This window comes from Clostridium cavendishii DSM 21758, assembly GCF_900141845.1.
Classification (GTDB): Bacteria; Bacillota; Clostridia; order Clostridiales; family Clostridiaceae; genus Clostridium_AG; species Clostridium_AG cavendishii.
On sequence record NZ_FQZB01000014.1, the window covers coordinates 1 to 115,343 of the forward strand.

At 26.6% G+C, this 115,343-nt stretch carries 100 protein-coding genes and 2 other annotated features (1 of these 102 running past the window's edge); of the genes, 10 read left to right on the top strand and 90 right to left on the bottom strand.

Annotated elements, in window-relative coordinates; genetic code table 11:
* The 4 genes from BUB01_RS16005 to BUB01_RS16020 form a co-directional block, all read right to left on the bottom strand.
* The coding region (locus BUB01_RS16005; protein ID WP_200802891.1) for an FG-GAP repeat domain-containing protein at positions 1-904 on the bottom strand (904 nt) is incomplete at its 3' end.
* A 328-nt stretch (positions 905-1,232) separates the two neighbouring features.
* A complete protein-coding gene (locus BUB01_RS16010; RefSeq protein WP_072990220.1) occupies positions 1,233-1,778 on the bottom strand; it encodes an NADH peroxidase in 546 nt (181 codons plus the stop codon).
* Between the two features lie 358 nt (positions 1,779-2,136).
* Positions 2,137-2,499, bottom strand: a complete 363-nt coding sequence (locus BUB01_RS16015; protein WP_072990223.1) for a YccF domain-containing protein — start codon at positions 2,497-2,499, stop codon at positions 2,137-2,139.
* A gap of 109 nt (positions 2,500-2,608) precedes the next feature.
* Positions 2,609-4,576 carry an FUSC family protein gene (locus BUB01_RS16020; protein ID WP_072990226.1) on the bottom strand — a complete coding sequence of 656 codons (1,968 nt, stop codon included), beginning with the start codon at positions 4,574-4,576 and terminating at the stop codon, positions 2,609-2,611.
* Positions 4,577-4,916: 340 nt separating this feature from the next.
* Positions 4,917-5,129, top strand: a binding site (T-box leader).
* A 130-nt stretch (positions 5,130-5,259) separates the two neighbouring features.
* On the opposite strand from BUB01_RS16020, the gene leuS reads away from it, so the two are divergent.
* Positions 5,260-7,710, top strand: a complete 2,451-nt coding sequence (leuS, locus tag BUB01_RS16025) for a leucine--tRNA ligase (protein ID WP_072990229.1) — start codon at positions 5,260-5,262, stop codon at positions 7,708-7,710.
* A gap of 329 nt (positions 7,711-8,039) precedes the next feature.
* Complete coding sequence (locus BUB01_RS16030) at positions 8,040-10,046, top strand: early set domain-containing protein (protein WP_072990232.1); 2,007 nt, start codon at positions 8,040-8,042, stop codon at positions 10,044-10,046.
* A gap of 56 nt (positions 10,047-10,102) precedes the next feature.
* On the opposite strand, the gene BUB01_RS16035 is transcribed toward BUB01_RS16030, so the two are convergent.
* Entirely contained in the window at positions 10,103-10,840 is a 738-nt protein-coding gene (locus BUB01_RS16035; protein ID WP_072990235.1) for a class I SAM-dependent methyltransferase, read from the bottom strand.
* Positions 10,841-10,970: 130 nt separating this feature from the next.
* On the bottom strand, positions 10,971-11,402 hold the full coding sequence (locus tag BUB01_RS16040) for a hypothetical protein (protein ID WP_072990238.1): 432 nt from the start codon (positions 11,400-11,402) through the stop codon (positions 10,971-10,973).
* A gap of 197 nt (positions 11,403-11,599) precedes the next feature.
* On the opposite strand from BUB01_RS16040, the gene BUB01_RS16045 reads away from it, so the two are divergent.
* The gene (locus BUB01_RS16045) at positions 11,600-11,926 is read left to right on the top strand and encodes a HesB-like protein (protein WP_072990240.1); all 327 of its coding nucleotides are present in this window, start codon (positions 11,600-11,602) and stop codon (positions 11,924-11,926) included.
* Positions 11,927-12,022: 96 nt separating this feature from the next.
* Here the strand turns inward: BUB01_RS16045 and BUB01_RS16050 are convergent, their stop codons facing one another.
* The 5 genes from BUB01_RS16050 to yjbM form a co-directional block, all read right to left on the bottom strand.
* Positions 12,023-12,679 (bottom strand): hypothetical protein, encoded by a 657-nt coding sequence (locus tag BUB01_RS16050; protein WP_072990242.1) that lies wholly within the window; start codon positions 12,677-12,679, stop codon positions 12,023-12,025.
* Between the two features lie 352 nt (positions 12,680-13,031).
* Positions 13,032-14,372 carry a vWA domain-containing protein gene (locus tag BUB01_RS16055; RefSeq protein ID WP_072990244.1) on the bottom strand — a complete coding sequence of 447 codons (1,341 nt, stop codon included), beginning with the start codon at positions 14,370-14,372 and terminating at the stop codon, positions 13,032-13,034.
* Positions 14,373-14,383: 11 nt separating this feature from the next.
* Positions 14,384-15,505 (bottom strand): AAA family ATPase, encoded by a 1,122-nt coding sequence (locus tag BUB01_RS16060; RefSeq protein WP_072990246.1) that lies wholly within the window; start codon positions 15,503-15,505, stop codon positions 14,384-14,386.
* Between the two features lie 75 nt (positions 15,506-15,580).
* Positions 15,581-16,363, bottom strand: a complete 783-nt coding sequence (locus BUB01_RS16065; RefSeq protein ID WP_072990248.1) for a hypothetical protein — start codon at positions 16,361-16,363, stop codon at positions 15,581-15,583.
* Between the two features lie 232 nt (positions 16,364-16,595).
* Positions 16,596-17,390 (bottom strand): GTP diphosphokinase, encoded by a 795-nt coding sequence (gene yjbM, locus BUB01_RS16070; RefSeq protein WP_072990266.1) that lies wholly within the window; start codon positions 17,388-17,390, stop codon positions 16,596-16,598.
* Positions 17,391-17,710: 320 nt separating this feature from the next.
* On the opposite strand from yjbM, the gene BUB01_RS16075 reads away from it, so the two are divergent.
* On the top strand, positions 17,711-18,493 hold the full coding sequence (locus tag BUB01_RS16075; RefSeq protein WP_072990269.1) for a DUF2225 domain-containing protein: 783 nt from the start codon (positions 17,711-17,713) through the stop codon (positions 18,491-18,493).
* A gap of 82 nt (positions 18,494-18,575) precedes the next feature.
* Positions 18,576-19,562, top strand: coding sequence for a methyl-accepting chemotaxis protein (locus BUB01_RS16080; protein ID WP_072990272.1), 987 nt, complete (start codon positions 18,576-18,578; stop codon positions 19,560-19,562).
* A gap of 151 nt (positions 19,563-19,713) precedes the next feature.
* Here BUB01_RS16080 and BUB01_RS16085 read toward each other — a convergent pair whose 3' ends face one another.
* From BUB01_RS16085 to BUB01_RS16135, 11 genes are all read right to left on the bottom strand, one after another.
* Complete coding sequence (locus BUB01_RS16085) at positions 19,714-22,194, bottom strand: DsrE/DsrF/DrsH-like family protein (RefSeq protein ID WP_072990277.1); 2,481 nt, start codon at positions 22,192-22,194, stop codon at positions 19,714-19,716.
* Between the two features lie 90 nt (positions 22,195-22,284).
* The gene (locus BUB01_RS16090; RefSeq protein WP_072990280.1) at positions 22,285-22,563 is read right to left on the bottom strand and encodes an ArsR/SmtB family transcription factor; all 279 of its coding nucleotides are present in this window, start codon (positions 22,561-22,563) and stop codon (positions 22,285-22,287) included.
* Between the two features lie 265 nt (positions 22,564-22,828).
* A complete protein-coding gene (locus tag BUB01_RS16095) occupies positions 22,829-23,518 on the bottom strand; it encodes a metallophosphoesterase (RefSeq protein WP_072990284.1) in 690 nt (229 codons plus the stop codon).
* 7 nt (positions 23,519-23,525) lie between these two features.
* The gene (locus BUB01_RS16100; RefSeq protein ID WP_072990289.1) at positions 23,526-23,798 is read right to left on the bottom strand and encodes an EscU/YscU/HrcU family type III secretion system export apparatus switch protein; all 273 of its coding nucleotides are present in this window, start codon (positions 23,796-23,798) and stop codon (positions 23,526-23,528) included.
* A 76-nt stretch (positions 23,799-23,874) separates the two neighbouring features.
* Complete coding sequence (locus tag BUB01_RS16105) at positions 23,875-25,893, bottom strand: ring-infected erythrocyte surface antigen domain-containing protein (RefSeq protein ID WP_072990292.1); 2,019 nt, start codon at positions 25,891-25,893, stop codon at positions 23,875-23,877.
* 307 nt (positions 25,894-26,200) lie between these two features.
* The gene (locus tag BUB01_RS16110; protein WP_072990295.1) at positions 26,201-26,611 is read right to left on the bottom strand and encodes a hypothetical protein; all 411 of its coding nucleotides are present in this window, start codon (positions 26,609-26,611) and stop codon (positions 26,201-26,203) included.
* 177 nt (positions 26,612-26,788) lie between these two features.
* A complete protein-coding gene (locus BUB01_RS16115) occupies positions 26,789-27,943 on the bottom strand; it encodes an AlbA family DNA-binding domain-containing protein (RefSeq protein ID WP_072990298.1) in 1,155 nt (384 codons plus the stop codon).
* Between the two features lie 287 nt (positions 27,944-28,230).
* Entirely contained in the window at positions 28,231-29,301 is a 1,071-nt protein-coding gene (locus tag BUB01_RS16120) for a sensor domain-containing diguanylate cyclase (RefSeq protein WP_072990301.1), read from the bottom strand.
* A gap of 111 nt (positions 29,302-29,412) precedes the next feature.
* The gene (locus BUB01_RS16125; RefSeq protein ID WP_072990306.1) at positions 29,413-29,904 is read right to left on the bottom strand and encodes a YajQ family cyclic di-GMP-binding protein; all 492 of its coding nucleotides are present in this window, start codon (positions 29,902-29,904) and stop codon (positions 29,413-29,415) included.
* Between the two features lie 127 nt (positions 29,905-30,031).
* Complete coding sequence (locus BUB01_RS16130) at positions 30,032-31,156, bottom strand: Ger(x)C family spore germination protein (protein WP_159433269.1); 1,125 nt, start codon at positions 31,154-31,156, stop codon at positions 30,032-30,034.
* Positions 31,143-32,552, bottom strand: coding sequence for a spore germination protein (locus BUB01_RS16135; RefSeq protein WP_072990310.1), 1,410 nt, complete (start codon positions 32,550-32,552; stop codon positions 31,143-31,145). The genes BUB01_RS16130 and BUB01_RS16135 overlap by 14 nt, the downstream gene beginning before the upstream one ends.
* 242 nt (positions 32,553-32,794) lie before the next feature.
* Here BUB01_RS16135 and BUB01_RS23995 point away from each other — a divergent pair, with 242 nt between their 5' ends.
* Positions 32,795-33,799: a GerAB/ArcD/ProY family transporter gene (locus BUB01_RS23995; RefSeq protein WP_423231129.1), complete on the top strand. Its 1,005-nt coding sequence runs from the start codon at positions 32,795-32,797 to the stop codon at positions 33,797-33,799.
* A gap of 136 nt (positions 33,800-33,935) precedes the next feature.
* Here the strand turns inward: BUB01_RS23995 and BUB01_RS22965 are convergent, their stop codons facing one another.
* Positions 33,936-34,091: a lmo0937 family membrane protein gene (locus tag BUB01_RS22965; protein ID WP_143152519.1), complete on the bottom strand. Its 156-nt coding sequence runs from the start codon at positions 34,089-34,091 to the stop codon at positions 33,936-33,938.
* 294 nt (positions 34,092-34,385) lie between these two features.
* Positions 34,386-34,624, top strand: a binding site (T-box leader).
* A 143-nt stretch (positions 34,625-34,767) separates the two neighbouring features.
* Here BUB01_RS22965 and trpS point away from each other — a divergent pair.
* Positions 34,768-35,766, top strand: coding sequence for a tryptophan--tRNA ligase (trpS, locus tag BUB01_RS16145; RefSeq protein WP_072990315.1), 999 nt, complete (start codon positions 34,768-34,770; stop codon positions 35,764-35,766).
* Between the two features lie 177 nt (positions 35,767-35,943).
* Here trpS and BUB01_RS16150 read toward each other — a convergent pair whose 3' ends face one another.
* From BUB01_RS16150 to BUB01_RS16185, 8 genes are all read right to left on the bottom strand, one after another.
* Entirely contained in the window at positions 35,944-37,164 is a 1,221-nt protein-coding gene (locus BUB01_RS16150; protein ID WP_072990318.1) for a glycosyltransferase family 4 protein, read from the bottom strand.
* A gap of 3 nt (positions 37,165-37,167) precedes the next feature.
* A complete protein-coding gene (gene wecB / locus BUB01_RS16155; protein ID WP_072990321.1) occupies positions 37,168-38,232 on the bottom strand; it encodes a non-hydrolyzing UDP-N-acetylglucosamine 2-epimerase in 1,065 nt (354 codons plus the stop codon).
* Positions 38,233-38,376: 144 nt separating this feature from the next.
* Complete coding sequence (locus tag BUB01_RS16160) at positions 38,377-39,645, bottom strand: O-antigen ligase family protein (protein WP_072990326.1); 1,269 nt, start codon at positions 39,643-39,645, stop codon at positions 38,377-38,379.
* 14 nt (positions 39,646-39,659) lie between these two features.
* Positions 39,660-41,495 (bottom strand): polysaccharide biosynthesis protein, encoded by a 1,836-nt coding sequence (locus tag BUB01_RS16165; RefSeq protein WP_072990329.1) that lies wholly within the window; start codon positions 41,493-41,495, stop codon positions 39,660-39,662.
* Between the two features lie 269 nt (positions 41,496-41,764).
* The gene (locus BUB01_RS16170; RefSeq protein WP_072990332.1) at positions 41,765-42,853 is read right to left on the bottom strand and encodes a Gfo/Idh/MocA family protein; all 1,089 of its coding nucleotides are present in this window, start codon (positions 42,851-42,853) and stop codon (positions 41,765-41,767) included.
* 26 nt (positions 42,854-42,879) lie between these two features.
* Positions 42,880-44,205: a nucleotide sugar dehydrogenase gene (locus BUB01_RS16175; protein ID WP_072990335.1), complete on the bottom strand. Its 1,326-nt coding sequence runs from the start codon at positions 44,203-44,205 to the stop codon at positions 42,880-42,882.
* Complete coding sequence (locus BUB01_RS16180; RefSeq protein ID WP_072990338.1) at positions 44,195-44,791, bottom strand: acyltransferase; 597 nt, start codon at positions 44,789-44,791, stop codon at positions 44,195-44,197. Before BUB01_RS16180 ends, BUB01_RS16175 begins: the two co-directional genes overlap by 11 nt.
* 59 nt (positions 44,792-44,850) lie before the next feature.
* Positions 44,851-46,038, bottom strand: coding sequence for a DegT/DnrJ/EryC1/StrS family aminotransferase (locus BUB01_RS16185; RefSeq protein ID WP_072990343.1), 1,188 nt, complete (start codon positions 46,036-46,038; stop codon positions 44,851-44,853).
* 884 nt (positions 46,039-46,922) lie between these two features.
* On the opposite strand from BUB01_RS16185, the gene BUB01_RS16190 reads away from it, so the two are divergent.
* Positions 46,923-48,671 carry a beta-propeller domain-containing protein gene (locus BUB01_RS16190; protein WP_072990346.1) on the top strand — a complete coding sequence of 583 codons (1,749 nt, stop codon included), beginning with the start codon at positions 46,923-46,925 and terminating at the stop codon, positions 48,669-48,671.
* Between the two features lie 70 nt (positions 48,672-48,741).
* Here the strand turns inward: BUB01_RS16190 and murJ are convergent, their stop codons facing one another.
* From murJ to BUB01_RS16270, 16 genes are all read right to left on the bottom strand, one after another.
* Entirely contained in the window at positions 48,742-50,277 is a 1,536-nt protein-coding gene (gene murJ, locus BUB01_RS16195) for a murein biosynthesis integral membrane protein MurJ (RefSeq protein ID WP_072990350.1), read from the bottom strand.
* Positions 50,278-50,298: 21 nt separating this feature from the next.
* Positions 50,299-50,910, bottom strand: coding sequence for a sugar transferase (locus BUB01_RS16200; protein WP_072990734.1), 612 nt, complete (start codon positions 50,908-50,910; stop codon positions 50,299-50,301).
* Between the two features lie 61 nt (positions 50,911-50,971).
* Positions 50,972-52,180: a glycosyltransferase family 4 protein gene (locus BUB01_RS16205; protein ID WP_072990353.1), complete on the bottom strand. Its 1,209-nt coding sequence runs from the start codon at positions 52,178-52,180 to the stop codon at positions 50,972-50,974.
* A gap of 10 nt (positions 52,181-52,190) precedes the next feature.
* Positions 52,191-53,642 (bottom strand): O-antigen polymerase, encoded by a 1,452-nt coding sequence (locus BUB01_RS16210; RefSeq protein ID WP_072990356.1) that lies wholly within the window; start codon positions 53,640-53,642, stop codon positions 52,191-52,193.
* A 3-nt stretch (positions 53,643-53,645) separates the two neighbouring features.
* On the bottom strand, positions 53,646-54,749 hold the full coding sequence (locus BUB01_RS16215; protein WP_072990359.1) for a glycosyltransferase family 4 protein: 1,104 nt from the start codon (positions 54,747-54,749) through the stop codon (positions 53,646-53,648).
* A 55-nt stretch (positions 54,750-54,804) separates the two neighbouring features.
* On the bottom strand, positions 54,805-55,998 hold the full coding sequence (locus BUB01_RS16220) for a DegT/DnrJ/EryC1/StrS family aminotransferase (protein WP_072990362.1): 1,194 nt from the start codon (positions 55,996-55,998) through the stop codon (positions 54,805-54,807).
* A 336-nt stretch (positions 55,999-56,334) separates the two neighbouring features.
* Positions 56,335-57,738 (bottom strand): polysaccharide deacetylase family protein, encoded by a 1,404-nt coding sequence (locus BUB01_RS16225; protein ID WP_072990365.1) that lies wholly within the window; start codon positions 57,736-57,738, stop codon positions 56,335-56,337.
* Complete coding sequence (locus tag BUB01_RS16230; RefSeq protein WP_072990368.1) at positions 57,731-58,717, bottom strand: peptidoglycan bridge formation glycyltransferase FemA/FemB family protein; 987 nt, start codon at positions 58,715-58,717, stop codon at positions 57,731-57,733. Before BUB01_RS16230 ends, BUB01_RS16225 begins: the two co-directional genes overlap by 8 nt.
* A gap of 179 nt (positions 58,718-58,896) precedes the next feature.
* Complete coding sequence (locus BUB01_RS16235; RefSeq protein WP_072990371.1) at positions 58,897-59,871, bottom strand: LCP family protein; 975 nt, start codon at positions 59,869-59,871, stop codon at positions 58,897-58,899.
* Between the two features lie 152 nt (positions 59,872-60,023).
* Positions 60,024-60,938, bottom strand: a complete 915-nt coding sequence (locus tag BUB01_RS16240; RefSeq protein ID WP_072990374.1) for a polysaccharide deacetylase family protein — start codon at positions 60,936-60,938, stop codon at positions 60,024-60,026.
* Between the two features lie 168 nt (positions 60,939-61,106).
* Positions 61,107-61,979, bottom strand: coding sequence for a UTP--glucose-1-phosphate uridylyltransferase GalU (gene galU, locus BUB01_RS16245; protein ID WP_072990377.1), 873 nt, complete (start codon positions 61,977-61,979; stop codon positions 61,107-61,109).
* A 169-nt stretch (positions 61,980-62,148) separates the two neighbouring features.
* Positions 62,149-63,180, bottom strand: a complete 1,032-nt coding sequence (locus tag BUB01_RS16250; RefSeq protein WP_084108886.1) for an LCP family protein — start codon at positions 63,178-63,180, stop codon at positions 62,149-62,151.
* A gap of 240 nt (positions 63,181-63,420) precedes the next feature.
* Positions 63,421-64,290: a UTP--glucose-1-phosphate uridylyltransferase GalU gene (galU, locus tag BUB01_RS16255; RefSeq protein WP_072990380.1), complete on the bottom strand. Its 870-nt coding sequence runs from the start codon at positions 64,288-64,290 to the stop codon at positions 63,421-63,423.
* Between the two features lie 156 nt (positions 64,291-64,446).
* Positions 64,447-65,385 (bottom strand): N-acetylmuramoyl-L-alanine amidase, encoded by a 939-nt coding sequence (locus BUB01_RS16260; RefSeq protein WP_072990383.1) that lies wholly within the window; start codon positions 65,383-65,385, stop codon positions 64,447-64,449.
* A gap of 65 nt (positions 65,386-65,450) precedes the next feature.
* Positions 65,451-65,960, bottom strand: a complete 510-nt coding sequence (locus BUB01_RS16265; RefSeq protein WP_072990387.1) for a hypothetical protein — start codon at positions 65,958-65,960, stop codon at positions 65,451-65,453.
* Between the two features lie 8 nt (positions 65,961-65,968).
* Complete coding sequence (locus BUB01_RS16270; RefSeq protein WP_072990391.1) at positions 65,969-67,336, bottom strand: VgrG-related protein; 1,368 nt, start codon at positions 67,334-67,336, stop codon at positions 65,969-65,971.
* Between the two features lie 203 nt (positions 67,337-67,539).
* On the opposite strand from BUB01_RS16270, the gene BUB01_RS16275 reads away from it, so the two are divergent.
* Complete coding sequence (locus BUB01_RS16275) at positions 67,540-69,729, top strand: triple tyrosine motif-containing protein (protein WP_072990395.1); 2,190 nt, start codon at positions 67,540-67,542, stop codon at positions 69,727-69,729.
* 110 nt (positions 69,730-69,839) lie between these two features.
* On the opposite strand, the gene BUB01_RS16280 is transcribed toward BUB01_RS16275, so the two are convergent.
* The 21 genes from BUB01_RS16280 to BUB01_RS16380 form a co-directional block, all read right to left on the bottom strand.
* Positions 69,840-70,904: a GNAT family N-acetyltransferase gene (locus BUB01_RS16280; RefSeq protein WP_072990398.1), complete on the bottom strand. Its 1,065-nt coding sequence runs from the start codon at positions 70,902-70,904 to the stop codon at positions 69,840-69,842.
* Between the two features lie 11 nt (positions 70,905-70,915).
* Positions 70,916-72,370, bottom strand: coding sequence for a lipopolysaccharide biosynthesis protein (locus BUB01_RS16285; protein ID WP_072990401.1), 1,455 nt, complete (start codon positions 72,368-72,370; stop codon positions 70,916-70,918).
* A gap of 17 nt (positions 72,371-72,387) precedes the next feature.
* Entirely contained in the window at positions 72,388-73,488 is a 1,101-nt protein-coding gene (locus BUB01_RS16290) for a glycosyltransferase family 4 protein (protein ID WP_072990404.1), read from the bottom strand.
* A gap of 25 nt (positions 73,489-73,513) precedes the next feature.
* Positions 73,514-73,939 (bottom strand): serine O-acetyltransferase, encoded by a 426-nt coding sequence (locus BUB01_RS16295; RefSeq protein ID WP_084108889.1) that lies wholly within the window; start codon positions 73,937-73,939, stop codon positions 73,514-73,516.
* A gap of 22 nt (positions 73,940-73,961) precedes the next feature.
* Positions 73,962-75,173, bottom strand: coding sequence for a hypothetical protein (locus tag BUB01_RS16300; protein ID WP_242958422.1), 1,212 nt, complete (start codon positions 75,171-75,173; stop codon positions 73,962-73,964).
* A 19-nt stretch (positions 75,174-75,192) separates the two neighbouring features.
* Complete coding sequence (locus tag BUB01_RS16305) at positions 75,193-76,599, bottom strand: phenylacetate--CoA ligase family protein (RefSeq protein WP_072990410.1); 1,407 nt, start codon at positions 76,597-76,599, stop codon at positions 75,193-75,195.
* 4 nt (positions 76,600-76,603) lie between these two features.
* Positions 76,604-78,529: an alginate lyase family protein gene (locus tag BUB01_RS16310; RefSeq protein ID WP_072990414.1), complete on the bottom strand. Its 1,926-nt coding sequence runs from the start codon at positions 78,527-78,529 to the stop codon at positions 76,604-76,606.
* A gap of 10 nt (positions 78,530-78,539) precedes the next feature.
* The gene (locus BUB01_RS16315; RefSeq protein ID WP_072990417.1) at positions 78,540-79,775 is read right to left on the bottom strand and encodes a glycosyltransferase family protein; all 1,236 of its coding nucleotides are present in this window, start codon (positions 79,773-79,775) and stop codon (positions 78,540-78,542) included.
* Entirely contained in the window at positions 79,772-80,857 is a 1,086-nt protein-coding gene (locus BUB01_RS16320; RefSeq protein ID WP_084108892.1) for a glycosyltransferase family 4 protein, read from the bottom strand. Before BUB01_RS16320 ends, BUB01_RS16315 begins: the two co-directional genes overlap by 4 nt.
* 21 nt (positions 80,858-80,878) lie before the next feature.
* Positions 80,879-82,123, bottom strand: a complete 1,245-nt coding sequence (locus tag BUB01_RS16325) for an O-antigen ligase family protein (RefSeq protein ID WP_072990420.1) — start codon at positions 82,121-82,123, stop codon at positions 80,879-80,881.
* 103 nt (positions 82,124-82,226) lie between these two features.
* Positions 82,227-83,597 carry a nucleotide sugar dehydrogenase gene (locus BUB01_RS16330; RefSeq protein WP_084108895.1) on the bottom strand — a complete coding sequence of 457 codons (1,371 nt, stop codon included), beginning with the start codon at positions 83,595-83,597 and terminating at the stop codon, positions 82,227-82,229.
* Between the two features lies 1 nt (position 83,598).
* On the bottom strand, positions 83,599-84,630 hold the full coding sequence (locus BUB01_RS16335; protein ID WP_072990423.1) for an acyltransferase: 1,032 nt from the start codon (positions 84,628-84,630) through the stop codon (positions 83,599-83,601).
* Entirely contained in the window at positions 84,620-85,240 is a 621-nt protein-coding gene (locus BUB01_RS16340) for a sugar transferase (RefSeq protein WP_072990427.1), read from the bottom strand. Before BUB01_RS16340 ends, BUB01_RS16335 begins: the two co-directional genes overlap by 11 nt.
* 67 nt (positions 85,241-85,307) lie before the next feature.
* A complete protein-coding gene (gene pssE, locus BUB01_RS16345) occupies positions 85,308-85,781 on the bottom strand; it encodes a PssE/Cps14G family polysaccharide biosynthesis glycosyltransferase (protein WP_072990430.1) in 474 nt (157 codons plus the stop codon).
* Positions 85,778-86,233 carry a PssD/Cps14F family polysaccharide biosynthesis glycosyltransferase gene (gene pssD / locus BUB01_RS16350; protein WP_072990434.1) on the bottom strand — a complete coding sequence of 152 codons (456 nt, stop codon included), beginning with the start codon at positions 86,231-86,233 and terminating at the stop codon, positions 85,778-85,780. The genes pssE and pssD overlap by 4 nt, the downstream gene beginning before the upstream one ends.
* Positions 86,234-86,247: 14 nt before the next feature.
* Complete coding sequence (locus BUB01_RS16355; protein ID WP_072990437.1) at positions 86,248-87,567, bottom strand: UDP-glucose dehydrogenase family protein; 1,320 nt, start codon at positions 87,565-87,567, stop codon at positions 86,248-86,250.
* Between the two features lie 703 nt (positions 87,568-88,270).
* Positions 88,271-89,278, bottom strand: a complete 1,008-nt coding sequence (gene galE / locus BUB01_RS16360) for a UDP-glucose 4-epimerase GalE (protein WP_072990440.1) — start codon at positions 89,276-89,278, stop codon at positions 88,271-88,273.
* A 567-nt stretch (positions 89,279-89,845) separates the two neighbouring features.
* On the bottom strand, positions 89,846-90,772 hold the full coding sequence (gene fcl / locus BUB01_RS16365; protein ID WP_072990443.1) for a GDP-L-fucose synthase: 927 nt from the start codon (positions 90,770-90,772) through the stop codon (positions 89,846-89,848).
* 258 nt (positions 90,773-91,030) lie between these two features.
* On the bottom strand, positions 91,031-92,170 hold the full coding sequence (gmd, locus tag BUB01_RS16370; protein ID WP_084108898.1) for a GDP-mannose 4,6-dehydratase: 1,140 nt from the start codon (positions 92,168-92,170) through the stop codon (positions 91,031-91,033).
* A gap of 33 nt (positions 92,171-92,203) precedes the next feature.
* Entirely contained in the window at positions 92,204-93,238 is a 1,035-nt protein-coding gene (locus BUB01_RS16375; protein WP_072990446.1) for a mannose-1-phosphate guanylyltransferase, read from the bottom strand.
* Positions 93,239-93,255: 17 nt separating this feature from the next.
* Positions 93,256-93,912: a sugar transferase gene (locus BUB01_RS16380; RefSeq protein WP_072990449.1), complete on the bottom strand. Its 657-nt coding sequence runs from the start codon at positions 93,910-93,912 to the stop codon at positions 93,256-93,258.
* 401 nt (positions 93,913-94,313) lie between these two features.
* Here BUB01_RS16380 and BUB01_RS16385 point away from each other — a divergent pair, with 401 nt between their 5' ends.
* On the top strand, positions 94,314-94,823 hold the full coding sequence (locus BUB01_RS16385) for a GNAT family N-acetyltransferase (protein ID WP_072990451.1): 510 nt from the start codon (positions 94,314-94,316) through the stop codon (positions 94,821-94,823).
* Positions 94,824-94,829: 6 nt separating this feature from the next.
* On the opposite strand, the gene BUB01_RS16390 is transcribed toward BUB01_RS16385, so the two are convergent.
* From BUB01_RS16390 to rfbB, 22 genes are all read right to left on the bottom strand, one after another.
* A complete protein-coding gene (locus BUB01_RS16390; protein WP_072990454.1) occupies positions 94,830-95,939 on the bottom strand; it encodes a LegC family aminotransferase in 1,110 nt (369 codons plus the stop codon).
* A gap of 46 nt (positions 95,940-95,985) precedes the next feature.
* Positions 95,986-96,978 carry an NAD-dependent 4,6-dehydratase LegB gene (locus BUB01_RS16395; RefSeq protein ID WP_072990457.1) on the bottom strand — a complete coding sequence of 331 codons (993 nt, stop codon included), beginning with the start codon at positions 96,976-96,978 and terminating at the stop codon, positions 95,986-95,988.
* Between the two features lie 88 nt (positions 96,979-97,066).
* Positions 97,067-98,098: a lipid II:glycine glycyltransferase FemX gene (locus BUB01_RS16400; RefSeq protein WP_072990460.1), complete on the bottom strand. Its 1,032-nt coding sequence runs from the start codon at positions 98,096-98,098 to the stop codon at positions 97,067-97,069.
* Between the two features lie 2 nt (positions 98,099-98,100).
* Positions 98,101-99,186, bottom strand: a complete 1,086-nt coding sequence (locus BUB01_RS16405) for a DegT/DnrJ/EryC1/StrS family aminotransferase (protein ID WP_072990463.1) — start codon at positions 99,184-99,186, stop codon at positions 98,101-98,103.
* Positions 99,171-100,175: an N-acetylneuraminate synthase gene (neuB, locus tag BUB01_RS16410; RefSeq protein ID WP_072990467.1), complete on the bottom strand. Its 1,005-nt coding sequence runs from the start codon at positions 100,173-100,175 to the stop codon at positions 99,171-99,173. Before neuB ends, BUB01_RS16405 begins: the two co-directional genes overlap by 16 nt.
* 4 nt (positions 100,176-100,179) lie before the next feature.
* Positions 100,180-101,331 carry a UDP-N-acetylglucosamine 2-epimerase gene (gene neuC, locus BUB01_RS16415; RefSeq protein ID WP_072990473.1) on the bottom strand — a complete coding sequence of 384 codons (1,152 nt, stop codon included), beginning with the start codon at positions 101,329-101,331 and terminating at the stop codon, positions 100,180-100,182.
* Positions 101,303-102,028, bottom strand: a complete 726-nt coding sequence (locus BUB01_RS16420; protein ID WP_072990750.1) for an acylneuraminate cytidylyltransferase family protein — start codon at positions 102,026-102,028, stop codon at positions 101,303-101,305. The genes neuC and BUB01_RS16420 overlap by 29 nt, the downstream gene beginning before the upstream one ends.
* A 3-nt stretch (positions 102,029-102,031) precedes the next feature.
* Complete coding sequence (locus BUB01_RS16425; RefSeq protein WP_341423138.1) at positions 102,032-103,102, bottom strand: nucleotidyltransferase family protein; 1,071 nt, start codon at positions 103,100-103,102, stop codon at positions 102,032-102,034.
* Positions 103,103-103,173: 71 nt separating this feature from the next.
* Positions 103,174-103,653, bottom strand: coding sequence for an acyltransferase (locus BUB01_RS23845; protein WP_143152521.1), 480 nt, complete (start codon positions 103,651-103,653; stop codon positions 103,174-103,176).
* A 105-nt stretch (positions 103,654-103,758) separates the two neighbouring features.
* Positions 103,759-104,886: a glycosyltransferase family 4 protein gene (locus BUB01_RS16435; RefSeq protein ID WP_072990476.1), complete on the bottom strand. Its 1,128-nt coding sequence runs from the start codon at positions 104,884-104,886 to the stop codon at positions 103,759-103,761.
* Positions 104,883-106,196 (bottom strand): O-antigen ligase family protein, encoded by a 1,314-nt coding sequence (locus BUB01_RS16440; protein ID WP_072990479.1) that lies wholly within the window; start codon positions 106,194-106,196, stop codon positions 104,883-104,885. The genes BUB01_RS16435 and BUB01_RS16440 overlap by 4 nt, the downstream gene beginning before the upstream one ends.
* Positions 106,197-106,204: 8 nt before the next feature.
* Entirely contained in the window at positions 106,205-106,969 is a 765-nt protein-coding gene (locus BUB01_RS16445) for a glycosyltransferase family 2 protein (protein ID WP_072990482.1), read from the bottom strand.
* Positions 106,935-107,486: an acyltransferase gene (locus BUB01_RS16450; RefSeq protein ID WP_084108902.1), complete on the bottom strand. Its 552-nt coding sequence runs from the start codon at positions 107,484-107,486 to the stop codon at positions 106,935-106,937. Before BUB01_RS16450 ends, BUB01_RS16445 begins: the two co-directional genes overlap by 35 nt.
* Before the next feature lie 15 nt (positions 107,487-107,501).
* Positions 107,502-108,395: a polysialyltransferase family glycosyltransferase gene (locus tag BUB01_RS16455; protein ID WP_207650000.1), complete on the bottom strand. Its 894-nt coding sequence runs from the start codon at positions 108,393-108,395 to the stop codon at positions 107,502-107,504.
* A 109-nt stretch (positions 108,396-108,504) separates the two neighbouring features.
* Positions 108,505-109,959 carry a lipopolysaccharide biosynthesis protein gene (locus BUB01_RS16460; protein ID WP_072990488.1) on the bottom strand — a complete coding sequence of 485 codons (1,455 nt, stop codon included), beginning with the start codon at positions 109,957-109,959 and terminating at the stop codon, positions 108,505-108,507.
* Between the two features lie 213 nt (positions 109,960-110,172).
* The gene (locus BUB01_RS16465; protein WP_084108923.1) at positions 110,173-110,898 is read right to left on the bottom strand and encodes a WecB/TagA/CpsF family glycosyltransferase; all 726 of its coding nucleotides are present in this window, start codon (positions 110,896-110,898) and stop codon (positions 110,173-110,175) included.
* Positions 110,899-111,173: 275 nt separating this feature from the next.
* Positions 111,174-112,367 (bottom strand): UDP-4-amino-4,6-dideoxy-N-acetyl-beta-L-altrosamine transaminase, encoded by a 1,194-nt coding sequence (gene pseC, locus BUB01_RS16470; RefSeq protein WP_072990494.1) that lies wholly within the window; start codon positions 112,365-112,367, stop codon positions 111,174-111,176.
* Between the two features lie 165 nt (positions 112,368-112,532).
* Positions 112,533-113,132, bottom strand: coding sequence for a helix-turn-helix domain-containing protein (locus tag BUB01_RS16475; protein ID WP_072990497.1), 600 nt, complete (start codon positions 113,130-113,132; stop codon positions 112,533-112,535).
* Between the two features lie 164 nt (positions 113,133-113,296).
* Positions 113,297-114,013 (bottom strand): ImmA/IrrE family metallo-endopeptidase, encoded by a 717-nt coding sequence (locus BUB01_RS16480; protein WP_072990500.1) that lies wholly within the window; start codon positions 114,011-114,013, stop codon positions 113,297-113,299.
* 12 nt (positions 114,014-114,025) lie between these two features.
* Entirely contained in the window at positions 114,026-114,394 is a 369-nt protein-coding gene (locus BUB01_RS16485; protein ID WP_072990503.1) for a hypothetical protein, read from the bottom strand.
* 14 nt (positions 114,395-114,408) lie between these two features.
* A complete protein-coding gene (locus tag BUB01_RS16490; RefSeq protein ID WP_072990506.1) occupies positions 114,409-114,795 on the bottom strand; it encodes a helix-turn-helix domain-containing protein in 387 nt (128 codons plus the stop codon).
* A 221-nt stretch (positions 114,796-115,016) separates the two neighbouring features.
* A protein-coding gene (gene rfbB, locus BUB01_RS16495) for a dTDP-glucose 4,6-dehydratase (RefSeq protein ID WP_072990509.1) crosses the window boundary here: on the bottom strand, positions 115,017-115,343 show its end. 723 nt of this gene lie beyond the right edge of the window; the window shows 327 of its 1,050 coding nt (coding positions 724-1,050); its start codon lies beyond the right edge, outside the window — the gene reads right to left on this strand; its stop codon occupies positions 115,017-115,019.

Below are 115,343 nucleotides of genomic sequence, written 5' to 3' on the forward strand. Positions count from 1 at the left end.
AAGCAACCCTGCCTGTTATTGCATTTGCATCAAAAGAAGGAGCTACCCAACTTTCTTTTGTAGAATAGGTATCATTGTTATTTATTAATGTCCATGCACTAGTTTTAGCATTACCATAGTCATAAAACATAACGATTTCAGCTTTTTTATTTCCATCATAGTCACCAGAAACTACTTTGTTTTTTACCCTTGAACCATCACAACTATTACTTTCCCAAGCTAGTCTACCAGTAAATTTATTTGATGAGGCTTGCTTAAATTCAAACATGCCAGTATGATTATTACCATAATCATAAATTAAAGAAATCTCATCTTTACCATCCCCATTAAAATCACCAGCTGTAACACCTACTATGCAACTTCCTGAGAAAGTAGGTGATTGCCAAACTTCACTACCAGAAAATTGACCATTACTATCTAGCTTAAACAAAAATAATGCAGTTTTTAAATTTCCATAATCATAAAAAGTTGCAATTTCATCTTTACCATCTCCATCAAAATCACCAGCTACTACTTTATATTGTATAGCTGAAGCTGCAAAAGAAGGCGCATCCCAAGCAGTTTTAGAAGTCATATTACCAGAACCATCTGGCATAAAAAGATGAATAGCTGTATGAGCATTACTATAATCATAAAAAGCTGCAATTTCATCCTTGCCATCTCCATTAAAGTCACCAGCAACTGTTCTACCTTCAATATTTTTAGGTAAATAACTAGACGTAGTGCGTGCCCAAAGATTTTGGCTTGTACCATTAAAGTTATTTACATTCCATGAGTGAAGCGTAACATTATTATCTCCACCTGCATAATAAGCTTTTGCTTCTACAGGGTTAGTAAGAAATACTGAGCTAATAAAAACAACTCCTACTGTAAAAAATAATGATTTTAATTTTTTTATTTTCATAAATGCCTCCATTTAAAATAAATTAAATGTAATATATTACATATATACTTCTTCTATAAAAATACATTTATTCCTTTTATTTTTATTTCTTTCACATTTTGTTAACATTATTTACAATATATGTAAGCGATGTTTTTATAAATATTCACAATCCCATATTTCATCTTTTAAAATATTCCTTTTATCTACAGTCTATATAATATTAAAATATATTAGTCTTAAAATAAATTTTAAAATTATATATATATTAACAACAAAAAATACCTTAGAAACTAAAAAAGGAGTTATCGTTAAAAATTATACGACAACTCCTTCTTTCAACTTTATATTATTTTCCAAAGTATCTGTTTAATAAACCTTTAAATGCCATTCCATGTCTAGCTTCATCTTTACACATTTCATGAACTGTATCGTGAACTGCATCTAAGTTTAATTGTTTAGCTAATGTAGCTAAATCTTTCTTTCCTTGACAAGCACCGTGTTCTGCATCAACTCTCATTTGAAGATTTGTCTTAGTATCAGCTACTACAACTTCTCCTAATAATTCAGCAAATTTTGAAGCATGTTCTGCTTCTTCAAAAGCTATTCTCTTGTAAGCTTCAGCAACTTCTGGATATCCTTCTCTATCAGCTTGTCTTGACATAGCTAAGTACATACCAACTTCTGTACATTCTCCCATAAAGTTAGCTCTTAATCCTTCTACTACTCTTGGATCTACATCTTTAGCAATACCTATTTTGTGCTCATCAGCCCAAGCCATTTCACCAGCTTGTTCAACAAATTTATCTGCTCCTACTTTACATACTGGACATTTTTCTGGAGCTGCTTCTCCTTCATAAACATAACCACACACTGTACATACAAATTTTTTCATATTAAAACCCTCCTATAATTTGAACTTTTATTTAAATATTATTTATCATCTAAGATTATTATATAATAATTATTATTACTTGTAAACCCCTAAATCATAATTTTTACTAAATTTTTTCATTTAACTTTTTATAAATATTATAAAGCCATAAATAATATTATCACTCTCAATCTAACTCTATCATATTTTACCACAAAAACACCACCATTTTTGTGTCTTTTTCAAATATATAAAATATTTGTATTCGTTAATGAATAATTAAAAACAAAGATATACCTTCTCTATAAAAAACCCTTATATATCAAAAAAAGAGCTTAAACTTGAACTCAAGCAAAAACTCCCTTTTAAATTCAAAACTCTATACAATCTCTTTTCCAAATGGCATTAAAGATAGTTCTGCAATCTTTACACATTGAATTGCAAATGGTATTCCAATTATTGTTACAGCAAAAAGTAATGCTGTTATTAAATTTGCTACAGCCATAGCTAAACCACCAAAAACTATCCAAAGTATATTTAAAAATAAACTGCAAGCTCCGCTATCTACAGTCCTAACCTCTTTACCAAAAGGTGCAAGTTGCAATCTTGCCATTTTAAAACATTGAAGGCCTACTGGAATACCAACTATAGTTAGGCACCACAATAGACCAATAAAGAACCAACCTATCGATTGAACAATTCCTCCAAATATCATCCAAATTAAATTTCCTAAACATCCCATAATTTTATCTCCTAAAAAATATTATTTTACTATTATATAATAAAATAATATTTTTGCCACTCCCTATTTAAAAGTAGTTAATTATAAAAAATATTCTTTGTAATTTAATTTATACTACTTTAAAGCTATCCTCTAAATATTTAGTGGCTATAAAAATATTTGATAATCCTATCATAAACAGTTTATCTTCTATACTTTGAGCTTTTAAAAACATACCACTAATGTCAGTATTTATATTTTCTCTTATTTCTTTAGTATCTTTATGCTTTTCTATATAAAAAAACAGTTTTGAAAAATCATTTCTAATAAATTGAAAATCTTCATTTTCTAAAATTAAATTATCTTTTTTTGTGCTTATTATATTATTCAAACAACCTTGAATAAATCCAACATTATAAAAAACTAAATCATCTACCATATTATTTTGTATTTTAGCATTATAAAAATATATTCTGCTACTATTTAAATTTATCTTAAATAATATCTCTCTTATTTTTTCTTCATCTATAATTCCTTTTATCGAAGCTATTACAGCATCAAAAAGTTCAATATTTAAATCTATTAATTCTGCTTTATAAAATTCTATTACATTTATTATTCTATATGGAAGTATAAATTTATTTGCTAAAATAACCATTATAACGCCTAATGCAACATATAAAAACCTATATATAATTGGTTCATATATTCCCATAGTAAAGGATGCCATTAATACTGATCCTATAGTATAAAATATAACTGCCCTATCATATCTTAAAAATCCAAATCCAATAAATATTGATAATATAGCTATAACTATTCTTATATCATTCCCCTTAAATATTTCTAATAAAATACTTAATATTATTAGTCCTAATATTGTTCCTTTCACTCTTTCAAAGCTTTTGCTTAATGTATCTTCAAAAAAAGGTTTCATTATAACTAAAACAGTAATTGGAAGCCATAAAGTTTTAGGTGCCTTATAATAGCTTACTAAAAATATACTAAAAGATAGTATAAGACTCATTCTTAAGGCAAATCTAAAATTTAATGACTTTAAATTAAAATTCTCCTTAATATTAGTAAAGAATATATTTTTATTTACCTTTATACCTTGCTTAAAACCTTGTCTTTCTGCTTTATCTAAACTTATATATTGATTTATATGAATACTACTAAGTTTTAAAAGGTTTAAAACTTGATGTATATGATAATATTCAACGGATGTATCTTTATATTTCTCACAAAAATCTACTAGCTTTTTTTCAAAAATTTCACTTCCTATTTCTTTATTTAAATATAAGTCAATGTCACTAAAAATAACTTTAAAATTTATTAAAAAGTCTTTTAAATAATTATCAATATTTATATTTTGAAATTTATTCAAATCATTTAATATCTCATTAAACCCTTCTATAATAACTGAAATGCCAAAATATATTCGTCCTAAATTTGTACTTAAATTATTCTTATATCTATATGAATAAATCTTCAAACTTAGATTTTTTACAGACTTTATATTTTTCTTATAAATTTCCTCGTTATAAGTTCCTTTTATAATATTTTCTATCTGATCTTCTAACAACCTAATTTCATCTTTTATTCCTTTGTTTATAGCTTTACTAAATGAATTTTTAAATATTATAACTTGAATTAAACTAACATACATTGTACCTATGAGAACTAAAATCAATGTGCTTTTAAGATCATTTATACCTATTGGAAGTAACTCTAAATAAGCAATATAGTATATTATAGGTAAATATAAGGACATTTCATAAATTGACACAAAAATAAATACTACAAAAAATATCATAATCAAATTAATCATAATTCCTATAAAACTATCTAATTTAGCTAAGCTCGCTAACATGGTTACAAGTGTTCCAATAATCAAAACACTAAGAAACTTTCTAAATGGTTTTATACTAAAATTCCTACTTCCAAGCATTAAACTTCCCATAAAAAATGGTATGGCAAGCATTAAACTATTTTTCCCACCTATTAAACCAAAAATAATTATAATAGGAGCACCAATCATAAGCTGCTTTATAAATACCTCTGAATCAAAACCAACCTTTTTTAAAATATCATTCAATCTCTAATTTCCTCCTATGTAAATAGCTTTCTATTATATTTTGAATATTATCTTTATTATATTTATCTATAACTATTTTTTTCAAATATCCACTTTTTTATTTAAGTCATACGAAAAAACATAGTTTTGAAAAAACTTAAAATATATCTTAAATAATCTAAAAATATAAGTACTTTCGTTAGCCATTATCTTATAAAGCTTAAAAATGAATTTAAATATAATTTTGTTATATGTTTAAACCCATTTTCAAATAAATTTACTAATTTGGTTGACTTAATTTGAACAAATGCTATATAATTGAATATAATAATTATTACAAATTATTTAAAATATTAATATTGGTTTAGCTATGATTGGGAGTAGTAATATTTTTTCCTACCTTTAGAGAGCTATGGTTTGGTGTGACATAGTGGTATGAGAATATGAACTTGCCTATGAGCTTATGTGTTAAAAGCACATACGGTTTTTACCGTTATTTATTTAAAGTGAGAAGTAGACTTTTAGTCTCTTCTAATAAGAGTGGTACCGCGAAACTATCCCCTTCGTCTCTTAATTGAGATTAAGGGGTTTTTTATTTTCTTTTAAATCAAGGCATACTAAAAAACAATAAATCATTTAACTAATACCTTTGATTTATTATTTTCTTTCATATGCCTAAATACTATCTAAGAGGAGGAATATATATGGGTAATTATGGAACTGTCATAGATAAGAAATGGCAAAAAAAATGGGAAGAAACTAACCTTTATAAATTTGATGAAAATAAGGCTGGAGAAAAATTATATGTATTAGAAATGTTCTCCTATCCATCAGGTAGTCAGCTTCATGCAGGTCACTGGTTTAACTATGGCCCGGTAGACTCATGGGCTAGATATAAAAGAATGAGAGGTTATAATGTATTTCAACCAATGGGCTTTGATGCTTTTGGACTTCCAGCAGAAAATTTTGCGATAAAGACTGGAATACACCCTCAAGATTCTACTGTTAAAAATATAGCTACTATGGAAGAACAATTAAAGGCTATGGGTGCCATGTTTAATTGGGATAATGAAGTTATAACTTGTAATCCTGATTATTATAAATGGACTCAATGGTTATTTTTAAAGCTTTATGAAAAAGGGTTAGCTTATAGAAAAAAAGCTCCAGTAAATTGGTGCCCATCATGTAATACAGTTTTAGCTAATGAACAAGTTCATGAAGGTGCTTGTGAAAGATGCTCAACTGCAGTTACTAAAAAGGATTTAACTCAATGGTTCTTAAAAATAACTGATTATGCTGATGAACTACTTGAAAAACTAGACACTTTAGATTGGCCTGAAAAAACAGTTGCTATGCAAAAGCACTGGATAGGTAAATCAACTGGTGCTGAAGTTACTTTTAAAGTTAAAAATTCAGATATTAGCTTTGATGTATTTACTACAAGAGCTGACACTCTACATGGAGTTACTTACGTAGTTTTAGCTCCTGAAAATCCATTAGTAAAGGAATTAACTACTGCTGATAATAAAGAAGCTGTTGAAAACTATAAAGAAGAAGCTAAAAAGCAATCCGATATAGAAAGACAGTCTATTTCAAGAGAAAAAACTGGTGTGTTTACTGGTAGTTATGCTATAAATCCTATAAATGGTAAAGAAGTTCCAGTTTGGATAGGTGATTATGTTCTTTCAACATATGGAACTGGTGCTGTTATGGCCGTTCCAGCTCATGATGAAAGGGATTTTGCTTTTGCAACTAAGTTCAACCTTCCTATAGAAAGAGTTATTAAACCTAAGAAAGGTACTAATAATGAACTTCCATTCACTGAATATGGAGTTATTGTAAACTCAGGTGAATTTGATGGATTAACTACTGAAGAAGGAAAAATAAAAGTAGTTGAAAAACTAGCTACTCAAAACCTTGGTTCTCAAAAGGTTAACTTTAGACTAAGAGATTGGCTAGTATCGAGACAAAGATATTGGGGAGCCCCTATTCCAATGATTTATTGTGAAAAGTGTGGAACTGTTCCAGTACCTGAAAAAGATCTTCCAGTAATTCTACCATATAATGTTGAATTTGCACCAGATGGTAAATCACCACTTGCTAAATCTGAAGAGTTTACAAATACAACATGTCCTTGTTGTGGTGGAAAAGCTAAAAGAGAAGTTGATACTCTTGATACCTTTGTTTGTTCATCTTGGTACTACCTAAGATACCCAGACAACAAGAATACAGAAAAACCTTTTGATACAGAATTAATAAACAAAATGCTTCCTGTTGATAAATATGTAGGCGGACCTGAGCATGCTTGTATGCATCTTCTATATGCTAGATTTATAACTAAAGCACTAAGAGATATGGGATACCTAAACTTTGATGAGCCATTTACAAGCTTAACTCACCAAGGCTTAATACTTGGACCAGATGGTTTAAAAATGAGTAAATCAAAAGGGAATACTATATCACCAGATAAATATATTAACGAATACGGCTCTGACGTATTTAGAATGTATCTAATGTTTGGTTTTGCGTACACTGAAGGTGGAGCTTGGAGTGATGACGGAATAAAATCTGTTAATAGATTTGTTGAAAGAATTGAAAGAATTTTAGAAGCAGCTAGATTAGATATAAATAGCGGTGATAAAAACAAAACTACTATAGATAAAGCTGAAAAAGAATTAAACTTCTGGAGACATAATACTATAAAGAGTGTAACTGATGACAATGAAAAAATGCAATTTAATACAGCTATAGCTAGAATGATGGAATTTATAAATGCACTTTCTAAATATACTCAAGAGGAAACTATGAATCTTAACTTCTTAAAAGAAGTTGTTCTTGACTATATAAAACTTCTAGCACCATTTGCTCCTCACTTCTCTGAAGAACAATGGAGCTTACTAGGAAATGAAGATTCAGTATTTAACACTACTTGGCCTTCATTTGATGAAAAAGCCCTAGTTAAAGATGAAGTTGAAATAGCTATTCAAATTAACGGGAAAATAAAGGCTAAAATAAATGTTGCTTCTGACCTTGATGAAGAAGGAATAAAAGTAGCAGCATTAGAAGATGGCAATATTAAAGTGGCTATGGAAGGCAAAACTTTAGTTAAAATCATAGTTATTAAAGGTAGACTTGTAAATATAGTTGTTAAATAAAATATAAATAGAAAGATACTTTCGTATTAAACTGTATCCTTCAACAAAGACGTTTTTTTAAAGTAGATTGATTTAAAAGATGATTTCTGTGCTTAGCAGAAGTCATCTTTTTTCTTTATATCTATTATAAAAATAACTTTTTCAACACCAAAATCAACCTTTTTACACAATTACTTATTTTTTTACTAATTACTGTAATATATTACAAAAAGACAAGCTATGAGAAGCTAAATGAATTTAAATTCCTTAAACCAACTTTTTTTGAAATTGTAGTTAGAATTTTCTGACAATATAATTAAATTGAATATTTTAATAGGAGGTATCTTTTGATGAGATACAAAAAAATAACTTCACTAAAAATTTTAAGTTGTATCATGACCTTTTTATTTTGTTTTGCACTTCTTCCTACTACAACAGCTAATGCATTCGCTGCTGGTAAACCAGGAATACCTAAAATTTCCTCTAATAAATGGGGTGGTGATACAGGTGGAGACTACGATATAACATTTAACATGTATTATGGTAATAATGGTACAAGCTATAAGCTTTATGAAAAACTTGGTGTAAAAGATTACAAGGTTATATCTGAAGGAACTTTAACTGATAATTCACCTAGTGCTCAATCTCTTACTATTCCAATAAGAGATAGAAAACTTGCTGGTACTTATTCTTACTATTTAGAACTTACAAATAGTTTTGGTACAAGCACAAGTAATACTTTAGATTTAAACGTAGGTGATAAAAATATATCTAAAAATCTTATATCTGGAATTGATGACAATGGTTCTGTATATCAATTCACAATTCCACAAGGACATTCTGAATATAAAATAGAAAACTACAGTGTACAAAGTCCTAAATACTCTGTTATATCAAGTAATACAGATTCAGTAAAAGCAACTATCAAAAATGAAAACGTTCTTTCTATAGATGCTGTTTCTGCTGGTAGAAGTGGTCTTAAAATAATAGAAGCTACTTCTGGTGATGTTAGATATGTTGGAGCTAGGGTAAAAAATGCTGATGGTACAAATCCCGGTATGCCTAAATATCTTTCTATGGGATCTGTTAGTCAAGATACAGAAGGAGATTTAAACTTCTGGAGAGATTCTGCAAATGATTTAAAAAACAAAAGAACAGATGTTAGATACATTTATATAAATGGTGGTCCTAAAGGTGGTTGGAGAAGTTGGACTATGCAAGATGGAAAAGGTGATGGCGATAGAGCTAGAACCTTTATAAAGGAAAGCCAAAAACTTGGAATGATTCCATTCTTTGTTTTCTACAATATACCTGATAATGATGAAAACTTTAAAGTAGACATAAGCCATATCCAAAGTAAAGACTATATGGAAGGCTACTATAAAGATTTAAAATATCTTTTAGATATTTGTAAAGAATTTGGTGATGACACTGTCGGCATAATATTTGAACCTGATTTCCTTGGTTATATGATGCAACAATCTGGAAAAAGACCTAGTGAAATTCCTGCAACTGTAGATGCCGCTTATAGTTCCGGAATTCTTTCAAAAGATAAGGATCCTAAGTTTGAAAATAATGTTACTGGTCTAGTAAATTCAATTAACTATACTGTTAAAAAATACTATCCTCAAGCTTACTATGGATGGCAATTTAACATTTGGTCATTTGATAGTACAGATATACCTGGACAAGGATTACTTCATAAAACTGAATTTATAGGTCAAGAAAAAGGAAGAGACTTTATAAAGGATGTAGCTAAGTCAACAGCTAATTACTATAATGAGGCTGGCATAACTAACTATGGCGCAAGTTTTATTTCTATCGATAAATATGGTCTAGATGGTGGTTTCGAAGATGGCGCTGCTGACAATCCAAAAAAATCAAAGTGGCTTTGGAATGCAGATATTTGGAATAACTACTTGCTATATACTAAAACATTACATGAAACAACTAAACTTCCAGTAATATTGTGGCAATTACCTGTTGGACATTTAAATGGTTCTACTGAAATTAGCCCTTATACTAATACAAGTTTCCCAACTTTAACTAATAAAGTAAATTCCTATGAAGATTCTGCACCTAACTACTTCCTAGGTGATACATTTATAGGTGGTAGTGATTCTAGAAATGCTTATTTTGGCGCTAACCTTTGTAATGATCCTAAAATAAAAGTTAATGGTGAAAAAATAACATGGGGAGATCATATGCAAGAAGCTAAGGATGCTGGTATAATTTCTATGCTTTTTGGTGCTGGAGTTAATGGTAGTACTCATTCAACTGGAACTCCGCCAGATGATTCTTATTGGTTTATAACTAAAATTCAGAAATATTACCAAAACCCACTAAAATTAAATTAATAACAAATATAAATTTTATTACGAAATAAAGATCCACATATTTTTGTGGATCTTTATTAATTAAAAACCTTTTTAAATTTCTCTAATATATTTATAGCCAACTCTTCATGTACTGGAGAAAAATATTTAACATAACCAGCTTCATTAAACCTATCATATAAATCTCTAGTCATATCCATCCATTCTTCAGGTATATACACCCAAGCAATTTTATCTATAGGACAACTTAACAGAAAATGTTCTAATCCCCAAAAAGAATACTCCTTTATATTATGTAAATCATTGAATTTAACATAATCCTCTACTACTTGTGGTCTTAACTCATATTCATATATATCTACAAAGAAAAAATCGAATTCTTGTTTATCAGCATTAAATGCATCTCCAACTACTATATTAAGTTTTTTATGCTCTCCAAAATTTTTCTTATAAAGCTCTATAATTTCATTGCTTATTTCATAAACTATAACTTCAGTTACTTCACGTTTTTTTAAAATTTCTTGAGTAAAATATCCAAGTCCAAGGCCTACAACGCCTACTCTTCCCTTAGCTCTTTTAATACTCTCAAAACAACCTTGAACCTCATGTGGAGATATTCTCATCCAAAGTCTATCCCCTTCTTTAAGTTCTACTACTTTTTCTTCAATACCTTCCTTATGCTCATAAAGATATCCATCAAAGCTACAGTTATTTTTAGTATAATCTATACTAAAACTTCCATTTATATCAGGCTTAATTTTATTATTATACTCTTTAATTTTTTCAATGTAATAATCCTTATGATATGGCACCATTTCCATTCCTCTTTTCGTACATTAATATTATTGTCATGTAAATAAATTGTATAAATTTAATCTTAACCCATTTTTTAAACATCTTATTTTAATATGTTAAATTTCTAGATTAATTGTACACTATTTTTAATTAATAAGGCAACTCCTTGTTACTATAATTAGATTTCTCAAATTTAGCAAAATACTTTTTCTCCAAACTATTTTTTTTATTTACAAACTCTTTATAATTTTTAGTATCTATTTCTTCTCCAATTAATTCTACCGCATCTCTTGTAGCCATTCTAGACGCCAATTCCTTCCAGAATATTCTTTCATTATAATTGGATAAGAAATCTCCTTTAAATTCAACTTCTTTTATTATTGTAGAAGCTACTTCATCCATAGCTTCTATAACATTACTCTTAAGGGTATCACCCAAATCTCCTCCTACTGATAGTATATATTTTAAAAACTCACTATATTCTTCATCTTCTATTATCTTAGATTCTTCAATTATATATGCACCTAATAGGCACATTTCTTTTAGAATTATATATTGCTTTTTAGTAACATTAATTTTCATATCTAAACCCCTCTTATACTTATTCATATTTTATATTTTAACATATTTTCCATTTTCTTCAAATATTTAATGCAATTTATTTTTATATTTTTATTATTTTATAAATATAATAAATTATATATTGCAAATTAATATTATTCGATATATAATTTATTTGATAATAATTATTAATTACTAAAAATAAGAAGGTGATTTGTATGAATAAAATAACTTTAAGCACTGAAGCTTATGATGAATTTAAGGCTTTTCTTGATGAAAATGAAGTAGAAGGCTATAACATAAGAATAAACCTAGCTGGATTTGGTTGTAGCGGTCCTGTTTTCAATATATCTGTAGATGAGCCAAAAGAAAATGATGTAGTTGAGAAGATCAATGATATAACTTTCTTTGCTGAAACTTCATTAATAGATGAATTCGGCGGATTCATAATACTTTCTTCTGAAGAAAATGAGGGTAGAGGTTTATCCCTTAAACCTGTTATTGAACCAGAAGGTGGTTGCGGTACTTGTGGTGGTTGCCACTAACATAAGGCATATAAAAGTCAAAAATGTTAAGAGTTTATTAGTCTATTATTTTTTTAATACGACTAAAATCCAAGAGAGAAAATTTCTCTCTTGGATTTATTTTTTATCTTGTACTGAAAAATCTACATTTTTATAATTTGAATTTATTTCATTTAATCCATTATATACTTGATTTAAAAATTTATCTTTTGACAATTTACTTTTAAGACCATCGAAAGTACCATCTTCCGAATTATTTTTAACCAATTTTTCATAATATGAATTGGTATCTTTAGATAAATCATATAACTTATTAAAGCAAATAGAATCCCTACCATTTATGTATATATATTCATTAGAACTATATATATTATCTTCTATCAATTTACTCAAATATGGTTTAATTTTCATATAGCTATCGGACAACATAGTGTTTTTTGTATTATCCTCAGACCCTATATTAAATACTTCTTGATTAGAATAAAATGTATAATCATCAATTAAACTTAAATTTTTTTCTAAGATAACATCATAAGTTTGTTTAAGTCTTATAAGCTCCCCCCTTTTTAATTTACCATCTTTTACTGCAACTTCTAGTATTTTATTGGCATCTACATTTTTATTCCATATTTCTTGAATACTGCTATAAGACTTTGAATATATTCTTTTTTTATAACTATTTTCCTTCACACTCATGTAAACATTTACTAGGAGACTTATAAAAAAAATACTTATTATTATATTAAAATAGATTTTAGTTTTATTTTGCTTCATTAAATCCCCACCTTTTTTAACACTATAATGATTTTATCACAAATTCATTATGATTTCTATATATTAACTTATACAACATATATATTAACAAAATATTAAAAATATATATAAAACTTCTAATATATACTTAATATTTTGTAATATTTATACACAAGTATACCTCTATTTAGAAAATTAATTCTAAAAAATAATTGAGAACTGTATTTAAAAATAAATCTTATAATAGTTCATTCTTAAATACAATTCTCAATCCTTATAATTTTCTATAAGTTTAAGTACTATAATAAATAACTTTCTAAATATAAATATTTTTATTAATTATGTTATATTAAATTGCACCTTTTTAAACTTTCTATCTCGCCCAATCATGAATCTCATCTCTAAGTGCCTGAAGTCCATAAGTATATCCATAATTTTGAGTCACTTCTTTATGAATATGAGTAACCTGTCCATATGTTCTGTTTAAACTTAAATTCTCTTTACCTGTTACGACCCACAAAGTTTTATAATTTATAGGTTTAACTGTAAGTTCTTTTTCGCCAACTCCATCTGTGAAATATATTAAAATATGATTTCTTAATCTGTTTGCTTTTATATATTCAAATACAGGGCTAAATCTTGTTGAACCATTTTTTTTAACTCTTTTCTTTATATCTTTAATAGTGTTTAAATCATAAACCCTTCTAATCTCATCATCACATTCTATAACCTTTAATTTAGCTTTTCTACCTTTAGTTATGCCTATAATCTCTACCATTATTTTCTCTACTTCTTCATCAGTCATAGATGCTGAAATATCTATTGCTATAAGTATTTGTGGAATTGAATTTGGAAGTACCCCTCTTAATTCAAGTCTATCTGGCATTCTCCTATCTTTCCTTGTTATAGTTTTTCTATAGCCACTTTTAATAGACGGTAATAACCTTCTAATACATTCGTTCCACTCTATTTCTGGTTTTTCCTTTAATTTTATTATTATATTTTCAATATTCTTAGGAGCTTTCCCTTTATAAGCATTTATAGCCGTTTTTTTTCTTATAGTATTAAAATTATCTAAACTTATATTCTCATCTCCCCATAATTCATGAGCATCTTCTTGACATATTTCTTTTACAAACTCACTACTTTGGGCTTTAATTGTAAATTTATTATTTAATTTTTTATTTATAACATTTTGAATTAATTCTGTATAAATTTCAATAGTCATGTCCTCTTTTAATTCAAGGTCAAACTCTAAATTTACCCTATCTATATTAGTACACCAAAGTGGAAGATTTTTAACATACTGATTTACAGCTATATCTAAAGCTGTACTCACAGCTAATTTTGAATATTTATCCTTTAACTTTTTTTCTCTTTCATAATGAGAAAGCATAATGTGATAAATCTCATGTTTTATTAAAGCTTGCATCTCTTTAATTTCACAGTTTAAAAATAAAATAGGATTAAAATACATTTTAAAACCATTTCCATCAATAACTGTAGCTATTGGCCATGTTATATTGAAAGCAATTTCTCTTTTAACCTGTATCATAAACTGTCCAAAGAAATTCTCTTCTTTATCTATCATAGACATAACTATATATTCTAAAATCTCTAAAAATTCTCTTTCAAATTGTTTTGTAACCTGTTTTGTAGTTTCTAAGGAAAGTGCCTCCTTAAGAAGCTTTATTCTCTTTCCGTGAAAGTTCATAAATCTCACCCCTAGCTATAAATATCAAAAAAGGCTTCTATGAATACTTCTGAGTCTAATATCTCTTCATATAACTCCTTTGAGTGATCACTTTTTATTTCCTTCATTACACCAAATCTTAAATCCTTTGGATATTCTTTAATTAAGCTGGCAAATACTTCAATAGATTTTGACCTATCTTTTTTATCCTCAAGATAAGTTAAACAATTTTTAGCTATTATATAAAGTCTTGAATGACTCTCATTTTTTATAATTTCTTTAATTTCATAAGTTAAAACATCATTTTCTAATATATCCTTAGCTTTAAGTATCGGCTCCTTAACATTATTTATAAATGAAATAAAATCTTGAGCTATACTAACTCCAACATTTCCCTTTACAACGTTATAAAATATTTCCTGTGGAACAACAGACTTCCTGCTTAAATATACTTTATAAGATTTTGATACTCTCTCCCAACTTCTAGGGGTTGCTTTTATACTTTCCTTTGAATCTGGAGTATGTAAGTACTCAGGGAAGGTTGATAAAAATTCTATTACAGTTTCATCAACTTTACCACTAGACATAGCCCATCTTAGCCATCCTTTGAAATCTGAATCCATCTCAATCCAAACAAATCTATCTTCCTGAGCAGTATCCATATCTACAACCTGATAATCAGTTGTTTCAAAATTATCATATTTATTTGAAGGATTCATTGCTGCCACAACATGAACCTTTTCTGATAATTCATATCCATTAATTTCTCTGTTAAGTATTAAGTTCATAAGTTCTTGCTGAACAGCATGTTCACATCTATTAAGTTCATCAATAAAAAGTAACACTTCTTTTCCTGAATCATCACTAAGTATTTCATCTATCTCTATTAATTTGTGATGAGTCGCATAGATTGTTGACTTTTTACTTATCCTTTCTCCATCTATTATATATTCTTTATCATAAACTGTAGGTAATCCACCTATTTCGCCCTCTTTTAAAAGATTTGCATCTATAGTAATCAAATGATATTCTTTTTCCATGCATAATTGTCTTACTAATGAGGTTTTTCCTATACCACTTTCTCCTATAATTAATGGTACTTCTCCTGATAAAATCACAAGCTCTACAGTTTTAAGTGCATCATTATAATTCAAAATTTAAACCTTCCTTTCACCTCTAAATTCGCTTAGGTATATAAAGATTAGTTCTATTATTTTCTCAATCATACCTTATACTGAAAGTTTATAATCTACAACTAACTTTTTAGCCATTTTACTTCCATATTCATTTACAAAATTTATTTTGTCCATATCTAAAATTTCTAAATCTAAAAAGTCTTTAATATAAGTACTATCTACAACTTCTTCTGATAATTTATCGATTAGAACCTCTACTACAAGCTCTGGTTCTATACTTTCATAAATATATTTAACAACTTTTAAATTTTCTGCTATAAATATTTTTATGTCTTCTAAATCATAATTAGCTATATAATTTATAGCTTCTTCATTTAGCTTAACAGCTTGAACCTTTGTTTTGAAACTTGGATTTTCTATATACCTTATAGCCCCCCAATAATTATTTAATGCTTTTAAGCACACTTCCTCTGAAGGATTTTTTATATATTTTATAGCATCATAATCCTTTTCTACTGCTAAAAGCTTCAATTCCTCAGAAGGGTTTGCTACAAATTGAATAGACCATCCTTTAGCCTTTATCGCTTCCTCCACTACTTTTTTAGATGGATTTTTTATAAGTTTAAGAGAATTCCATAAAGATTTAACACCTAAAATAAGAATATCCTCTTGTTTACTATCTATATATTCTAATACAAGTGCGTTACTTTTAACTGCTGTCTCCATAACCTTATAAGTCGGATTTTTAATATATTGAATAGTAAATGGATTTTTTCTTATAGCCTCCATTTGAAGATCTTCTGATGGATTTTCTATATTTTTAATATATAAAGGATTTATAGAAATTTCCTTTAAAATTTCATTTTGATCTAACATAATATATTCTCCTTTTCAACTTTAAATATATATACTAATAACTAAAGTAAACTTCACCCTTTTTATCTATTATTCTTTATATCTCTTATTATCAAATTATAACATAGAACTCCTAAATAGTTAATAATAATTATTATTTAATATATATTAAAAAAGATTATGTTTTAACATAATCTTTTTAAGCTTCACAAGAAAAAGTACTTAGCCTATATAAAATTTTCATTTGAATTTATTACATTTCTTTATATTTATCTATATCTCTTTGAATTGAATATAGGATATTATTAAATTCCCAAATTTCCCCCTCTTCTAATAACTTATTTAAGGACATCTGATATCTACTAGCTTCTGCTACTTTACCTATTGAAATAAGAGTTAATATGTTATTCATAACAGTTGATATAATATCAGATTTAACTTCAAATAATTTTTGTGCATCCTTTATTTCATCTTTTATTTCAAGCATTTCTTCATCTAATCTAAAAGCCGCATCAGCTGCACTTTTAAGTTTTTTCTTAATGTTACTAGGCAAATTCTGCTTATATTTATAGTTTAAAGAATGCTCTATAGTAGCCCAAAAATTCATAGCTAATGTTCTTATTTGAAATTCTGCTAAAATTTCTTTCTGTCCATCAGCCATATTTACTGGATATTTAAGAATCATATGATAACTCCTATATCCACTTTCTTTTACATTAGTTACATAATCCTTTTCATAAAGTATCTGCATATCTTTTCTTTCCCTAAGGATTTCAACAACCCTATCTATATCATCAACAAATTGGCACATAACTCTTATACCTGCTATATCCTCCATCTCATATTGAAGTCTATCTATAGGTATACCAAATTTATTTGCCTTTTCTAAAATACTTGAAACTTCTTTAACCCTTCCTGTAACAAATTCTATTGGAGAATATTCATTTTTTCTTCTATATTCTTTTCTTAAACTTCTAAGTTTTACCTTTAACTCATCCACCGCTTGCTCATAAGGTGTGAGAAAAGACTTCCAATCCTTCATTGCCATACTATCACCTTTTTTACCTTAATGCTAACTATTAAGTAAGAATTTAAATTTTAATTTGACTATTCGAACTTGATTAAATATCTAAATTTAAATTTAGATAATACGAACTTACTCTGTAAGAATACTCCTATAAATGATAATGAATAGGGGTTTCCTCTAATTAATTATATCAAATTAATTTCTATATGTAATTACTTAAAATTAATTACTTTAAATTAATTATTTAAAATTAATTAATTTAATTTTGCTTAATTGTTTTATTATTACTATTTTTAAGGTAAAATATATTTGTAACTATTTTTTAAATTGGGAGTGTAATTATGGACAAAATTTTTTCTGGTCTAGAAAATCTAGGCTTTAACAATGTTAACGATTTAAAAGTATTCAATGACCAAGAAGCTGAGAAAGTTGCAGCACCTATTAAAAAGTTACAGGCTGATTCTTTTTTATTTGATAAAGAAATGAAATGCCCAGTATGTAATTTGAACTTTAAGACAAAATCTGTTAAAGTTAATGGTCCTAGGGTTCAAAGTAGAGATACCGACTTTTTTATAACTTATGCTGTAATAAACCCTTATTTTTACGATGTTTGGCTATGCCCACATTGTGGTTATGCTGCTATGAAAGCAGACTTTCCAAAAATAAAATCATATCAAATTGAAGATATAAAAAACAAAATATCTCCTAAATGGAAAGGAAAATCTTATCCTGAAGTTTATGACGAAAATGTAGCTATTGAAAGGTATAAATTAGCACTTTTAAATGCTGTAGTTATGAACGCTAAGGATAGTACAAAATCTATGATTTGCTTAAAAACAGCTTGGATGTATAGAATGTTAGGTGATAATACAAATGAATGTTCATTCATAGAGAAATCTCTTGAAGGCTTTAATAGAGCTTATCAAAATGAAGATTTTCCTATATACGGCTTGCAACGCTTTTCTTTGTTATATCTTTTAGGTGAGCTAAATAGGAGACTTGATAATGATGAAGAAGCATTAATTTGGTTTGGTAAGGTTCTTACTACCTATGGTGCTCCTGAAAAAGTAAAAGATATGGCAAGAGATATGCGAGAATTAATAAAGGAAAAAAGTAATATTTAATCTAAAATAGCTTATTATTATGATTATATTATGCTATAATTAACATAATAAGTTTATATTTTACTTTCGGGGGTGGATTAAAATGGGTTTATTTTCAAAAAAGATTACTGAACCTTTAGAAAATACTGAAGCACATAATGTAAGTAACAATACAGATTATACTACTGAATCAAACCTTAGCCCTAACATAGCTGAAGAATTAAAGGCTGATTTAGAAAAACTTAATATTAGTAGTTCAGATATCGCAACAGCTATATCTGATACTCATAATTCGATTGCTCAATTAACTACTTCAAGTATAAATCAAAACAATGAACTATCTTCAACTAATGATATATTAGGATCATTTAGAGAATCTATGGAAAATCTAGCAGTAAATGTTGTAAATACACAAATCAAAGTACTTGATACAGATAGATTAGCTGATACTGGTATAGAAACAATAAATTCTTTGGATAATTCATTAAATGAATTACAAGAAGCTTTTACAGTATCAAGTTCTACCGTTAATGAACTTGTATCAAAACTAGAATCAGTAAATTTAATAACTGATTCTATAAGTCAGATAGCTAGTCAAACCAATCTTCTAGCACTTAATGCCGCAATAGAGGCTGCCCGTGCTGGTGAAGCTGGTAAAGGTTTCTCAGTAGTCGCTGGTGAAGTAAGAAAGCTAGCTGAAAATTCAAAGCAAGCAGTTCAAAGTATAACTAAAATTCTTGATGAAATTAAGATTGAAATAATGAACGCCTCTAACGCTATGAATACAGGAAATTCAGCTTTAAACGTTCAACACAATACAATTTCCGAAAGTAAAAACACTTTTAGTAGCATAAAATCATCTATAGATGAAGCTGCTAAGGAAATAGATGATTGCATAATAAATCTTACTACTTCTTCTGAGAAGAAAGATGAAGTTATAACTTATATTGAGAATATATACAAGCTTTCCCAAGAAAATGCTGCTTTAGCTGAAGAAATTAGTTCTTCAATTAATAATCAAGAAAGCTCTATTAATTCCTTTAAGTCTACCTTAAAAGAATTAAATGATTCTGTAAATTCAATTAAATAATATAAAAACAACCATAGTTATATAATCTATGGTTGTTTTTATATAAACAAAAATCTAAATTTTTAATTTAGTCATTCGAATTTACTCACTTTAGCTTTCTTAACGCCAAAAATTTAAGATAGAGTTTAATCTCTACCTTAAATTTTTTAATTTATATGAATAAATTCACATTTGCATCTTCTGCTTCACCTAAATAATATCCAACACCAGCATAAGTTATTCCATCTATTAATTCTTCCTTTGTTATTCCCATAACATCCATAGACATTGTACATGCAACAACATTTACTCCATTTTTAATAGCTGCTTCCATAAGATCTTCTAAGGACTGAATATTTTTATCCTTCATTACTTTTCTTATCATTTTTGCTCCCATGCCACCCATATTCATATTTGATAATCCAAGCTTTTTACTACCTCTAGGCATCATAAATCCAAATGCTTTTTCTATTACATTCTTCTTTACATCAACTTTTTCATGTTTTCTTAATATATTTAATCCCCAAAATGTAAAGAACATAGTTACCTTTTTCCCCATTGCAGCTGCTCCATTTGCTATTATAAATGAAGCTATCGCCTTATCTAAATCCCCACTAAAAACAACCATCGTCTTACCATCATTTTTTGTTAATGAACAATTATCCATGCCATTCTTTAACTTTTCATCATCATTCGAAACTTGTTTTCCTTTTTTAATATTAGCTTGAACTATGCCTTGCATTTTTGATAATTTAATTAATTCATTTCCTGTCCTACTAGTCCAAGCTTTAACATCTTCATAAAAACCAGGATCTGATGCTTTAACACTTAGAATATCTCCTTCATTTAAATTATCCATAGAATCTTTTAATCTCATAAGAGGCCCTGGGCAACACAATCCTGTTGCATCTAATTCTGTTACACTTACATCTTTTTCTTCAACTTTATCCATTGCTTCTTCCTTTTCATTAAAATCTTTAACAGCTCTATTCTTCTCTTCTTTATTTATAGGTTTAAAAATACTTTGAGAAAATGTTTTATATCCACCAGTTAAATTTTTAACCTTAAAACCATTTTGAGTTAGTATCCTAGATGCTATATATCCCCTTAACCCAACTGCACAATATATATATATTTCCTTATTTTTATCAAGTTCATTATATCTTTCCCTTAAATCATTAACTGGAATATTTATAGCCCCTGATATAATTCCATTTTCTACTTCCACCTTATCTCTTACATCTAATAAAGTAGCTTTCTCACCATCAAAATCCTTAAGTTCATCTATTGTAAATAGCTCAACAGCTCCTCTTAAATTGTTTTGAGCTATAAATCCTACCATATTTGCTGGAGATTTAGCTGATAAAAATGGCGGTGCATAAGCAAGTTCTAATTCTGTTAAATCTTCTATGGTTCCCTTAAATTTTATAACTGTCGCAATCACATCTATAAATTTATCTACACCATCATAACCTACCGCTTGAGCTCCTAAAACTTTACCATCTAAATCATATAAAAGCTTTATAGAAAGTTGTGTAGCACCTGGATAATAACTTGCATGTGTCATAGGATGAGCATATACAACTCTATACTCTATACCTAACCTTTGAAGATTTCTTTCATTATTACCAGTTGCTGCCGCCGCCATTGAAAATATTTTTAATATTGATGTTCCCATACTTCCATTATAACTTGATTCTATTCCTGCTATATTATCAGCAATTATTCTTCCTTGCCTATTGGCAGGTCCAGCTAGAGGAATAGCTACATCACTACCATTAACATAATCCTTAACCAATATAGCATCTCCTGCTGCAAAGATTCCATCTTCTGAAGTTCTCATATGCTTATCAACAATTATATGACCTCTTTCCCCTAACTTTATACCTGAATCTTTCAAGAAGCTAGTATCTGGGGTTACTCCTATTGCAAATATGACCATATCAGAAATCAAACTTTCTCCACTTTTAAGTAAAGTTATTATTTCTTTATCTTCTTCTATAAATTTTTCAACACCATTATTTAATACTAAGTTCACTCCATTTTCTTGTAACTCTTTTTCTATTATACTTGCCATTTCTGAATCAAATGGAGCTAATATATGAGGTGCTGCTTCTACTAAAGTAACATCAATTCCTCTTTCTTTTAGGTTCTCAGCCATTTCTATCCCTATAAATCCACCGCCTATAACTGTTGCCCTTTTTACACTACCATCATCTATAACAGCTTTTATTTTATCTGTATCAGGAACATTCCTAACACTATAAATTTTTTCACTATTTATGCCTTCTATAGCAGGTCTAAATGGTTTAGCCCCTGGGGACAAAACTAGAAAATCATACTTTTCTTCATACTCCCCATCTTCCTTTGATATAACCTTTATAGTTTTATTTTCAGCATCTACAGAAACTACATCACTATTTATTCTTACATCTATATTAAACCTGTTTTTCATAGCTTCTGGAGTCTGAACTAGTAATTTTTGCCTATCTTTTATTGTCTCTCCTATATAATATGGAAGGCCACAATTTGCAAAAGAAATATATTCTCCTCTTTCAAACATAATTATTTCTATATTCTCATCTAGTCTTCTAAGTCTTGCTGCAGTTGATGCCCCTCCTGCCACTCCGCCAACTATTAGAACCTTACTCATTAATTATTCCTCCTTACTAATATTATTTTAATATCTATAAAACTAACATTATTAACCTTAACTTTTGAATTATTTTTCAACTTTTTATGTTTATAAATCTGATACACATATTTCTACTATTCTCTTTACTTTTTCATCACAAACTTTATAAGTTATTTCTAACCCATTTCTTTCACCCTGAATTATTCCAGCAGTTCTTAATTTTTGTAAATGTTGTGAAACTGTTGATTGAGGCATATTTAAACAATTTTGCATATGTGAAACATTACATCCACCCTTCTCAATTAATCCTCTAACTATACATAATCTTACTGGGTGGGCTAAAGCTTTTAACACTTCAGACATCTCTTCTAACTCTTTATATTCCATATATAATACTCCTTAATAAAATCATTTTAACGCTATATTTATATATTACGATATATAAATATTATTGTCAATACTCTTATATTTTATACTATTCAACCACATCCAAAATTGTACCTATTTACTAATAATAAAATAAAAAAAAATAAACTATACCCTGTAAGATAGACACAACCTCTTTTTATGTGTCTATTTTACAGAGTATAGTTTACATTTTAAAACTCTATATAGATAACCTCTTTTTATTTTAAATATTGTAATAAGATATCTAATCTGAAATCTTTATTGGATTAAAATCTATATAATCACAACTAGTCATGATATAATTCACTTCATTGAATTTTCCATTTAAGACTCTTCCTAATGCATTACCATGCAAGTGACCATATACAACTTTTTCAACATTATACTCTTCAAATATTTTAGTTATATCTGAACCCTCAAACTTTTCATTAGTTGGTGGATAATGTATCATGCAAATTATCTTTTCATAGCCTGCTTTCTTAGCAGCATCTAATGAAAGTCTAAGTCTTATAAGCTCCCTTTTATATATTTTGTCATCCTTAGTTGAAAACTTATCAGAACCAGGACAAATCCATCCTCTACTACCACAAATTGCATAATCCTTATATACAAAAAAGTTATTTTGTATAAATTTAATATTATCATACATTTTATTTAATTTAGTGATACTTGACCACCAATAATCATGGTTACCTTTAATAATATATTTTTTGCCTGGAAGTGAAGCTATCCAATCTAAATCTTGTTTACTTTCATCCGCCTTCATAGACCAAGATATATCTCCTGCTATTAATACAGTATCTTCTTCTTTTATATTATTTAACCAGTTATCTTTTATTTTCTCATCATGCTTAAGCCAATGCTGTCCAAATATATCCATAGGTTTATCAGCGTTAAAAGCAAGATGAAGATCTGAGATAGCATACAAAGCCATACTAAATTCACCTAACCTTCATTAAATTATCTATATCCGTTACATAGGCTATAATATGTGCAACAGCTTCATAAAGCTCAGTAGGTATAGCTTCCCCTACTTCCATATTACACAACATATCTGCTAATTCCTTATTATAAACTACAGGAACATCAGCTTCTTCAGCTTTTTTCAAAATATTATCTGCTATTAATCCCATACCAGCAGCAGATACTATTGGTGCTTCAAAGTTTTGCTCATATTTTAATGCTGCGGCCTTTCTTGTCTGTTTTTGATTCATAATGAACACCTACATCTAAAAATTTAATCCCATTTTAATTATATACTAATAACCCTATTTATGAAAATACTTTATATTAAACTTTTCTATCTATAGCTAAAATGCTATTATCATTAAAGAACTCTCTACAATTTGTAAGATCTGTTTTAATTACTTTTTTACTTACATGTATATGAGGATTAAATCCCAATCCCTTTAATGCATCCTCAAGTTTTGATTTACCTAAATCCAGAATTCTTACAAATTCATTTTCACTTTTAATATCTACATCTATTGATTTATCTTTTACAGTTAAATATGCATCTACCATACCTATTCTTTTAGTTTCTACGGTTACTACCATTTTAACATTACTAGAATCTATTTTCTTTCCTTGTTTTCTATCATCTTTTACAATAAGCTTACAAGGATATTCTTCCTCTTTAATATTAAGTGGTAATGCCATATAATAATATTCATTACTTATTGTATTGAAAACTTTAAAGTCATTCATATTATTCTTTATAACTTGATACAATTTATCTGCTGTTTCTGTTCCTTCTTTACTTATATTATTCATTATATCCTTTATTATATTTTTTATTTCTTCACTCTTTTCTTTAATTTGAGTTTTGACTATTTCCTGCGAATTAAGTTCTTTCGTTATTTCTGAAACTAATCCTTTTACACTCTTATCAACTACGCTTGTCGTTTTAAACTCATTAGACTTCTGAATATTGTCATCTACATTTTCAGCATTTGTAGCATCTATTACTTCTTTTGGTGTGACTTTATTATCTACTGCTTTTTCTACATTTGTGTTATTTTCTTCATTACCTAAATTATTATTTATTGCATATTTTATAGTTTGATCTATTTTATGAAATTCGTTATCAGTTAAAGTTATATTTTTATTAAAATACTTACTAATGCTTTCCTCCATATGGGACTTCTTAATTTGATTAAGCTCTATTCCAGTTTCCTCTACTGTATTTTTAATAAAATTTAATATATCCTTATCCTCTAAGAGATTAATCTTTTCTAATTTTTCCTTTATTGAACCGTTTTGAAACTCAAGTTTATTACCTAAAACATCTTTTAAAGTGTTTTTAATTATATCAACTTCATTAGATGTTAGAGTTTTCAAAAGTTGTAACATACTCACTTTATTATTGGAAGATGATCCATAAATATTTTTAACTACATTTGCCATACTATTTTTATCTAAATTTATTTCTTTATCGTTATTAATTAAAGTTGCTGATTCACTAATTTTATTATCTTGTAAATCTTTATTTAATGTAGGGTTAATTTCTGCTTTTTTACTATCCCCATTATTAACATTTGTAATTTTTTCTTTGTTATTTAAATTTTCTTTTATTATTTTATTTTCATCATTATTTAAAATATTATTTTTTATATCTACTGATAAATTTTTAATATCCTTATATAAACTTCCATCTTCCTTAAATAGCTTAATGTAGCTATCTATATTTTCTTTTGTAAAGTCTATATTATTTTCCATAAACATGAATATATCAGCTTCATTAAGCTTGCTAAATTCATTGAAAAAGCTTTTAAGTATATTAGAAATGTTATTTGCTTTTTCACTCCCTACTGAAATTCCTTTACTTAATAAATACTTTTCTATAAAAGCATCTATTTCACCTTGGTTGTTATTCATTTTATTTTGGAAAGTAATTATATTCTTCATTTTAAGAACATTTTCTTTAGAAGCTACCATATTATGTTTAATCATATTACTTAAAAGTATCTTGTCCTCTTTTGATAAACCTTCTTCTTCTAAAAAATCTCCTAAAACATCATCATTATTACTATTCCCTTTTTCTTCATCAGATACAATTTTAAGTTTAAGTTTTCCCTCATCAAAACCTTCCACTTCAAATTTTACTATATCGCCTTGAAGATCTTCTAATTTATCATCTAATTTTGCATCAAATTGCCATCCATCCAAAAGCTTAATACTAACATCATTGCTTCCGTTACTTTTAACAATTCTACCAGAAAATTTTTCTCCTACATCAAAAGTAAGCTTAGAGGATACTTTTTTATTATTTGAATTACTAATATTTGATACATTCCAAATAGCTGGCAATAAAATCACCTCCTGTTAATACTTATATCGTATATATAATCTTGTTCTAAAGCTTTAAAAATGGGAAGTATATAATTTTTTAGTTTCATATAAAGCTTTAAATAAACCCAAATTTATATATTACATACCAAAATAACTAAATACTATATAGCTTACTAAATATAATTTTAAAAGTAATAATATGTAAAACAAAACCATTAACCTATTAACCATTTATCGTAAATATTGATAATTTTTGAAAATTGAAATTTTAAATAATTAAACCCTTGTTATAATTATCTAAAATAATTATAACAAGGGTTTTATTTTAAGCTACATATTTTTTTATAAATTCGGGTAATTGTAGTTCTTCGCTATTTATACTAATGTATACGTTTATACTTCTAGTTTTTTGAATATCTTCTAATCTAGAAAATAAATGTGCAGCCTCATCCATACAACCACTAACTATATTAGAAAGTCCATCTATATAGATATTCTCAATATCGTAGTCTTGAGCAATAATGCCACACAAAAATCCATAAAACCCATGATAGTCCATCAAAGAGAAATCCTCTGTGGATATGAATCTTATATTTCTATGAAGTTGTAATATTAATCTTTTATCATCATCGATATAAACTGAGTTTCCACTGCAATCCATGGCCTTCTCATTAGCTAAATTCATTAACTTTTTTGTTTTTCCTGAACCTCTTTTATTGAAGAATACTTGTATCACTAGAACCACCCCTTATATTTATTTGGCAAATATGTTTGCCCTATTAACAAAATTGATTAAAGTACTAGCTAAAAATTCTCCCTAAGCCTCAACTTTTATAAGTATGTCTAATCAAACTCCATCTGAAGCTAAGGATTATTCTACAATTAATTGCTTTTAGACGAGTAAATTGGCCTATTATTTTTTTGAATATGCCTTAACACCTGGAAATATTACCTTTACACTATCTTGAATCTGTGAATTTATAAATAGCACCTTTCCTATACTCTTAAAAGCCTTCTTCATTCTAAACATGCCATTCCCACTTCTTGAAAATCTGCCCTTCTCATCCATAGTAACTAACTTTTCATAAATCCACATATTTCTTCTAGCATAAGACGGAATTTCATTCCTATTTTTCTTAATAAGTTGCCCCGGACTTACAACTGAAATGCTACTTTGTGTAATAACCACCTCTATAACTCTATCAACTTGTGTATAATCTCTATATAAAACTGCATTCTTTATTCCTTCCATAACGCCTTTGTATGGATATTCATTAGGTAAAATATCCTTTATAGCAATCTCAGCCTTATCTAACATCTCTAATAAGCTTCCTTGTATAATTATCATATCCTTTACCTTTGTATTTATTTTATTTATTATTCTTATCATATTATGAGGTAAATAAATGCTATTAATAGAGGAAAATACAAGTAAACCACCTAGTGTACATTTTTCTATACCATAATTAATATCTGTAAATATTATCGAGCTATTCTGTAAAAGAAATCTTTCATTCTCACTAGTTAATTCTATATTTTTATTTTTAAAATATAAAGTAACTAGCTCTCTGTCTATTGACTTAATTGAACTATTCATAATAGGACATGTCTCAGCTGTTAGATTTAAATTTTCCTCAAAAGCCTCTATAAGCTCTTGCTTTCTCATAATATCAGTTGTAGATCCTCTTCTTATATAAAAAGCTCCATTTTCTCTAAGCTGATATGGTTTTTGCTTACCATCATATATAACGATTACTCCTATTGTTAAATTATCGATATTTAATATTTCTAATGATATTGGAATAGGTGGATCGCATCTAGATGTTATGATTTGTTGAATTTGCTCCTCACTTATATTAACACCTGACTTTATTCCAACTAACTTTTTAGTCTTATCCTCAACTCCAATCACTATATAGCCTCTTCCACCATTAGAGTTTGCTATTGCGCAAATATCTTTTGCTAATTCTTTTTTACCTGATTCCATATTAAGTTCTATCATTTGTTTAAAATCAAGCTTTGGTCCTTCTTCACATCTTAAAAGCTTAAATAATTTCTTTTTATCCATAATAACTCCTAAAACTTTGTCATGTAAATTTTTTTAAGCCTTTATATATTATATTATTAAAGTTTAAAATAATTTACTAATATTTATAATTATGATAGTTTATTTTATGACAAAATAGTGGTATTATATAAAATCTCTTACTACATCTCAAAACTCTGAATTATAAAGTATTTATATAATCCCATTTCTATTTATAAATATAATGAACCTATAAAATTTATTATCGTTAATTCTATAATTTTCTATATTAAAAAAGCTTGTAAATTATTTTTACAAGCCTAAATTATCTAGTAAGAAATTATGACCTTATTTTTTCCAGTATTCTTAGCTTTATACATATTTATATCTGCAACCTTTATAATTTCATCTATAGTATGTCCATCTAAAGGGTAAAAACTAATTCCAAAGCTTACTGTAACATTCATACAAAGCTCATTTTTGCAAATAGGTGTAGTAGCAATTAAATTTCTAATAGCATCTACCCTGTTAAATAAATCCTTTTCATCCTTAAAATTTCTTAAATATAATATTATTTCTTCTCCACCATATCTTGCTATAATATCATCTTCTTCTAAACAACTTGAAAATAATTCTACTATTTGTTTTAACGCTTCATCTCCAAATTGATGACCATGCGAATCATTTAATTTCTTAAAATTATCTATATCTGCCATAACTATAGCAAATTTAGAGTTACTTTTATCTATTATATTTCTTTCTACAGCTTCAAAAAAATACTTTCTATTATATATTTTAAGAAATGGATCCCTTTTAGAAGACTCTTCAACCTTTTTATATAACAAGCTATTTTCTATAGCTATAGCTATTTGATTTGCTATTGATGCAACAAACTTTATATGCTCATTATTAAAAAACTTGAAATAAGTATGTTCTACTATAATATATCCTATGAATTCATTTCTTATTTTTATAGGAACACCAATAACAGAATGTATATCTTTTTTATTAGTGTGTTCATGAAATACAGCCTCAGTAGAATTTATAACAAAGCCCTCTTCTGACTTTATATATTCCTGATTATAAATACTTAAATCAGCATTAAAATTATCACTATTGGTAGCCTTTACTGTAAAAATTCCATCTTCTAATAGATATATAGTTGAATAATTTACTCCTAAAACCCCAACTATCATATCATTTATCATAGCTATTAAATTATCATCTGAAATATAGGAATTTACATATTTACTTATCTCAATAATATTAGTTAATGCATCTAAATTTCTTTCTAGTTTAATATTTTTCTCATTTAATATTTGCATTTGCCGTTCGGCAAAACTTTGATAGGTCTCAAACTCCTCATGGAGCCTTTCATACATTATTTTATACTCTCCCATAAAACAACACTCTCTCTCAAAAACTAAAACCTAACTTTAATATGAAACTCCTACTCACTATTGTTCCTAGGAGTAAGTTCGAATAACCAAATTAAAAATTTGGATTCTTACTTATCTATAGTTTGTAAATTGTAATGCTATTCCAAAATCTTTTTCTTTTAATAAAGAAATTACTCTTTGTAATTCATCCTTATCCTTACTTGAAATTCTAAGTTCATCTTCTTGAATTTGAGCTTGAACCTTGATTTTACTGGATTTTATATCTACAACTATTTCTTTTGCTTTCTCTTTAGATATCCCATTAACTAATTTACAAACAACTTTAACAGAACCAAGACTAGCATTGTCTATTTTACCAACCTCTAAAGCTTTAGGTGAAATCCCTCTTTTCACAAGCTTACCTTTTAATATTTCTATGACTGTTTTTAATTTATATTCATCATCTGATATGATTTTTATTTCATCTTTTATTAATTCAATATTGCTTTTACTTCCTTTAAAATCATATCTTTGTGAAATTTCTTTAATTGCTTGATTAATAGCATTATCTACTTCTTGCATATCAACCTTAGAAACTACATCAAAAGAATATGTACTTGCCATAAGTAAAACCTCCTTATTAAAAAATAGAATAAACTTACTATCCTATATATTAAGTTTATTCTATTCACTATATAATATCAAGACCAAACTAGTAAATATGAATATTAATTGTAATTTTTGCGAACTTTTAATATGTGTTTTTCACATTACTTACATCCTTTATATTTACTTCTACATCAAGGTTTAAATCTGTATTTTTAAAAATACTGTTATCATTCTTATTTTCAGAATATCTCATTTCAAAAAGTCTATTTATATTGAAAATATCTAAATTTTTTTCTTTAAAATCTTTAAAAATTGTGGTTAGCTTTTCTTTTATAGCTTCCGCTTCTACAGCTTTAATATAATTAAGATTCTCATTTGTTAAAATAAGATTATCTTGAGATTCTGATAAAGCACAATTAAGTTTTAATCCTTTATTAAGTTTATATTTACCATTATCATAAGTTAAACTAGTTGTTGTTTTAGCATTTAGTATTTCTAAAGTAATAAAACTATTTTGATTTAAAGGATTAGAAAGTTCTAAAGTAGCACTTTTAACTTTATTATTTAAAAAATTATAACTAAAAACCTCATTCTCTGTTATTCTATAAACCATAATATCATCTTTTAAAATTGCTCCACCTTTAAGCATAAGTCTTTTTTTACCAACATCTTCTTTTAATTCAAGAGCTCCTAATAAACCTATTTTTTCTACACTTGTTCTATTATTTAAATATTCATTGATTGTTACTGTAACAGCTTTAGGACTAGTTTTCATCTTTAAACTTAAATCTTCTAGATAAAGCCCTAAATATTCTTCATCACCTTCGGCTGTCTTTAACAAATTTTCAACCTCATCAAATAATACAAATAAATATGGTTTTTGCATAAATTCCTGATCTCTGCTTAATATATCTACAAACTTCTTAATCCCTGTTTTTGCAACCTTTTCTGTAAATATATATGCTCTACATTGAGTAAAATTTATTTTATAACTAGATGCCATATTCACATTCTTTATAGCCTCCAAAACAGTCTTACCTGTTCCTTTATATATAAGTCTTCTACCTTTATCAGAGCTCTCATTTGCATTTCTATATGGCTTTACTCCCTCTATATAAATTACCACATTCCCAAACTCATCCTCATCAAAAATAGTTGTTGTAGCAAATGTAATTTTATTTATATCATTATAGTTATAGCAACCTACAAAACCTATACTCATTATAAATACAAGTAAAACCGCTATTAAGCTCTTAATTTTTCTCATGTTTATCATCCTCATCAATTACTTTTTTTGATATAGTTTTTAAATCCCCTCTAAACATTAAATCTTTAAATTTATGAGTTTTTAATGTTTCAATAGGAAATAAATATGTAAAATTACAAGATTTTATATTAGATAAATGTGAAACTAAAATTAAAAAACCTAGAATAAATCCAGGTAAACCAAAAAAACCTGATAATATAACAAATCCCATAGACCATAAGGATATTGCACCATAAGCTCTAGGCACTAGAAAATAACATACCGTACTTATAGCTACTATTAATATTGTTATCCTTGATGCTAATCCTGCCCCTACTGCTGCATCTCCTAATATCAAAGCTGCAACTATACTCATAGCCGTACCAATAGGCTGCGGCAATCTAAGACCAGCTTCCTTAATAAGCTGAAAAAATACCATCATCAGAATAACCTCTACCACTGTTGGAAAAGGTACTCCCGCCCTTGCAACAGCTAATCTAAATACAAAAAGAGAAGGTATCATTGAAAAATGATGTGTTATTACCGCTACATATAGAGCTGGTAAAAACATAGCTATAAAAAACGCCAACCATCTTAAACCTCTTGTAAAATTTGCAAAATATTTATTTGTATAGTAATCATCTGGAGTTTGAAAGTTCTCTAAAAAGAAATACGGAACAGTCAAAACAAAAGGAGTGCCATCAACTATTATAGCAACTCTACCTTCCATTATTTTAGCCGAAACTTCATCTGGTTTTTCAGTATATCCTACTGTATCAAAAATAGTTTTCTTAGCCCGTAATTCATCTTCAATATAATTAGTATCCAAAATAAAATCATAATCTAAACCTTGCACCTTTTGCTTTACTTCATTAACTAATTCACCTGATACAACTCCATCTAAATAACCTATACATACTACAGTTTGTGACGTTTTTCCAACCATCATCGGTTCAAATTTAAGCTTTGGACTTTTTATGCGTCTTCTAATAAGAGCTATATTATCTACAAAAGCTTCTGTAAAACCTTCTCTAGGTCCTTTGATAACCGCTTCTGTAATAGGTATTCCTACACTTCTCCTTACGGCTCCTTTAACATCACAATATATCATTTTATCTGTATTTTTAAATATTAAGACTATATCTCCTGATAATATATGACTTATAGCCTCTTCTTCATCTTTTAAAAAATCTGCTACAATGGTATTTAAAGATTTAGTTATAATATCATCAGGTTCTTTTATATCATCTTTAAATTTTTTTAACGGATTTACTACAAAATCACCTATCATAATAGCAGAGCATAAAAGATCTATAAACACCAATGTAACAGGTCCTAATCCGGAATCTACCTCCCTATACTTTACATCAAAGCTATTTTTAAGTTTATCTTTTATATAATTTAACTGTCCTTCCATTTGCATCACCTGAAAATAGTATTAGCCTTAAAAATATTTTATATTCTTCATCTTTTATATATTAAAAAAATAATAAGATACAAATTTACCAACCTATCTTCTTTATTAATAATTAATGTTTAATATTATTTTTTTTGAGAATACTAAATTGAGAATTAATAAAAGAGGTGGATATTTTGGAAAAGCTAACAAGTAAACACTTTATACTTTTAATATTATCTATAACTATAGTATCTATTATCATGTACTCTTCAATTTTTATTGATCTTGGGGGTAGGGTTACCTTTATATTTACTATAATAGCATCTATTATTCTTATACTTTTCTCCCTAACAATTTTAAATATATGCTCTAAACATAATAACTTTGATTTTAAACAAATTTGTTTAAATATTCTTGGAAATAAACTAGGAAAATTTTATATTTTTCTTTTTTCTCTAACACTTATATTATCAACTGTAGAAAGCTTAGCTATACCTAATAGTGTTATTCACGAGAATATTTTTCTAGAAACTCCCATATGGTATGGAATTTTACTTTTCACAATTACTGGTTATTTCATATCAAAAAAGGATTTAAACTCTATAGTTTCAGTAACTAGTATTTCTATGTTCTTCATATTAATTTCATTATTTTTAATTGCTGTGTTATCTAATCAACATAAAGACTTTTCAAATCTTTTACCTATAAACTTTACTTTAAATAAAGAAAACTCTTTATGTTTAATAAGTCAGATAGGCTCTTTAAGTTCATTCGTTATACTTTTGCCTATAATTAATTTGGTAGAAGATAAAAACAATTTAAAGTCAAGTATATTAAAAGGATTAATCATTGCATTTATAATAGTTATTTTCTTCATAATTGGTATCATAGCTACTTTTGGCCCTATTAGAGGTGGAAATACATTATATCCAATATTTTCTCAATGTCAAATGATATCTTATGGTGGTTTCATAGAAAATGGCTCTATTTTACTTCTCATTTTCTTTATTCTTAGTTGGCTATGTAAATATATGATATGCTTGTATTCCTTGACCTTATTATTTAATGTAAAAGATAAAAATACATTTGTAATTTTTATCTCTATACTGAATTATTTTTTAGCTTTAATTATAGGGAATAATGTTTTTTTTACTCTTAATTTTATAAAATATTATCAATATTTATTATTTGTAATATTTTTTGCTATACCACTTATAATTTATATACTTTATCACTTTAAATTAAGGAATACCAAAGTAAAATAATTTGAAATTACTTTTGACAAATAAATAACTTAAAAACTAAATTTAATATAATGCTTCAAACCCTAGTTTCTAAATAAATATATTATTTATCTTAAAAAGAAAGCAAAGCACTAAAAATTAGTGCTTTGCTTTTAAATTACGGAGTGGATTTTCTTCCAAATAGGAGATCTACTATAAAGATGATAGCTGCTACAACAAGTAAAATATTAATGAAATAGCCTCCTATGCTAAAAATTAGACCTAGAAGCCAGAAGAATACAACTATTCCTCCCAACCATCTTAAAAATGCCAAAATGCCACCTCCTAAATCAAATAGGGTGCAACCTATCTTGAGATTTGTTTATTCTTGCACAATTATTATTTGTAAAAATCATGTTTTTATTCCTGCTATTACACACCTTATAAGAATTTCTCTCATTATATATTTTTCATTAGCTAATTTATTAAAATAAATTTGTCAAGTCTGGACTTTTTCTCAAATATATATTTAACATATTTAATAAAACTATCTTCTATTAAATATGTCAAATTTCAAAAATAAGTTGACATATATGGTTTAAAGTCATATTATAATAATTAAATGAATATAAAACCTTTGATAAGAAGTAGTAATTTTAAAAACAAATTTACAGAAAACTACTAATGCTGAGAATGTAGTAATTATGCTTAAAATGAATGGATCTTTGAGGCGCTTAGATGAAATTTAGTATTTTAAGCCGTTAGTCTTACGTTATAAAGACAGGATATCTACATTTAGTATGTATCTTTAAGAGGAAAGCTTAAGCTTTTAAAATTAGGTGGCACCGTGTATATTACGCCCTATGGATTTATAATTCATAGGGCTTTTTTATATTATATACTTATAAAAATACAAACTTCATGTTTATTACTTTATAAGTATAAATAATTTTATACTTTCTACACATAAAAAAATAAAAAACTACAAAATAAGAAGGGAGTCTTACAAAATGGACGAAAAGAAAAAAGTTATATTTAGCGGAATCCAACCATCAGGTGACTTAACACTTGGAAATTACTTAGGAGCTATAAAGAATTGGGTTAAACTTCAAGATGAGTATGATTGTTTTTTCTGCATAGTTGATTTACATGCTATAACAGTAAAACAAACTCCTGCTGATTTAAGAAGAAGAACTCTAGATCTTTTAGCTATTTATATAGCTGCTGGTATAGATCCAAAGAAAAACACTTTATTTATTCAATCACATGTACCAGCACATAGCGAAGCTTCTTGGCTTTTAACTTGTTCAAGTTATATGGGAGAATTATCCAGAATGACTCAATTTAAAGATAAATCAAAATCTATGGGAGAATCTATAAGTGCAGGTTTATTTACTTATCCTGTCTTAATGGCAGCAGATATACTTTTATATAATACAGATTTAGTTCCTGTTGGAAAAGATCAAATGCAACATTTAGAATTAGCTAGAGATATAGCTAATAGATTTAATACTACTTATAGTCCTACATTCGTAGTTCCAGAAGGCTATACTCCTAAAGTTGCAGCAAAAATAATGAGCTTACAAGAACCAGAAAAGAAAATGTCCAAATCAGATGATTCACCAAATAGCTTCGTTTTAATAATGGACCCACCAGAAATTATAAGAAAAAAAGTAGCTAGAGCTGTTACTGATAGTATTGGTATAGTAAACTACACAGATGAACAGCCAGGTGTTAAAAACCTTATAAATATCCTTTGTGCTATAAAGGGCTATACTCCAGAAGAGGTAGTTTCAATGTATAATGGCAAAGGATATGCTGAATTTAAAGCTGATGTTGCAGAAGCTATAGTTTCCGAATTAGCTCCTATACAAGAAAAAGTACACAATCTTTTAGCAGATAAAAAAGCTTTAGAAGAAATCTATAAAGCTGGATCTGAAAAAGCTAATTATGTAGCTAATAAGAATTTAAGAAAAATGCAAAAGAAAATAGGTTTTATTCCTAGATAATCAAATAATTTTTGTTAATTTTCTTGTTAAATCACAGGCTCCAAGTCATCAATAATTGATAAATTTTCCTTATGAATAAAAATATTTTTAAGTTTCTCTACTTTAAAAAATAGAAAATTAAAAAAATTAAAACCGACAAGTAAAAATAATTTTTTTACTTGCCGGTTTATTAATATATTATAATATATTTTGCAAATATCCTTCTAATCTCTTAACAATAGCTTCTCTAGAATAATTTTCAGCAACGTACTTTCTTCCATTGCTTCCAAGTTCCTCTTTAAGTGCTGAATCATTATACAATTTTTCTATAGCTGCAGCTATTTCTTTTGGATTTTCTGGCTCAACTACTATTCCACCCTTAGCATCATTTATAAGTTTTTCTGCTTCACCTTCTACAGCTAAAACTATAGGAAGTTCTGATGCTAATGCTTCAAACATTTTTGATGGTAATGCACCTTTAAATAAATCTAATTTTTTTAATGGTACAACTGTTGCATCCATAGACGCTATTATTCTAGGCATGGATTTCTTTTCTTGAACTGGAAAGAACTTAACATTATCTAAACCTTTTTCTTTAACCATGTTCATTAACATTGATTTTTCCGGACCATCTCCAAAAAATAAAATTTGTATATCCTTATTATCTCTTAAAATATTTGCAGCTTCAATTATTACTTCAAGACCTTGAGCTATACCATGTATTCCTGCATAACATACTGCAAATTTGTCTTTTACCCCTATTTCTTCTCTATACTGTTCATCCCTATTCTCTTTACTAAATAAGCTTAAATCTACCCCATTTGTTATTAACTTGACTTTATCTTCCGAAAAACCTCTTTCAACAATATTATTTACTATTCCCTTAGTTTGACCAGTTACTAAATGAGCTTTTCTATATGAAAACTCTTCAAGCCAAACTGACATCTTTATAAATAATTTATTGTGTAACACACCTAGCTTTATAGCTGATTCTGGCCAAAGATCTGAAACATTGAATACAAATTTTGCACCTCTTCTTTTAGCTATAACATAGCCTGACCAACCTAAAAATAAAGGTGGTGATTCTGTAATTACTACATCTTGCTTTTCTATATGCTTAAGCCCTTGGAAAACTGATGAAAATGTAAAAGAAAAATAGTTTCTTAATCTTTTAATAAAACTTTTACTTTTAGTTGCGTAAATAGATGTTCTAATTATTTTTATACCATCAATCTCTTCCTTAACAACGCCCCTTCCTTCATATCCCTCGAATATTTCACCCTTTGGATAATTAGGTAATGCTGTAAGTATAGTAACCTCATGACCATTTTTCTTTAAGCCTTTAGCAAACTCAAATATTCTATTCTGAGGAGCCCCTACTTCTGGAGGACAATATTGTGTTAGAAATAGTATCTTCATTAACTACCTCTCCTTACTATAACTTTCAATTATATTTAATATCTTTTCTGCCGCTTTTCCATCTCCAAATATTTCTGGTCTATCTGAATTAGGAGCAAACTCCTTAATAGCAGTTTTTATTTTTTCTTTATCTGTTCCAACTATTAAATTCCAACCAACCTCTACAGTTTCAACCCATTCAGTTTCATCCCTCATAGTTATACATGGTTTTCCCATAAAATAAGCTTCTTTTTGTATTCCACCGCTATCTGATACAATCTTATTAGCATTCATTTCTAATTCAAGCATTTCTATATATCCAACTGGATCTATAAGTTTTATGTTGTCATTAAAGCTTAATCCATATTCTAATATATATTTTTTAGTTCTTGGATGAATTGGAAGTATAACAGTAGACCCACATTCATTTAAAGCTTCTACTATATTTTTAAGTCTATTTATATCATTAGTATTTTCTGCCCTGTGTATGGTAGTTAATATATAATCACCTTTTATATCCAATTTTTTTAATAAATCGGATTTTTTTCTTGCAATTTCTTTAAAGTCAAGAACAGCATCATACATTACATCTCCTATATTATAAACACTATCAGTTATGCCTTCATTAGTTAAGTTCTTTTCAGCATCTTTCGTAGGCACTAATAATAATTCTGATATATGATCAGTTAATATTCTATTTTGTTCTTCTGGCATAGTCTTATTAAAACTTCTAAGTCCTGCTTCTACATGTATAACAGGTATTAATAATTTACTTGCTGCTAATGCTCCTGCTAAAGTTGAGTTTGTGTCACCATATACTAAAACAAAATCTGGTTTCTCTTTCAAGTATATTTCTTCAAGCTTTTCAAGCATCATACCAGTCATTTTTCCATGACTTCCAGAACCAACTTCTAAATTGTAATCTGGCCTAGGTATTTTTAATTCCTCAAAAAATACTTTAGACATATTCTCATCATAATGTTGCCCTGTATGTATTAATAATTCATTATGCTTAGTCCTTAAAGCCTTAGATACAGGTGCTGCTTTTATAAATTGAGGTCTAGCACCTACAATACTTATTATTTTCATAATTTTCCTCCTGATACTTTCTTAACATTATTATATTATAACTATAAGTTCTCAAATTCTCAAGCCAAATTCAATTCTTCAGTAATTAAAATCTACCATCAAAAACACTATAAGTATAAGACTTATAGTGTTTTTAATAATGTTTTAACTTTTATTTAAACTCCCTTGCTTGTCACCAAAATAATTTCCGATCCCAATTCCAATTAAAATCCATAATATACTTATCATTTTAGGTACAAAAAATAAATTATCATTTAAATTCATAAAACATATTGAAATTATTGACGCAAATATGCCTAAATAAACAGATTTCATAAAATAGTTTTGAGTAGTCCTATAATATTTATTAATAATTATTAACATAATAATTATTAATAATACAAATAACACCAACCCAAATACACCTAATTCACTAAAAATTTTAAGATATGAATTATGTGATGGATACCTTGTATATGAATTATAATTAAGTTCTGGATATTTAGCTATATAATAGTCATATTTACTTACACCATTCCCATTTCCTACACCAAACCAAAAATTATCTTTTATCATGTGGATATAAGTTTTCCATATCTTAATTCTATCATCATTAAAACTTTTACTAAATAACTCCAAAAATCTATTTCTCATGGGAGTTATACTTACAGTTAATACTGCTAAAGCACCTATTGCATATATGAGCTTTTTATTCCATAAAATACTTAATACTACCAACCCTAACACTAATCCTAACCAAGAACTTCTCGAAAATGTCATAAATAAATTCACAATCAATAATAATAATATGATTGAATACAGTATTTTTTTGCGATTATTTTTTTCATACATAGTTACCATAAATATTGGAAATATCAGTATTACAATAAACGCTGCATATGAATTAGGATTGGAAAATATTGATGTAACTCTTACCATTACTCCAAATGTATGACTTCCTACAAATTGAGGGGGAATACATTTTCCTGTTGCAAATTGGTAAAATCCTAATAAGGTTACAAAAACACAACTAAAAAATATACCTTTTATTATTATTTTAGATATTTTTTCTGTTGTATATTCAAGACTACAATAAATTATAAGAAAATATACTGAAATAAATCTTATGGTTTCTTGTAGCCATAATTTTTGTTCTGGTGCATATCTTTTTGAAATAATCATAAGTATTATAATGCTTATAAATAATAAATTTAAAACTAAAAATAATTTATTCTTAAATAAATTTATTAAATATTTTCTTTTTTCTCTTGATATCAAGAATTGTAATCCAAAAAAAAGCCATGCACACACTAGAATTACTTCACTTATAGGTGGTTGCTTTTCTTTAAACATTAAAGACATCATAAATTCTGGAATATACATTAAACTTATGATATATAAAGCAAAAAAGACTCTATTTATTTTTCTTAGCATTCTTGCCTCCATAATTAATTAATTTTTCTCTTATAAGTTAGAACTTTTTGTTCCATAATTTTGAATATTGCTTCTCTATCTTTTGTTGCTATAACATTTTTGAATTCCTTAATAGAATCTTCTACAAATTGCATTTCAAAGTTCATTGGTTTTTCAACATATATTTTCTCAAATGCAGTACTTGTTAATGCTATCTCATCAATTAATAATTCTTCATACAATTTTTCTCCTGGCCTAAGTCCAGTGTATTCTATTGCTATATCAACACCTGGCTCATAACCTGAAAGCCTAATCATATCTTTAGCTAAATCTATGATTTTAACTGGTTTACCCATATCTAAAACAAAAATTTCTCCACCTTTTGCCATAGTTCCAGCTTGTATTACAAGCTGTGCAGCCTCTGGAATTGTCATAAAGAATCTATTTATTTCTGGATGTGTTACAGTTACAGGACCACCTTCGCTAATTTGTTTCTTAAATAAAGGTATTACCGAACCATTACTTCCTAATACATTACCAAACCTAACAGCAACATATTCAGTTTTACTTACAGTATTAAACGCTTGAACCATAATTTCACAAAATCTTTTAGTTGCACCCATTATATTGGTTGGATTAACTGCTTTATCTGTACTTATTTGAATAAATCTTTTTACATTATATTTATCACTACATTTTAAAATATTATATGTTCCTAATATATTATTTTTAATAGCCTCTTCTGGATTAGCTTCCATTAATGGTACATGCTTATGAGCTGCTGCATGAAATACTATCTCTGGTCTAAATCTATTAAATATATCATCCATCTTTTCATATTCTCTTATTGATGATATTACGACTGTTTTAGTCATATTCGGATAATTATGATTAAGTTCCATTTGTAAATCATAAGCATTGTTTTCATATATATCTAAAATCACAAGATTACTCGGTTCAAACTTTATAAGTTGTCTACATAGTTCCGAACCTATAGAACCTCCACCACCTGTTACTAATATAACCTTATTTTTAACCAATTTTTCAATATTATGAATATCAAGCTCAACTTCTTTTCTTCCTAATAAATCTTCAATCTTTATTTCTCTAAAATTATTTATTTGATATTCTCCATCAATCATTTCATTTAAACTTGGTATAGTTTTAAGCTTACATTTAGTTTTTTTACAAATTTCTAATATCTTTTGTTTTTCTTCTTCCTTAACTGAAGGCATTGCAAAAATTATTTCATCAACTTGATATTTATTACACGCCTTAACTATAATGTCTCTATTACCAATTACCTCATAGCCATAAATAAATTTCCCTTTTTTCTTCTTATTATCATCAATAATACCTACTACATTATAAGTATCACATTTTTTTATCTCCTTAAGAAGCATTGCAGTTGCATCTCCTGCTCCTATTATTAATGTATTTTTGCTTATAGCTGAATTACTAGTATTCTTTTTTTCTCCTATAATCCTAAGCCTAAATCTTATGCCACCAAACATAAGAACTAAAATTAAAGCATAAATAGGATATACCGTAAATGGAAATCTATAAACTTCATACTTTAGCAACTTATAGTTTATAAAATAGCTATAAAGAAAAAATATAATATTAGAAATAGCTGTAGAATATATTATTGATAATAATTCATTAATTGATGCATATTCCCACATCTTTTTATATAAATTAAAAAAGTAATTAGTAGCAATAGTTATCAAAATAACAGGTATTAAAGACATTTTTATAAATTCCATATCAGAAGCAATTATATTAAAATTAAATCTCAATAAAAAAGCTAAAAATATTGAAATAACTATACTAATAATATCTAAGACTACTAACTTCTTTTCATTTAGCATATTCAAAAACCTCCTTATATAATTTTAAAAAACTATTATATAAAATCCAAAATTCAAATTATTCTATATAATTTTCAAAATACAAGCCATAAAAATATATTTTAAATTATACACTATCTTCAAACTATTTATACACTCTTTTCATAAATCAAACCAACTTTGAGGTGGAGTTTATACTCCACCTCAATCTAAGTTTCACATATATATGCAAATTAAAATTACTCTTGCCTAATCTAACATAATTTGAGATAGCCTCAAAATTTAAGCATTTATTTACTATTTATATTTTTCATTTCTAATGTAGAGAAATCATTTAATGGAAATTTAACTACATTTTCAGTTAATCTTGACTTATATGCGGCAAGTATTATTGACATAGCCTTCTTACCTTCTACACCATTTATCAGAGGTTCTCTACCTTCTTTTACAGCATTTATAAAGTCATTTATTAAAGGTGTATGACCAAAACCATATACAGAATCTATAGTTTGTTCTTCTTCCTTTTCTTCATTTAATTTTTCATCTGCAAATGCCCAAGTTTCTATTTTATTAACAGCAAGACCACCTATACATACAGTTCCTGTTTCTCCAAATATACTTAAAGTTTCTTCAAGATTTTTAGGATATACGCAAGCAGTCCCTTCAACAATTCCTATAGCTCCGTTTTTAAATCTTATAACTATAGCACCAAAATCTTCACCTTCTATATCTCTTAAGAAAGTATCACACTCAGCATAAACAGATTGAATTTCTCCACCCATCATCCATTGTAATAAATCTATGTTATGAATACATTGGTTCATAAGAGTTCCACCATCAAGCTCCCAAGTTCCTCTCCATGGAGCTTGAGTATAATACCCCTCATTCCTATTCCAAAGTATTCTAGCCGTACCATTTATAAGTTTTCCAAAACCATTTGCTTCTACTGCGTGTCTTAATTTTTGAATAGCTGGATTAAACCTGTTTTGATGACAAACCGCTATTTTTACATTGTTTTTCTTTGCAGTTTCTATCATATCATCAGCATCTTTTATAGATAAAGCCATAGGCTTTTCAACTATAACATGTTTACCTAAGTTCATAGCATTTATAGCTATCTCTGGATGATATCCACTTTCAGTTGCAATAGTTACTGTATCTATATCTTCCTTTTGTAACATTTCTTTATAGTCTGTATAAACAGCCACTTTAGAACCTTCTATACTTGCTTCATATTTTTCTTTTTTTTCTATAGCTCTTTCTTTAACAACATCACAAACTGCCACAAGCTCAGCCTGCTCAATATTATTCACAAATGCTTCTACATGTTTATATGAGATTCTACCGCAACCTATTATTGCAAATTTCATTTTACTCATTACACAATCTCCCTTATTACCATCTACTATAGTAATTCTATATTTTCTCTGTTTATAACATTTTTCATAGCATTCTTTGTATCAAATATAGCTATACTATGTTTTTGAACAAAGTCATAATCAACATTTGTATGAGCTGTAGTTACTACAACTATATCAGCATTTTTAAGCGCCGCTTCATCAAGAACTTCTAACCCTATATGTTTAACACCTTTAAATTTATATTCTTTAACAAATGGATCGAAGAAAGTAATTTCTGCTCCGACTTTTTCAAAATTTTCTACAACCTTAAGTGCTGGACTCTCTCTATAATCATCGATATCTTGCTTATAGGCAACCCCTAATATTAAAACCTTGGAACCATTTAAAGGCTTTTTGAAAGTGTTTAATATTCTTCCACATCTTTCAATTACGTATTGTGGCATATAGTTATTTATTTCTCCTGAAGTTTCTATAAGTCTAGTATGATAATCATATTCTCTAGCTTTCCAAGTTAAATAATATGGATCTAGAGGTATACAGTGACCACCAAGACCTGGACCTGGATAGAATGCTTGGAAACCATATGGCTTACTCTTAGCTGCATCTATAACTTCCCATACATTTATACCCATCTTTTCACAAATTATAGCCATTTCATTAGCTAATCCTATATTTATATTTCTATAAGTGTTTTCTAATATTTTTTCCATTTCAGCAACTTTTGGTGATGATACTTCATGTATATCACTTTCTAAAACATGTCTATACATAGCTGCTGCTACTTCTGTAGAATCTTTACCTACTCCCCCTACAACCTTTGGAGTATTTTTAGTTTTATATATTAAGTTACCTGGGTCAACTCTTTCAGGTGAGAATGCTAAGAAGAAATCTACTCCACATTTTAGACCTGACTTTTCTTCTAATATTGGTAATAATAATTCTTCTGTAGTTCCTGGATAAGTAGTACTTTCAAGAACAACTACCATACCTTCATGAAGATATTCAGCTACTGCTTCTGTTGATGCTTTTACATAGCTTATATCAGGTTGTTGATATTCGTCCAATGGTGTTGGAACACATATAGCCACAAAATCTACATCCCTAATAAATGAAAAATCTGTTGTAGCACTTAATAACTTTTCGCTAACTACCTTCTTAAGATCTGTATCTACAACATCTCCTATGTAATTGTGCCCTTCATTAACTAACTTAACTTTTTCATCTTGCACATCAAACCCAATAGTTTCATAACCAGCCTTAGCTTTTTCAACAGCAAGAGGTAGACCAACATAACCAAGACCTACTACCCCTACTTTAGCACTTTTTTCATTTATTTTTTTTAATAACTGTTCCTTAATACTATTTGACATCTTTACTTCCACCTTTCATAATAACACTGTTATCTATTTTTTCATATTCCTCTTCACAGGCACTACACTTTGCCAAATTATCACTATTAAAATTAAGTCTTTCTCCACATTTACATACGTGACCTATAAGTCTTCCTGGATTACCAACTATAAGTCCGAAATCAGGTACATCCTTAGTAACTACTGCACCAGCTCCTATTAAAGCGTATTTACCTATAGTATTTCCACAAACTATAGTTACATTTGCTCCAACACTAGAGCCTTTGCAAAGTCTGGTTTCTCTATATTCTGATTTCCTTTCTATAAAGCTTCTTGGATTTATTACATTTGTAAATACACAAGAAGGGCCTAAGAAAACTCCATCTTCACATATAACACCTGTATAAACTGAAACATTATTTTGAATCTTAACACCATTACCTAAAGTAACCCCTGGTGATATAACTACATTTTGACCTATATTACATTTTTCACCTATAGTACACCCACTCATAACATGCGAAAAATGCCATATTTTCGTTCCTGCACCTATATTACATGGCTCATCTACATAACTAGATTCATGTACAAAATATTCTTTATCCATAATTTACTCCTAATTAGTCATGTCGAAATAAATAAACAGTTATTTATTCTTACAATATCTTATTTAAATTCCTTAACCTTTTCTATAACATAATCTTGCTGTTCTTTTGTAAGTTCTGGATACATAGGAATAGCAAATGTCCTTTGTGATAAGTATTCAGCATTTGGCATATCACCTAATTTATATCCCAAATTCTTAAATGCTTTTTGAAGGTGTAACGGAACTGGGTAATATACTCCAGTAGCTATTTTATTTTCCCCTAGGTGTTTTAATAGTTCCGATCTCTTTTCTGATTGTAATATATACATATGATAAACATGCTTTGTATCTTCTAATCTATAAGGCTTTATTAACTCAGTATCCTTAAGTCCTTTATTATAATAAGCTGCATGCTCTGCTCTTAAATTATTCCATTTATCTATTTCTCTCAATTTAATTCGTAATATAGCTGCTTGTAATTCATCAAGTCTTGAATTATAACCTATCATATAATTATAATACTTAGCTGGATTATAAACAGTTTCATTTGAAGTTGATTGTTCTATATCCTCTTCCTTTGTTCCTGTTAATAATTCATAAGCTTCTTTACCAGCAACCCCACTTCCGTGAGTTCTTAATCCCTTAGCTATTTTGGCTATTTTATCATTATTAGTTACAATAATACCTCCATCACCAGCACAGCCTAAATTTTTTGTAGGGAAAAATGAAAAACAAGCTACATCTCCTAATGTACCTATCTTTTTCCCCTTGTACTCTGCTCCAATTGCTTGGCAAGCATCTTCTATAACTAAAAGATTATGCTTCTTAGCTATTTCATTTATCTTATCCATATCAGCTGATTGCCCAAATATATGAACTGGTGCTATAGCTTTAGTCCTATTAGTTATTTTTTCCTCTATTTTATTAACATCAATATTAAATGTTCTTAAATCTACATCTACAAATACTGGTACAGCACCTACTGCTGCAATAGTTTCTGCTGTTGCAAAGAATGTAAATGGTGTAGTTATTACCTCATCACCTGGTTTTATTCCCATAGCTTTTAAGGCTATAACTAAGGCATCAGTCCCATTTCCTACTGAAATAGCATGCTTTACACCTAAATATTCACAAAACTCATTTTCAAAACATTTAACATTATCACCCATTATATATCTAGCTGATGATAAAACTTCTATAATATTCTTTTCAACATCATTTTTAATAGCTTCATATTGCTTCTGTAAATCAATTAATTGTAATTCCATTAAAAACCAGCCTCCTCGAGTAAAAATACTCTAAATTTATAAAAAATCTAATTATTGACCCCTAAGATTATTTATCCTAAAAATCTACTTTAACTTCATTATTATATCATATAACGTTAAAAATATATACTTATTTTAACACCTAAACTTCTTGCATAAAAAATTATACCCTTATAACACTTTTTTTTCAATTTAATGTATTTAAATTTACAATATTAATTATTTAGAAATAAATATCCCTTTTTTTTACTTATTTATTGTTATCCTTCGCTACAATTTATTTAATGATATCGGTGTATCTTAATGTATTCGGTTATACGACCTTTCTAATACTATATACCCAAAATATAAAAATAAATAAACTATACATCTAAAACCATTAAAAAGCATCAGATTCATACATTCCCCAAATATATAGTTTTCCCAAAAAACATCTTAAATATTCAATTATTTTTTATTCTACACCTATATTAAAATTTACATAGTTTTCATCATACATCTATACATTACAGTAACTTTTCATCACTCTAATCTTATAAATAATAATTTCGTTCTTTTACTTTTCTTAATATCCTGTAAAATTAATTCTACCTGTAAACTTACTTGATAAAGCTTGTTTAAATTCAAACATACCAGTATGATTATAATTATAGTGTCAATCATAAAAAGTAGCAATTTCATCAATAATTTTATAATTATTCATAACTTAATTTATATTTAGGCAAAATATATTTAAAACCCTTATAAAAGGTAATTAACCCTATGATTTTCAAACATTTAGTAAATATCATTATAAAATTATTTTTGTTTTATATTTTTTATGGTAAAATTATTATGTCATAAGGCATAAGTCTAAAAAATTCAGAAAAATTAGGAGTATAATTATGAATTTACAGAAAAAATATTTAAGAATGATATTGATTTTTATTATATTAATAACAATAGGATTATTATCTCAAAAATATATTGTTAAAAATTTCATTAAAAATTCCAATATCACAAAAAAGACCTCACTTCATATTGAAAATTTTAAAGATAAAAAGGATTTTAATGACTATCTAAACAAAATGAAAATAAAAAATAAGGATTCAGATTATAGTTATTCTTCTAAATTAAAATCATTATCTTATAAAGATGATTTTTCATTAAATTTAAAGAATACTCAACTTAATTCTACTAATCCAGAAAATGATGTTGTAAAGACTGATGATAAATATATTTACACTGCCAAAATAGATAGTAAATCTACAAATAATAAATTAATAATTATAGATTCTCAAAACCCAAAATCTTTAAAAAAAATAACCGAGCTAAATATAAATGGAGTCATAAATAAGTTATACATATCAGATAATAAAATAACCTTAATTTCAAGTATTAAAGAAAAGGATAATACTAAAGTTATTCTTTCCATATATGATAAAAGAGATATAAATTCAATAAAACTCGAAAGAACTGTAACTTACAATGGATTTTTTGTAGACAGCTTTTTAGATAAGAACTATTTGAAAATAATTACATGCAATACCTTATTACCTTTATTAGCTGATAAAACAAATGATCTAGATATAAATAATTATCTACCAAAATATCATGATACAACAAAAAATAATGAGACTCTTATTCCTATTAATCAAGTCACTTTTTGTAAAGAAGCCTTAAGAGAAAACTTGATTACAACGTCAATTTTAAATATTGCAGATATTAATTCAAATATTGCTACTAAAACAATAATGGCTGATAATACAGATTTATATTCAACTGAAAATACTACTTTATTTGCTCTTAATGCTTATTTTGACGATAATAATACAGTTACAGCTTTAATAAATTTTCCTAATTCAGAAGAAAAGTTATTAGAAACGAAAACATCTTTCGTTAAAGGAAAATTTTTAAATCAGGAATCAATTTCATATTCAAATTCAAACAAAACTTTTGAAATTGCTACCTTATATACTTTTGGGGAAATCTTCTCACACAATGTATATATACTAAATGATAAATTAGAGACTATAGGTTCTATAGAAGGATTAGCTCCTAATGAGGTTATTCATAAAGCAATATTCTTAAAAGATAAGTGTTACTTAACTAATAAATTTGAAAATCAACCTGTTTATGCTATCGATCTAAGTACCTTAGAAAAGCCAAAACTTATTAAAAATTTATTAGTTTCTGACTTTAAAAATGCATGCATTCAGGTAAATAATAATACTTTTATAGGTATTGGAAATGAAATTGATACTCTAGGAGAAGTAAAATCAAACTTAAAACTATCAGTCTTTAATCTTGATGATAAAGGAATACCAAGTGAAAAATTCCGTAACTATTTTGACTATGAAAGTGACACTTCAGGAATAAAAACATTTTATAAAGGTTTCTATTTCAACAAAAAAAATAATATAGTTGCCTTAAAATTTGATTCTTTTTATAACATTACTTTAAGACCTACTATTACCTTAGCTGAAATAAATGATAAAAAAGTATCTAATATGCGCACATTCACTATGAGTGAATGCAGTTATTTGAATAAGTCTACTATTACAGATATTAATAATAATATATTTCTAATTACCAATAGCGAAATAGTTGTTGTTGATAACAATCTAAATAAAATATCTGAGCTTAAATTATAAACATGAAAAAACCCTATAGGATAGACTTTTTAAAAGTGTCTATTCTATAGGTTTTTTTTCGATTTTATAGTTACTTTTTTATAAGCTTTTTTATTATTTCATTTGCTTCTTCAACTTTTAATTTATAAATTATAAATATATAAGTTAAAATTCCTAAAATACCTGATACTACTAAAATTATTAATGATCCTAAATTAGTTGACATCATATTACTAGGTAACATTTTATTAATTAAATATATTCCAACTCCCATTATTAATGATGCCATTAAGATTTTAAGTCCTTTATATATCATATTTTTAGAATTTAACCCATCTACCTTTTTGCTCAAATTATATCCCAATAAAAGTGTAGTGGAAACTGCTGCAATAGATGTTGATAATGCAACTCCTCCAATTCCCATATATCTTGTTATAATTAAATTGCATGCTATATTCACTATAACTCCTATCGCACCATTTATCATAGGGGTTTTAGTATCATTTAAGGCATAAAATCCCCTACTTAGAACATCTCTTATTCCGTAAAAAGTTATTCCTAATGCATAATATATAAGAGCTGTAGAGGTCATATTTGCTGCCACATCATCAAAGGCTCCATGCCTAAAAATAACATTAATAATAGGTTCATTAAGCAGTACCAATCCAACTGTAGTTGGAATCATTATTACATTTATACTATTTACAGCTTTATTCAAGTATCCCTTATAATCACTTAAATCATGATTAGTAGCAGCTTGTGATAGCATCGGATAAACTATTGTAATAACTGCCATTCCAAATACTGAATACACCATTCCGTTAACTTTTGTTGCATAATCTAAAGCCGAAATAGTCCCTTCTCTAAGACCTGATGCTATAGCCTTATCTACAATAGCATTTAATTGATTAACCCCTGTCCCTATTATAACAGGTATAACTAATATCAGTATTCTTTTAATTCTCTCATCCTTAAGATTTATAAAAAATTTAAATCTATATCCGTGCTTTAAAACCCATGGAATCTGTATAAGTACCTCTAATAATTTACCTATTATAGTTGCTATAGTTAATCCGAATATACTCTTATTAGGAACTAACAATATATAAAATATTATAGGTAAATTCATCATTATCCCAACAAGAGATGGTGCTAAAAAGTCTTCTAATGTCTGCAATATAGCTGTAAATCCACTATTTAGGCTCATAAAGACTATATTTATTATACATAATTTAGTCAGAAAAACTGTTAGGTTATAAGTTTCTCCTGAAAACTTTGGAGCCATTAAAAATACTATTTTATCTGCAAATATCCATCCAACTATTCCAAATATAATTGATATAATAGTAATAACATTCATTATATTATTAGCAAAATCAAACATTTCCTCTTTCCCTTTTGTCTTTAAAGACTCAGTTAGAATAGGAATAAATGTTGTCGCTATGGCTAAAGAAAAGGTTGCAAATAATATATTGGGTATTGTAACCGCCATATTATATGCATCTGTACTATACGTTGCCCCAAAAGCATTTGCTGTAAGAGCATCTCTAAAAAAACCAACTACTTTACTTATTAAAGTTATTATCATAAGTATGCTAGCTGATTTGACTAATTTACTTTGAGACATTTTAAATCCTTTCTGCTATTTCTAAATAATGCATTTTATAATAGTCTTTAATATTATTTTTATATCACTTATTAGATTAGCTTTATTTATATATTGCATATTCAAATTTAATTTATGTGGCATTATACACTCAATGTAATATTTTTCAGGATTTTCAACATTACCTAATATCTCATTCTCCTCTTTATATTCTAAAGATGCTAAATCAGTTATCCCTGGTTTTACAAGCAATACTTGTCTTTGCTCTTTATCATACATTTTAACATACCTAGGCACTTCTGGTCTTGGCCCAACAAAACTCATCTCACCTTTAAATACATTAATAAGTTGTGGTAATTCATCCAATTTATATTTTCTAAGAAATGCTCCAACCTTTGTTATTCTAGAGTCATTTCCTACAGTTATTTGTTTTCCTAATCTTTCTGCATCATTAACCATGGTTCTAAATTTATAAATATAAAATGGTTTACTGAATTGACCAACTCTAAGTTGTTTAAAAAACACATCGCCATTAGAATCTATTTTTATTAATATAGCAATAATAAGAAACATCGGACTAACTATTATTAACCCTAAAATAGAAAATATAAAATCAAATATCCTTTTTCCTATTTTACCATTTCTACTTGTCATATTTATAAATTCTTCTTTACTAAATATAGGTTCCATAAAAATCCACCTCCTTATAAGGGTACTATGCTCTATTTTTAAATTCCTGTTGAAGATTCAAACACACTTTATTTATATCAAATTCGTTTAAAACTTTGTTATAACCGGCTTCGCCTAATTCAATGGCTATTTCTTTGTCTTCTAATAATCTTAAAATTGCATCCTTTAACTGCTCAGAAGACTTGTCATCAACCAATATTCCAGAACCTTCCTCTAAAAGTTCAGGAATACCACCTGTATTTGTTGAAATTACAGGTATTTTATTTGCCATTGCTTCCATAAGAGATACAGGTATACCTTCATGCTCTCCAGCGTCTGTAAGAATACTTGGTAATATTAATACATCAACAGCCTTTGTCTTATACATTTCAAGTAAATCTTCATGCGCAACCTGACCCTTTAATAAAATTTTATCTTGTAATCCTAATTTTTTTATCTCCGTCAACAATTCTTCTTCAAGCTCACCCTCACCATAAAAGTGGCAGATTAAATTTTTATCCTTAAGCATATTAATAGCTTCTATTAAATATTTATGCCCCTTAACTTCTATAAGACTTGCTGGAACAACAATTAAAAATTCTTCTCTATTATTAACCTCAAATGTACTATTATTTTGATTATCTAAAAATATTCCAACATGAATAATTTTACACTTACTTACATCTTCACTTCTTATATATTTACAAATATCATTATACCCTTTTTTATTTATAACCCTAAAAAAGCTTGCAGTTTTAGCTTTTTCTTTTAACATATTATTTTCATAAATGTCCCATCTATGTGCTGTAAAACTCCATGGTATATCTGATATAACTGATGCTATGTAAGCAGCTGTTGCAGATGTTGAAGCCCAATGACAATGTATATGATCAGCTTTGTATTTCAAAGCTTCTTGCCCCATATAAAGTCCCTTAGGTATCAAAATTATATTCTTAAAGACTTTAACTATGGAACCTGATTTAAATATTATTTTTGAAATTATATTTAAAACCTTTATAGGATGAATAATTATATATTTAAATAAACATAATATAACTTTAATATTTATTAACGGTGTTCTATCACAATATTCACTTATAACAGAGTTTTCGTGTCCTTGCCCAATTTCTTTTGCAGGTCTTAAAGGTAAAATCTTTATATTATTCCCCAACTTTCTCATTTCTATAATTTCTGGAGGAATAAATTGTTCTCCCTTTCCATATGGCACTTGTGCCGTTACATAAATTAAATTCATGTTTTTTCTCCTATTTAACTTTATATATAAACTTATGCATTTTATTAAATATTATATAAGCTATAAAAATTAATGCTAAAGGAATAGTTACTCCCTGCATATAAGCTGTAAAAAATGTTTGGAAATCAATTCTCATAAAATCAAAAGAAAACATACAAATGCTATAAGTATATATGAATACAATAATTATATTCTTTTTATTATTCTTAAATAAATTTAACAAGAATTTTTGTAAGGTTCCCCATAAAAACATCCCTCCAACTATACCGAACACTCCAAAATTAAGGAACATTTCTGATAAAGAAAAAAATGCAAAACCAAGCCCTTTTTCATAAAATCCTGGATAAAAATACTTTAATCTCCAGATGCTTAATGCATATTTTGATACATCAAATAATCTACCCGCTCCTGGAATCCAAGCAAATAAGGATATCAAATAGCTTTTTCCATATAAATATCCATTGTTTTGTGTATAAACTATAACTTCATTTAAACTCTTACTAGTTTGAGAAAACTCTCCTATCTGAAAATAAAATATTTCAAATTGCTTAGACTTTATAGCATTTATAACACCATTTACAACATCACCACTTCCTAAGAAGCCTCTAAATGAAGTATACATTATTAAAAATACAAACAATGCACCAAAGACAATAAGTCCTACTTTAACATCTATTCTTTTATAAAAATAATGAAATATAGCTATAAAACATAATGAAAAAATAACAATATTATGTCTATTACCAGTTAAAAAATAGCATGCAGTAATAACTATCGAACTTATGTATACAAATATTCTTAAAAATAATGTTGTTTTTTTATATTGATCTTTATACAAAGTTGCAACTACAAATAAAATTAATATAGTAGATGCTACCCAATGTATTCCTGCACCATGTACATGACTTGTATCTATTAAATATCGTTCTGCTCCATATCCTACATTTATATAGTTTCTTATTCCTCCATACGCCATTAGATATGTTCCAAAAGATAAACATGCAATTAAAAAAAATGAAAAAATAGCTAACAATAATATTTTAAAGTTTAATTGTCTTTCTTTAATTTTTCTAGTTTCTCTAAAAAACTTTTTATTTTTATCATTAAAGATTTTATTATATCCAATCCAATAAGCTATAAACCCTATTATTGCTAATATAGTAGTAAAAATATAACTATAATAAGGAGGAATTCCTGATGTATAGTACATATTATTCAATTGAAAGCCCGTTGTATAGAGAAAATAAACCGCCATAAACACATTATTTATCTCAAATAAATCGTTATTAGATTTTAAAGAGTAAATAATAGCTGTTAGAACAATAATTGTAAAGAAAATCATAAGTGCTATGAATGTAGCTTTATAAAATCCTAGATACATTAAAATCCCAATAAATAAAGTAAATATTGCTCCAATGCTAGCCATTAGCTTAATTCTATTACTTTCTAATTTATTTGTCATATATTACTCCTTCAAATATAAATTAATATAATTATCAGTTATACTCTTCCAAGAATACTTAGTGGTAGCATCTAAATATGCCTTTTTTTTCATACTATCATCATCTTTCTTTTTATAACTTCTAATCAGACCTTCTAATATCAAATTATCATCATAAGGTACTATTATTCCATTTATTTCATCTTTTATTATTTCACCATTTCCACCACCGTGCACTGTTAAAATATTTTTTTCCATTACCATAGCTTCTAATATAGCCATTGAACAGCCCTCTTGTGGTGAAATATGACAATATATATCAGTCAAAAAGAGTAATTCTTCTACATTACTAATTTGTCCTAATAATATTATATTTTCATTGTTAACTTCTTTTAATATTTTTTCTAAATAAGCTCTAAATTCTCCATCTCCAGCAATGAAAAGCTTTGTATTCGAATCAACCTGCTTATTAAATTTATCAAAAGCTTGTATAAGTTTTCCTACTCCTATAACCTTTAAATCCCATTGCAAATTACTAATCATTGAAAATACAGTAGTTTTATCTTCTATTTCTATTTTTTCTTTAAACCTTAATGCTCTTTGTTCATCTACATTAGGTTTACTTATCCCATTATAAATAACATAATTATTTTTTGTAGTAGTTACTCCCATATACTTTTTATAACTATCTACCAAATCCTCGCTCACAAAAACATTATAATCCAAAAGATGCATCATTAAATTAACAAAAGCATCTCTTAATTTGCTTCTATTATTTTGAGTTTTTGTAAGCTCGCTTCCTGAACTTGGTTTTGTATGAAAAGTACATAGCAATTTAACCTTATTATTAAAAAAATACTTATATATTAAAGTTGCTGGTAACAAGGTACCATGTGCATGTACATGCACTACATCAGGTTTTATTCTTCTTAGTATTGCCAAAATCTCTTTGTTCTTTGTAATAAAACTATTGCTTAACTTGAAAAGATTATCATCTGTTTTTTTCAAATCAGATGATAATACATATACTTCATTTTCTCTCTTAATTAATTCATTTACCAAATTAGTTACTACTGTGGTTATTCCGCCCGTTACATCCCAATAAGGAGTTATTTGGCATATTTTCATGCTAGTTCTCCTTTTTTTAATTGTTCATTTTAAAAATATAATTTAAACAAGTAATTTATTTAGTATTCTTTCTTATCTCATTAACGTGATATTTTAACCTATCAATTAAATACTTAGCATCATCTCTAGTTATCTTTGTATGAACTGGTAAAGATATTTGGTTTTTGTATTGATTATAAGCATTCGGATAGTCTTTTATATCATATCCTAAATTTTTGTATAAAGTAAACATTGGTAAAGGTTTGAAATGAACATTTGTAGCTATATCTTCTCTTGCAAGTCTAGTTATAAGTTCTCCTCTTTCTGCTTCACCAAAACCTTTAATTCTTAAGGCATATAAATGATATGAACTTTCTGTACCTAAATCATCTCTAACCTCTGGTATTATTGCCCATTCCTCATTGACTAATTCATTTGTATATGCTTCAAATATTTCTCTTCTATAATCTAATATTTCTGAATATCTACTTAATTGAGCAATTCCAATAGCCGCACATAAATCAGTCATATTACATTTAAATCCATCTGTCACTATATCATATTCCCAAGCTCCTGCTTTCATTTTTGAAAAAGCATCCTTAGTTTGACCTTGCAATGAAGTAACTTTAAATTCACTATATAAATCTTCTTTATCAAATTCAGGTTTATTATTATAAGTTATAGCTCCACCTTCAGCTGTAGTAAGATTTTTTACTGCATGGAATGAAAAACTATGAAAATCACATTGAGAGCCTACTATTTCGCCTTTATACTTAGCACCAAAAGAATGTGCTGAATCACATAATATTATTATATCCTCTCTATTTTTTTCCTTTAATACAGCTTTTATTTTGTCATAATCGCAAGGATATCCGCCAAAATCTACAGGCATTATTGCTTTAGTTTTTTCTGTAATAGCATCTCCTATTTTATCATAATTCATGAAAAATGAATCAGGTTTTAAATCAACATATACAGGTTTAATTCCCCTATGAACTAATACAACAGATGTTGCACTATAAGTATAAGGAGTAGTTATAACTTCATCCCCCTCTTTTATGTCAAATACCTTAAGGATCAATTCCATCGCAGCTGTTGCACTATTTAGAGCTACCGCTCTCTCAGTGTTACAATAATTAGCTAGGCCTTCCTCAAAATCTCTAACTTTAGGTCCTGATGTAATCCATCCTGACTTTAAAACTTCCACAACTAAATCTATTTCCTTTTCAGTTATATCTGGTGGTGAAAATTGAATTTGTCTATTACTCATTTTACTTCCTCCATATCGTAAACATTTAATAACTAAATTCAAATTATAAATTAAGTTTTAATATTTAGTTATTTAAATATTCATTTTTTATTTAATATTTTAATACTTTAATCTTTTAATCTTTATAAATTATAACATAGTTGCATTTCAAAATAAATACCTATATTTTACACGCCTTATAAATCAATAACATATGAATATTCTGCTAATTTTATTAAATGATTTTAAATAAAAAACACTTCTACTTTTAATATAAGTAAAAATGCTTTTATTCCTCAAAGCTCATTAACTAAATAAGTATAACCTTTAATATATTTTGTACAAAATAATATATTCTTATACCTTATCCAGTTTCATATAATCTAAATCTAAATAATATTCTTCTTTTAATAAATTGTTAATTTTATTATAGTCTTCCAAAAGCTCATTTTCTAAATTCCTAGTAGTTATAAAAATCCCGTTCTTTTCTTTTATATAATAAATTAAATCTATATACAACTTTCTCCATTCATTATTATAAAACATATAATCATGCCATAATAATGAAACTGTTCCATTATATTTAGCTACTTGATCAATTATCTTCTTGCACCTTTCTAGCTTCATTTCATATGTTGAAGCTTTTTCTAGCAATGTGCATTCCATAATAGCCAGTGGAATTTCATATATGTTTATTAATCTATTATTGTTGAAATCATATGGTAAAAAACAGTTACTTGTCCCAGCTCTGAAGCCTATAGAGTCAGTATAGCCTAGAGTTACATCATATTTTATTCCGGCATCTGCTAAAGCTTTCCAGCTCTCTATTCCATTAAACCTAAGATAGTGATTCCTACTACTAATCACCTTAAAATCTGTTTTATCTTCAATTTCATCAATTTGTTTCCTCAATTCAAAACTATTATTATAATCAAAATAATTAGTATGCATACCTATAACATTTTCTTTTTTCTTTATAAGTTCAATATCAGAAACAATCTTCTTCAAATTATACCTATTACCTAATCTATGCTTTCTCCCAACAATAAAATAAAATTCAGAATTAACATTAAATTTTTCTTCTATCTCTAATACATTTCTTATTTGATTATGCCTATTAAAAATTATATCTAATAAAATACTTTCAAAATTTTTAATATTGGGTTTTAAAGCAAAGTTTTTAATATTATGTAGTAAAACATATTTACTTCTGCTATCTATACTATCTACATCATGTGTAAGAACAACCCTAAAATTATCTTCCTTTGTTAGATAATCAGTATTTAATAAAGCTATCGCATCAAAAACAACTCTACTATTAACATCAAAAAAAGGAACATCTAAATACCCTTTTCTTATACTATATTTTCCTAAAAACCTTCCTATCTTGTCCCTTTTCTTAGGATTATATTCTTCTTCTAAACATAATAAATATTTAGAACTTTTCACTATATCATAATTAAAAACTATTAAATTATCATTCTCTTTATAAAATAAATCTTGACTTTGATTTTCCTTTTCTCCAAATATATATTTATAATATTTATTATTCTTAACTTCAAAATCATGTATTTCTTTAATTGGTATATATATCCCCTTTGGAATATCTACACCATACGAAATATTCAACATATCAGCTCTATAACTTTCACTTACAAGTAGTTCACACTTAATCCGTTTAAATAAGTAATATAAAATATATATTACAGTACCTTTATCATTTAAATCCTTCTCTAATACCAAATTAATATATTTACACATTCACAAACTTCCTTATAATATTCTTGTGTTTCCTTAAAAATTTATAAACTAAATTAAAAGTCACACTATTCTTTTCAACATTGTAATATATTTTTTGCTCACTTCCGAACTCTCTAAAAGCTCTCTCTATATTAGGAATCATAGAACCCTCAAAATCAAATTTTTTACTAACAGTTGCAGAAAATTTTATAGCCTCCCATATTAGCAAAGTTTGACTTCCATATTTTCTCCACTTAGGATCTGCTCCCCCCATCAAGTAATAAGAGCATTCATCATCAAACAATAAAAACAAACCAGCTATAGGTTCATTTTCCTTATTCTTAGCTATGAATACTTTTGCATTAACATCTTTATATTTATTATACAATTCTTCTATCAAATTATATGTATATGGAATTTGCATTCCTTGCCGTTCAAACGTTTTTTTATTAACTTCATAAAACGCTTTAACATCATTACTTTCTTCAACATAAATATTGTTTTTCATAGCTTTTCTAATTAAATACTTTGTATCATATGAAAAATTTGAATATACTTTATCTAAATCACTTAAATTATTTATAACGTAGCTATACTTTAAATTCACATTATAGTTATTCCATATAAATGGTAAATAGTTAGTGAAGTTTTCTGAAAAATTATAATCCCACGACATTCCACTAGGCAAATTTTTTATTAATAAATTAAGACTTTCCATTTCTTTAGCATTTCTTTTCACAGTATTTAACTTCTGAAATTCATTACTAAATAAAACACCTAGCTTTGGAGTTAGTTTCGGCATACCAAATATACCCTTTTTAGTACACGGTAGTGGTATTCCTGCAATTATTCTATTATTTTCAAATACAACTAAAATTCTAATTTCATTTGACAGTATACTAAGCCATTTACTTTTACAAAATATATTTCCCTGAATTGAATCATCAACAAAATTATCCCATAATTCAAAATCATTCTCATTAATAAACTTTACTTCCATTCTTTCACTCCCAAAACTTTCTTTTTTATAGTCAGTTCCTATTGCCCTACCTTTTGTATCTTTAAGGTTTTAGTTGCAAAAATATACATATATTATATCATTTAGAGTCTTAATTTTTATTAAATATATCTTAAATTTCTATAATTTTCATTTTATTTATTAATATATTTATAAATAGCTTATTTATTATCTCTATAAATATAATCTTGAACTTCTTTCTTTAGCTCCTCTTTATTTACAATTATATGATAATCGTCTGTTACAATATGTTTTGATTCTTCTCTTTTAGGAAAATATGTACTTTCTAATTTATCAACTTTATTAAAAACACTCCAACCTACTATATCACTTATTTCCGAAATATTTAGAGTTGTAGTTACATCTTGTAATATATCATTAGCATATTTTATAAAATCAACATATCCAACCTTAGTTAATTTATCTACTATAGCTTGTAATATTATTCTTTGTCTATTGGTTCTAGTATAATCATTACCAGTATATCTATTTCTACTATATCCTAACGCTTGAACTCCATTTAAATTTTGAAGCCCAGGTGTCTTTATTTCAGCTGCTGTCTTATTAGCGAAAACATTAATGTTCCTTATATAATCATTTGTAACCTTTATTTCATTTCTATGTATATCTACCTCAACACCACCGAGTTTATCTATAATTTTAATAAAATTTTTAAAATCGACCTTAACATAATCCCTTATATCTAATCCAAAATTATGATTAAAGGTTTTTACCAATAACTCTGGTCCCCCATAAGCATATGCATGATTTAAATTATGTTCACCAACTTCAGGAATATCAACTAAAGTATCTCTCATAAAAGATGTTGCCTTTATTTTCTTATTATCCTTATCAATCGTAATTAAAACCATACTATCTGACCTACCATTATTATCAACTGTCCCTTCATCAGATCCAATAAATAATATATTTTTTATTCCATGTTCTACCCCAAGTTGTTCATTCCCCCCAGTAATACTAAGACTTTCATTGTCATCCTTAATAGTAACTTTAGCAGTATTCATATATAATTTATGTATATATACTCCAGCACTAATTAATATAGTAACTAATATTAAACTAATTAATATAGATATTTTAAATATGTTTAACCTTCTTTTCTTAAGCTTTTTCACTTATTTCCCTCCTACGAGAATAAGCCCTTTGAGATCTTTAAATTAAACTCCAAGGGGCAATAACTTTTATTTTAATATAAATATATTTTATTTAACCTAAGCTATTAATTATTATTCTCATATTAAAGAAAATTATTCTTAAAATACACTTTTTATCTAAACACCTTAAAAGTATATTTTTTATTTTTCAAGGTATCTATCAATTCTTGTAAACATTCCAAAGTTTCATTTTTAGTATCATGCATAAGAATAACTAAATGTTTTTTGTTTTTAGCTGTCTTCTTTATGTTTTCTACTAGTTGTTTAGGAGTTCTTTTCCCCGCTTCAGCATCATAACTTAAAGAGTTCCAATCTATACTATAACTATCTCTCCCTTTTAGTTTATCTATTAGTACATCTACTTTTTTATCTCCTTTATGCTTTCTAGTCATATATCCATTAGGCATTCTAAAAGCCCTAATTTTATATTCATATCCTAGCGCAGAATTTATAAGATTATTAGTTTTATCAAATTCTGAAATAAATGTATCAACATCTGTTTGTTCATTAGGATATAACTTTTTATAGTCGTGACTATAACTATGATTTCCTAAAGAATGTCCTTCGTTAACCATTCTTTTAACCAATTGTTTATTTTCATCACTAGCTTCAATACTTGTACCTAATAAAAAAAACGTTGCCTTTACATCATTCTTTTTCAATATATCTAAAATCCCATCTGTAACCCCAACATTAGGACCATCATCAAAAGTTAAAAACACCATCTTTTCTTCGCTACTATTATTAGAATTTGATAAATATTTATTAGAATCCTTAGGTTCTACTGAATATTTAGACATATTAAAAGCAGCTTTAGCTGATTCTTCTTCTATCTTGCCTACAACTTTCTTTTGCTTATCCATCTCATCTTTTTCTTTATCAACTTCATCATCTGCTTTCTCATTGACTTTATTACTTGCTACTTTGTTGTTACTTACTACATTATTACATAAACAAAAAAACATTACACAACTAATTAAAACAGCTGACACTAAAGTTAATAGCATCCAAGATTTTTTCTTAAGCATATTTTTCACCTCTCCCCATAACATCCATTGTACATTATAGCAAACTATTCGCTATTTCTTTATTAAATAAATCTTAAATTTTTTAATTTTGTTATATTAAATATAAAAATTAAAAAACGCATAGAATTAGATAATTTATACTTCTAATCTATGCGTTATTTTAATATATTAAATTTTTTCCCAAGGTTTTGAATTTAAATAATTTATAAAATCCTCTCTTAAATCTTCTCTTTTTAATGCATATTCAACTGTAGCTTCTAAAAATCCAAGCTTATCTCCAACATCATATCTTCTTCCATCAAAATTATATGCATACATTGCTTCTTGATTTATAAGGGTTCTTAATGCATCTGTAAGTTGTATTTCTCCACCTTTACCAGGTTGAGTATTTTCTAAAATTTCAAATATAGTAGGAGTTATTATATATCTACCTAATATAGCAACATTACTTGGTGCTTCTTCAATGGCTGGTTTTTCAACTAAATCCTTAACCTTATACACCCTATCCTCTATATGTATACCATTAACTATTCCATATTTATTAACACTTTCTTTTGGAACTTCCTGAACTCCTAAAATACTTGTTCTATATTCATCAAAGCATTCAATAAGTTGTTTTAAACAAGGCTTTTTAGCATCAACTACATCATCACCTAAAAGAACAGCAAAAGGCTCATTTCCTACAAAAGTCTTTGCGCAGTGAATAGCATGCCCTAGCCCTTTTGGCTCCTTTTGTCTTATATAATGTATATCCACCATATCTGAAATATCTTTAACAAGCTCTAGAAGTTCACTTTTACCTGATTTTTCAAGTTCCATTTCAAGCTCTACAGATTTGTCAAAATGATCTTCTATACACTTCTTATTTCTTCCAGTTATTATAAGTATTTCTTCTATTCCAGAAGCTATAGCTTCCTCAATAATATACTGAATTGTTGGCTTATCAACTATAGGTAGCATCTCCTTAGGTTGAGCCTTAGTAGCTGGTAAAAATCTTGTTCCTAGTCCTGCTGCTGGAATAATTGCTTTTTTAACCTGCATAAACATTACCTCCAAAGTATCTTTTTTAATATTGTAACATATTCATTCAAAGTTTAACAAATTGTTCAAGCCATAATACTATTTTTATCTTACAAATCTATGACTCTAATTTAAACCTCACTATTAGTTTATCCTAAATTTATTTATAAATACCTATAGAGCCTTCCCCCTATTTTTTATCATTATAAATATAATCTTGAACTTCTTTCTTTAACTTTTCTTTATCTACTACCATATGATATTCGTTTGTTACAATATTTTGAGTTTCTTCTGACTTTGGAAAGTTCGTACTCTCTAACGTATTTATCTTATTAAATAAGGCAAAGCTTCCTATCTCAGTTAAATCTTTAATATCTAAAGTTGTAGTAACCTCTGGTAATATATCATTCATATATTTTATATCTTCAGTTGATCCTGCCTTCGATAACTTTTGTAATACAGCTTCTAAAACTATTCTTTGACGATTAGTTCTAGCAAAATCACTACCTACATATCTATTTCTACTATAACCCAATGCCTGAACTCCATCTAATTTTTGCACACCAGCTTTTTTTATAGTTGGTGATGATCCATTTACAAATTTATTAACTGCTTTTATATAATCATTTGTTACCGATATTTCGTCTTGTCTTATATCTATATCAACTCCGCCAAGCTTGTCTATAACTTTAACAAAAGCTTTAAAGTCAACTTTAGCATAATCCTTTATATCAAGACCAAAATTATAGTTGAAAGTTTTAACAAGGAGCTCTGATCCACCTAAAGCATACGCATTATTTAAATTTTTCTCTCCATAACCAGGTATTGTAATTAAAACATCCCTCATAAAAGAAGTTGCCTTTATCTTTTTATTTTCTTTATCTATAGAAATAAGTATCATACTATCTGATCTTCCATGATCATCAACAGTTCCTTCATCTGAACCTATAAGTAAAATGTTTTTAATCTTCTTTTCCTTAGCTAACCTCTCAGCCTCTTCACTAATTTTAAGATTCTCTCTACTATCATCAATACTTACTTTATTGGCCTGTCCCAGAAATTTATAAATAATTATACCTATAACACCTAAAACTATTAGTAGAGCTATTAATATTCCAATAACTACTTTAAATTTCTTTGATTTTCTTTTTCCTTTTTTATTTTTACCTTTTGAACTCTTTTTCTCTTTATTTCGTTCTGACCTTTTTATGTAATCACTCATTTTTATAATTCCTTTCCAAATAAAAGTTTATTTAATCTTTAATAGAGTTTACATAAGAATATATATGTTCCAAAAATTATTATACCATATTTAAATATTAAAAATATACATGTAAAATGGCTTGTATTTTTTAAATTTCATTTTTATTTATTAAAATATAATGAATTTTTTATTAAAAAACAAAAAATGATTTAATATGTAATCAATAAATACTACAATATTAAATCATCCTTTAAAATTCTATTTTTCCCATTGTTTAGATATTAAATATTCAATAAATGAATCTCTTAAATCTCCTCTTTTTAATGCGTATTCAACTGTTGCTTCTAAAAATCCAAGTTTATCTCCAACATCATATCTTCTTCCTTCAAACTTATAAGCATATATAGCTTCTTGCTTTACAAGTGTTCTTAAAGCATCTGTAAGTTGTATCTCCCCACCTTTACCTGGCATAGTATTTTGTAAAATTTCAAATATAGTTGGAGTTATTATATATCTACCTAAAATAGCTATATTACTTGGTGCTTCTTCTAAAGAAGGCTTTTCTACTAAATCTTTAACTTTATATACTCTATCTTCTATATGTATTCCATTAACTATTCCATACTTGCTTACATTCTCTTTTGCTACTTCTTGAACTCCTAATATAGAAGTTTTATACTCATCATAACAATCAATAAGTTGCTTTAAACAAGGCTTATCAGCATCTACTACATCATCACCTAATAGTACTGCAAAAGGCTCATTACCTACAAATGTTCTAGCACGGCTTATAGCATGTCCTAACCCTTTAGGTTCTTTTTGTCTTATATAATGTATATCAACCATTGCAGATATATCTTTAACAATTTCTAAAAGTTCACTCTTTCCTGACTTTTCAAGTTCAGCCTCAAGCTCTACAGATTTATCAAAATGGTCTTCTATACACTTTTTATTTCTTCCTGTTATTATAAGTATTTCCTCTATCCCTGATTCTATAGCTTCTTCTATTATGTACTGAATTGTAGGCTTATCAACTATAGGAAGCATTTCCTTAGGTTGAGCCTTAGTAGCTGGTAAAAATCTAGTTCCTAATCCAGCTGCTGGTATGATAGCTTTTTTAACTCTCATAACCAATCCCTCCTCAAATTATTAACAATAAATTACTAAATTAGTTTAACATATAGAAATAAATGTAACAATTTATAATTTATAATGCTTTTTTCTTATTCTCTCCCCAAAAAATACATAAGATTTCTAAAAGTTATCCTTTAGAAATCTTATACTCTAAAACATCTTTACTATCTCATCTGCAATAACTCTAACTTTAGATAACTGCTCACCTTGATTAGCACATCTTCTTGCTTCATTAGCATTACTTATATATCCCAACTCTACAAGTATAGATGGCATATTAGTATTTACCGTTACACTTAAATTCCTATCAACATATCCTATTCTTCCTTGATCACTATCAGATTTACCATAACCACATCTGCTGGAAAGAGCATTTACTACATTCTTAGCTAACTCCCTACTTTGTATTCCGGCATTTGTTGGTCTTATATCGGTCTTACCATCATAATGAGATGTTAATGGTATTAAATCAGCTGGATTATCTTTGATATTTGGTTTATATGTTGAATAATATGTTGATACTCCTGTTGATGAAGCTGACTCTGAAGAATTATGGTGTAAACTTATAAACAAATCAGCCTTTAAATCATTTGCTACTGTGTATCTTCTCCTCAAACTTTCTGTTAAAGCATAACCAGACATGTCCACTGGTGTCCTTGTTAAATATACATTGTATCCTCTAGATTTAAGTTCTTCTTCAAGTTTTATAGTAACTTGCATATTAAGATCTCTTTCTGAATAACCATTTCCATAAGCCCCATCATCTCCACCATAATTATGACCTGCATCTATGACTACTAAGCAACTTCTCACTTTTTTCCCATCATTTTTAGATACCATAGCTATATCATAAATGTCAATTATGCCATCATTATTTAAATCATACTTTTTATCATATCTTCCATCATCTTTATATGTATTGTATTTATTAGTTATTTCATCAATATCTTTTGAATTTATTATATTATCATTGTTAAAATCATATTTCATAAGTTCATTAGAATCTTGTGCATATACATTATAATTTAATATAAAAATATTACTAATCATTAGTGCAACTAGTAAAGGTATTTTTCTTAAAATTTTCATACAATCCCACCTTAAAAATCATTAGTTTAAGCTTATCCTTTTTATTTAATATAAATATTTTCATGTTAAATATTTTCTATCTTAATATCATCTATTCCTTGTTTATTTTCACTATATATTATTTTAATCATGGCCTTTTTTGATTTAGTTTCCTTTTTATTTTCATTTATATATTTTCTTTCTGTATATTTAATTATATATTCATATTCATTTTTATTTTTACTTTTATTTTCTATAATAATATTATCAAATTCATATTTTCCTCCTTGTGCTAAATATTCTTCTCTTTTTGCACTTAACACTTTAAATGCATTACTATCTTTTATAACTACATCACTTAAATATGAAATATCTATATCTTTATAAGTTATAAGTCTAGAATATATATTAAAAAAGGAATTTATAATCCCATCGACATAAGCATCTTCATCTTTAAAATGTGCTTCATTTTCAATATCATATTTTTTATCATTAATGGTCACATTATTTTTATTATATTTTATTAAATAAAATACAATAATTAATATACTTGCAACAATAAGAAATATAATTGCAAATTTAACCTTTTTTCTCATTTTTCCTCCTAATATGAAATTTCTCTTTGATAACATCTTATAATTTCATTACATTCTCTTTCGAATCTTTTTTTAATAGAATTGTATATATCTACAACTCCCTGATTACTACTATTAGGCGGATAACTAGCTGCTATTATTTCTAATCTTTTTGCATAAACTGTTCTTATATAATCTTCAACTGGCAAATTAGAATCTATACTTGAAAATATTCTAGCAGCCCCTGCTTGTCCATGATGGATTGCTGTTGACCAAATCATATTTCTTGTAGAACTATAATTTAATATTTTTCCTAAATTATAGCCTTTTGCATTACATTGATTTAAACAATTTTTATAAAAATTTTCTTCAGAATATTTTTGCTGTAATTTATAAAAATCATAAGAATAATTTTCAGCTATATTTTTCCATTCAGTTTTAAAATTTTCTTTATATTGACCACCATCACTGTTTTTAGCATTAGTTAGCCTATTATAAAAATCATAATTTTTATCTCTCAAATAAGTAATGAAATCTCCTAAAGACCCCATATTACCAGAAAATTGCCATACGCCACAAGAAACACCGCCTTTATCATTTGGATTATCGCTTATAGCGCCAACATTTAAACCAGATTCTTCTCTTCCTGAAATATATCCCAACATTGTATTCTCATTGTCATCTTGTATGATATCTAAATAATATGGAACATATCCTTGTAATATATTTTTTGAATCTTTATTCCAGTAAACGCCAAAAAAACCTTTATCTATTTTATTTATTTCAACTAATTCTTTATTTGGTATATTTATATCTGTTTTAGGAGACCAAGCTGGAACATTTCTTAAATTCAGCTCATCCTGTGTAACAGCAATTTTTGCTTTATATCCCTTAGAATTATCTAATACTCTTTGTCCTAATTTATTCAAAACAACACCATTTTTAAAATTTGAAGCATTTTTTACAGCATCATACATAGCATTATAATTTCCTTTTAATTCTGTTCCATCATAAACCCAATACTTATCATTATTCCAATATACATTATTATTTACCATTATAAAATAATCATTTTCTCTTGCTATTTTAATAGCCTCATCAAATTGTTCTTTCCAAAAACCTTTAATAAAAACTCCATTATTATTGTAAATTTTATAATAACTATTATTTATCATTTTGGAAACAATTACCATATCATATATATCAATTTGTCCATCATTATTCATGTCATATATAGGATTATTACTCATATAATTATTTGTTATTATTTGTAAATCTTTTTCATCAATATTTCCATCATTATTAAAATCACCTTTTATTTCTACACCAAAAACTCTAATAATATCTATATTGAATATTATTAAAAAAACTAGTATAAATAACCCTTTTTTCTTCATATTATTTTATTACTCCTCCTATTCTATTAAAAGTTTTAATATATACATTATACTTATCTTTTTTTGCCTATACAACAAAATTATTAAAGTTAACTAAAAAATATACAAATTTTACGAGTTTTTTGTAAAAATTCAATAGATTTTAAATGTTACTTATATTATAATTATTATTGTATTAAAAATTGAAAGGAGGAATTAATTCTATGAAGTTAAAGAAATCTATTTGTATATTATCATTATTATTTTTTTCAATTAGTATTTTTTTCGAAATAAATACAACTACTGTATTAGCTGATGATTCACCTACTATATACTGTAATGTTGATAAAAATGATATAGTAGCTGGAGAAGAATTCACAGTTACAATTTTAGCAAATAACGTTAAGAATCTATATGGCGCATCTGTTGATTTTAAGTATGATTCATCTATAATGACTCCTATTAATGCTACATCTAGTTGTGCATTTAACAATGATCATAAAATTTATGAAAAAATAACTCAAAATGATTATTCAAATAATATATTTTCTTTCATAACTACATTTTTAGGTGATTATAATGGTACTAATTTTGCTTCTGGCTCTTTATTTAATATTAAATTTAAAGCTAAAAGATCTGGTTCATTAAATTTAAATAGAGAATCTTTAAATATAAAGTTATCAGATTCAAACGCTAATCCTATTAAATATAATATGTTATATTCAACTATTAATATAGGACAAGCTGCAAAAATTAATTCTATTAATTCTAATGTTAAAAATAATTTAGCTATTGTGGATAATAATATTAGTATTAATACTAACGCAACTTCAAAATATCCAGTTTTATACAAGTATTGGATAAAAAAAGATGATAGTCCATGGACAGTATTATCTGATTATAGTAATAAATCTTCTATAGATTTTAACCCAAAATCTCCAGGAAATTATCAAATTTCATGTTATGTAAAAACTAATAATACTTATGAAGATCCATCTGATTTCAAAATATTTAACTTCAAAGTTTTAGAGAAACCATCTATAACTAAGTTAAATATTAATGAATCAACTATTAACCTTGGTGGAAAAATTAATATTTCTACAGACTCTAATAAAAATAATACATTGTTTAAAATTTGGGTATTAGAAAATAATTCTTGGAAAATATTGCAAGATTATTCTCCAAATAATACAATTGATTATTCTCCAAAATTAAATGGTCTTTATAAAATATCTGTTTATGCAAAATCTCCTGATTCATTATCTGAATTAGATGATTGTAAAATTATTGATTTTGAAGTATTACCTAATGCTACTCTTAAAGTAGATAAAAACTTTTATACAGTAAATAATACAGTAAATTTATTTACTGAAACAGATAGTTCTAATGACCTTATCTATAAATATTGGATGAATGAAAATGGTATTTGGAAAACATTAAGTGATTATACTAATTTAAATACTTTTAGTCTATCATCACTTACTCCAGGCGATAAATTATTTGCTGTTTATGTTAAAAATAAAAATTCTAACAATGATAATTTAGCTTTAGCTCAAAAAGCTATAACTATTGTAGATCCAAAACTTACTATAGCTAATTCAAATTTAGATAATAATATATCTATAAATGATGAGATAAAAATTGGCTTAACATCAAATATTAAAAACCCTAAATATAAATTTTGGATAATGGATTCTTCTTGTAAATGGAAGGTACTGCAAGATTATGGCGATAATAATATTTTAAGCTATATTCCTAAAGAATATGGTAATTATAAATTATCAATCTATTTAAAGGATAAAGATTCTCAAAATGAAGTTGATGATTATAAGATTTTAGACTTTTCTATTAAACCAAAATTATCAACTTTTACAGCTAATCCAAATAATAATTCATTTGTATATACACCAATAAAATTAACTGCTTCAACTAAAAATAGTACTTCTGATCTTTTATATAAATTTTGGGTTAAGGATTCTAAAGGTTGGAAAATGATTCGGGATTATGATACTAATCCAAGTTTTGATTGGATACCAACTAGTCCTGGAAATTATATATTTTCAGTTTATGTAAAAAATAAAAATTCAGCTTCAACTGTAGATGATAATTTAATCATTCAAAATTATGTTGTTGCAGATAATACTATTAAAGATATTTCATTAAACAAATTGTCTAATGAAATATATCAAGTTAATACTACTGTTGATAATAGTAATAACTTACTATATAAATTTTGGTATTTCAACGGTACTGATTGGAAAGTATTAAATGATTATTCAATCGATGCATCAATAAAAACTAAAAATTTAGATTTTTCATCTGGCAAAATTTCTGTATATATAAAAAATAAAAACTCAAAAAATGAGTACGATAATTTTAAAATAGTAAATTTAAAAGATGTAAAATTAAATTAATTAAGAATAAAGAAATGATTTCTGTATTAACAGAAATCATTTCTTTATTTATTTTAAAACTTTTATCTATAAGTATAATTTTTAGTATTAATTTCACAAACCAAAATTTATTATTTTGTGTATTTCTTAAGTAAGCTTCCCTTTTTAGTTTTATTATATAGAGTTAATTGATAGATTATATCAAAATCATTTGTCCATTTAAATTTCCAAGCATATCTTCCACTACCAAAATCAAATATATAATCTTTAAATTTTTCTTGATTAAAAATATATTCAAAAACTTTATAATTATTAACCTTAGAAGGACTATATTTTTCATATTTATAATCATAGGCTGTATTCCAAAAATGTATATATTTCTTATAAAAATAGCATGAATAATAAGCTATTATTTCACCATCTAAGTTTTCAAGAAAAAATGTATATACATTCTCATTATCCTTAAAAACATCCTCAAGGAATTTATCATTTGCATTATCAGAATATATACTACTTCTATCACTTCTAAGCTTATTCTTGGCAAGATACTCTTGCTCCCTTTTATGAATATCACTTATTGATTTATACATATTGATTTTTTTATTGTTAACAACTTTAAAATTATAACCAATTTCCTTTTGTAATTTATTACAGTAATACTTAAATTCTTTATCTATCTTATATTCTTTTTTATACTCTGCAAAATCATTATATTGTTCAAATTTAAATTTAGGGCACTCCATTAAATATTTAAAACTACCATTATATTTATCATGTCTTAAAAGAAAATTCGCTAATGCTGTCTTTTCTTTTATATGAGATAAATAAACTTTATCCCATTCATCACTCTCTTCTATTATTTTAAATATTTCTTTTACTATTGAAAGTTTATTATTAGACTCTTCAATTATAAATGAGAAAAAATCACCTTTCCCCATAAATCTCAAAATATTATATTTGATTCCGCACTTCTTCTTTGTTTCTATTATTAACGGAGCTATTCCTATTATTTTTTTATTATTTAAAATACATATAACATGCAATCTCATGTTTTCATTTTTATGAGCATTCCACCAGTTTAAGTTATAATTAAACTCACTATAATATGTAGTATCCTCACTTTTAGATTCTATAGCTACCCACTCTTCCTTTATTTGTAACAATTCTTTATCGCTTCTTATTATTTTATATTGCACACAACTCACACCTAACGTTTAATTAATTTATTTTTAAATTTTAAAATATAAAGATTAACTTCTTCTTTAGATACTATTTTTAAAATTATTAACATTAATAGATATATTCCCATAAGAATTGTAGCTATAATTATATCTATAATTATATTTTGATTATTTTTACTAATAAAATAATAGCCGACATATAATATAATTGATATTATATATAATTTTATTACTATTAAATTCTCATACTTTATAAAATAAAACTTTTTGCCTACAAAATAATATAATATATTCATGAATAAGTATGACACAATTGTAGCTGTGGCAGCTCCATACATCCCCATTGGTTTTATAAGTACAATGTTTAATAAAATATTCAATATTCCTCCAGCCATCATAATAACACCATCTAAATAAGTCTTATTTTTAACTTGTATACCTAATGAATAAAATGCTGCTTTTCCATAAACAAAATATGAAATTAATATTAATGGAACTATTTTATATGCTTCAATCTGTTCTCCCAGTTTACATATTAAAAGCACACTCTTTGTAAACATGCTTATACCTAACAAAAAGAAACAGCCTAATAAGTGATATGTTCTATACATATTATTTAATTTAATACTTGCATCATCTTCTGACCATACTTGAAATTTAAACGGAGTAAATATGGAATTAAAAGGACCTACAAACACTGGATCAATAAGTGTTCCAAATTTATACCCCATAGAATAAATACCTGTTTCAGCATAACTTTTATATCCTTTCAAAAAATATCTATCTGATAATGTAAGGACAGTTGATGATATTGATGATGGTATTAATCCTGCACTAAACTTAAGCATTGATTTTAACATATTAAAATCAATTTCCATTTTATATGTTTTTAAATTTTTAACAAATAAATAAATCAATATAATTAAATTCACTATATTATAAGCTTCATATATTCCTTTAATTCCTCTATTTAATTTTACCACAAATAAAATCGTTAATCCTACTGATGCAAGCATATTTACTAGATTTATCACTACTGTTATTTGTGCTTCGTAATTTAAATCATATTCTCTCAACATTAACATTATAAATTGTGTAAGTATAGCCCTCATTACTATCATGCAAAATATATAATACGAATTATCTATTCCTATTACAACTGAAGATATTTTTCGTCCAAAAATTATGACAAAAATTATATCTATGATTATCATAATTAATGCAAAATTAATTGCTGTATTTTTTAATTTTTTTCTATCTATTTCATTATACTCTCTATAATACCTAGTAAATCCAGCAAAAATACTCACAATTACAAAAGATAGTATAAAATCAAGGATAGTATCTACTAATGCTAATTGCCCATACACTTCTATCCCCAATTTTTTAATATATAACGGCATAAGTAAAAAAGTAATTGCCTTTGAAAGTATTTGTCCAACAGAATATATAATACCTACTTTTATAAAACTTTTTTTCATAAAATTATCTCCATCTATTAGTTATTATATAATTCGTTAATTAATGAATTATATATATTTAATAACTGTTCACTACTACTACATTTTTTATTATGATTATTTATTAATTTCTCTTTTTCTATTTCCAAATTGTTAATTAAACGAATCATTTTCTCATACAAATCATCAACTGATCTATTTTTGAAAGTTATTACTTCATCAGGTCTTTTAATAATATCACTCGCAATACTTGGTACATTAAAATCTATAGCTTCTCTTAATGATAATGGATCACCATCTGTATTAGTAGCTCTTATAAAGATATCACTCTTACTTAATAATGGATATAACTCTGCATTATCTACTTCATAAAATAAAACATTATTCCCTATTCCATATTTAATTACTAAGTCTTTAAGCTCTTTATAATATTTTTTTTCATCTTCATCTTGTTTATCCTTAGCTAATACTGCTATAGTAAGTTTTACATTTATATTACTTTTTACAAGTTTATTTACAACCTCAATTAATAAATCAAATCCATATAAGTCTTGTCCATTATGAAACCTTACATTTCCATTAGTAAGTAAATTTACTCCACCTTCATCCATAAACTCTAAAACTCTATTATTTATATTATTAAATACTTCAGGATTTAATATTGGTTTAACATATGCAATTATATACTCTATCTTGTTTTCATCTATTCCGTATCTAGGTAATATAAAACTATATTTATCATTAACAACTATTATTTTATCTACATCTCTTAAAGTTTTTAATATTCCTTTTTTTATTATACCATTTGAATTCTCAAGTTGCTCTAACAAACTATCCCCATGTATAGTTATAATAACTTTATTATTAGTTAACTTTTTAAACAACCATATAATTGATCTTATTTTAGCTGTAGTAGAATGAAAATGTAAAATTGAATTTCTTATTTTTAATGATTTAAACATAAATTTTCCATATCTATCTAATGGAATTATATTATTCTCTAAATCAGTATAATCACCTTCATTAAATACTACACACTTTATTGCCTTTGAATCTAATAACTCTTTAACTCTTTTTATATGTACAGATATACCACCTAAGGGTGGTGGATATATACCTATAATATTTATTTCCTTCATTAATTCACCTCAACTATTATAATACTCAATTTTCTTTATATTTTATAATAGTAGCAGGTACGCCAGCAACAATTGCATCTTCTTCTACTTCACTAATTACTACAGCATTTGCTCCTATTATTGAATTGTTACCAACATTAAACCCACCTAAAATTCTAACACCCGGTGAAATATACACATTATTTCCTATTTTAGGAGGCCCTCCATGCTTTCCACGTCCCCCAATAGTTATATTTTGACCTATCACACAATTTTCTCCTATAATAGAATTAGCATGAATAACCACTCCAATTCCACCATATGCGAATACAGTTCCTTTTCCAATTGATGCTGTGCAAGGAATATATGAGTTATGTATTAAATTATTGAATTTATTTATTAACTTTGCTAATATTCTAAGTTTATGTTTATATAAAAAGTTAGATATTCTATACAATTTCATAGCATCCATAAAAATTCATCTCCAAACTTAATTAATATAATTTATATTCCCCAGCAATTATTTCAATATTTACTATATTATTAACTATAGGTATTACTCTACCATCAGGTTGTTCTATTGTTTTATAATTCTCTATATATAATGTTAAGTTATTAAACTGATATTTATTTAATTTTTCATTATTTAATATTATTTTATCTTTTTCAAATTTAATATCTATATTATCTCTATAATAAACATAAGCTGCTAATTCTGATCCTGTACAATACCAAATATTTTTGTTTCTTAATTTTGAAAAGATTTTAATTAAACTTTCCTTATCAGTAAATATATTAGGTGTTTGAATTTTTCCATCATCTCTTGCTGGTGAAATATGCTCTTGAACAGAAATAACTAATTTATTTTCTATTAAATAATCTAGTATTTTTAATCTCTTTTTTACTAAATATGGTCGTAGTATTAACTTTAATATTGTCTTTATTCCAAATTTATCGAAATTGTATAGTGATGATAGCTCCCCTCCATTTACTGTTGTTGGAATATCTATAACATTATTTTTTCCAAAATATTTAATATCATAATTAGTAACAGGATTTGGATCTTCACCATAAACGAACTTATCTAATCTATTATTTTTAAATTCATTTTCTGTTCCTAAATTACAAAATCTACACCACCACAAAAACTCATTTTCATCTATACTACCATCTGAAAATTCATTACTTGTATAACCACAATATTTACCACCTAATGGTCTTTCCTTAATAGCATCATTAAAAATATCAATACCTTCCTTAACTGTTTTAATAGCTGTCTCTTGATTATCAAAAGTTTCCCACTCTTGTTTAAATTCACTCGAAGTATTACCTGCTTTCCCATGAGTTGTACCATGATAAGCAAGCTCATATCTTTTATCATTATGTAAACCAAAGAAAAACTCTTTAGATTTTTTATCGCTATTAATTGGCTTTGAATGCATCGCAAATTCAGATTTTAAAAGCATACCTACTCTTTTTCCTACAGGTACAAAAAAAGTAACTTTTAACTCTTCATATTTAGATAATATATTATCCTCTAAATATTTAACAGACGAATTAGAGTTATATTTATTATACCCCCAATCCTCACCTGCATCTATTATTCCATTTTTATTCGTATCAACCCATGTATTTGCTAAATCGTCTATCATAAATAACACTGGAGAATCACTGTTGTTATACCATTTACATATTCTATTGTTCAATATTATCCCCTCACTTTTGCTATTTTATATTTTGAATAAAATATAAAAACTTCCCTCTACTAGTTCTTTCTATATTCTCAACTTCTCTAATTTCTAATTCAAATTTTGAATAATAGATATTAAAATTATTTTTAACTTCTAAAATATCACTATCAGATAATTTAGACTTCGGCTCTATTTTTAATAATAGTTTTCCTGGCTCATTTTGTTCATATTGGTAAGCTTTTATTTTATCCTTAATAGTTGTCACGGCAGCATCATGTTGAATATAATTTATTTTGTCCCCATTTATATCTATAAAGAAATCTTGCTTTCTTCCTTCTATTTTCTTTAATAACTTATATGCCCTTCCACATTTACAAACTTCTGAAGAATAAACCGCCATATCTCCAGTTCTGTATCTTATAAATGGCGTAACATTATTTATAAAACTTGTACAGACTATTTCTCCGATTTTACCATCTTCCAAAACTTCATTTCCATCATCATCTATTAATTCTACATAACCATATTCACTTTGGATATGATATGCTGTATTATATTCACATTCCCCCGCTATACATCCATGCTCAGTATGACCATAAAAGGAAAAAACTTTGGCATTTTTAAATGCATTTTTAAACCCTTCTCTTTGAAAATCATATATACTTTCTGAAGCAAGTATTATCCCTTTTATAAATTTAAAATCACTTTGAATATTTTTTTCATTTATATACTCTGCTAATATGTTCAATGAAGAAGGATATGCTTTTATACAAACAGGTTTAAACTGCTTTATTTTATTTAAATAAATATGAACAGTCGCTTTATTTAGTGAAAATGATGACATTATTAACTCATTAAAATGTATTTTTCTTTCCCAAAAAATATCTTTCTTTTCATTAATATTTACTTTATTTCCTCTTAAAACAACAGTTCTCATACCATTTTTATAGCCTATTCTATCATACATATTTTGAACAAATGCATTTTCAACAGCCCATTCCATAGGATCTATATAAAATTCTAACGGTACTCCTGTTGTTCCTCCTGTTTTTTCTGTTTTAAGCTTTTTCTTATCATATTTTTTTGAACATAATTTTACATAATTATCTCTAATTAATGCTTTGGTTGAAAAAGGAATTCTTTTATACTCTTTTAAAATGTCATCACTATAAACATTAATATTATGCTTATCAAATAACTCCTTATAAAAATCCACATTTAAATATATATCTTGAAGCAAATTTTTCAATTTTGTTTGTGTTAAATTTTCCATTTGTTCATTTGTATATTTTTCTGTTTTTTTAAGATTATTATATATATCATTATATATAATTGTATATTCTTTTCCCTTTATAAAACTTTGTGGAATAAATTTGTATAAAAACTGTAATGTATATTTTATAAAGTTTGGGCTGTTTTTGCACTTACTTTTAATACTCATTTTATCACTCTTCCATTAGTATTATTTTTACTGAATTAATATTTGAAAATTCAATAATTATTTTTTGAGTTTCTTTTTCTATTCCATAACTAGGAGCATATACACTTTTTTCTACTTTTATTTCTTTTGAATCTGATATAACTTTTAAATTTACATCTTTATTACAAAGAATTAAATTTTTATCTAAATCAAAATCCACTTTTACTTTATCACTTAACATAAAAATTTGTTTACAGTGTATTTTATCATTACCAGTAACTTCATCTATTATATTTAAAGAATTTTTAGTTATACTTATATTTCTTGTATGTATAACATTATGTTTATTTTTATATCCAAAATGACTTCCTGAAAACTCATTTTCATTAAAATCAATTAATTTTCCAAATGTTCTTTCCTTCATCTCAAACAATCTATAATCACTTACTTCATTTTGTTCGTCATCATTAACAACTACTGTATTATGCATAAAAGTACTTCTATATTGATTTCTCTTCTTATAATCAGATGTATATACAAAAACTCCTGGATCTATAAAAAAATCTTCATTTCTAACACTTAAAACCAAACTTAATTGATCATTATGGCTATGTCCACCTTGTCCATTACAAGATAATGTTCCACATCTTATTAATGAATATATATTTTCATTTTTAAGAAGGTAATATCCACCGTTAGGGAATTCATTTGAAATCATATCTTCTTTTTTATCTATTAAATTTTTTTTCCTATTTAAAATTAATTCTATACTTTCATTTGTGTATTCTTCACATATATATAATTCATTATAATAATTTTCTGCCAATCTCAAAACTTCCCTAAAGTCATCTTTTCTCCAAGTAAAATAATTGTTTAATATAAATAATCTTCCATCATCAGCATCACCTATTAATGGTATCAAGCCATTATTTTTAGTTATTTTAACTATAAAATATGCCATCTTTTTAACTTTTTCTTTTAATGCTGAATTTAATTCAATATTATTTTTATCACATACTATTAATGTATATATTAATAATTCAAATACTAGTCTATGATATGATGTTGATGTTTCATAATCCGTTCCATCTTCATTAACTTGCTTTTTAACCTCAATCTCTAACTCTTTAACACCAAATTCTAGCCACTTAATACTCCATTTATTATAATCCTTAAAATAAATTCCAAGCCAAATTAAACCTACTAAATCTGATATATAATGATTAGTAGTATGTTTTTTATTTTCTAAATTATTAATTATAAATTCACCATGAGCATATAAAATTGAATTATATTTACTTAAGAATTTATTATCTATCAAATCACTTTCTTTAAATAATTCCAATGCTCCAATTAAATTTACAGCTCTAATAGCTACTTCCATAGCACAAGTCCAATTAACCGATCCTTTGAATGGATTATTTTTAATCCAACTTTCTATTTGTTCTATAAACTCTTTAGTATATTTTTCGTCTTTTTCTATATTATAAGCTTGTCCTAGTGTTATCAAATTTTGAAATCTAGATATTTCCCATGGAATTTTAACATCTGCATTATTATTTAAGTCTACTAATTTTATTTTTTTATAAAAATTATTACTCCACTTATACCCTGATAAATAATCTACATTCCATTTAATTTTTTCTAAGTTATCATTTATTTCGACACCTAACACTTTAAACTTTTTTTCCATAAGTTCTTCAGCATCCTTCAAAGTATTAGTTTTATGATCACTTGATAAATTGCTTATATTATTCAAATTAAATAATGGCTTCATACCAGTAGTAAAATTTGAAAACTTTTCACCATCAAATTTATATGGTTTTAATTTATAAAATAAATATTCTATATAATTTTTTATTTCTGTATTTAATTTTTGATGTGTTTTAATTATTATTTCATTTAAAGATTTATTTTTAAACTTATCTAAAATAATATTAATCTTTTTCATTTTTGTCACCTTAATCACCAATAATTGTATTAATTACATTTTCTATTTTATCAGCTTGATTTTTTCTAGAAAATTTAAATCTATCATCAAAATTATAATCTGTGTTTAATATTTTTTGAATATTAATTAATATATCATCAACCTCATGTTTAGCACATTGACCATATATATTATGAATTAAGCTAATTAAATTTTTATCTTCACTTACAGCAATTATAGGTTTACACGCTCCTATGCACTCAAAAACTTTCCCCGGTATAGCATATTCACTTCCAGTTTTATGTGTTAAAATTACTGATATATCAGTATTTTTAAGTTCTAATAAGGCTTCATCTGGGGATTTCATCCCTAAAATATTTATTATACTATTTCCATTTATATGTTTTTTAGCTGATTCAATATCTTCTAAAGCTATTGAATCCAAATTTCCCATTAAATTTATTATACATTTTTTATTTTCCTTTATAGCAAATTTGTCTACTCCAATTATAAAGTCTTTTATATTTCTTCCTCCATAAATAGAACCTATATGTGAAAACACAATTTTATCTTTATCCATTACTGGTTTATAGCTACATTCTTCAAAATCTTCAGTATTGTATCCATTCTTAATAATTTCTATATTTCTTACATTTTTAACATTCTTGTAATAATCATAAATACCTTCAGATAAACATATAATATTATCTGCCAATTCTATAATACTATCTTCACAGTTTAATAAAATTTTCTTTGACATATTTGTATCTATTTCATTTGCAATTATATCTCTTATTTCAGCTATAATAGGTATTTCTGGATAATTTTTATTTATCTCCTTTAAAATGTAAACAGGATAAATAGATGGTATTGTTATAAATATCGCCTCTATTTTGTTTTTTTCTATAAAATCACATACATCCTTTATTACTTCTTTGTTTTTTTGTATGAATTTTCTTTCATTCATTTGATTCTTTTTATATATTTTAAAAATATAACTTTTCTTTATTATATTTTTTACTTTCACCTTAACTTTCTGTTTAAAATTCAGATTAAAATTAGTTTCTTTAATATTTTTAACTGGACCTTTATTATTAAATTTAAAATTCTCAATAGAATATTGACTTCTATTTTCTCCAAAAAAACTATCATTAACTACTACAAAATCAAATCTTTTACTCAAGTACTTCATAATACCAGCATATCTTACTGATGCAATTTTAGGATATCCTTCTATGCAGTCTCCTAAAAATAAAATTTTCTTCATTTTGCCACCTCAAATATTTTATTAAACAAATTACCTATATTCTTTTTATAATAAGCTTGACTTGTAACTATAGAGTTACTATTTAAAGCTTTATATTGGTTATCATTTAAATTTAATGTATCTTCCAAAATTTTAGCTAATTCATTTGAGTTTTTAGTTTCAAACAAATAGCCATTATATCCATTAATTAAATATTCCCTTATAGCAGATATATTACTTCCTATAACAGGAGTACCGCAAGCCATTGCCTCTAAACCTACTAACCCTAAACTTTCACTATAACTTGGGAAAATAAAATAATCAGAAATATTATATATATCTACCAATTCTTTTTGATCTAATAAATTTATTTTTATTATTTTATCTTTTATATTACTTTTTTCTAGACTTTCTAAAAATTTATTATTCTCTGAGCCATTTCCTATAATAATAAATCTCATATTCTCTAAACAATTTTTTTTCTTTAATATTTCTATAGCTTTAATTAATGTTTCCCAACCTTTTGCTTCTTCTATTCTACCAACAAATGAATATATTTTTTCATTTGTTGCTATATTAAACTCATTCTTTTTTAAATTAATATATTCTTCACCTTTTTTTACAAACAACTTTTCATCTATTCCACCAGATGGAAAAACTTTTATTCTTTCAAATTCTATTTCAAAATTTTCAACAATATATTTTTTAAAGTAATTTGATGGAACAACTACAACTTCAGATATTTTTAATATCTTTTTAGCAAACTTTTGGAGTTTAAAGTCTGATTTCTTCTTAGGTATAACATCACTTCCGTGTACATTAGTGTATATTTTAAACTTTTTAAACTTATTTGCTATAAGGACTGGAATAGAACTCATAGATACAAAATGTACATATACAATATCATATTTTGAAAATAAAATTTTAAAAATAACTCTTATATAAAATGACATATATTTTAATATTTTACTAACTTTATTATTTGCTTTAAACATAACTACAGAATTAACATCAATATTTTGTTCTGCAGCAAATTTTTCAAAGTTTTTAACAAAAACACCGTAACTAGGATGTTTTTTATTAGGATACATATTTGATATCATAAGAATTTTAATAATAATCACCTATTTTCTTATTTTATTTATCATTCCACATGCTACTAGTCCCATAATTGTACCAGCCAAACCTGAAAACATAACATGACCAGCAAAAGTACTAAATAATAAAACACATATATATTGTACTGTATATTTAAATTTTGCATTCCCTAACCTATTATTACTTTTGATATATATTTTAATAAAATATACATACACCAACACTAAAGAAACTATTCCATAAGAAAATACAAAATCGAAAAAGTCCATCTCTATTAATTGACCTCTCCCCCAATAATTTGCTCTAAAAACAAAACCAACACCAAAAACAAATTTTACAATAAAGTTTTCGGCTGTAACTAATTGGCTCCATGTTTTTGATAGATACATATTTCTTTCACTAAATATAAAAGAAGCAAATCCTAAATCATTCCAAAAATGAATTATTCTATCAAAAGTTTTTTGCACAACATCTGACATACATAAAAAAGCTACTATTACAACTAATATGCTTAATATTGAAATTATAATATATTTCTTTTTTGTTTTATTTATATCTTGGTTTTTTACAATTCTCGCCAAATACACCACTGTTACAATTATCGGTATAACTAAATTTGTTTTCGATGCAATTAAAAAATTACATATAGTTATAGCTATCAATAATATCACATTTATAATATTTCTAGTTGAAAATTTTTTTATTTTCAGTACTATATCTAAAAAATATATAAATAATACTACTAATGTTATGCTTAAATCATTATTAGCATTATAAAATGCTTTAAATCCTGCACCATTAGAATAAACATTGGATCCTACCCCTAATATAAAAGGAATTATAAAAGTTATAACAGTTATAACTCCAATACCCCAAAAAATATTTTCTAGTATCTTATGCCTAAAAATATTTTTTTTACTTAGTATTTTATATACTTCTACAATCAAAATAATCATTATAAACTTAGTAGTATATACCAACTCCGCCATTACTGAACCTATATTTTGATTATACATATAATAAAAAACAGGCATTATAATAAAATATGTAATAATAATAACTGGCAAGTAACTTTCTTTTATTACTTCCTTTATATTAGCTATAAAAATTAAAAATAAAACACCTAAAATCGCCATCCTGCATATTTGCCCAACCGACACGTATGTATTTATATTATAAAATTTTAAAAAGCCATTAATCGAATCAATTATAGGAGTAATTACAAAAAGTATATAGAATAAAATTTCATAATTTATATTGATTTTTTTCATCAAATCCTCCAAATTTTACTTTTTATTTAGCCCTAGAATTTAAGAAGTATACAAAAAATCTGTATACTTCTTTATTCATATCAAAAATTAATTATTTTAGTTTTTAAATTCTCCAATAAGTAAATCCACTTTTCTCTGCTTCATCCTTTTGGATAACAGCCTTTGTATCTATTATTATTGCTTCTTTATTTGTATATTTTTTTAATTCATCACAGTTAAAATTCATTGAATTTTGTTTAGTAAGTATAAATATAAGATCAGCATTTTTTAAAAGTTCTTCTTCAGTATTAACTTTAAAATCATACTTAGTTGGTACTATTGGATCAAATGCTTTTAATTTTGCCCCACGTTCTAAAAGTAATTTACATATATCTACTGATGGACTGATTCTATCGTCATTTGAAAAATCTTTCATCGCTAATCCAAATACAGCAACATTAACATCACTTAACTTCTTGCCTTTCTTTTCCAAAAGTTCTTCAGCTTTTTCAACAAAAAACTTAGGCAAATCAGCATTTTTAGCCCTTGCTAATTTTAAGATGCTCATATCTAAATCTAAATCCTTTGCTTTAGGTTCTATATAATGATATGCATTAGGAATACAATAACCACCAACTCCAGGACCTGGTGTTAATAAATTAACTCTACTATGTGTATTAGCTAATTTTATAACTTCAAAAATATCAATTCCTAATCCTTCAGTAAATCTAGCAAACTCTTGTGACATTGCTATATTTAAATCTCTTTGTACATTCTCAAAAACTTTTGAAGTTTCTACTGCCTTTATACAACTTGAGCCAACTATATCCGCTTTGCAAACTATACCTAAAACTTCTGATGCCCTTTTTAAACTTTCTTCATTAATAGCTCCAACTAATGTTGGCATATTTGCAAATTCTTCAAATGCAAAACCTTCAGCTATTCTTTCTGATGCATAAGCTAAATAGAAATCTTGTCCTGATTTTAATCCAGAATACTTTTCTAATATAGGTCTACATACTTCCTCTGTTGTGCCTGGTATAACTGTACTTCTTATTATAACTAAATCACCTTTTTTAAGATTTTTTCCAATGTTAATACAAGCATTTTCTAAATAATCCAGAATATATTCTCCATTTTTTATTGGTATTCCAACTGTTACTATTATATTATTGCTTTGTTTTACTGCATTTTCTGCATCAATTGTTGCTTTATATCTTTTTTCTTCTAACATTAAATTTAATATCGTTTTTATTGATACATTATGAAATGTTTCTGTGTGGTGTGTTTCTCCATTATTAGTTTCATCTACTAAGTTTTTATCAACATCAACTCCAACAACATTACAACCTCTAAATGCAAAACTTAAAGCTAATGGTAATCCAACAAATCCTTGACCAAAAACACAAATATTTTTATTTATTGAATTCTCACTTATCTTCTCATTTAATTCTAAAATTCCTTTTATATTATCGTCTATAGTTTGCATACTCATCTCAAACACTCCTAACCAAAATTTTCCTTGTTTTATTCTTAATAATTTTATACAAATAAACCACCAACCAACTTCCTACAAATGTAATTAAGGTATATATAGCTATACCTATTATAGGTTGTATTGAATAACTATTTATATGTAATCTGTCATTAATCATAATCATAACCATTGGATGTATCAAATAAATTCCATATGAACAAATATTAATTTTTTTTATTACTTTAAACCGATTATCTTTAATACTTTGTTTAAAAAAGATAAAAATAGTTGATGACAAAATTAAAATTTGAAAAGTAAATAAATTATAATAACTTTCGTTAAATATAGATACATTTTCATTTTTAAAATAAGTTCCTGTTAAAATAATAATTATTGATACAATAGCACCAACATAAATATATTTTTTTTCATTTTTATTAAAGTTTCTTTTATGTAAATAATATCCCAATAAATAATATCCTGTATATTCCATAGTAAAAGGATTTTTAACCACAAAATTAATATTTAATAAATTATTTATCGCCGGCAATAAAAATTGGAATATAATCCAAAACAATAGGTATAATTCTATTGCTTTAGTATCATTCTTTTTAAATAGTTTTAATAACAAAGGTGATACTATTATTATAGGTATCATATATAGCATAAACCAAAAATGAAAATAAACTTTTCCACTCATAATATTAAACAGTATCATTTTTGCATCTAAATTTTTATAAATAAAAATTTCATATATAAATTCTAAAACAATAAATGGCAATACAATCTTAATGAATTTTTTAATATAATACTCTTTTATTTTTATATCATCATATAATTCAAAAAATAGCACTCCACTTATCATAAAAAATATGGGTACTCCACATTTTGCAAATGCAAAATACATATTAGATATAAACCAAGTTTTAGTTCCAAGCCAATCAATTCTATCTATTATTGGTCCAGTTGTATGAACTAATATAACTAAAACTGTTGATATAAATCTTAATACATCTATATATAGTAAATATTCATTTTTCTTAGCTTGCATTTTTATCTCCCAAAAATACTTTGAATGTTTTCAATATAAGAACCATATCTATTATTAAATTTCTGTCTTCAACATATTTGACATCCAATTTCATCCAGTCAACAAAACTAATAGAGTTTCGTCCTTGTACTTGCCAATAACATGTTAACCCTGGCTTTACTTCTAACCTTCTAAGCATCCATGGTTCAAATTTTTCTACTTCCTTAGCCAAACTTGGTCTTGGACCTACTATACTCATTTCACCTTTTATCACATTTATCAATTGTGGTAATTCATCTAAACTAGTTTTTCTTATAAAGGCTCCAACTTTAGTTATTCTTGGATCATTTTTAATCTTAAACATAGGTCCATCCATCTCATTTTTACTACTAATCTTTGACTTTAACTCTTCAGCATTTACCACCATAGATCTAAATTTATACATCTTAAATTTAGATTCATTTTTCCCAATTCTTTCTTGAGCAAAAATAATTGGTCCTTTAGAATCAATTTTTATAGCTATTGCTATAATTAATAATATTGGCGATAAAGTTATAAGACCTATAAGAGCTGATATAACATCAAATGCCCTTTTTATAAATTCATAAATTAATTTATTACTTTTAATAATGTTCCCTCCTCAAATAACAATATCTCCAATGAAATTGTTATATTTTTTACAAATTTCATGCAAAAAATTACTTTATAAAATCTTCTATAATGTTAATGATATTTTTCGTATTTGATATATATTTATCAAATTGAATTTTTTCTATTTCCTTTAATATCATATCTATATTATCTAACTCTTCCATACCTAAAATATAATTTGATTCTGTAAACTGATTTATTATATCAAGCTGGTGATTGTCCACATGTTCATCATACTTACTTAATCTTGCTACAGCTATAACTTTTTTATCATTTGATATAGCACTAATTATAGAACCTGTTCCACCATGCGTTATAACTTTATCACATCCAGCCATAATATCCCTAAATTGTTGATTATTCAAAAATCGACTATATTTGTAATTTTTAGGTTCATAGGTAGAATATCCTATTTGAGCAAATACCTCTTCTGTAATTTTTTCTTCTTCTATTAGTTTATCTATTTCTTTTAACAATCTATTGAATTGAAATTTTTGAGAACCAACTGTTATAAATATCAATATATCCCACCTCCATAAATAGCTTTAGGATAAAATTTCTTCATACTTTCCCATTGAACTAAAAATAAATCCGCAAATTTATACATTAGCTTCCCTGTTAAAGTAGGAGAATTTATTTTAGCAAATGATTCTATATATATAACTTTTCTTCTAAATATCTTACACATAATAGCCATAGGTATAGTAGCTAACACACCCGTCGTAACTATCGCATCTGGCTTTTCTTTAAAGAATATTTTTGCAGATGAAATAAATATTTTAATAAATTTAAAAATATGGCCTTTTTCTTTTCTATTTATTTGTTCTACATAATACGTAGGTATTCCGTCCATATTATAATCTATATTAGTTTTTTCAGTTAACACAAACGAATCATATTTCCCCATTAAAGGTTTCAATTTCATTAATTGTTCAAAATGGCCTCCAGAAGATGCCGCAAAACATATTTTCATGATTATAAGGACTCCTATTCCATAAATATAGTGTTTCTTCCTATTGAATGATATTCAACATTTGCACTTATAGCTTCCTCAAGTTTATAACAATTTCTTCCATCGAAGATTATTGCTTTCTTCATTAACTCTTTATACTTTTTAAGTTCTACACCTGTTATTTGCTTCCACTCTGTAAATACAAATGCTACATCTGCATCTTCTAATGCTTCTTCAGGAGTTTGTACATATTTAAGATTTTTTTCACCTTTAAAAATCTTTTTAAAGTTTTCTACACCTACTGGATCATATGCTTTAATATTAGCACCTTCATCTAATAGTACCCTCATATTTGGTATAGATGGTGCTTCTCTTAGATCATCAGTTCCTGGTTTAAATGTTAAGCCTAAAAATGCTACGTTTAAATTTTTAAAACTTTTGAATTTCCTTCTAGATTTTTTCAAGAGTTTATATTTTTGATTTTCATTAACTTCTATGGTAGCTTTTATAGTTTTTAATTCATGTCCATTATTTTCTGCAAGCCAATGTAAAGCCTTAGTATCTTTAGGAAAACATGAACCGCCATATCCAACACCAGCTTTTAAAAATTTTTTTCCTATTCTATCATCATAAGACATCCCTTTTGCTACATCTTCTATATTAGCTCCAATTATTTCGCATAAATTAGCTATTTCATTCATAAAAGAAATTTTTAATGCTAAAAAATCATTACTTGCATACTTTATCATTTCTGCACTTTCTCTATTTGTTATAACTATAGGAATATTAAAAGGTTCGTAAATCTCCCTTAATATATTTTTTGCATCCTCACTTTCTACTCCTACAACTATTCTCTTGGCATGTAATGTATCATTAACAGCTGTTCCCTGAGCTAAGAACTCTGGATTAGATGCAACTTCTATTTTGATTCCTTTTTCTGCTATCTTTTCATTTATATATAATTCTATTTCTTTATTTGTTCCAATTGGTACAGTTGACTTAATAACTACTAAACAACTTTTTTCTGCAGATTCTATTATCTGATCTACAACTTTATATATATACTCTAAATTTGCAGATCCATCTGCCTTTTCTGGTGTTCCAACACCTATAAAGATAACATCTGCATTTTTATAAGAATTTTTATAATCAGTAGTAAAATTCAAATTTCCTTTTTCATGCATTTCCACCATTATCTCTTCCAAACCTGGTTCATATATAGGTGAAATACCATTTTTCATTTTATATATCTTTTCTTCATTAATATCTATACATACTACATTATGTCCAACTTTTGCAAGACAAACACCAGTTACTAATCCAACATAACCGGTCCCTGCTACCACTATTTTCATTTTTTACCCTCCATCATTTTACAAATAAACTTTTCATACAAATATTCTCTTACTATTAATCATAATGTAAAACATTCAAACTAAAAAAAAACATTTTTCTTTATTATACTACAATTAAACTCTTTTTTATAGTATATTTTTTATTGATTGTTTTATACTATTATTTTTAATACTATTAATTGATTGAATCCTAATTATATCTTATAAGCAAGCTAACCCTCTATACTCCTAATTCATTTACTATTTTGTTTATCCATCATAAATAATCAATCATAACATATCTCACCTAAATATTACTAATAAAAATTAAATAAAATCCCTCTTTTCATTGTAAATAATACATTACCCCCATATCTCCCCCATATATATTAGCATAAAATATCATAATTTTATATGAAACAGTTGTTTTTATAACTTAGATATTAATTTAATATAAACTTAGAAACTATTTATATCTGAATTATTCATAAAAAGTTAGGCCCCTCGTAAAACGGATTCCTTACTTTAGCCCTATAATGCCATGTTACTTGATGTGTCTTAAGCCACATCAAACGTTTTGACAACCTAATACATTTCATGAAATGTTACGAATAAAGCACAGGCAAAACCTCTACTATTTCAAATACAAAAAAATTAGGCATATAGTTATTATAAATAACTATATGCCTAATTTAATATTTTTAACAATTTACAAACTCATTTTTTAATAACCTTTAGGATTATTACTTTGCCATTTCCAAGAATCTCTACACATATCTTCTAAATTTTTCTCAGCTTTCCATCCAAGTTCTTCTATAGCCTTAGTTGGATCTGCATAACAAGTTGCTATATCTCCAGCCCTTCTTCCTACTATTTTATAAGGAACTTCTCTTCCGCTAGCTTTTGAAAAAGCCTTGACCATTTCTAAAACACTATATCCATTTCCAGTACCTAAATTATAAGTTACAAGCCCTGAATTATGAGAAAGTTTTTCTAAAGCTTTTATGTGTCCTTTAGCTAAATCAACTACATGTATATAATCTCTAACTCCAGTACCATCTATGGTGTCATAATCATCTCCAAATACACTTAACTGTTTAAGCTCTCCAATAGCTACCTTAGTTATATATGGCATTAAATTATTTGGTATACCATTAGGATTTTCCCCTATAAGTCCACTCTCATGAGCACCTACTGGATTAAAATAACGTAAAATAGCTATATTCAAAGTATTGTCTGCCTTATATATATCTCTAAGAATATCCTCTATCATAAGTTTAGTCCTTCCATAAGGATTAGTTACAGATAAACTAGATTCTTCATTTATAGGCATTACTGCAGCAGAACCGTAAACTGTCGCTGAAGAACTAAACACAAAATTTTTAACATCATATTTCTTCATAAGTCTTAATAAGCTTAAAGTGTTAAGTAAATTATTATGATAGTATTCTAAAGGTTTTTCTACAGATTCTCCTACAGCTTTATAAGCTGCAAAATGAATAACTGAGTCTATGTTATTTTCCTTAAATACAATTTCAGTGGCTTCTTCATCAGTTAAATCTATATTGTAAAATTTAAAATCTTTGCTTGTTATTTTTTTTATTCTCTCTTTAACTATTAAATTACTATTATATAAATTGTCAACCGCTATAACATCATAACCATTATTAAGTAACTCTACTATAGTATGACTTCCTATATAACCAAGTCCCCCTGATACCAATATTGACATAATATCATCTCCTCTATGTTTTACAATAAATATTATTTTAACATATATACAAATTATTTAAAAGTTGATTAAATAATTGTTTACAAATATTAAATGTTAGTTCATTTTATTATAGAAATTTTCTTAATATTATATTAAAGAATTATGAATATGAGCCATTTAATAAACTTATATTCTTAAACTATATAAAAAAACTAATATCCTAGGATGAAATTCAAGTAAAAAAAGAAATGTATTCTTATAAATAGGGAGGCTTGTTCATACTTTTTGTAAAGATGTTATAATTACAAAAATCCAACAAAATAATGATATTAGTTACAGATTTTATGACTACAGTAGGTCAAAAAAATATATGTTAAGAAAGCTCTTGATATAGTAAACTTTGACCTTCAATATGAAAATTTGTAGCTTACTAATCAATCCCTCCTTACTAATCTAGCCCTAATAAGTAGGGATTGTATATGAGTTTAATAGTTTTCTCTTAATCAACTTTCTACATTCAATTTATTAGAAATCATAGATTACTCTAAAAGTTATAGATATGGATTATTTATTAGTTCCTACATATTAATAGTTTTTTTGAAACCAATCATAGGCTAGACTTACTCCATTTTTAAGATCAACTTTATGGTTCCATCCTAAACTTTTCAATTTACCTATATCTGTTAATTTTCTTGGTGTACCATCTGGCATCTTACTGTTGAAAACTATCTTACCTTTAAATCCAACTGTCTCTTTAATAATCTGTACTAATTCTTTTATAGAAACCTCTTCTCCTGTTCCAATATTAATATGCTCCTCTCCATCATAATTTTCCATTAAAAAAACACAAGCATCTGCCATGTCATCAACATATAAAAATTCTCTTAAGGGTTTACCAGTTCCCCATACATCAACATTATCCAAATTATTAATTTTCGCTTCATGAAATTTTCTTATCAACGCAGGCATAACGTGTGAATTATTTAAATCAAAATTATCATTAGGTCCATAAAGATTAGTAGGCATACAACTTATAAAATTATCTCTATATTGCCTCCTAAAAAATTTACACATTTCAAGCCCTGCTATTTTAGCTATTGCATAAGCTTCATTTGTAGGTTCCAAAGCTCCAGTAAGTAAGTATTCCTCTTTTATTGGTTGAGGTGCCATTTTAGGATATATACATGTACTACCTAAAAATAATAATTTTTTAACTTTAAAATCATGTGCTGATTTTATAATATTATTTTGGATCATCAAATTTTCATATATAAAATCTGCTGGATAGGTATTGTTAGCATTAATACCACCAACCTTTGCAGCTGCTAAAAATACATACTCTATATTTTCCTCTTCAAAGAATTTCCTTACTTCTGCTTGATTGGTTAAGTCTAATTCTTTATGTGTTCTCCCTATTATATTTTTAAACCCTTTTAACTCTAAATTTCTAACTATAGCTGATCCAACAAGACCTCTATGTCCAGCTATATATATTTTACTATCCTTATTCATAGATTTACCTCTCTTAATGCTTTTTACTAATGACTATCTTCTACTAATCATTACAAAAAAGTGTCTTTATATAATTCTATTACTCAGATAGACGAAATCCAAGTCATAAAAAATTTTATATAAGGCCACTTAAACTATTAAATGATAAGAAAATTATAAAATTTATTATCCTGACTAGATTCTATTTATACCACTATAAAATATTGACATTACACAACCTCATAGTCATAACTATTTTTTAAACTATTAAATAAAATCTTAAACATTATTTATTTTATGTTTTTCTATATAAATAGGTATATCCTTTCCAAGATTTTTAATAATATCATAGTCTTCTTTATCTACGAAATCCCAATTAGAAAATCCAACTATCTCTCTCATATCAGCATTTACCATCATTCTAACTAAAGTTTTAAAATCAACTTTTCTTTCCCAACCTAATTCATTTTCTGCCCTTCTACAATCTCCCCAAAGAAGCTCTACTTCAGCTGGTCTAAAATATCTTGGATTTACATCTACTAATATCTTCCCTGTTTTTTTGTCATATCCCTTTTCATCTACTCCAGTACCTCTCCATTCTATCTCTGATCCTATCTCTTTAAATGCTAATTCTACAAATTCTCTAACTGTATGAGTTTCATTTGTTGCTATAACATAATCCTTTGGTTTTTCCTGTTGTAGCATAAGCCACATAGCTTCCACATAATCTCCTGCAAATCCCCAATCTCTCTTTGCATCTAAATTACCTAATGAAACATGATCTTGTTTCCCGGCCATTATGCTAGCTACTGCTCTTGTTATCTTTCTAGTCACAAAGGTTTCTCCTCTTCTTGGAGATTCATGATTAAATAATATTCCGTTGCATGCATACATATTATACGCTTCTCTATAATTCACTGTTATCCAATATCCATAAAGTTTAGCAACACCGTATGGACTCTTAGGATAAAATGGGGTTTTTTCGCTTTGTGGAGCAGTATCTGGAATTCCACCAAATAGCTCTGAAGTTGATGCTTGATAAAACCTACAATTAACACCAGTTTCTCTTATTGCATCAAGTATTCTTAAAGTTCCTATAGCATCTGCCTCTGCAGTATATTCTGGAACTTCAAAAGATACTTGAACATGACTTTGTGCGGCTAAATTATAAATTTCATTGGGCTTAATTTTTTCTATTAATCTATTTAAATTACTTGAATCAGTCAAATCTCCATAATGTAAAAACAAATTTTTATTTCCTATTTCAGGATCTTCAAATAAATGATCTATCCTTTTAGTGTTAATAGTACTATGCCTTCTTATTATTCCATGTACTTCATAACCTTTTTTAAGTAAAAATTCTGTTAAATATGAACCATCTTGTCCTGTTATACCTGTTATTAATGCTTTTTTTAACATATAACCAAACTCCTATATTTTTTATTTTTTATATTAATTTTGTTTTATACTTTTTATTTCACTTTTATTACCTATTATTATTTTTCCATTATTCTCTATAACATAAATATTACTTATATTATTAATTATAACTTCATTATTTAGAGTAATTATAATGTTATTACTTGACATATTGCTTTTTACTTTTCCAATATGTATATTTCCACTTTCATCTTTTTCCCTATATCGTTCAATAGACTCCCAACTACCTACATCATCCCAACCAAAATCACTTGGAATAACATATATTTCATCTGATTTCTCCATTATTCCATAATCAATTGAAACTTTCTTCGTCAATAAATAATTTTTATTTATATATTTTTGCAGCTTTTCTTCTTCTATAATTTCTATTTTCTTCAACACTTCAAAGGTTTCTGTTTGATATCTTTTCATTAAATTTATAATATTATCTATTTTCCAAATAAACATTCCGGCATTCCAAAGATAATTTCCATTTTCTAAATATTCTTTTGCATTTTCCTCAGTTGGCTTCTCAACAAATTTATCTACTTTCACTATGTTAGCATTATTAATACTTATTATATGCTTACCTTCCTTTATATATCCATATCCTGTTTCAGCTCTACTTGGAGTTATTCCTAATGTCACAATTGAAGTATTATGTTCATCTACAAATTTACTTGCATTACTTATGGTTTCTTCAAACTTATTTTCATTTTTTATTAAATGGTCAGCAGGTAATACTACCATAGTTGCATCTTTATAATACCTTTTTATTACAAATGCAGATAAGGCTATACACGGTGTAGTATTTCTAGCCTCTGGTTCTATTATTATATTTCTCTCTGGTAAATCAGGTAGTTGTTCTTTCACTAACGATACATATTTTTCACCAGTGGATATGAATATTCTCTCTAAAGGGATTAAAGGTTCTATTCTATTTACCGTCATTTGAATCATGGTCTTATATCCCAAAAGTTTCAAAAACTGTTTTGGTTTTTCTTCTGTTGATAAAGGCCAAAATCTAGTTCCTCTTCCTCCTGCCATTATTAAAGCACATAACATGTTTTCTCCTCCTAAATTTAACTTGCATGTTTATCCCCAAATAGTACCCAAAAGGTCTTAAATATAAGCTTCATATCAAGGAAAAAATTGCGTTCTTTTATATACCTAATATCTAGTTTCATCCATTCTTCAAAACTTACATTATTCCTTCCCCTTATCTGCCAATAACAAGTTATTCCAGGTTTTACATCCAATCTTTCTAACATCCAATAATCAAACTTTTCAACTTCTTCTGGCAAACTTGGTCTTGGTCCTACTAAGCTCATCTCCCCTTTTAATACATTTATTAATTGTGGTAATTCATCAATACTAGTTTTTCTTATAAACCTGCCTACCTTTGTAACCCTAGGATCGTGCTTAATTTTGAACATGGGTCCAGACATTTCATTAGCATCTTTAAGAACTTCTTTGAGTTCTTCTGCATTTACTATCATAGATCTGAATTTATACATTTTGAATATCTTACCTTTTAATCCTACCCTGTTTTGTGAAAATATTACTGGCCCTTTTGAATCTAATTTAATAGCTATTATAACTATTACGTATACTGGTACTAATAATACAATCCCAACTATAGCTCCTAATATATCTATTAATCTTTTAAAAACATTATATAAAATTTTATTATCTTTTGTTAAAGGTTCACTAACCCTATCTTTTGTATAAGTTATCATATATTTCTCCTCACTCAATATAAAATTTTATTGAAATTCATATTAAAGCCTTATCTATATCTTTTACTTTTTCAATCAAAATATGTACCTAATTTTTCCTCCTTAATATTATTCTTAAAATTTATAAAAAAAACTATATCTTTGGCTATTAGTTCATATGCACCTTTTAGTAATATGAACATTAACTAAAAATATAAATTTAAGATAAGTTAAAGATAGGAATTTCCCAATATTATAAATTAATTCATATTTTTGTATAATACCCCTGTAATTTGTTAACAATAAAAATATGTTTTATAGTATTGTTACATTCAAAAAAATGAATTTAATACAATATTTTTATACTTCATACTATATTAAAAACTATTTATGTTTAACTACATTTATTAAAGGAGTATTTCATGGATATATTTATACAAAAATTTGAATTGAATGATTTTGATGCCTATTACAACTTAAGATGCGAAAAGGAAAATATATATTGGACTGGTTACATATCAGCACCGTCAAGAGACACTCTTAAAACATGGTGCATAAATCAACTCAAAAAAGAAGATAGATTGTTTTTTTTGGTAAAACTAAATAACCCTACTCATAAAGTTATTGGATATTTATACCTAGACATAGACGAAGTAAATAAAGATACTGTTTGTATTTCACTTGCAGTTAGTAGTAATTATACCGGACTTGGAATAGGCACTAAAATAATTACCTTAGCTATGGAATATTGCAAAAATAACATTAAAAATATAACTAATTTAGAAGCATTTATAATGCCTCACAACATAGCCTCTTCTAAATGTTTTCTCAAGAACAACTGGTTTGAAGTAGATGAATTCAAAGAATTTTTTTCTGAAATTTTAAATACTACCATTACAATGAAAAAATATGTTTATTTCTTTACAAAATAGAATATATTATCTTTTTAAACTAATTTCTTTAATTGCTTGAAAAACAGTTAATATTTCATTCTCAGTAATACTAACAGAGCTTGGAAGATTGATTCCTTTAAGACTGATTTCATTAGTTATACTCATGTCACCATGTCTACACTCTTTATATGGGGGCATATCATGAACTGGCATAAAAAAAGGTCTAGCTTGCACTCCTCTTTCCTTTAATACTTTAATAACTTGATCTCTTGAAGCACCGAATTCATCCTCAACTAAGATTGAATATAGCCAATAGCAATTTATTGTTCCTTCTCTCTCTATTACCGGCTTAATTCCTTTAACTTTTTCAAAAAGTTCATTATAAAATTTAGCATTTCTCCTCTTTATTTCAACAAATTCTGGAACCATTTCAAGTTGAGCAACCCCCATAGCTGCTAAAACATTTGGCATTCTATAATTAAATCCAATTTCTTCATGATAAAAAGCTCCATTCTCTAAAACAGTCTTAGTTTGAGTTGATAGATACTTAGCTCTATGACCATAATCTTCATTATTAGTAACCATCATACCACCAGCACCAGTAGTTATAAGCTTATTTCCATTAAAGCTAAAGCAACCTATATCTCCTATAGTTCCTAGCTTTTCACCCTTATACTCAGATCCTAATGCTTCTGTTGCATCTTCTATTACATATAGATTATATCTCTTAGCTATTTCCTTTAATAAATCCATTTCTACAGCATGACCGTAAATATGAACTGGCATAATAGCCTTAGTTTTTGAAGTAATAAGCTCTTCTATTTTAGTTACATCCATAACAAAGCTATCTCTACATACATCTACAAATACTGGCTCAGCGCCTACATATCTTATAGTATTAACAGGTGATATGAAAGTCATAGATGATACTATAACTTCATCACCTTCCCCTATACCTAAAGTTCTTAAAGCTAATTCTAATGAAGAAGTTCCGTTCATAGTAACTACAGAAAACTTACAATTTAAATAATCAGCAAAATCCTTCTCAAATTTATCTACATAAGAACCTACAGAAGATACCCAATTAGTATCTAAACATTCCTTAATATATTTCCATTCATTCCCTCTAATTTCCGGTATACATAGTGGTATCATAATTACACCTTCTTTTAATAATTCTTTTCATAAACTATTTTTAAAATTAAACATTATACATATCTGTCTTGAAATATTGCAAATTATTTTTTATCCAATTAACTGTTTCTTCTAATCCTCTATCTATTGAATATTGAGGTAACCAATTTGTTAACTGCTTTATCTTTGTATTATCAGCCCAAAGTCTATTAACCTCGCTATTTTCTGGTCTTATTCTTTGATCATCACAAAGTATTTTAACATCCTTTCCTATTATGTTTATTATTTTCTTAACTGTATCCCCTATTGTTATTTCATAATTTGAACCTGCATTTATAACTTCACCTATTGTATTATCTGATTCAGCAACCTTTACAAAAGCCTCAGCTGTATCTTTTACATAGTTAAAATCTCTTGTAGGGGTTAAACTTCCTAACTTTATTTCCTTTTTACCTGATAATATTTGAGATATTATTGTTGGTATAACAGCTCTAGCTGACTGTCTTGGTCCATAGGTATTAAACGGTCTTAAAGTAACTACTGGCATATTAAATGACTTATAAAAACTTTCTGCAATTTTATCTGCACCTATCTTTGATGCTGAATATGGTGATTGACCTTGCATTGGGTGTTTTTCATCTATTGGAACATATAAAGCAGTTCCATAAGTTTCTGAAGTTGATGTATGAATTACTTTTTGTATATTATATTCTCTACAAGCCTCTAATACATTTGTTGTTCCTTCAACATTAGTTCTGACATATGCCATTGGTGAAAGATATGAATATGGTATAGCTATTAAGGCTGCTAAATGAAAAACTACCTCTTGACCTCTTATGATTTTTTTCATACCATCATATTCTCTTATATCTCCACTAACAACATTTATACTATTTTTAATATTTTTATCAAAAGTATCTATCCATCCCCAATTGTTAAATGAATTATATTGAACTAGAGCTGTAACCTCAGCTCCAAGATTTATTAATCTTTCTGTTAAATGACTTCCTATAAAACCTTCCGCTCCTGTCACTAGAACCTTTTTCCCCTTTAAATCCATGGTGCCCTCCTAATATAATCTATTTTTCATTTTGTTATAAATAATATAAAGACTATTATTTAATAACAACATTAATATAAAATATACGTTATACTTCTCTATACTGAAGTAAAATACTAGCCTTTCTATTATGCCCTTCTTCCCATTTATTAATTAAAAAATTATAAATTTCTACATTATGAATTCTTTTACCAATATAAAATTCTAAACTATCGTTAGAAAAACTACTTTTAAATTTAAACAAATTATCTTCCAATGAGTTTGTAAGCCCTCCACCAAAATGAAATAACTTATATCCATTTTGATTAGCATATTTTATAGCCTCCCATAATAACAAATTATTAGGTGCAAATCCTAAATATTCCTTTCTGCTACCTGCTAGATGATAATGAAAATATTCTCCATACTTCATAAATATTGCTGAAGCTATTATTTTATCTTCAAGCTTTACATTAAGCATAATATAATTCTTATCATTTTCCATATTATCGTAATATGAAGGTTTAAAATAGTAATATTCATATGCTGAAACCTTCCCCATAGTTTCTTCATATATTTCCTTAAAAGTACTATAATCATTTTTAATCTCTACATAAAGTCCATTTTTCTCAGCTTTTCTTATCATATTTCTGTTTTTGCTCTTAATATCATTTTTCCAGATATCATCTATAGTCTTATTTAAATTTAAACTTACTGTTGTACGATTTTTAATAACTGCTATATTATTTGTAAAAATTTTTTCATTTTTAATACAGGGATTAAATCTTATAAATTCAGCAATTATATTGTTATCATTACAATATTGAATAAAAATTCTCTCAAAATTTTGCAAAAACTTGTTATCATTTTCATTTGATACTACAGGTCCACCATAACCATAAGCTGACTCCATATCATAATAAGTATTATCTAAACTATATCCTTCAATTTCTCTGATTAAAAATGGATATATGGCTATATTTTTATCTTCTTCATAAACAAATAATTTAGCTGTTCCATCTCCGTTTATTTCGTAAAGTTTTAAATACTCTCTAGTAAAATATATATCTCTTTTTTCAAAGGGTAATTTTTCTATGTATTTATTCCATTCTATAGCATCACTATTTAAAATTTTATACATTCCTATAAAACCCCTACTTTCTCACTGTAAAATTGATTAATACTAAGTACAATTCTGAACATATCTTCATAATCATATCTTTGATCAATAGGAAGAGTTAAAATATTATTTGATACAAATAATGCTTCCTTATAATCTTTAGCCCACTCTTCATTATTCAATTTCCAATGCACTGGGGCAAAAATTCTATTACTTCTCAAGAAACTCCTAAGTCCATCCCTATTTTTAGCAAATACTATAAAACCTAAAGGTGCTTCCTTAATATCTGTTGATTTAAATATTGGTTCTATATATTTAAAATCTCTTAATTCTTCTTCTAAAAATTTAAAATTATTAATTCGTATATTTTTTATATAATTCAAATCACAATTATTTAGTAATTTTTTATTTTTTAATATCATTTTTCTTGGAACTATATTTTTATAATATTCTTCTTCAGCATTAGAATATAGTTTTAAAAACTCTTCATCCCTACCACAGCCTTGATTTACAAAAAAAGTCTTTAAAATTCTAGCCTTATTTACTATCTTAGAATAGTTTGATTCTTCATCAAATACATCTTCATAATTTTCTTCACCTATTAAGATACTTCCATCTGTAGGTAAAAATTTTCGGTAACTATTAAATATAAAATCTCCTATAAAACTTTCGGTTTTATTAAACCATAACATTTGCGTAGCATCCTCTATTAAAATTATTCCTTTTTTCTTTAGGTCACTTAAATAATTTAAAGTCTCTTTATTATGATAAAAGCCAAAATAATTCACAAAAAAAATGGCTCTTATTTTTTTTGACTTTATTAATTTCTCTATGCTATTTATATTTATATTTAACTCCTTATCTATGTCATAAAAAACATAATTTATATTTAAGCTTTTCAAGCCTATAAGAAGGGATGGGCAAATGTATGATGGCATAAGTATATATTCATCACTATTTAAATTCAATACTTTATATATATAATGCAATGAACTTTGACCTCCATCTAAGAATATACCTTCTGTAGATTTAAAATTATTTATTTTTTCATCAAATAATTCATTCTGAAACCAAAATTCTCCACCTATAGGTTTTAAATATCTTGCCATAATATAAGCTCATCCTTAACAACACTTCTCTTTATTTTTCTTCCAATTACATACTCCCCCATCTCCGGATCTATACCATAACCTGGTCTTTTGTAAGACAATAGCTCCCTTGAAAGTATTGTTCCCTCTTCTATATCCATAGCTGCTACAATACTTCTTCTTACATTTTGCATAATCATTTTTTCTCTTTTAGTTGGCTTTTTAATTCCATCACCTAAAAGAATTTCTGTATCTCTAATAGCTTTTACATAAGCTTTGAATTCTTTTTTTGGCATAGATGCTTTATGATCAGGCCCTTCCATATTTCTATCTAAAGTTATATGTTTTTCTATAAATTCAGCTCCTAAAGCTACTGCCGCTATTGCCGCCTCATTTCCCATAGTATGGTCTGAAAGTCCAACTGGAACTTTGAAAGCTTCTCTCATAGTAACCATAGCTTTAAGATTCACATCCTCTACAGCAGTTGGATAATCTGTAGTACAATGCATTATTTTTATATTTTGATTTCCTGTAGAATTAATTACGTCTATAGCCTTTTCAACTTCACCTAAAGTACTCATTCCTGTAGATAATACAACTTCCTTGCCAGTTTTTCCTATAGCCTTTAAAAATTCTATATTTGATACTTCTGTAGAACCTATTTTAATAAAAGGTATACATAATGATATTAAAAAATCTAAGCTTTCTAATCCATCTGGAGTAGATACGAATATTATTCCTTTTTCATTACAATATTCTTTAAGCCTTTTAAAATCCTCAAATGGCAATTCTAATTTTTCAATCATCTCAAGCTGTGATTCCTGAATCTCTACATTTTCCTTTTGATACTGTGCTTTTTCTGCAAAAACTCCTGTGCTTTCATACGCCTTAAATGTTTGGAACTTAATAGCATCAGCTCCACATTCTTTGGCCATATCTATAAGCTTCTTAGCAAGATTGAAATCGCCATTATGATTCACTCCTGCTTCTGCAATTATTAAGACAGACATTCTATCAACTCCAAAATAATTTTTTCTTTAAGAAATTATCACAAAGATCTATTTCTTTTAAAACCTTAACTATTTCACTACTTGTATTCCCTTCACCATAAAGACTATTTATGTTTTTCACATAATCTTTAAACTCTTTTGACATAGCCCTATTTATAGCCATTTCCATGTTATCTATTTCATAATCGCAACATATAATATTATCAGCCATAAGCCTTCCCTTTTGTCTATTTCCTATATTGACAACTGGCTTCTTTAAAAATGGTGCTTCAACTAAAGCACTTGAAGAATTACCAACTATTACTCCACATAAATTCATAGCACTTAAAAATTTTAAACTTCCTAAATTTTTATACAAATATACATTTGAATTATGCTTTTTAAAATCTTCTAATTTATCTATTATAATCTTCCCACCACAATCTGCATTAGGGTAGGTAATAATCATTTTCTTATTTATCCTATCTAATGCACTTATTAGATTATTTATCTGCTTTTCCAAATCATTAAGTTCTAATGTAACTGGATGATATGCTACTAAAAGTGTATCCTCATCTACATTAACCCCTAAATCATTAAACATTTCTTCTTTAGTAAGTAACTTAGTAAGCTTTATATTTTCAATTCCTGGATCTCCTACATTAAATATTCTAAACTTTTCTTCACCCATATTTTTAATATTCTCAGCATAACATTCTGCTCCTGGAAAGTGTATATGTGCCATTTTAGTTATAGCGTGTCTTATCTGCTCATCCATAGCACCTTCAGTTATTTCCCCTCCTGAAATATGAGCTATTGGTATGTTCATAACCATAGCCGTTGTTGCTACAGCGAATATTTCATATCTATCCCCAAGGATTAAAATTATATCAGGCTTTAGCTTTTCTAATACTTGAGATAGCTGTATCATTAATAACCCCATTTCCTTTGCAATACTTGTTTCATTATTACTATCCATTAGAATCGGAATTGAATAACTTATTTTAAAACCATCATTTAATATTTCATTCACAGTTTTTCCATACTTATCTGAAAGGTGTGCACCTGTAACAATCAATTCTAACTCAAGCTCATTATCATTATCTATCTTTTTTATAATGTTTTTTAAAACACCATACTCTGCTCTATTACCTGTTATTACTGCTATTTTTCGCATTATTATCACGTTCCTTTATCATAAGTTCAGCTATCTTAAAATCAAAACCTGTATCTATATCTATTGAACTATCATTATCCATGATATAACCAGTCAAATATTCTGGTTCAAAAGTTTTGGTCTCTAAAAAAGTTTCTGTTTTTATTATATATATAGCACCATTCATTCTATAAATCTTGGGAAGATCCTGCCTCCTAGTTATAGTTTTACCTTCTTCTAAAAAATACTCAAGTTTATCTCCCCTAAAAACATTGCTCCAATAAGGATTTACTTCAGCTTCACATACTGAAACTATAGCATCCATATCTAATTCCTTAAGCTTTAAAAAAGCTTCGTCTATATGTCTTGAATTTCTTAGTGGTGAAGTGCATTGCAATAAACAAACATAATTAGGACAATAATCATATTCCTTATGTAATCTATTTAAAGTATAAAAAATAGCATCTATACTAGGTGAGTTATCTGTAGCTAATTCATCGGGTCTTAAAAATGGCACTTCTGCACCAAAATTGATTGAAATATCTTTTATTTCTTTATCTTCTGTGGATACTATAATTTTGTCTATATATTTACTATTCTTAGCTGCTTCTATTGTATATGCTATAAGTGGTTTATCATTTATAGATTTTATATTTTTTCTTAGAACTCCCTTAGAACCACCTCTTGCTGGTATAATAGCTAATATTTTATCTTCCATCACTTACTTACCTCTATTATTGCTTTCAATTCTATCAATCATATCTTGCATTTCATTTATTTGCCCCATATCCATCCATGCTTTTTCACTTATTGGGTAAACCCCAATTTTCACATTTTTCTTCATATATATTTCTAATATATCTGGAAGATTAAAAAATGTATTATCAGGTATATCATTAATAACTTCTGGTTCTAATACATACATACCTGTATTTATTAGGTATGAGTATTCCGGCTTTTCTTCTATTTTATTTATCTCTCCCTCTTTATCTAATCTAAATACACCATATGGTATTACAAAATTTTTGAGCGAAGAAATTATAGTTACTTTGTTGCCCTTTTCCTTATGATATTTTAATATTTCATCATAATGTGTATCTATAAGTATGTCACAATTAGATACAAAAAAAGTTTCATTTATTTTTCCTTTTAAAAGTGATAGACTTCCTCCAGTTCCTAATGGTTTATCTTCCTCTATATAATTGATAGCATAATTTTTCTCTAATTCGTTAAAATATGATTTAATCATGTTTTTTTTATAATTAACCGTTAAATAAAAATCTTTACATCCATAAGAATTGAATTTATTTACTATTCTTTCGATAATTGGGGTATCACCTATAGGTATTAATGGCTTTGGTAAAATTTTAGTATATGGATGTAACCTGGTTCCTAATCCACCAGCCATTATAACTACTGGAGAATTAATATTGCTTTTTTTGATTATTTCTTCATCAAGCTGCTCATTTAAAAATATTATTTTAATAATATTTTTTCTCTCATCTAAAATTGGAACTGAGTCAATTGTTTTTTCTAACATTATAGATAAAGCTTCATCCTCATTAACTTCTTCTAAATAAACAGGATTTCTATTCATAACCTCTTCAATGTTTGAATTTAAATCACCGTTTCTTAATATCCATCTTCTTATATCACCATCAGTAACTGTTCCTAATAATTTCTTTTCTGCATCAGTCACAAATAATATTTTTTTAGCAGTGTAATCTAGTCTAACTAATGCTTCTTTTATTGTATCTAACTCTGAAATCATTAAATTATCAATATTCTCCACAACAAAACACCTTCTTTTCTAAATATTATTTAGAGAAAGCTTAACTTTACGATACGCTACTGTTAAAGTTATCATTTTCTAGCTCCTATTTTTCTTGCTGGAACACCACCAAATATAGAATAACTTTCTACATCTTTAGTAACAACAGCACCTGCTGCAATAACAGCACCCTCTTTTATAATTACTCCCGGTAAAATTATAACCCTTGCGCCAATCCACACATCATCCTCTATTATTACCTTTTTACTTTTAACTTCTTGTAATCGTATTAACTCATTTCTATTAGTACTATGATTAGTTGTGTAAATCATAACATCTGGTCCCATCAATACATCATTACCTATTATAATCTCATCAATATCTTGTAAAAAAGCACCTTCACCAATACCCGAAAAGTTACCTATACTAATATTGTATCCTCTAACAAACTTTATTTTAGGTCTAATATTTGCACCATTTCCTACTTTATTAAAAATACTTCTTAATACCATAATTTTCACAGCATTAATTTTACTAGTATGTCTACATGGAATTAAATTTAGTGTCATCATATATATGTACTTCAATATTTTCTTAATTCTAATCACACCCCAAATTAATCTTAAATAATCTAGAAACCAATAAATAGCTTCAATTTTTAAGATTTAATTGTTGAATCAAATATCATCATTTAAACTCTCTTCCTTTTTCCCTAAAACCTCATAATAAACATCTTTATATAATTTTTTCATATCATATTTACGCCAACATGTTTCATACTTTGCTCTTGCTTTATTTCCTAATTTTTTTATTGCTTCTTTGTTATTGATTAAATATAATATCTTAAATGTTAAATCTTCAATATTACCTGTATTAAATAATAATCCATTCTCATTATTTTTTATAAGCTCTGGAATACCACCAGTATTACTTGCAACAATACACTTTCCATACTTCATAGCTTCTAAAACAACCAATCCAAAGGTTTCTATAAACGACGGCACTATTACTACATCTACATTTTTATATAATACATTTACATCAGAAATAAACCCTCTAAGCTTTACATACTCTTCTATTCCATATTGTTTAATCTTTTTTCTTAAATAATCTTTATCGCTACCATCACCTGCAATAATGCATTGTATACTTTTACAATGAAACTTATTAATAACATTATCCACAGCCTCCATTAAAATACGTTGTCCTTTAACTTCTTCAAGTCTCCCAATAGTAGTTATAATAATGTGTGAATTTTGTATATCTTTGTTCGTATAATACTCTTCCTCAAAATCTCCTTCATAAGTTTTATTGTAAATAATCTTTAACTTATCCTTATATATTTTGTATAGTAATAGATAATTGTATACATATTTAGATACACATATACACTTATTATTTAATCTTAGCATCCTTTTTTCCAATTTATTTTTCATATTAGCAAATAATTTACCTTTTTGATCATATTCTGCTATTCCATGAACCGTGGTAATCACTTTAACTTTTAATAATTTAGCACAAATTGTTCCTAAAATTGAACTTAACAATCCATTACAATGCACTAGATCAATTTTATAATGAATAATATTGTATATAGTTAATGGTATATAACAAAATGCTAATAATTTATTATTAGGTAGTGATATTGTTATAGCTTTATTTGATACTTTTTTATAAAAATTAGTTTTATTTATAGCTAAAACATACATTTTAAAATCGCTATTTTGAAATTCTTCACATAAATGCTCACAGAATTTTTCTACTCCCCCATATGATCTTCCAATATTTATTAACAATATCTTCATTCTGGTACCTCATTTGCATATAATTTTAATACATATCCAATAACCAAAAATGTTAAAAATGAATTCTCAAATCTTGCAAATCCATAGGATTTTACAGAAGCAATACATATAAACAACAATAAACTTATTGCTATAATATAATATACCTTATTGTTATTTTTTTTCTTAATTCCTTTATTTAAAACGTTATATATTATTCTTACAATAATATATAACAAAAATATTCTAATTCCATTTTCAACAATTAAATGTGATAAATATGAATCACTTAAGGTATTTTTTTCAAAAAGAATACCATCATAACTATTAAAATTTCCATATGTAGCTGATTCATCTCCCCAGGTTCCTAAACCTGTTCCAAAGAAAAATGTACTTTGAAACAATGCAAACGCATCCTTCCAATATGTTATTCTCCCCTCTTCTGTAGAACCTAAATATAATTGTATTTTGTCTATTAAAGAATTTATCGCATATAAAAAAAATGGAATAGTCAAAAAAATCCCAATATTTAATATCCTTAAAGTTTTTTTCTCCCTATATTTAATAGCAATAAAAATTATAATAAGAATAGTTAAAATAAAAGTCATTCTTGAAGTAGAAATAAATATTCCTATTAAATTTAGTAATAACATAATATATTGAAAGAATTTTTTCTTATAAATAAATACTCCATTAACTGTATAATAAAATAATATAAAAAAGCCTACCGCTACATATTCTCCATAAATATTAGGATGTTCTGCTAATCCAAATATTCTTCCACCAGCCACATACAAATTATAATAACTATCCATCTGAGCCTGAGAACTTTGAATACTAGTTGCCCCCACATATGCATTTGTTGGTATAAAATGCATAAGCTTATACGCATTATAGCCAAAAGCATATTCAAATAACCCAGCTAAATTCATACATAAACAAACAAACATATATACTTTTATAATTTTGTTAAATTGCTTTTTATCAATAAAATGATAAGCTATTGTCAAAACTAAAATATTTCGAGTTAATTTATATACTTCATATAATATTCCAATAACTGTTGTATTTATTTGTAGTATAGACATAATTAAGCTAACACTTATCCCTAAAACTAAAAAAATTATATAAAATATTGTAGCTAACTTTAGTTTATGATTCTCATGCCTGTGAGTTTCTTCCAACGACCCTTTATAAGACTTTGCAATAAATACTATAAATAAAATTACATATGAAATATCATCTATTAAAGCTGCTCCTTTAAAATTATTAAAAACCATATATGTTTGAAAAAGAGGAAGAATTGTCATAAAGTACAAAACACCTTCCATACCATCACCTACTTGATATCATATAAATTAAATTTTTTTCTTATAAATTCTCTTATTTTTATATTAGAGTTCCTAAAAAAAAGGAAATATTTAATTAACTTTATTTTATGAAAATTTAATTCCCTATAAATATTGTTTTTTTCCTCATTTATAATGTACTCATAATTATTTTGGGCACTAATACCTCCTAAATTATAAAATACTATCTCCTTTTCAATATATCTATGTATACATTTCTCATAAAACAAGCATTGCATAATTAACTTATAATCTGCACAAAACCTATATTTTGTATCAAAACCATCAAACCTATTTATAAGACTTTTATCTATAAATACAGCTTGGTGGCAAATAGTTCTTCTTACTAAATCTATTTTTCTTAAATTATGCTTATATTTTATTTTTTTACCATCTACAATTGCATCCCCATAGATAAAGTTAATTGATTCATTCTGATTGAATACTTCCATAACATTATTTATAACATCTTTATTCACCAAACTATCATCAGAATTTAAAAAATAAATTATTTCCCCTGTTGCATTCTTAAGCCCCTTGTTCATGGCATCATAGATACCATGATCTTTTTCACTTATTACCTTTGCTATTTTATCCTTATATCTATTAACAATATTTAATGTATTATCTTTTGAAAGTCCATCTATTATCAAAAATTCTATATTAGAATATGTTTGATTCAATATACTATTTATGGTTTTTTCTATACTTCTTTCACAGTTATAAGTTACCGTTATTATTGAAATTCTTTTCATTACCAGTTCTCCTGTTTATTACTTCATTGAATTGCTCTATGTCTCTATATTTAATTATGTGTGCTGGATTTCCACCTACAATTGCACCTTCAGGTACATCCTTAGTTACAACTGCTCCCATTCCAATTATTGCCCCTTTACCTACTTTTATTCCAGGAACTATACTAACATTAACACCAATCCATACATAATCTTCTATAATAACTTTTTTATATATGTAAGTATTATCATATGGCATTTTAATGTTAGATCTATAATTATGATTAGAACTATATATACTACATCTTGGTGCTATATGTACATGACTTCCTATTTCCAATCCACCAGTGGCATCAAAGAAAAACCCTCCCCCTATATGTGTATCTTCTCCAATAGATATATTCTCAGGCGAATTAACCCAAGGATAATAACCTTCATAAACTATTATTTTGCTACCATTCCCAAACATTTTAAACTTTTTTATTAATTTATTATGTTTTACCTTAATAGAAAAATTAATTAGTTTTCCAATTACCATATGAAAATTATCCTCCTAATTATTTTTATAGCTTAGTAAATACTTTCTTAACTCCTCCATATTATTAGGAATTAGAATTTTTCCTTTGCTTTCCTTCTGAAGCCAATTAATATAATTTTCTTTAATTTCACTATTCATATTAAGTATATTAATTATTGATATAACCTTCTTATTACTTTTTAGTGCATATAATAGTCCCAATGATATTCCACCTATTACAACTTTATATTCATTAGAATCTAAAATATATTCTACAGGTATAAAATCCTCATATATCTTTATATCTGCTGTTTGATAATATATTTTATTAAATACAGGATGTGGCTTTATCGCAATTTCATCATTTAAATATATATCCTTAATACATTTAAATATTTCATTACTCGTTCTTATAAAGAGTTCCTTATTTGGTACTAGTTTAATTTCATAAAAATCCGTTTCTAATATTAATATCTTATTATTAATATAATTAATAATACTATCTTTATCCTCTTCCTTTATCTCTAAATCTTTGTAATATTTACCTAACACATATCTATCAATTACAGTAATAAATGCATTTTCAAAATAAACTTTATATTTTACCTTAATTATTGGAGTATTATATATTTTATATAATATTGCTTTTATTTTATTCTTACATACTAATTCAATTTCAGGATCAAATTGGTGATATATTAAATTATTTTCTTCTCTTATTCTATAAAACAAATCAAAAATGTAAACACATTCATTTTTGTTGAATAAATATATTTTATTGCCTTTAATAGTTTTGATATTTCTATAATAAAATTTTTTTATTTCTATAAATTGTTTAATATATTTTATTATATTTAATGTAAATCTTACCTCATATTCATAATAAACTACGTCCTCATTAGGAACTTTCATATACTTTAAAAATTTCACTATATTTTTATTATTAAAAACTATAAATTGAACAGTATTTCCTTTCTTCTTTTCCTTTTCATATATTAAGAATGCATATTTTAACGATGAATATGAAAGTAATATTATTTTAATCAGCTTTCTCCCTCCATTTCTTTATACTCAAATCACGTATATTAAATTCTTTTAAATACGAATATTTTATTATTATTAAATATAAAATTATTAACAATAGTTTAATTACTATAAGAATAAAAATGTTCTTTACATTAAAATAAGAAGTAAAACCTATAATTATAAACTGAATTAATAATGTTAAAAATAATATATTAAAAGGAATCTTAATTCCATAAAACTTATTATTTAACCTATAAACAATATAAAATAATGTTATGTATGTTACTACATTAGTTACCGCTGCACCATATATTCCTATTAATGGAACTAAAATAGAATTACATATCGCATTAACAATAACTGAAGTTACAGTCGCTACAGGTAAATATTTTGTTTTTTTGGTGTAAAACAAACTATTTATAATCATAAAATATAAACCATTAAAAAAATATGAAATAGTTATAAATGGTATTATTTTATAAGCATTAATATATGCAACACTTCCCATAACTATTGTTATTTCTTTTGCAAATAAACATATTAATAAATTTATTATTCCTACAATTAAAATATAGATTTTATTACTCTTATTAAATATTTTTTTTGCCTCTTCACCTTTTTCATTTGCTGTTTTCATAAATATAGGAGACCATGCTTGATTTATAGCACATACTAAAATATACATTAAGGTTCCTATTTTATATGCAAATGAATATATACCAATCTCCGACATATCCACGTATTTATTTAGAAATATCCTATCTAAAAATACAAGTGCCCAACCTGCTATTGAATGTGGTATAACACCAATAGATATTTTAAGCATGCTTAAAATATCCTTTAAATTTAAAAAGAGTAAGTAATATTTTGCTGAAATAATCGCTCCAATTAATAAAAAGATTGTTGAAACAATAAAATAAGATAAAACCATACCTAAAGCACCTAACTTCATAGGCACAATAAATATAATATTTAATACTGCTGTACAAAAAAATTTAAAAACACTTAATATTCCATACATTCTTGAGCTTTCTCTAAATTGTAAAATATAAAAAGGAAACTGTCCAAGTGCAGTAAATACGCCTGTAATAAAAGACAAATTAATTATATATTTACTTGTATTTCTAAATATATTAAATGAAGCCTGATTATTTATAAAAACAAATATAATAATTGCAAATAGTGATATAATCATTAAAAAATTTATAACATTACTATAACTTTTTTTAAATTCTTCAATTGACTTTGCATTATAATAGTAAATACTTAACGTGCTATTTAATCCTAAAACAATAATTACAGATATAATATTTATAAACATATTTACAATATCTATTACTCCAAAATCTGTTGGTGTCAAAAATCTAGTATATATAGGAACTAACAAAAATGACAAAACACTAGTAAGTACCGTCGCAAATCCATAATTAAAAATATGCTTAAAAAGATTCTTAGTAAACTTTGACATAAAAAGACTCCTATCTATAATCTTTAAAATACATTATTAACATGTATTTTTACCTTATCAACTCCAATCTTTTAAATATTAAAATTTGAATTATTTATATATGTTGTGACATATCTTCTACAAATTAAATTTAATGTTGTCTTTATTCTATGTTTAAAAAATACATTAAGATAAATATAGATTTTAAATTGTAGAATATATACTTTATTATTCTTAATATTTAGCAAGTATTTTTATTATCTTCATATCGTCAATTATGTATCTTTTAAACATCCTTTTAGGTTCCTTCATTAATCTATAAAACCACTCTAAACCACTTTTTTGCATCCATCTCGGACTTCTTTTCATATTGCCAGCTTCAAAATCTATAGCTGCTCCAATTGCTAAAGACACAGGTACTTTTAACTGATTTTCGTATGTATATATAAATTTTTCTTGTTTTGGAGCACCTAACCCAACTGCTAATATATCAGGCTTTGCTTCATTAACAATGCTTATAATCCTTTTAATTTCATCCACACTTTTTTCAAAACCATATTTTGGTGAATAGGTTCCTACTATTTTAAGCCCCTTATATCTTTCCATTAACTTACTTGCTGCATTTTTAGCAACTCCTTCTGCAGCACCAAGCAAAAATACTTTATATCCTTTTTCAGCTGCTAACTTACATATGTTAGGAAATAAATCTGAACCAGAAACCTTTTCTTTTATAGGTTTCTTTTTTAATTTTGAAATCCAAATAAGAGGCATACCATCCGTTAAAATTAAATCTGCATTCTCATAGACTAATTTAAATTCATTATCTTCCTCTAACTTTACTATATGATCAACATTAGGAGTTACTACATAATGATATTTACCATCATGTATGAAATCATCAATAATTCTTAGTGATTCTTCCATCGTCACATTATCTATTTTAGTATTTAGAAAATTCATCTTCATAAAAATAACCACCTAACTTTTATTTTGCTTCTATTTTAAACCAATCCAAATATCCTAAAATGGATTTATAATTAAACGCCTTTAACAGTATTAGTAATTACATAGATTTTTATACATTTATTTTTTCCCAACTTCCCCATATCTTTTTAGCATCAAAATATTATTCATATGTTCTGAAATTTTACACAAAAAAACTACGTCAAATTTTAATTTAACGTAGTTCTTAGATTTATATTTGTTTTAACTTTACTTTAAAGTTGGTTTTTAAACTATTTACTCTTATAATAGTTGCAAATCTTAAACACAGCCTTAATTACATCTTCAATATCCTTATCTGTCATAGCTGGAAATAATGGCAAAGTAATAATTGAATCATATAGTTTTTCAGCTTCCTTACATTGACCTTTTTTATATCCCAACTTTTCATAATAAGGATGTAAATATACTGGCATATAATGAACGTTTACTCCTATATTTTCTCTTATCATAGCATCAAAAAATTCTTTTCTTGTACAAGATATCTTTTGATTATTTAACTTTATCACATAAATATGCCATCCTGAATTTGAAAAATCAGCCTCTTTTGGAGTAACTATTTCTTCTAAATCAGAAAAAGCTTCATTATATATATTAGCTATATATCTTCTTCTAGCTATAAATGAATCTAACTTCTTAATTTGACTAATCCCCAATGCACATTGTAAATCGGTAATTCTATAATTATAGCCTAAATCTATCTGCTCATAATACCACTTACCTTGATTTTCTTTCATTAATTCATAATCTCTTGTTATTCCATGGCTTCTAAATAACAACATCCTATCATAATATTCTTTATTATTAGTAGTTATTATTCCTCCTTCACCTGTAGTAATAGGTTTTACTGGATGAAAACTAAACATAGTCATATCTGCTTGTGTACCAACCTTTATACCTTTATACTCTGCACCTAATGAATGTGCACCATCTTCTATAAATATCAAATTGTATTCCTTAGCTATTTCTTTTATTTCATCTATATTTACTGGTTGCCCAGTATAATCAACAGCAATTATAGCCTTTGTCCTTTCAGTTATCTTCCTTTTTATATCTTCAATATCTATATTATAGGTTACCTTATTAATTTCAGCGAAAACTGGAGTACCTCCACAATACAAAACACAATTTGCTGACGCTGCAAAAGTAAGTGATGAAACTATAACCTCATCACCTTCTTTTATGCCAGCTGCATAACAAGCCATATGTAAAGCAGCAGTACCATTACAAACAGCGACGGCATACTTTGCATTAACATATTTAGCTACAGCATCCTCAAATTCTTTCACCTTTGGTCCTGTTGTTAAATAATCTCCTTTTAAAACCTCTACAACACTATTTATATCCTCTTCATTAATCGCTTGTCTTCCATAGGTTAAATACTTATCCCTAACAGGTCTTCCTCCTAAAATAGCTAATGTCTCCACGCATAACACTTCCTAACCCTTTAATTTCAATAAAATATTTGCATAATATCTAAAAGTATAAGTAATTCTATATTTTTTTATACAATTTAAATTTTATAATTATAAAATGATATTATTATCAGCATAACATGTTAAACAATATTTTAGCTAGTAAAAAATTTTATATTAAAAAATATTTCTAAGCCTTTTAAGTATATCGTCTCTCATCTTAATACACTTTCTATAATCAACATCTTTAATTCTAGAATACTCAGCTATAGCTCCACTATTTTTACTATATATAAATAATATAAATTCTTTTTCTTCTTCAGTAAAATTACTCAAAGCCTTTCTTAGATTTTCTATTTTCTCTTTATAGACATACTCTTCTTCAATATTAGTATCAGCTTCTAAATTATCCATAAGCTCAAAGCCCTCATCATTAGTTACATTCAAGCTAGTAACGCCTTTTAACTTCATTGTATTTCTAACTAAAACATTTAAGTTATTTAAAATACTAGCCTTTACATACATAGTAAAATTTCCAACCTTGCCCACTTCATACATTTTTATAGATTTTAAAATTGCTTGATAAGATATTTGCCTCAAATCCTCATCTGTATAACCAACAATAAAATAATGTAAAGAAAACTTATATACTAACGGCTTATACATCTCTATTATCTCTAAAATAGCTTTTTTATCTCCATCTTTTGCTTCAATTAATCGATTTTTTAATATCTCCTCATTACTCTTTACTTTGTTTACTCCTTTATTCAATACCATAGTTATCCCCCCTATTTTCTTATCCTTTCACTATATATTTATAACCCTTTAATCGTATAGACTTATTTGAAAACATTAATAAAGAAAGGTAATTCCATTCGTCATAAATGCATTGTTGCGAACACTATTACCAAAAAATAGCAACATAGGCTTGGCCCTTGTTGTTATTCTAATATACAAATTTCTAAAGCATTAAGTCTTATATCTGCAGCTTGTTTAGATACTCTAAAAGTATTAGCTAACTCACCTATAATCATTTTTCTTACTATGTTTGGATGGTAATTTCTACACTCATAATCATCTATTATATCTCCAACTTCATATTCCTGTTTCAGTTCTTCCGCCCTTTTCTTAAACATTTTTATTGGCATAAGTACCGCTGCAGCAAGATTGTCAGCTTGCCACTCCATCCATTCCTCTGGTGTCTTAGGTATATATACCTTTTCTTCTTGGTATCTACATACCTTTGCCAAAGTTTTATCTTTATAAGAAAGTGCCATAAATCTTAATTGATGTTTATCCCAATGAATCATTTCATGCATTATCGTAAATCTTTCCCTCCCCATATTGTCTGCTTCTAAAATATCACGTTCCACAAGTAAAGTACCTTTTTTATAATTTCTTTTAATAGGTTTATCAATTACTTTATCATAAAGTTCAACAACTCCATCAGAAAATATCATCATCCCCAATGTTTCTAAGCTCTTATCTATATTCACATAATCAATCTCAATATTCATTTGTAATTCTGCTATATCTTCCACTGGAACAGGAATAGGTTTTTCTAAAGCTTCTGGATAGTATTTCATCAAAAATTTAGTTGCTTCACTATCCATATCTTTTTTTCTTATAATTGGTACAAGGTCTTTACTTAATTTCATTATTAAGCCCCCTTATTTGTTATAAGCTTTTATTTCCTCCAAAACGAAACTAATCAATTCAGCATTCTCTAATGTAGACCTACAACTAATTTCAAACCATTGCCTTATTTTTTCTGAGATACTTTTTCTATAAGTATACTCCTCTATTTCAATTCTACAATTTATAAGTACCTTAAAAATTATCTCTTTATCCTCTTGCTGTATACTATAAACTCTTAATACATCTATATCATCAAGATTTGCTTTTGTAACTTTTCGAACCAAATTAGCTCTTAAAGTTAAGTTATAGATAGAATAATTATTTGTAATTTCAGTTTGCAACGAATTAAATATTTCCTTATGGAAATGCTCTTCAATTAGATTTTTAAATATTTCATCCATAAGCTCCCCCATTTTTATTCATCAGCATCTAAAGCTTTTATAAAATCTAACCATGCCTTTTCTATAATGTCTTTCTTACCTTCAAGTTCTTCCTTCTTTCGTGCCTTTCTAAGTGCCGTTCTTGCAAGATTGCTTTCCTTTATATATTCAGGTAGGTCCATAGGAATTTCATTTCTATCTTCTGATGCCATGTCTATCATTAAGTCCATTTCGTCATGTGACATTCCTAGTAGCTTTGCTATCTCTTCAAGCTTATTAATATTTGGCGGATTTCTTCTACCTTTCTCTATATCACTCCAATAAGCTGGAGAAAGTTCTAGAAGTTCTGCCATCTTTCTTAAACTTATATCCTTTGCTTTTCTCTTTTCTACAATAAATTCACCAAATTTGTTTGGCCTCATTAGGTTACACCTCTCTCTTTTATCATAAATTTCTTAAGTACATCACCGTATCATTAGTGCGTGTATGCTTTTATGAAAACATATTACCATATAAATATATATTATGTCAATATTTTACTGTTATTTAAAAGTAAAAATCATTGCTTCCAATTTCTACACTTTTAAATTTTTTTAACAAAAACTACGTTAAACATATATTTAACGTAGACTATAATCTGAATCTATTTATACATTTTTTCATAATATTTCTGATAACCACCAGATGTTATGTTGTTCATCCATTCTTTATTATCTAAATACCACCTAATAGTTTTCACTATTCCTACTTCAAAAGTAGTTTCTGGATACCATCCAAGTTCTTCTTTTATCTTATCTGGAGCTATTCCATACCTTCTATCATGACCTTTTCTATCTTCTACATACTTAATTAAGTTTTCCGTTACTTCTTTATCAACATTTTCATTGATATATCCTATAACAGTTTTTACTATTTGTATATTAGTTCTTTCATTATGTCCACCAACGTTGTAAACCTCACCAAGCCTACC

Bases quoted from the DNA above. Each gene is read 5' to 3' on its own strand.
- BUB01_RS16010 (WP_072990220.1), bottom strand. From the start codon at position 1,778: ATGAAAAAATTTGTATGTACAGTGTGTGGTTATGTTTATGAAGGAGAA.
- BUB01_RS16015 (WP_072990223.1), bottom strand. From the start codon at position 2,499: ATGGGATGTTTAGGAAATTTAATTTGGATGATATTTGGAGGAATTGTT.
- leuS (WP_072990229.1), top strand. From the start codon at position 5,260: ATGGGTAATTATGGAACTGTCATAGATAAGAAATGGCAAAAAAAATGG.
- BUB01_RS16030 (WP_072990232.1), top strand. From the start codon at position 8,040: ATGAGATACAAAAAAATAACTTCACTAAAAATTTTAAGTTGTATCATG.
- BUB01_RS16035 (WP_072990235.1), bottom strand. From the start codon at position 10,840: ATGGTGCCATATCATAAGGATTATTACATTGAAAAAATTAAAGAGTAT.
- BUB01_RS16040 (WP_072990238.1), bottom strand. From the start codon at position 11,402: ATGAAAATTAATGTTACTAAAAAGCAATATATAATTCTAAAAGAAATG.
- BUB01_RS16045 (WP_072990240.1), top strand. From the start codon at position 11,600: ATGAATAAAATAACTTTAAGCACTGAAGCTTATGATGAATTTAAGGCT.
- BUB01_RS16050 (WP_072990242.1), bottom strand. From the start codon at position 12,679: ATGAAGCAAAATAAAACTAAAATCTATTTTAATATAATAATAAGTATT.
- BUB01_RS16055 (WP_072990244.1), bottom strand. From the start codon at position 14,372: ATGAACTTTCACGGAAAGAGAATAAAGCTTCTTAAGGAGGCACTTTCC.
- BUB01_RS16065 (WP_072990248.1), bottom strand. From the start codon at position 16,363: ATGTTAGATCAAAATGAAATTTTAAAGGAAATTTCTATAAATCCTTTA.
- yjbM (WP_072990266.1), bottom strand. From the start codon at position 17,390: ATGGCAATGAAGGATTGGAAGTCTTTTCTCACACCTTATGAGCAAGCG.
- BUB01_RS16075 (WP_072990269.1), top strand. From the start codon at position 17,711: ATGGACAAAATTTTTTCTGGTCTAGAAAATCTAGGCTTTAACAATGTT.
- BUB01_RS16080 (WP_072990272.1), top strand. From the start codon at position 18,576: ATGGGTTTATTTTCAAAAAAGATTACTGAACCTTTAGAAAATACTGAA.
- BUB01_RS16085 (WP_072990277.1), bottom strand. From the start codon at position 22,194: ATGAGTAAGGTTCTAATAGTTGGCGGAGTGGCAGGAGGGGCATCAACT.
- BUB01_RS16090 (WP_072990280.1), bottom strand. From the start codon at position 22,563: ATGGAATATAAAGAGTTAGAAGAGATGTCTGAAGTGTTAAAAGCTTTA.
- BUB01_RS16095 (WP_072990284.1), bottom strand. From the start codon at position 23,518: ATGGCTTTGTATGCTATCTCAGATCTTCATCTTGCTTTTAACGCTGAT.
- BUB01_RS16100 (WP_072990289.1), bottom strand. From the start codon at position 23,798: ATGAATCAAAAACAGACAAGAAAGGCCGCAGCATTAAAATATGAGCAA.
- BUB01_RS16115 (WP_072990298.1), bottom strand. From the start codon at position 27,943: ATGGATAAAAAGAAATTATTTAAGCTTTTAAGATGTGAAGAAGGACCA.
- BUB01_RS16120 (WP_072990301.1), bottom strand. From the start codon at position 29,301: ATGGGAGAGTATAAAATAATGTATGAAAGGCTCCATGAGGAGTTTGAG.
- BUB01_RS16125 (WP_072990306.1), bottom strand. From the start codon at position 29,904: ATGGCAAGTACATATTCTTTTGATGTAGTTTCTAAGGTTGATATGCAA.
- BUB01_RS16130 (WP_159433269.1), bottom strand. From the start codon at position 31,156: ATGAGAAAAATTAAGAGCTTAATAGCGGTTTTACTTGTATTTATAATG.
- BUB01_RS16135 (WP_072990310.1), bottom strand. From the start codon at position 32,552: ATGGAAGGACAGTTAAATTATATAAAAGATAAACTTAAAAATAGCTTT.
- BUB01_RS23995 (WP_423231129.1), top strand. From the start codon at position 32,795: ATGTACTCTTCAATTTTTATTGATCTTGGGGGTAGGGTTACCTTTATA.
- trpS (WP_072990315.1), top strand. From the start codon at position 34,768: ATGGACGAAAAGAAAAAAGTTATATTTAGCGGAATCCAACCATCAGGT.
- BUB01_RS16150 (WP_072990318.1), bottom strand. From the start codon at position 37,164: ATGAAGATACTATTTCTAACACAATATTGTCCTCCAGAAGTAGGGGCT.
- wecB (WP_072990321.1), bottom strand. From the start codon at position 38,232: ATGAAAATAATAAGTATTGTAGGTGCTAGACCTCAATTTATAAAAGCA.
- BUB01_RS16160 (WP_072990326.1), bottom strand. From the start codon at position 39,645: ATGCTAAGAAAAATAAATAGAGTCTTTTTTGCTTTATATATCATAAGT.
- BUB01_RS16165 (WP_072990329.1), bottom strand. From the start codon at position 41,495: ATGCTAAATGAAAAGAAGTTAGTAGTCTTAGATATTATTAGTATAGTT.
- BUB01_RS16170 (WP_072990332.1), bottom strand. From the start codon at position 42,853: ATGAGTAAAATGAAATTTGCAATAATAGGTTGCGGTAGAATCTCATAT.
- BUB01_RS16175 (WP_072990335.1), bottom strand. From the start codon at position 44,205: ATGTCAAATAGTATTAAGGAACAGTTATTAAAAAAAATAAATGAAAAA.
- BUB01_RS16180 (WP_072990338.1), bottom strand. From the start codon at position 44,791: ATGGATAAAGAATATTTTGTACATGAATCTAGTTATGTAGATGAGCCA.
- BUB01_RS16185 (WP_072990343.1), bottom strand. From the start codon at position 46,038: ATGGAATTACAATTAATTGATTTACAGAAGCAATATGAAGCTATTAAA.
- BUB01_RS16190 (WP_072990346.1), top strand. From the start codon at position 46,923: ATGAATTTACAGAAAAAATATTTAAGAATGATATTGATTTTTATTATA.
- murJ (WP_072990350.1), bottom strand. From the start codon at position 50,277: ATGTCTCAAAGTAAATTAGTCAAATCAGCTAGCATACTTATGATAATA.
- BUB01_RS16200 (WP_072990734.1), bottom strand. From the start codon at position 50,910: ATGACAAGTAGAAATGGTAAAATAGGAAAAAGGATATTTGATTTTATA.
- BUB01_RS16205 (WP_072990353.1), bottom strand. From the start codon at position 52,180: ATGAATTTAATTTATGTAACGGCACAAGTGCCATATGGAAAGGGAGAA.
- BUB01_RS16210 (WP_072990356.1), bottom strand. From the start codon at position 53,642: ATGACAAATAAATTAGAAAGTAATAGAATTAAGCTAATGGCTAGCATT.
- BUB01_RS16215 (WP_072990359.1), bottom strand. From the start codon at position 54,749: ATGAAAATATGCCAAATAACTCCTTATTGGGATGTAACGGGCGGAATA.
- BUB01_RS16220 (WP_072990362.1), bottom strand. From the start codon at position 55,998: ATGAGTAATAGACAAATTCAATTTTCACCACCAGATATAACTGAAAAG.
- BUB01_RS16225 (WP_072990365.1), bottom strand. From the start codon at position 57,738: ATGTGTAAATATATTAATTTGGTATTAGAGAAGGATTTAAATGATAAA.
- BUB01_RS16230 (WP_072990368.1), bottom strand. From the start codon at position 58,717: ATGGAAGTAAAGTTTATTAATGAGAATGATTTTGAATTATGGGATAAT.
- BUB01_RS16240 (WP_072990374.1), bottom strand. From the start codon at position 60,938: ATGCTTAAGAAAAAATCTTGGATGCTATTAACTTTAGTGTCAGCTGTT.
- galU (WP_072990377.1), bottom strand. From the start codon at position 61,979: ATGCAGGTTAAAAAAGCAATTATTCCAGCAGCAGGACTAGGAACAAGA.
- BUB01_RS16250 (WP_084108886.1), bottom strand. From the start codon at position 63,180: ATGAGTGATTACATAAAAAGGTCAGAACGAAATAAAGAGAAAAAGAGT.
- galU (WP_072990380.1), bottom strand. From the start codon at position 64,290: ATGAGAGTTAAAAAAGCTATCATACCAGCAGCTGGATTAGGAACTAGA.
- BUB01_RS16260 (WP_072990383.1), bottom strand. From the start codon at position 65,385: ATGAAAATTTTAAGAAAAATACCTTTACTAGTTGCACTAATGATTAGT.
- BUB01_RS16265 (WP_072990387.1), bottom strand. From the start codon at position 65,960: ATGAGAAAAAAGGTTAAATTTGCAATTATATTTCTTATTGTTGCAAGT.
- BUB01_RS16270 (WP_072990391.1), bottom strand. From the start codon at position 67,336: ATGAAGAAAAAAGGGTTATTTATACTAGTTTTTTTAATAATATTCAAT.
- BUB01_RS16275 (WP_072990395.1), top strand. From the start codon at position 67,540: ATGAAGTTAAAGAAATCTATTTGTATATTATCATTATTATTTTTTTCA.
- BUB01_RS16285 (WP_072990401.1), bottom strand. From the start codon at position 72,370: ATGAAAAAAAGTTTTATAAAAGTAGGTATTATATATTCTGTTGGACAA.
- BUB01_RS16290 (WP_072990404.1), bottom strand. From the start codon at position 73,488: ATGAAGGAAATAAATATTATAGGTATATATCCACCACCCTTAGGTGGT.
- BUB01_RS16295 (WP_084108889.1), bottom strand. From the start codon at position 73,939: ATGGATGCTATGAAATTGTATAGAATATCTAACTTTTTATATAAACAT.
- BUB01_RS16305 (WP_072990410.1), bottom strand. From the start codon at position 76,599: ATGAGTATTAAAAGTAAGTGCAAAAACAGCCCAAACTTTATAAAATAT.
- BUB01_RS16310 (WP_072990414.1), bottom strand. From the start codon at position 78,529: ATGAAAAAGATTAATATTATTTTAGATAAGTTTAAAAATAAATCTTTA.
- BUB01_RS16315 (WP_072990417.1), bottom strand. From the start codon at position 79,775: ATGAAGAAAATTTTATTTTTAGGAGACTGCATAGAAGGATATCCTAAA.
- BUB01_RS16320 (WP_084108892.1), bottom strand. From the start codon at position 80,857: ATGATATCAAATATGTATCCTAATAAAAAACATCCTAGTTACGGTGTT.
- BUB01_RS16325 (WP_072990420.1), bottom strand. From the start codon at position 82,123: ATGAAAAAAATCAATATAAATTATGAAATTTTATTCTATATACTTTTT.
- BUB01_RS16330 (WP_084108895.1), bottom strand. From the start codon at position 83,597: ATGAGTATGCAAACTATAGACGATAATATAAAAGGAATTTTAGAATTA.
- BUB01_RS16335 (WP_072990423.1), bottom strand. From the start codon at position 84,630: ATGCAAGCTAAGAAAAATGAATATTTACTATATATAGATGTATTAAGA.
- pssD (WP_072990434.1), bottom strand. From the start codon at position 86,233: ATGAAAATATGTTTTGCGGCATCTTCTGGAGGCCATTTTGAACAATTA.
- BUB01_RS16355 (WP_072990437.1), bottom strand. From the start codon at position 87,567: ATGAAAATAGTGGTAGCAGGGACCGGTTATGTTGGATTAGTAACTGGT.
- galE (WP_072990440.1), bottom strand. From the start codon at position 89,278: ATGTCAATATTGGTATCAGGGGGACTTGGTTATATAGGAAGTCATACT.
- fcl (WP_072990443.1), bottom strand. From the start codon at position 90,772: ATGAATAAGGATAGTAAAATATATATAGCTGGACATAGAGGTCTTGTT.
- gmd (WP_084108898.1), bottom strand. From the start codon at position 92,170: ATGTTAAAAAAAGCATTAATAACAGGTATAACAGGACAAGATGGTTCA.
- BUB01_RS16375 (WP_072990446.1), bottom strand. From the start codon at position 93,238: ATGTTATGTGCTTTAATAATGGCAGGAGGAAGAGGAACTAGATTTTGG.
- BUB01_RS16380 (WP_072990449.1), bottom strand. From the start codon at position 93,912: ATGATAACTTATACAAAAGATAGGGTTAGTGAACCTTTAACAAAAGAT.
- BUB01_RS16385 (WP_072990451.1), top strand. From the start codon at position 94,314: ATGGATATATTTATACAAAAATTTGAATTGAATGATTTTGATGCCTAT.
- BUB01_RS16390 (WP_072990454.1), bottom strand. From the start codon at position 95,939: ATGATACCACTATGTATACCGGAAATTAGAGGGAATGAATGGAAATAT.
- BUB01_RS16395 (WP_072990457.1), bottom strand. From the start codon at position 96,978: ATGGATTTAAAGGGGAAAAAGGTTCTAGTGACAGGAGCGGAAGGTTTT.
- BUB01_RS16400 (WP_072990460.1), bottom strand. From the start codon at position 98,098: ATGTATAAAATTTTAAATAGTGATGCTATAGAATGGAATAAATACATA.
- BUB01_RS16405 (WP_072990463.1), bottom strand. From the start codon at position 99,186: ATGGCAAGATATTTAAAACCTATAGGTGGAGAATTTTGGTTTCAGAAT.
- neuB (WP_072990467.1), bottom strand. From the start codon at position 100,175: ATGTCTGTCTTAATAATTGCAGAAGCAGGAGTGAATCATAATGGCGAT.
- neuC (WP_072990473.1), bottom strand. From the start codon at position 101,331: ATGCGAAAAATAGCAGTAATAACAGGTAATAGAGCAGAGTATGGTGTT.
- BUB01_RS16420 (WP_072990750.1), bottom strand. From the start codon at position 102,028: ATGGAAGATAAAATATTAGCTATTATACCAGCAAGAGGTGGTTCTAAG.
- BUB01_RS23845 (WP_143152521.1), bottom strand. From the start codon at position 103,653: ATGATGACACTAAATTTAATTCCATGTAGACATACTAGTAAAATTAAT.
- BUB01_RS16435 (WP_072990476.1), bottom strand. From the start codon at position 104,886: ATGAAGATATTGTTAATAAATATTGGAAGATCATATGGGGGAGTAGAA.
- BUB01_RS16440 (WP_072990479.1), bottom strand. From the start codon at position 106,196: ATGGAAGGTGTTTTGTACTTTATGACAATTCTTCCTCTTTTTCAAACA.
- BUB01_RS16445 (WP_072990482.1), bottom strand. From the start codon at position 106,969: ATGAAAAGAATTTCAATAATAACGGTAACTTATAACTGTGAAAGAAGT.
- BUB01_RS16450 (WP_084108902.1), bottom strand. From the start codon at position 107,486: ATGGTAATTGGAAAACTAATTAATTTTTCTATTAAGGTAAAACATAAT.
- BUB01_RS16460 (WP_072990488.1), bottom strand. From the start codon at position 109,959: ATGTCAAAGTTTACTAAGAATCTTTTTAAGCATATTTTTAATTATGGA.
- BUB01_RS16465 (WP_084108923.1), bottom strand. From the start codon at position 110,898: ATGAATTTTCTAAATACTAAAATAGATAATGTGACGATGGAAGAATCA.
- BUB01_RS16475 (WP_072990497.1), bottom strand. From the start codon at position 113,132: ATGGTATTGAATAAAGGAGTAAACAAAGTAAAGAGTAATGAGGAGATA.
- BUB01_RS16480 (WP_072990500.1), bottom strand. From the start codon at position 114,013: ATGAAATTAAGTAAAGACCTTGTACCAATTATAAGAAAAAAAGATATG.
- BUB01_RS16485 (WP_072990503.1), bottom strand. From the start codon at position 114,394: ATGGATGAAATATTTAAAAATCTAATTGAAGAGCATTTCCATAAGGAA.
- BUB01_RS16490 (WP_072990506.1), bottom strand. From the start codon at position 114,795: ATGAGGCCAAACAAATTTGGTGAATTTATTGTAGAAAAGAGAAAAGCA.